The organism is Bacteroides sp. 44_46, from assembly GCF_001915465.1.
Taxonomy (GTDB): Bacteria; Bacteroidota; Bacteroidia; order Bacteroidales; family Bacteroidaceae; genus Bacteroides; species Bacteroides clarus.
In genome coordinates this window covers 115,343-216,268 of the sequence record NZ_MNQO01000017.1, presented here as the reverse complement: position 1 = coordinate 216,268, position 100,926 = coordinate 115,343, and the positions used below count along the sequence as shown (strand labels likewise).

Sequence of the window (100,926 nt, the reverse complement as noted above, 5' to 3'; positions counted from 1 at the left end):
GACAGGCATGTATTCTAACCAACTGAACTAACGCACCAGAATTTCATTTTATCATTGCTATCTCTCTCGATTGCGGTTGCAAAGGTAGGTGTTTTTTTTGAACCTGCAATAGCTGCGATAAACTTTTTTTCGGGGCTTTTTGGTTGCATTTACTTTACATCCTCATATTGAGAATATTGTAAAAAAAGGAAGTATCGTGATTTAACAACTATTTAGAAAACCGTTTATAGAGCGTTTATGTAGCATTTAGCATCCGATTGAACCCTTGTTTCTGAAGAAAACGAAACATTTTACGCCGACTTTTAAACTTCCTGCTCGAAAAGTTCGTTATTTTGCAATAAATCGTTATTTTTGCGAACTCAAAACAAGAATGTTGTAATTAGAAAACGATAAAAAAGAGATTTTAGGATGATGAAAACAGCCAAACTGTTACTTCACTGTCCCGACAAACCGGGCATCCTGGCGGAAGTAACGGACTTTATAACGGTGAACAAGGGTAATATTATCTATCTGGATCAGTATGTAGACCACGTAGAGAATATCTTTTTCATGCGTATCGAGTGGGAATTGGAAAATTTCCTGGTTCCTCAAGAGAAAATAGAAGATTATTTTGAAACGTTGTATGCGCAGAAGTACGGAATGAATTTCCGTCTTTACTTCTCGGATGCCAAACCTCGTATGGCTATCTTCGTGTCGAAGATGTCGCACTGCCTCTTCGACCTGCTGGCACGCTATACGGCAGGTGAGTGGAATGTGGAGATACCTCTTATAATAAGCAATCATCCCGACTTGCAGCATGTGGCGGAACGTTTCGGCATACCTTTCCACCTGTTCCCTATCACAAAGGAAACGAAAGAAGAGCAGGAGAAGAAAGAAATGGAACTGCTGGCCAAGCATAAAGTGAACTTCATCGTGCTGGCGCGCTATATGCAGGTAATTTCCGAGAAGATGATAGACGCTTATCCCAACCGAATCATCAATATCCACCACTCTTTCCTTCCGGCGTTTGTAGGAGCGAAACCCTATCATGCGGCATTTGAGCGTGGTGTGAAGATTATCGGCGCTACCAGCCACTACGTTACCACGGAGCTGGATGCAGGCCCTATCATCGAGCAGGATGTGGTGCGCATCACGCATAAGGACACCGTGCAGGACTTGGTGAACAAGGGTAAGGATTTGGAAAAGATTGTCCTTTCACGCGCCGTTCAGAAGCATATCGAGCGCAAGGTGCTGGCGTATAAGAATAAGACCGTAATATTTAATTAGTGGCTGATGAAGGTTGCAGTTATCAAATACAATGCAGGTAACATCCGTTCGGTGGACTATGCCTTGAGGCGTTTGGGCGTTGAGGCGGAGATTACGGCGGATGAAGCGGTGTTACGCGCTGCGGATAAAGTTATCTTCCCCGGAGTGGGTGAGGCGGAGACAACCATGAACTTCCTGAATGCCGGCGGCATGGGCAAGCTGATAAAAGAGCTGCGTCAGCCGGTATTGGGTATCTGCCTGGGCATGCAGTTGATGTGCCGCCATTCGGAGGAAGGAGATGTGGATTGCCTCGGTATTTTTGATGCCGACGTGAAACGTTTCGTTTCGCAAAAGCATGAGGATAAGGTTCCCCACATGGGCTGGAATACGATTTCGCAGACCGACAGCGACCTCTTCAGGGGCTTTACGAAAGAAGAATTCGTCTATTTCGTACACAGCTTTTATGTTCCGGTCAACGATTGTACGGCTGCCGTAACGGACTACATACTTCCGTTCAGCGCCGCTTTGCATAAGGATAACTTCTATGCCACCCAGTTTCATCCCGAAAAGAGTGGAAGTGTAGGCGAACGTATCCTGCAGAATTTTCTGGACTTATAGGCGGAAGATGCCGCTATTTGATAACTCGTAATTTGCAGTTAATTGACATGATAGAATTAATTCCCGCTATTGACATCATCGACGGAAAGTGCGTACGCCTCTCCCAGGGTGATTATGACAGCAAGAAAGTGTATAACGAGAATCCCGTGGAAGTAGCCAGGGAGCTTGAAGCGCATGGCATCCGCCGCCTTCATGTGGTAGACCTCGACGGAGCCGCTTCCCACCATGTGGTGAATTACTGCACGCTGGAGCGGATCGCTTCCCGCACTTCCTTGATTATAGACTTCGGTGGCGGGGTGAAAAGCGATGAAGATTTGGTCATTGCGTTTGAGAGCGGTGCGCAGATGGTGACGGGCGGTAGCATTGCCGTAAAGAATCCCGAACGTTTCTGTCACTGGCTGCAAACGTACGGTTCGGAGAAAATCATCCTCGGAGCTGATGTGAAAGACCATAAGATTGCCGTCAACGGTTGGAAAGACGAGAGCCCTTGCGAGTTGTTTCCTTTTCTGAAAGACTATGTGGAGAAAGGTATCCGCAAGGTTATCTGTACCGACATCAACTGCGACGGTATGCTGCAAGGCCCTTCCACGGCTTTGTATAAGGAGATACTGGAAGCGCATCCCGGCCTCTGCCTCATTGCCAGCGGCGGAGTGAGCTGCGCCGATGATATCCGCCGGCTGGAAGCCTGCCGTTATTTTCGGTAAGGCGTTGTACGAAGGGCGTATAACTTTCAAGGAATTGGAAGCATTTATGATGTAAGTCATAAATCCGAAATCATAAACAGAAAGAAGAGTGTTAGCAAAAAGAATCATTCCCTGCCTCGACATCAAAGACGGGCAGACCGTAAAAGGAACCAATTTCGTGAATCTGCGCCATGCAGGCGATCCGGTCGAGTTGGCGCGTGCTTATAGCGAGCAGGGTGCCGACGAGTTGGTTTTTCTGGATATAACCGCCAGCTTCGAGGGACGCAAGACGTTCGCCGAACTGGTGAAGCGTATTGCCGCCAACATCAGCATACCTTTTACCGTGGGTGGCGGTATCCATGAGCTGAACGACGTAGACCGGCTGCTGAATGCAGGTGCGGACAAGATTTCCGTCAATTCTTCGGCTATCCGCCGTCCCGAACTGATTGACGAGATAGCCAAGCATTTCGGTTCGCAGGTGTGTGTGCTGGCCGTTGATGCCAAGCAGACGGAAAAAGGCTGGTGGTGCTACCTTAACGGCGGACGTGTGGAGACCGGCAAAGAACTCTTTGCCTGGACGAAAGAAGCGCAGGAACGCGGCGCGGGCGAGGTGCTTTTTACCAGTATGAACCACGACGGCGTAAAGACCGGATATGCCAACGAAGCCCTTGCCACCCTTGCCGACAGGCTTTCCATACCCGTTATCGCATCGGGCGGAGCAGGCGCGAAAGAGCATTTCCGTGATGTCTTTCTGGAAGGAAAAGCAGATGCCGCCTTGGCTGCCAGCGTTTTTCATTTCGGAGAAATCAAAATTCCCGATTTAAAATCGTATCTTTGCGCCCAAGGAGTCGCGATGAGAAGATGATAAGGAGTTATAAGTTATGAGTTATAAGTTATTCGTTGCCGTACGAAGCGCGAATGAAAACGACTCATAACAATAACTCACAACAAAATAACTCATAACTTATAACTCATAACTTAAAAAGATGTTGGACTTTGATAAAATGAACGGACTTGTTCCGGCAATTATACAGGATGCTGATACGGCCAAGGTGCTGATGTTGGGTTTTATGAACCGGGAAGCATACGACAAGACGGTAGAAACCGGTAAGGTAACATTCTTTAGCCGCACCAAGAACCGTCTTTGGACGAAAGGCGAGGAGAGCGGCAACTTCCTGAACGTGGTTTCCATGAAAGAGGACTGCGACAAGGATACTTTGCTGATTCAGGTACATCCTGTCGGTCCGGTTTGCCATACGGGTACGGACACTTGCTGGGGCGAGAAGAACGAACAGCCCGTTATGTTCCTGAAACTTCTTCAGGACTTCATCGACAAGCGTCACGCCGAAATGCCGGAAGGCTCTTACACAACCAGCCTGTTCCGGTCGGGTGTCAATAAAATGGCGCAGAAAGTAGGTGAAGAAGCGGTTGAGACCGTCATTGAAGCGTGCAACGGCACCGACGAGCGTCTGATATACGAAGGAGCCGATTTGCTGTACCACCTCATCGTATTGCTGACCTCTAAGGGGTATCGCATAGAAGATTTGGCACGTGAGCTGGAAGAACGCCACGGTGCGGGCTGGAAGAAACACTAAGTTATTATGGACGAAGCGCTGATACGATATAAAGACGTGGAGATACACCAGCAGGAGCTGTGCGTATTGAACGATGTAAACCTGGAGCTGCATAAAGGGGAGTTTGTCTACCTCATCGGTAAAGTAGGTTCGGGCAAGACGAGTTTGCTCAAAACCTTTTACGGCGAACTGGATGTTGCAGCGGGCGATGCCGAGGTGCTGGGATATGATATGCTGCATATCAAGCGCAAGCATATTCCGCAGTTGCGTCGTAAATTGGGTATCGTATTTCAGGATTTCCAGTTGCTCACCGACCGTACGGTGTACGACAATCTTGAGTTTGTGCTCCGTGCCACCGGGTGGAAGAATAAGGGAGAGATAAAAGACCGTATCAACGAAGTGCTGCAGTTGGTGGGCATGAGCAATAAAGGCTATAAATATCCCAATGAATTGTCTGGGGGCGAGCAGCAGCGTATCGTGATAGCCCGTGCCGTACTCAACTCTCCGGAAATCATCCTTGCCGACGAGCCTACGGGAAATCTGGATGTGGAGACGGGCTTTGCCATAACCCAGCTTTTGCACAGCATCAGCGCGGCGGGTTCGCTGGTTATTATGACTACGCACAACATGCAGTTGCTTTGGGAATATCCGGGACGCGTATACCGTTGTGCTGACCATTTGATAACGGATGTGACGGAACAGTATTCCGTCGCGTCGTCAACAGAAGAAAAATAAACAAGATTATATAACATTTTAATACAGGAACGAAAATGAAAGTTTTAAAGTTTGGAGGTACTTCAGTAGGTTCGGCTCAGTGGTGAACGTAAGATTGTGGTTCTCTCTGCCATGTCGGGTACCACAAACACATTGGTTGAGATTTCGGACTATCTGTACAAGAAGAATCCGGAAGGTGCTAACGAGATTATCAACAGGCTGGAAACGAAATACCGCCAGCACATTGATGAGCTCTATGCCACTCCCGAATATAAACAGAAAGGTCTGGAACTTATCAAATCTCATTTCGACTATATCCGTTCTTACACCAAAGACCTCTTTACGCTGTTCGAGGAGAAAGTAGTGCTGGCGCAGGGCGAATTGATTTCTACCGCCATGATGAACTACTATCTGCAGGAATGCGGCGTGAAGTCGGTTCTGCTTCCGGCTTTAGAATACATGCGTACGGACAAGAACGCGGAGCCCGACCCTGTTTATATCAAAGATAAACTCCAGGTTCAACTCGAACTGCATCCCGATGCGGAAATCTACATCACACAAGGTTTCATCTGCCGCAACGCCTATGGCGAGGTAGACAACCTGCAACGCGGCGGCAGCGATTATACCGCTTCCCTGATAGGCGCTGCCGTCAATGCTTCCGAAATCCAGATTTGGACGGACATCGACGGTATGCACAACAACGACCCGCGTATTGTAGACAAGACTTCTCCGGTGCGTCACCTTCATTTTGAAGAAGCGGCCGAGCTGGCATACTTCGGCGCAAAAATCCTGCACCCCACCTGTATTCAGCCCGCCAAGTACGCCAACATCCCCGTGCGTCTGCTCAATACAATGGACCCGACGGCTCCGGGTACACTCATCTCCAACGATACGGAGAAGGGAAAAATCAAGGCGGTAGCCGCTAAGGACAATATCACGGCCATCAAAATCAAGTCCAGCCGTATGTTGCTTGCTCACGGTTTCTTGCGTAAAGTGTTTGAAATCTTTGAAAGCTACCAGACTTCTATCGACATGATTTGTACGTCCGAGGTAGGCGTATCCGTCTCTATCGACAATACCAAGCATCTCAACGAGATTCTGGACGATTTGAAGAAATACGGTACGGTGACGGTAGACAAGGATATGTGTATCATCTGCGTGGTAGGCGACCTCGAATGGGAGAACGTCGGCTTTGAAGCCAAGGCGCTCGATGCCATGCGCGACATACCGGTGCGTATGATTTCTTTCGGCGGCAGCAACTATAACATTTCTTTCCTTATCCGCGAATGTGATAAGAAACAGGCTTTGCAGTCGCTCAGCGATGCGCTGTTCAATGAGTAACAAAAGAAAACAATAGATATGAGCGCTTTTACCTTCTTGATAAAAGCGCTCTTTTTAACTGAACGAAGATATAACCCATAATAATTATATGAAAGGAACATTTCCTATTGACAAATTCCGCGAACTGCGTACCCCGTTTTATTATTACGACACGAAGGTGCTGCGTGATACCCTTGCCTGTATCCGTACCGAAGCATCGAGATACGAGAACTATTCGGTGCATTATGCGGTAAAGGCCAACGCCAATCCTAAAGTCCTTACCATTATCCGTGAAAGCGGGTTGGGAGCCGACTGTGTGAGCGGCGGTGAAATCCGTGCGGCCATCAAGGCCGGCTTCCCTGCCGATAAGATAGTGTTTGCAGGTGTAGGCAAAGCAGACTGGGAGATAAACCTCGGATTGGATTATGATATCTTCTGCTTCAACGTAGAATCCGTTCCGGAGCTGGAAATCATCAATGAGCTGGCCGCTGCGAAAGGCAAGACAGCCAATGTCGCTTTCCGCATCAATCCCAACGTAGGCGCGCATACGCATGCCAACATCACCACCGGATTGGCTGAAAACAAATTCGGCATCAGCATAGAAGATATGGATCATGTGATAGACGTGGCGCAGGAGATGCAGAACGTCAAGTTCATCGGGCTGCACTTCCACATCGGTTCGCAGATACTGGATATGGGCGATTTTGTGGCTTTGTGCAACCGTGTCAACGAGCTGTTGGATAAGCTCGAAGCCCGCCGGATACGTATCGGGCACGTCAACGTGGGCGGTGGTCTCGGCATTGACTACGGGCATCCCGACCGTCAGCCTGTACCCGACTTCAAAAGTTATTTTGAAACCTACGATAACTGCCTGAAACTCCGTCCTTATCAGACGCTTCACTTTGAATTGGGACGTTCGGTAGTGGGGCAGTGCGGTTCGCTCATCTCAAAGGTGCTGTATGTGAAACAAGGTACTAACAAGCAGTTTGCCATTCTCGATGCGGGTATGACGGATTTGATTCGTCCCGCACTCTACCAGGCGTTTCACAAGATAGAGAACGTCACTTCCGATGCTCCGCAGCAAACCTACGATGTGGTGGGACCTATCTGCGAATCATCCGATGTCTTTGGCAAGGCTGTCGACTTGAACGGTGTGAAGCGTGGCGACCTTATAGCCCTTCGCTCTGCCGGAGCTTACGGTGAAATTATGGCTTCGGGGTATAACTGCCGCGAGTTGCCGCAAGGTTATACGTCGGACGAGCTGGTATAGGCGCAGTACGAGATATAAAGATTTATTAAGCACAGGAACATTCTCTATGTTTCTGTGCTTGTTTTTTATAGCTACTTGATTTTTTTATTGTATTTTTACGGCACTAACATCTGATATAAACTCCATTATGAAACACAAGTCGATTTTCTTTTCAATCAGTCTGGTATTTAGCTCATTTTGTCTTTCGGCGCAGGAATTGCCGAAAGAGGTAGTCTGGCAAGAGGTAGAGGGAGTTAATGTACCGGTTCCGCCTCAAACGCACCCCCGTTTGTACGTTCGCTCATCTGATTTGCCCGCATTGAAGGAGCGGATGAAAACTCCTCAGGCGCAACAGACGCTTTCTCTCATGAAGGAGCTGAGTAAAGACCGTACTCCGGCCGAAGAGGCTGCCGTTACGAATCGCGGTTTCCGCTATTATTACGAGATGCGCGGCGTTACGTCGCGGGTGCAGTTGCAGGCTCTCGACTATCTGCTGGAAGGCGACAAGCGTCTGGCCCGCCGTGCCATTACAGCCATGCTCGATACGTTGCAACGCGCTTCTTTCGGCACTCGCTCCGACTTGTCGCGGGCCAGCGGAGCTATGCTGATAACGGGTGCCATGGTATATGACTGGTGTTACGACCAAATGAAGAGTTCCGAGAAACAAGCTTACATCAAAGAGTTTATCCGTCTGGCGAAGAGTATGGAATGCGGTTATCCGCCACGCAATAACCAGCCCATAGCGGGGCATCCGTCGGAGTGGATGATTATGCGTGATATGCTGTCGGCAGGTATTGCCATTTATGACGAGTATCCCGATATGTACAATCACGTCATTACCATGCTCTATCGTGATTATATCCCGGCACGCAATTATTTCTATGCGGGGCAGAACTACCATCAGGGCACGAATTACGTGCATGTCCGTTTTGCCTGCGACCTCTTTCCCTTGTGGATTTTAGATAAGATGGGAGCCGGCGGCATTTACAGCTCTTCGGCAAGATTTGTGCTCTACGATATTATTTACCGTAGGCGTCCCGACGGAGTGTTGATGCCTGCGGGTGATGATTATCCGCAGAACCGTCCCGCATTGCTTACCATGCCGACACCCATGTTTTTGGCTTCCAGCTATTATAAAGATGAATATCTGGCTTATGAGTTCGAGCGTAATCCCCATTTGAATAAGTCGGGCAACGAGTCAATGAACCACTGTCTGATATACGAACTGTTGTGGCGTGACTACGACCTGAAAGGAAAATCTCCCGACGACCTTCCTTTGACACGTTATTCCGGTACTCCCTACGGCTGGATGATTGCCCGTACGGGCTGGGACGCCAACAGTGTGATTGCCGAAATGAAAATCAACGAGCAGTTTGTGGGCAATCATCAGCACATGGACGGCGGCAGTTTCCAGATTTACCATAAAGGCCCTTTGGCTATCGATGCCGGCGCTTATAGCGGTAGTTCGGGCGGTTACAACAGCCCCAACAACAAGAATTACTTCAAACGTACCATCGCTCATAATTCGTTGCTGGTGTACGACCCTGACGAAAAGTTCGGCTGTTGGAACTATGGCGGTGGCGGAAAGACCAGATTCGCATCCAATGACGGCGGGCAGCGTATGTGTGGTGAAGGTTGGAAAACTTGCAATTCGCTCGACAGCCTTTTGTCCGAGGAGTATACGGTGGGTAAAGTGTTGGCTCACGGATTTGGCCCTGATGCGCAAGCTCCCGATTATTCTTATTTGAAAGGCGATATTACCCAGGCCTATACCCGGAAAGTGAAAGAGGCCAAACGCTCTTTCGTATTTCTCAACCTGAAGTCCGAAACAGTGCCTGCCGCACTTATTGTGTATGACAAAGTATCGGCTTCCAATCCCGATTTCCGGAAATACTGGCTGCTGCATAGTATCGAAGAGCCTGCGCTTGAAGGCAACACTTTCACTGTTCGGCGTACCAAGGACGGTGATAGCGGTATGCTGCATAATACTGTTCTTTTACCCCAAGCGGATAATATCCGTATTGATAAGGTTGGCGGCCCCGGCAAGGAAAACTGGGTGTTCGGTACTAACTATCCCAACGATGCCGTAGCCCCTTATCTTGACAATGCCAATGAGCGTGGAGCTTGGCGGGTAGAAGTTTCACCCGCTGCCCCTGCCGTTACCGATAACTTCCTGAATGTGATACAGGTTACCGATAACCGATGCAATCAGTTGAACGAAGTACTGCGTATTGAGAATGACCGGATAGTAGGCGCTCAGTTAGCCGATCGTGTCGTTACGTTTGCCAAGAGTAGCGAACCGTTGCAGAAGGACTTCACGCTGACAGTTAACGGTACAGGTACATATAAATTCGTCATCACCGACCTTAAAGCAGGTAATTGGCAGGTAAAGAAGAACGGCCGCGTCTTTATTCCGTTGGCCGAGGTACGGGCTTCCGACGGGGTGCTTGCTTTTGAGGGGACGGCCGGTAGCTATGAATTTTGTAGGTGACGTAAATAAACGGTAGAATATATCATTTTGGTGTTGTAAGTTTTGTTGGCTGTAAAATATTCAAGCGTAATTGAAAACTCTTAATTTTAAAGAGGAGCTTCAATTACGCTTGAAGCAATAAATAGTTGTTATTTACTTATTATAGAATCTAAAAACAGCTTATATATGAAGATTGAAGATATTATAAATCAAATAAATTTTAGAAGTAACCCAAAGTCGGCTTTATACTTTGAGCTATTTATTCAGAATTTACTTAAGTTACATTTGGAAAAACAAGGTAAGCAGTTTATTAGTGATTACGTTATTGATGGCAATCGGTTAGATGGTTATTCTACAAATGGTATAGGAAATTATGAGGGACCTGTGGCATTTGAAATTAAATATACTCATAGATATAATCCAATGATAATGAGATATACAGTCAGGCAACTGACAGGTATATTAGATTCTGAAAAAATAAAGCATATGATATTAATTTATCCTGCTGATTCTGATAAAATGAGATACTTTCTCAGAAATGAAAATCCGAATTTGATTTTATGGGGAATTACGGAAATAAATGGATTGATTGATGCGAATAAAGAAGAAGCTGAATATATTGCTAATAGCTTATTTAAGTTAGAAATCAAGAAGGAACTCAACAGAAGGGATAATGATTGGAAGAAATCACGAGAAGAACTGTTGACATCCGTAAAAAAGGCATATAAAAAAGGAAATATCTCGCTGTTATTGGGTGCAGGTGTATCATGTAGTGCAGGGCTTCCTAACTGGAAGACTTTGTTAAACTCTCTATACACTAATTTTGTTAATAAGATTTTTAATGACGATACTGTAGATGATGATACTATTAAAGCTATCACGAATAAATTTATAGAAATAAACAATAATTCGACATTGGCTATTGCTCGTTATCTAAAAGCAGGATTGTCGCAAAAAGACGATGATATAATGTTTATATCTGCTGTAAAGGATGCTTTATATAGTTCGCAAAGAACTTCATCTCCATTAATAGAGTCCATTACGAATTTGTGTATTCCTAAAAGAAGTGGGGCTAAAGTAAAATCTATAATTACTTATAATTTTGATGATTTAATAGAAGAATCTCTCAGCAAAGTAAAACTTGAATATAAGACGATATATAGAGATGAAGAACAGCATGATTCTGATGAATTGCCAATATATCATGTACATGGTTTTATTCCTGGTAGAGAGAGTTTTGATAGAGAAGCTTCTTTGGTCTTTTCAGAAGAAGCGTACCATAAGGTTTATTCTGAGCCATATCATTGGTCTAATCTTGTTCAATTAGCGACATTGCGTGAGAATAATTGCTTAATGATTGGATTATCATTAAGTGATCCTAATCTACGGCGTTTGCTGGAAATTGCAGCCCAAAAGCAATCGAAGAATTGTAGGCATTACGCTTTTATTCAAAGATTGAGTAATGATAGTTTGATAGACGATTCAAGCTGTGTGAAGATAAATGAGGCATCAGTAAATAAAATATTGCAAACACATCATATCATTCAGGAAAAAATGATGGAAAGTTTAGGAACAAGAGTTATATGGTTTGAGGATTATAGTGAAATTCCTGTCTTATTAGATGAGATACGAAAATAGGTATCTTTGTTGTGCAAATAATGATCACCTTGAATATCCATAATAAAATATATACATCAGCAATATGAAACAATATGAAGCTGTCATAGAAACTTTAGATAAGTTGGGTGGAGTCGCAACTTTAGGCGAATTGAACAGAGAAGTTTTTAAAATAACCGACTGTGAATGGAAAACAAAAACACCATTTGCCAGTATCCGCCGCATTGTGCAAAAAACTAAAGGTATTTACAAAATAAAGCCCGGACTATATGGACTTGAGAAATACAGAAAACAGATAGAAGATAGGGGGATTATAGTTGAAACCGAGAAGAATAAAGATTCGAACGATGTCATAATGTTCAACCATACTTACTATCAAGGTATTTTATTAATAATAGGTAAATACCATAACATGCAGACTTTCGTACCCAAACAAGATAAAAACAAGAAATTCTACGATGGGCGTAAGCTACATGAACTTTCTACTCTTTCGGAACAGCCGCCTTATTCCTATCCTCAAATGACAAAGCGCAGTGCCACTATTGATACGATATGGTTCAACGGACGTAATATGCCTCATTCATTTTTTGAGATAGAACATTCTACTGACATCCAGAATTCTTTACTGAAGTTCAACGACTTGCAAGATTTCTATGTAAGAATGGCTATTGTCGCTGATATAAAACGTAAGCCTGAATTTGAAGCTAAGATGCAGTTTCATGCATTCGATCATTTACGGTTGAACAAACGCGTGGCGTTTTTAAGTTATGATGCGCTTATTAAGCAGTATGAAATGGAACAGGAAAAACAATCATTTGAATTTATCCTTTAGAACTTGTAACTACTTATACTGTTATGTCTATATACTTAGTCAGAGTGAGGCTATTCAGCAATACTGCTTTTGAATGGATTTTTGAAAAAGTCAACAAAAGATTATAGTAAGCAAATTAAGATTGCTAAACAAATATTGGAGAATTTTGAATTATGAGAAAGTTAGATGAAAATAAGTTAGCAAAATTGCATACGGCAGGTGAGTTGTTAGATAGGAAATATGGAGAAATAGGGACGGAATTCCGAACCTCTTTTCATGAAAAATCAATTGCATGGTATTATGGCGAGATATTGCGTGATCATCGTAAGGAGTTAAAGATAACTCAGCAGGAGTTGGCAGAGAAAGTTGGTACGGCACGAAGTTATATTGCCCGTGTGGAAAAAGGAGAAACTGATATTCAAATTTCAAGTTTTTTCCGTATAGTCCGTGTTTTGGGTATTGAATTTACTCCTTTTTATAGGTTAATGCATTTCTCCTAACTAAGATATGGTTAAGATACAGCTAATTGACTAATTGATGCACTTCGGTTAATGTAGGCAATCTCCATTTGCCCACTGTATTTGTAACTTTCCTACATGGGGCATTAGCTTCAGTCCATGCAATAGTGGGAGTTGGTTGAATGAAGTACAACGTATTGAGAATGACCGGATAGTAAGTGCTCAGTTAGCCGATCGTGTCGTTACTTTTGCCAAAAGTGGCGAACCGTTATAGAAAAATTTCATCCTTACAGGTAACGGCTATGAATTTTGTAGGAAATGTAAATAATATTTTGTAGAAATCTTGCCTGATTCAACTTTGATAATAACGAGCTATCTTAGAATAGAACTGATTTATTACATGGTTATAATTCGCTAAATGTATATCTATAATCGAAGTTTTGAGTATCTTTGTACATTGGAAAAATATATCAATATGGATTTTGATAAATATATACAACAACAATCTTTGGAACTACAAGATACTGAAGATCTTGAAAGCAAGCAGGAATTAGAGGCTCTTCAACAAGAATATTCTGTTGAAGACGAGGCTGAAAAAGAGCATAGTGATGAAAAAATTATAATGGAGGACCCGTTTAATCCTCAAGATATTGATATAAAGACCAAAACAATGTCACTTGATAATATAATCAAGCGTCTGAGGGAAAATGAAATTGATATGGCTCCTGACTTTCAGCGGCAAGGAAATCTATGGCCGATAGAGAAACAAAGCCAATTAATTGAATCCGTTCTTATTAAACTGCCTTTGCCGGCTTTTTATTTTGATGGGTCAAATGATAATAAATGGTTGGTTGTAGATGGGTTGCAAAGGTTAAGTGCTATTAAGAATTTTGTTGTTGATAAATCAATGGCGCTATATGGCTTAGAATTCTTAAAAAAATTAGATGGTTTTAAATTTGATGATTTGCCAAGAGCATACCAACGTCAAATTGAGGAGGCTGAAATTATGGCCTATATCATTAATCCTGGTACTCCGGAAGATGTTAAATTTAATATTTTTAAACGAATTAATACGGGTGGACTTGTACTTGCTGCTCAAGAGATTCGCCATGCTTTGAATCAAGGTACTCCGGCTAAATTTGTTGCAGAATTAGCAAATTTGCAAGAGTTCAAAAGGGCCACAGGTTGGGTTATTGCAACAGATAGAATGCTTGATAGAGAATTTGTTACACGTTTCATTACTTTTTATATAAATTCACCTGCTGATTATAAACCAGATTTGGATACTTTCATGTCTAGATCCATGGGACAATTGAAATATAAAACGGAGAGAGAATTACTTGCGATAAAGAATAATTTTATTGAAGCAATGAAATTGTCTTCTGCTATTTTTTCTCGTTGGGCTTTTCGGAAAGTTTATAATATAACAGCGAGACGTAAGCCTATCAATAAAGCTCTGTTTGAGGTTTGGAGTGTTGAATTGGCAAAATTATCAGATGAAGAAAGAAAACTTGCATTAAAACGTAAGAAGGCAATATTTAATGGCTTTGTCAAATTGATGAACGAAGATGTTTTTTTTGGTAATGCTATAACATCTGCTACAGGGGATAAAAGCCGAGTTAGATATAGATTTTCAAAAATTGAAGAATTATTAAAACAGCAATTAATATGATTAAATCAATTCATATTCAGAATTTTAAGTCTTTGAAGAATATCTTAATGATTCCAGCTTCTTTAAACCTTTTAATGGGATTAAATGGAATGGGAAAGTCTTCATTTATTCAAAGCCTGTTACTGCTTCGGCAAAATAAAAAGTCTGGATTAGCTAAGTTCGCACTGAACGGTTCATTGACGGAAATAGGTAGGGGGCGTGATGCTTTGTATCAAGATGCAAATAAAGAAATAATAGGTTTTTATTTTGATATGGAGGCTAATGGAGAATTGCAATCATTCCCTTGTACCTTAACCTATCAGGCTGAAAATAATGTTTTGGATAATAACTCTGAATGGCCTATAGGATGTTTGGAGCGCTATTCTTTGTTCAATAATGATTTTCAATATTTGGAAGCAGAACGAACAGGACCTCAGACCGATTATCCTATGTCATATGCAGATGTTGTAGAGAAACATCAGTTAGGAGTAAAAGGAGAATTTACAATTCATTATCTCAATGCTTTCGGTACGAGTTTGAAAGTACCTAAGACTCTATGCCACAAAAAAGCAAAATCCGATACTTTATTTCATCAAACTGCGGCTTGGTTGGGTGAAATTAGTCCTGATGTAAAATTTGATATTCAAGAAATACCTGGAACGGATAAGGTAATTCTCAATTATCAATTTGTAAATCAAGACTCGTTGAGTAAAAAATTTAGGCCTAAAAACGTAGGCTTTGGAATTTCGTATGTATTACCCGTTATTGTGGCGCTATTGAATTTTAAAAAGGATAAAATAGTGATATTAGAGAATCCGGAAGCTCATATACATCCAAGAGGACAAGCTGAAATGGGACGGCTGATTGCATTAGCTGCTGCTGCGGGTATGCAGTTGTTCGTTGAAACTCATAGTGATCATATTGTGAATGGAATTCGAGTTGCGGTTAAAGAGAAATTGATTGATTCAAAAGATGTCAATATCTCTTATTTCTCTCGACAAACAACAGAGACAGAACAATTTTGTAGAATACAAAATATACAGGTAGATAGAACAGGAGAATTGAGCGATTATCCGACAGATTTTATGGATGAATGGAACAACCAACTACTGAAATTAATTTAGTTTATGGAACTAATTTTTAATGAACAATCAATTATTCCCTGTGCAAGTGATTTGTCTACTGCTTGTTCGGCTGTGATACAATTTATTAAAACATATAAAGAGGCGGAGAAACACGAGTTTAAACGTATTCGCTACGAAAAATCATTTGATAGAATTGGGATCGCTCCAAATTTTACACTTAATGATTTCTGTTGCAATCCTAAATTCAAAACATTAGGTGGATTGTTATTGGGATTAGCTAGACATCCATTTATTGAAAATAACTCTCCGGAAGAGTCTCGATTTGTTAATAATGACTTTTATATAAAACGGGGAGATTTGGAAATTCAAGTTGAGGGATTGGGGATTACTTATTTGTATAAGAGTATCGGAATATCATTTTGTTTCAATCCTTTTTGGAAACAAATAAAGCATCGGTTATATGTTAGAGGTTCAGAAGCAGGAGAATACGATGTGGTAGCAATTTCTCATCCTGATCATTGTAATGAGGCTGACTTTATTGAACACAAGGAATTATGGAAGTCAATAGAGTTAGTAGAATCACAAATTGATCCTGTAAATAAACCTATTGTTCTAAGGGATGACCATGGTAAAGACAAGTTATTGATTTTCGCACATAAATTATGTCATTCCCCATATGTTGTTGAAATAGTTAATTCCATTCCATATAATCCTCATGAGAAGCAGTTTATTCGCAAAGTGAAAGAGAATGGTCTAATTGAAATTGTTTTAACTAATACAGATAAAGGATTAGGATTAGTTCTGCAATCTACAGGGCGCAACATGCAAGAAACAATTGAAATAGCAAAGATTTTAGAAGAGCAATATTCCTAGTTTGAGATTTATGGTAATAAAAATATTGCAGAAAAGTAGAGAATATAGATATTGCTCTTTTGGATAGTAGGGAGCAATGTCTGTACAAGAAGATGTTGCTTACGGTTATGATTTACCTTTTTGACGAATGTTTGTAAGTTGTGCTGCTATACCTATATATTACGGACACAGCGTATCGCATAATTATTTTGTGGAAAAGTATTCCAATCAACATAGCCTATTTCTCCTTGTTGATAAGCAGGATTTAGAATTATAAATACCGTACCGGGAGTAGACCAGAAAAGTCCTCGTAATCCGCTTTCTGTATGTAGAGAGCCATATTGTGGAACGTAGCCGCTATAAGGAAGAAACAGGGTATTACCGAATTTATAACCTGTGATTCCATTTAGAGTAGCATCAACTATATATTGGGAACTGACTAGTTGATGCACCTCGGTTAATGTAGGCAATCTCCATTTGCCCGCTGCATTGATAACTTTCCTACATGGGTCATTAGCTTCAGTCCATGGAGTAGTGGGAGTTGTAATATCCGGATATGGGTTAAGGGTATTACATATAAAGAAAGCGCCGCTTTCTGCTCGAGCTTCATATTTTTCTGTGCTACTGTAAAAAAGATACTGGTTGCTACTTTTGTATAAGTTTCCATTAGCCCATAATGCTCCCCCTATAATATACCCTTCTGTCGTAGTGAGCGACACATTACTATAATATGTATTATTGGCGGCCATTGTAAGCCCCGATAGCGTAACGCTTTTATTAGTAAACGCTTTCCCGCCAATCGTAAGATTCAGTTTCACCGTTACGCTGGCGGAAGTTTGCGGTAATAGGTAGATATAGCCGCTATATGCACTCATTGCGTTGGGGTTGTCCCAAGTGAGATTTATGCTACCGGTCGTTGCCTGTATGGTGAATGTGCCATTTGTAAAAGTATAGGTCGCGTTATGCTTAGGCAATGTCACTGTACCCGCACATGCCGTAATCGTTCCCATTCTTCCAGCCTGAGCTATCGCTTGCACCCTGTATCGTGCGCAATGATGCTTGAATACAATACCGCTCAACGTATATCTACTTCCTATATTATTGATAACGACACCGGGCTTTACATACGTCATAAAGTTTTGCCCGTTTGTGGCGGGGACACTTGCGGAGCCATTGGTAAAGGCGGCTATCGCATTGGAATTCCCGTACGAATAGAAGATGAATGTGTAAGTTCCTGCCGGGACAACCAGGCTTTTGACGGTTTGTACGGTACTTCCCGATAACTTGTAATCCCCGTATCCCGCGTAGTTCGATGTGGAAATCCCCGCAGCGGTTGCCGACTTGTAGGCTACCACCCGAAAAACGATGTTATCATCCATATTCGCCCAGCGGGTAGTCGCTTCTCCCTCGGCCGTTCCCGTCGCACCGTTGTCGTGCAGTGTACTAATCTCCATATCCAAACCGTCTTTTCCCTTTACCTCGATAGCCTTTTCCCTTCCGCTTCGTGTACCGGTAATTTCTTCCGTACTCCAGCCGTTCGTCTGTGGCGCTTCCACTTCAATCAGTATGCCGTCGGAACAAACGTTTTCCGTTTCTTCCTCTTTTCCGCATCCCGCTGCCAGCAGGATAGCCACTATGTAGAATATGCCTCTTATTTTCCGTCCCATATTGTCCTAAGATAAAATAATCCTCTCAAGGTAAAGTAATCGTTCCCGAACCGGCAACCGTCTGTCTGCCCCATGCTTCAGCCGATACGCTCGTGGCTATCACTAACGTCTTGTCTCCCGTAAGCGCTGCCGCTTCCGTGGTATACCCCGCATTGCTCACGGCTTTAATATTCACTATATAGCGGCAATTCCTTTTTATCGGTATATAATTTCCCCCGGCGGTAAGGTCTACCCTGTAATAGTTCGTGCTTCCCGCATAAGTTCCGCCCACGACAAGACATACATTATTATCCTTGTTGCTCCCTTGCGGCGTTTCCGCTACATAGATAGTCCGTATCAAAGATTTACCGTCCGTACAGGTATAAGTCAGCGTGCCGTTTGTTCCGGCATCCGGGGGGATGGATACGTTTGCGACCACATTACCGGTGATGGTTCCCCCGTTCACGGGAGCGGCATAGCCTTTGTCCCTGGTACGGTACACGCTGACGCTTTTCAAGGTGAACCCGTTTACTCCCGCTGCCGTTTCTCCGCTGAGCGCACAACCCACATCTATACGAGCCAGCGCACGGAGCAGCGTGATTGTTCCCAGAGATGTGGCAGAGGAGATTACCTGTGCCGCCGCCGTCTCTCCCCACATGGGGAAACGCGTGTAGTTCGTCGTGCCCGTTGCGTTCCATTTTCCGCCGGCACCGAACGTAATCATTTTCAGCGCATCGTTTTTAGAAGTGTTCTCCGGTATGACGGGCAGTTTCTTTCCCGCATTGGCTATGACGACGAGCCGATACTTCTCTCCGGCGCGGCTCTGCTTCAAGGTTACCGTATACTTTCCGCCTTGCAGCAGCACTTGCGGCGCTTCGTAACTGAAAGTTTCCGTTGTACCGGCGGCTTTGAATACCAGCACTTTCAGTTGGGCGATGTCTATCGCATTCTCTTCAACGGACGTAATGGCGCGGGTGGCGGCATCCCGTTCCGTTTCCGGCAGTGAAAGGCGGAGCGTGAGCATCACTTCATCATCATCGGCTGGCATGTCGGGCTGTCCGGTGTCGCAAGCCGATAAGGCAATGATAGCGGCCATAGCGGTTACGATATATAATGTAGCGGTTTTGCTTCTATGTCTCAATACCCCTTTCATACTCTTGTCTCTTTACATTTCCGTCTCCTGTTCCACTTCTCCCCAGGGCAGCACTGTCACAAACGTCCTCACTTCGGCATATCTGAAATCTATTTCAATGTCCGTCTGCTTTCCGGCTGCCGCGCATAAGGGTTGCTGTTGCTCGTCGTGTGTAACGGTGCATAGCTTCTCCTGTCCCCTGTATATCTCCACTTCTATACATTCTCCCTTTTCCGTAGGAAAGATGCGGAAGGGCGGGGCGTAGGCATCCCCTTGTCCGTCCGTGAGGGTCAGTGGCTTGTAGCCCGAATCCTCTCCGGTCACTTTTCCCATGAAGTTCATTTCGCTGCCCGTTCCCTTCACGATAAAGGTATAGCCTTCGCCTTTGTCGGCATACCGTTCGGTCAGATAGCACGCGCGTATGCTCAGCCCTGCCGCCAGTCTTTCCATGACCAGCGTGATGTTTTCTTCCCGTATGCCTCTTGTTGCGGTGTTGCTCAACTCCTTACGGCAGTAAAAGAGGTCGGTAACGGGCAGATGATTTCCCTCGGCATACTGTTTCAGCTTCAGCCGCGCTTCCTCAATCGGAGTGCCCGGTTTGATTTCGGCGGTTATCAGCGTATCTTCCTTGACGTTTCCCCATGCCACCAGCGTGAGCCTGTCATCCTTGTAGTGCCCGAAGAGGTAATCCGACGATACTCCCGCAGGAATCATGCGCACAAATCCGTTCTCGCCGAACAGATACACTTCCGACTTTTCCAGCACCTCGCTTTCGGTGAGGTCGTTGCCTTCGGCATCCACTACCCGTACGTTTACTTCATACTGCATGCAGGCGCTTGTATCTTCCCGCACGCATGATGCGTACAGGAAGATAAGTCCGGCATACAGTGCCGTAAGTATGGATGGGTGAAGATGCTTCATGGCTGTATTGTACTCTCGGCTGCTTATTCAAATGTTACGTCTTGGGTAATGTTCAACGCCCAGTCGGCGACGCTCACCGTCAGCTCCAGTGAAGTAGGGGTTATCTCTCCGTCGGGGTCTTCGGTTCCTATGCTCTTAATCGTGGCTTTTACGGCATAGGTGGTGTTGCGGGCGATGGTGGAAGTCCCTGTACCCGAAGTCCCGGTAATAGTTGTTCCCGTCTGTTTTTTGTTGATGACGACGGGGTAGTAAATGGTAGTTCCCGTGTCACTCGCGTTTTTCTTGAAAGTACCTTCCAGTACCAATGCCGTACGGGTAGTCTCTTCGTTGGGGAAGATATAGAACCAATAGTCGGTTTTATGTTCCGTTTTTACGTTGACGGCCGGGGTTACCGCTGTTGCCAGATAGGCCGCCGTTCCGGTGGAGCCGTTGTGGTTGCCGGTCAGATAGGCGGGCGTTCCCATTTTCGTTTGGCTGTAATCTCCTGTGGCGGGTACCGCTTCTTTCACGGCGTTCCGTACAAAGACATTCTTCAGCTCATAAGACGCTGCGGAGTATTGCCCGTTGGGGTCGAAAGCGGTTTTGATGCTGCTCACCGATACCCTTGCCACAAGACGGCTCAACGCTGCCGTCATACCTTTGTTTTCACCTGCGCCGAGCGTGAAAGTCGCGCTTTTGCTGCTGTTCTTCACATCCCCGCTCATGGGCAGGCAGTCTTTGGTTTGGGCGTCGGATAGGGCGATGGTTTTCTTCAGAAAGTCGGTCTTGTTCAGCACACCCGCAAAATAGTCGTTCGTGGGAGCATTGGCTACCACCATACCCGTGCAGTCTTTGGCCGGCGTACAGTTGATGGTTGTGGCGGCGGTTGTGTTTTGGGTCACGGTTTGGATGGCGTTCACCGATCCGTCACTGTTGAAGATGGCGACGGTGAAACGTTTCACGGTGTTTTCCTCGGCCTGCGCGGGCAATGCGCCGCCTGTCGCTTTGGTGTTTGTTCCGTTTCCAGTCAGATGCAGTTCCAGTTGCGCTATGTTCTCCTGCGGCCGGGGTTCTGTCATTCCGTTGTCGTCACCGCCGCATCCGGCGAGCGCAAAAGTGGTGGCTGCCAGGGCCGTCCATAAGTAATTGTTCGTTTTCATATATGCCTGTTTTAATGATTAATATTCGGTTTCTCTTCTCAGGGTTTTCAATGCTTCGTTCGCTTGCTCTATTCCGGCTGCCGCCGCCATGGTAAGATACACTTCCGCCTTGTCGCGGTTTCCTTCCTGCAGGCAGAGTATGCCCATGTTGTTGTATGCCATGGGCAGGGTGGCGAATCTTTCCAGATAGCGGCGGGCCTTGGCTGTTTCGCCTTTGGTGAGGGCTACCGCCGCGGCGTTGATGTTCGCTTCGGGGCTGTCGGGAAACAGGCGGGCTGCCAGGTCGAGCACATCGTTGTACTCCCTGGACCCTTGCGGATAGCTGCTTGCCACTGTAAAGAACTCGTTCAGGTGCAGCGCTTTCCGTTCGCCCGTACGGAACAGCCTCAGGCTTTCCGCCGCATCCGGCGGCCTGCGGGTGTACTCTATTTTGTAGTCCACTCTCATTACTTCGGGGAATATCCTTTCCGCCAGATATTTGTAAGGCTTACCGTCGGCAAGGTTCATCAGCATGCGTTCGCGCCCCTTGTCTATGTCTACATTGTTTATCAGGTCGAGGGCGGCTTCACGGAACATCATGTCGCTTTGCTTTATCAGTGCGGCGATGGAATCCCAATCCTCGGAAATCCAACGGACTTCCAGCGGAGTGCTTGCCGCCAGGCGGTTTTCGCGCAGATACCCTTTCAGGCTCAGCGCACGTACCGGCGCGTTCATCTCGTTCTTTTTCAGATTTCCTATGGGAGCCCCATAACCGGTTATTTCCACTTTGGAAAGCTCCGTTCCGCTTTCCCGTCGGATGTCCTGCAAGGCATTGCGCAGGCGATGGTATATCTCGAAATCATGCTTCTCTTCGGACAGGCCGCCCAACGGTTTCTCGCCTTTCTCCCGGCTGTCCCGGCCGAAGTAGGGGATGGAGCCTGTTATCGTGCAGAGCGTATCCTTGTCCGGTGCGGGTTCGATGAAATTCACCCAAGACAGGTATTTTCTGTCCGTACCCGTGTCCCAGGCGGAAGCGCGTGCTTTGGGCAGGCTCAGTTTGTCGGCTATCTTGTCTTCATAGACGTTTCCTTGCTTCCCGTGGCAGGCGCACTCCTGCGACCGTATCAGGAGCAAGGCGTTCTTCATCCACTCCTGATAGGGCACTGCCACCCGGTAGTGGAACGAACGCGACACCTTGGCGTCATTTCTTATTACTACCGCAGGTATGGGGGCGGGATGCTTGCTGTCGGCAAATTTCTGTTCCCGTCGGTATACTTTCTGCTTCTCCGTGCCGTTAATCAGGACTGCGGGCAGGTCTTGTTCGTTTTCCCCGCTGATGAGTACGGGTGTCAGAGTCAGCGATTCGTCCGAGGGCATTTTCAGCCCCTCGAAGTCAACGGACAATTCTATGTTCAGATGTCCGTCCGCAAGCGAGAACCGTTGTCCGGTAACGAACATTTCCCCCCGGTAGAATTCCTGTGCGCAGCCGGTGTTGCAACAGAGCGTCAGCGTTGCCAGAGCCAGAGGAATACGGATTAAGTTTTTCATACTTTCAATTTGCTATGTAATTATTCTTGTTACTATTTTATCATATACACCAGCGATACGGCCGCTTTTGTGGGAGCTATGAAGCTCTTGCGCCCGCTTCCCGTCTTTTCTCCGCAGTGCAGGCAGCGGTAACGTTCGTATGCGGTGTGCAGAAATCCTATGCCGAGGCTTGTTTCCAGTCCCCAGTGCGGAGAGAGGATAAAGTGGTAGCCGTACGAGAAGCCCGCACCCATGACGTTTCCTTCGTATCTGTCGGAGCGCACTCCCTTGAAGAGCCCCAAAGGCAGTTTCATTTTTCCCGCATTGTACACTCCGTACATCAGGTTCACCCCGAAGAAATGCCCGCCATAGGGCTGGCACATCCAATAACGCAGTTCCGGCTGTACAAACCAGTGCTTCCAGCGTTTGTTCTCTCCTGCCGGGAAAGGGTTGTAATGAAATCCGGTTTCCAGCGTAAACCGTTCGGACAGCCTTACTTCCACGCCGAGATTGGGAGAGGAGAGCATGCCTGTAAGCAAATCGCTTTTCACGGCAATGTTTTGCCCTTCCGTCTTGCAGGCGGGAAGCAATAACAGCACTGCCAGGAGCACCGAGGCCGATATGTAGCTTTTCTTTCTCAACTGTTTTCTCTCCGGCTATAAGTCCGACATGTTTGTTGCTTGCGGGTATGTCCCGCTCACCGGGTGTACTACTCCGGGGTTCTGCGCAGTCGTTCCGTATTGAATGTAGGATTTTTTATAAGATTGTATTTCCATCGGATTATTGTCACCTTTTGGAATGATAAGTCCGGCGGCGGTGAGTTGCGGCAGTAGGGAGCGCCTCGCTTCTTCGGCAGGTATATGCTGTTCCGGACAGCTATCATAGCTGCCTGTATGGATGTGGTTAAGCTGCGCGATGGCGGCCTGTGTTCGGGGTGTTACCATGTACTGTTTTGTTTGTTTGATTGTTGATATTTGTCCGTTACTTTGTAGGTAACGGAGAAGGGTTTTGCGGCTCCTCACAGAAGCGTCTGTCGCATGTATGGCCGGGTTGTATAATCAGCGGGGTTATATAACAGGTGTTTCCCGCTTTCCGTCCGGAAAGGCGGTAAGAGGATTTATTGCCGTATGGTTCGGGGTTGTTTTGTTTCTGTTTGTTCGCAAGTAGGGCTTTTGTGCCGTTTGTGATAAGATTTTATCTTTTTTGTTTTGTTTTTCAAGTTTTATGGTTACTTTTGCAGTGAAGATACTCTCCGTTACCTACAAAGTAATTCCTTTGTAATATCCTGTATTATAGATATATATCGAAAATCCAAATCTCCCGGCATTAGCACGTCGTGCATCTTTTTACGTAAGCGATTATTTTCTTATTGGTTTTATCCAGCACTTCGTTTTCAAATGGTTTCAGATAGGTTTCCGTCACCTTTATCGATGAATGTCCCAGCGCGTTGCTGATGATTCCCACAGCGACTTTCGTGTGAAAAGCCGTTGTCGCCCATGTATGGCGCGCGGTGTAGGACGATAATTTTCCGCTTAGTCCGAGGGCGGATGCCAGCAGCTTCAGTTTCCGGTTGAAGTTTCTTAATACCCGTTGGTAATGTTGATATTCGTTACGGCTTCCCAATGGAGAATACCGGTTTTCGTCCCATAGGATATTGAGCAGATAGGGGGAGTTTGTACGGTGGTCGGCGCATTGCCGGAGAAGTTCGGCGGCTTCGGCGGTGACCTGCACGCTCACCTGTCGTCCGGTTTTCTGCCGGCGGTAGGAAATCACTCCGTTCCTGAAGTCGCATTTGCGTAGCCGGGCAAGGTCGGCAAAAGGCATTCCCCGTAACAGGAAAAGCAGGGCGAACCATATTTGCGTTTCCCTCAGCTCCTGCTGCAAGGACGATGAAATGGTAAGCGCATGCCCCATATCGGCAGGCGGCAGGGCGCGCTTCACGTCGGTGCGGGTTCCGGTATATACGCGGGCAAACAGTCCGGGCACATAGTTGGCCATTCCCGCCGCCAATGCCCGGTTGTAAAGGGCACGCAGCATCCGCAGGTACGTGGATAAGGTGTTCAGTTTGAGCATCCGCTCCTGTAAATGCCTTTCAAACTCTTGTATCGTGGCGGCCACGAACACTTTTTTCATCCGTATCTCTTCTTGCGGATGCCTGGTTTTCCAGTAACGTTGGAAAGCGCGCAAAGCGCTGCGATACACATGAGCGGTTCCGAACCGCTCCCTGTCTTCCAGTTCTTGTACGACCGAAAGCGTAAAGGATGTTAAATCTTTCATAATGCGTTGTTTTTATATATTTACACTCCTTGCGTGCGCAATTAACGCGCGCAATATAATATACTCGTTTTCCTGAAAATAAATTACGCGTAAAAAAACAGCCTGTTCACAGGTAATCAATTGGTAATGTTATGTTTGGCTTTTTTGTATACCTTTGCAGCCGTTTTTTAAAAAAATAAACATAATATGAAACACCCTGATTATGACTGGATGCTGTTCGGATGTCATCCGATATCCGACATCGCTATGGCTTATTGTCCTTGTGAACACGCCACTTCGTCCACACGCGCTTTCCGCAGACTGTTGAGACTTTATCCGAAACTTTACGCCGAACTTTGCAAGAACGGCTACACGGAACATTTCACCATCCTGACCCCTCTGCATATAGCTGCCGTGATTCGCGAATTGGGAATGCCGTGCGAAGCGTTCTTCGAAAAGCAGAAACGCGCTTCCAGAGAAAACCCCTGATATATTTTAATATATCAATTCTTTCCTTTATTTCTTATGTGTCCGGAAAATGTCCGGCCGGCTGTCCGCCAAAGATAATAAGCCTTTGGCGGACAGCCCGTATGAATGAGCGCCGGAGCGTCCGGAAAGATGTTCATACCGAAAACGACCTGAAATAGCTATTTTCCACCGAAACCTGCTATTATTTACCGAAGCTTACCGGAAGTGCATACCGGGCTTGCAGAGCCGGGAATTGTCCTCTACCTTTGCGGAGTAATTTAAAACGATAAAATGTTAGAATCCACCAAACAGGGGTATCTCATGGTTCCCCGACAACTAATCCATGAGATTATATGCGAGTGTCCGGAAGCTGCCGGAGAGCAGGAAGCCTTTCTGCGTGTGTTGCTCTATGCCAATTACAAGGAGAGCGTTTATCGCCGCAACGGGGCAGAGTATGTGTGCGCACGTGGCGAAAGTCTGTTCAGCTATATGCAGTGGACCGAAATTTTCGGTTGGAGACGTAGCCGTACCATGCGTTTCTTCAAAAAAATGTTCGATTGCAAACGGCTGGTGCATCTGGACGACGGACATTCCACCCATATCCGCATCCCCGATTATGACGCCTGGATACCCCGCGCGCCGAAAAAGGAAGCGGCGTCCGCCACACCGCCCGACAACGGTTTCAATGATTTCTGGGAGCAGTACCACGAGATTACCCGCAAGGACAAAGTGAATCCCGCCAAAGCGCGCAAAAGCTGGAACAAGCTCTCCGCCAACGAACGTACCGCCGCCGTAGAAAACATCGAAAACTATTACGGCCATCTCAACAGCACCTTGTTCTGTCTGCAAGCCGTGAACTACCTCTCCAACAAGGCTTTCTTGAATGAATACGAATATTAGCGGCCGGCGGCCGACGATGACAACCGTAATGCAATGAGTGAAATACTGAACCCGCAGGATGCGGAACTTGAAGAAGTTATACTTGGCGCCTGCCTCATAGAGCGTGAGGCCATGCCGATGGTGGCCGACCGGCTACGTCCGGAAATGTTCTACTTTGAGAAGAATGCGCTGATTTATGCCGCCTTGCAGGCGATGTACCGGGATGGCAGGCAGATAGATATCATCACCGTGAAGAACGAGCTTGGCGCCCGCGGCAAGCTGGATGCCGCGGGCGGGCCGTATGAACTGGTCCGTATCAGCGGCAGGGTGGTGTCGTCGGTGCATTTGGAGTATCATGTGCGGATTTTGCATGAGAAGCACTTGCGGCGTGAAATGATACTCGGCTTCCATAAATTGCTGGCCCTTGCCGCCGATGAAACCACGGATATTGCCGACACGCTGGTGGATGCCCACAACCTGCTGGACCGTTTTGAGGGAGAATGCGGCACTATCGACCATTTGCGCGATATGGATACCTTGATGGATGATACGCTGCAACAAGTGGATGCCCGTCAGGCTTCCGGCATAAACGGCATCACAGGTATCCCCACCGGTCTGGCCGACCTCGACCGCCTGACTTCGGGCTGGCAGCGGGGCGACTTGAATGTCATTGCCGCCCGTCCCGCCGTAGGCAAGACGGCCTTCGCCCTGCATCTGGCGCGTGCGGCCGCCATCGCAGGACATCATGTGGCGGTGTACAGCCTCGAAATGCAGGGTGAGCGCCTGGGCGACCGCTGGCTGGTGGCCGCCTCACCGGATGTCAATGCCCGCCACCTGCGCGGCGGACAACTCACCGCCGATGAGGTGGAGCAGGTGAGGAGAGCCGCTACGGGCTTGCGTGTACTGCCTATCCACGTGGACGACCATCCGGTGACGAGTATGGACAGGGTGCGCTCTTCGGCGCGTATGCTGCAAAGCAAAGGCAAGTGTGACATGATTATTCTGGATTATCTGCAACTCTGCGACATGAAGTCCGACCAGAAGAACCGCAACCGCGAACAAGAAGTGGCGCAGACCACCCGCAAGGCGAAACTCATGGCAAAAGAACTGAATGTGCCCGTTCTGCTCCTGAGCCAGTTGAACCGGGGAAGCGACGGACGGCCTTTCAGCCGTCCTATCTTGAGCGACCTGCGCGAAAGCGGGGCTATCGAGCAGGACGCGGACATGGTGATGCTGCTTTACCGCCCTGCGCTGTCAGGCATCAAGACAGAACCGGTAAGCAAGTATCCTACGGAGTGTTTGGGAGTGGTGATGGTGGCGAAGCACCGCAACGGTGAGACAGGGGATGTGTACTTTGCGCATAACCCCAGCATGACGAAACTTGGCGAATATGTTCCGCCTACGGAATGGCTGATGAGAAACGCGAAATAACAATCCGATTATAATGTATTCATTACTTATATAGGAGAATATAAAAAAACAGACGGTGCAAACAGGGTAAACGCATGGTCTGCAACGGTGAAACAGACGGTCTGTACGGAGCAAACAGACCGTCTGTTTTTTTATCTGATTTTCAGAGAAAAAAGTGAACGAATTATAGAAAATAAATGGCTGGATACTTGACTTCGCCTCGTAGATTTCGTATCTTTGTTATGTGCTTAAAGAAAGGGAAAATCATTGATTAAGGCGCCTGTTTACTCTTCCTTTTTACATGGAATTTTGATATGTATTTTTTTTAACCTAAACTTTATTTTTTATGGATGTACTTGTAGAGCGCTTTCTGCGCCGGAAGGATGTGACGAATCCTGATTCTCAGAAACTGTATTATCTTCGTCAGAAACCCAAAACCTGCGGCACGGTGGATATCGATGTCCTTGCCGCCAGTATTCAGAAAAATTGCGCCATGACGAAAGGCGATGTGAAGCACGTAATCGAAGCCCTTGTGGAAGAAATTCAGACAAATCTTGCCAACGGCGACAAGGTGAAACTGAATCAGCTCGGTACGCTTCACATGACGTTCCGCTGTCCGGGTGTGGAGAAGTCGGAAGATTGTACGGTCAGGAATATTTCCAAAGTGAATATCCGCTTCGTGCCCGACAAGGGTCTCAAGCTGGTGAATGGCAGTACGGCCGTCACCCGTAGTCCGGCCAATGTGGCTTTCTCGCTGGATAAACCTGCTGACGGCAGCTCGGGCGGCGGTAATGGCGGCGGCAACAGCGGCGAAGAGGAGAACCCTCTCGGATAGCCTTTCCGTCCTGATTTCCCGACTGAACAATAACTTTATGTATTCATCTTTTAAATCCTAAACTCTTATGTCAACAAAATCAACCTGGTGGGACAAGCTCCTTAAAATCGTAATCGCAGTGGCATCAGCCGTTCTCGGCGCATTGGGCGCGCACGCAATGCCCATGTAGCCAAATCATAACTCATAATTTATAACTCATAACTCAAAATGAGATTCATCAACCTCATCGTTGTCCACTGTTCCGCCACCCGCTGCGACCGCAGCTATACGGAACACGACCTGACAACAGACCACCTGCGCCGGGGCTTCTCCGGCGCAGGTTATCATTTTTATATCCGTAAGAACGGTGATATAAAGACGCTCCGGCCTTTGGAACGTCCCGGTGCGCATGCCAGAGGCTGCAACGCCCACAGCGTCGGCATCTGCTACGAGGGCGGGCTGAACGAGCGGGGACGGCCTGCCGATACCCGTACCGATTTCCAGAAACACTCACTGAGGGTACTCGTTATGTTATTGCTGCGCGATTATCCCGGCAGCCGCCTTTGCGGGCATCGCGACCTCAGTCCCGACCTGAACGGCAACGGCGAGATAGAACCTGAAGAATGGATAAAAGTGTGTCCTTGCTTTGATGCTGCATCCATTCTGCAAGAGCCGTCGCCCCCCAATCCGGCTTCATTGTAATCCGATTGTTGCATTTGAAAAGTTATGTTACGCTTTTTTTACTAAATAATGTTATTGGGGTGAACAATATTCGTGTGTTCTTGTTACATTTGTAATCATTTCAATTTACTTAATAAATACAATTATGATAACAGAAAAATTACAGAATGCAATTAACGAGCAGATTACGGCTGAGATGTGGTCATCCAACCTTTATTTGGCAATGTCTTTCTATATGGATAAGGAAGGTTATTGCGGTATGGCTTCCTGGTTGAAAAAGCAGGCGCACGAAGAGCACGAACATGCTTGCGAACTGGCATCGTACATCATCAAGCGCGGCGGTAAGGCTAAATTGGATAAGATTGACGTTGTTCCCAACGATTTCGGTACTCCGCTGGAAGTATTCGAACAGGTTTACGAACACGAATGCCGCGTATCAAAGATGATTGACGCCCTCGTTGACGTAGCTGCCGCTGAAAAAGATAAAGCTTCTCAAGACTTCTTGTGGGGATTCGTTCGCGAACAGGTGGAAGAAGAAGCTACTGCCGCAGGTATCGTAGATATGGTAAAGAAAGCCGGTGCTGCCGGAGTGTTCTTTGTCGATGCGAAACTGGGCGAAAGAAGATAAGTATACTGATTATCCCTAATGGGATTTTTTTGGAAGATACGCAGAAAATATAGAGTTTTTTGCGTATCTTTGTTTTTAGAGATAATCAGATACTCTGCTTTGCAGTATTAAAGAATATGAACTTTGAACAATTAAATTTCACGATGTTTTGCGTGGGCAATGTAGCGGATGCATTGAAAATGAGCGCAGGAAACGTGTATCGGCTGTTGAGAGACTCCGGTATTTTAATGGAGTATATTGTGCCGGGGTATGACGTGCTGCATACATTCGGTAAAGATTATCTGGTGGAAGATATTGTATCGTATATGAAAGAGAAAGGAGTTTTGCAATGATATTGTATCATGCTTCGCCGTATATTATAGAGAGACCGGATGTGAGCTATTCGCGTGACTTTCTGGATTTTGGGAAGGGCTTCTATCTTACTGCAATACGTGAGCAGGCTGAAAAATATGCGATGCGTTTTCTCCGCAGAGGGCAAAAAGCTTATATTAATGAGTATGTATTAGATGAAGATTTGTCTGAATACAATGTTATGACATTCGACAGATATGACGAAGCCTGGTTGGAGTATGTAGGTGCATGTCGTAAAGGTAACGGTGGGGTGATATATGACATTGTATCCGGTGGTATAGCGGATGATAAAGTTTTCAACACGATTGATTTGTATTTTGCCGGTGAGATGAGTAAAGAAGATGCTTTAGGAAGACTGGCTTTTGAATATCCCAATCATCAAATCTGTATACTGAATCAGAATGTAATTCTACATCATCTGAAATTTAAGAAAGCTACTGAAATAACAATTGAAGCAAGCAAAAATGATAGCAAATAAAACTATTCTACAAATGAAATACGCCCGCATTGTCAGGTTGTTTGCAGAACGGGTACATTTGTCTTATGAAGATGCCTTGGGCTTTTTTTATGATTCGGAAACCTATGGTTTAATAAATGACGGAGTGGCTGATATGCACTGTCTGAGTGATGAATATCTGGCAGAAGAATTAGTACTTGAATATAATAAAAAAGCGATAGAGTAATCTGTTTTTTACCATTTTACCACTCTATCGCTTTTTTTATATTATTTCAGTACTCCCAATTCCTTTCCTACCTTTATAAACGCTTCGATGCATTTATCCAGATGCTCCTTATTGTGTCCGGCGGAGATTTGTACGCGGATGCGTGCCTGGTCTTTCGGTACAACGGGATAGTAGAAACCGGTTACATAGATACCTTCTTCCTGCATGCGTGCCGCATAAATCTGAGACAGTTTGGCGTCATACAGCATTACGGCGCAAATGGCGCTTTGGGTAGGCTTGATGTCGAAACCGGCGGCAGTCATCTTGTCGCGGAAGTAATTTACGTTCTCTACCAACTTGTCGTGCAGGGCGTTGCTCTCTTTCAGCATCTTGAACACTTCGAGGCTCGCGCCGATGATGCCCGGAGCCAGGGAGTTGGAGAACAGGTACGGGCGGCTGCGCTGACGCAATAAGTCGATAATTTCTTTGCGGCCTGTGGTGAAACCACCCAAAGCGCCGCCGAAGGCTTTGCCTAACGTACCGGTGTAGATGTCCACACGTCCGTACGTGCCATACAGCTCGCTCACGCCATGACCCGTAGCGCCTACCACGCCGGCGGAGTGAGATTCGTCCACCATTACCAGCGCGTCGTATTTTTCGGCAAGGTCGCATATCTTGTCCATGGGAGCCACGTTGCCGTCCATGGAGAACACACCGTCCGTCACGATGATGCGGAAACGTTGCGCCTGGGCCTCTTGCAGGCATTTTTCAAGCTCCGCCATGTCGGCATTGGCATAGCGGTAACGCTTGGCTTTGCACAGGCGCACGCCGTCGATAATGGAAGCGTGGTTCAAGGAGTCGGAGATGATGGCGTCCTCTTCGGTGAAGAGAGGCTCGAACACACCGCCGTTGGCGTCAAAGCAGGCGGCGTACAGAATGGTGTCTTCCGTCTTGAAGTAATCGGAAATGGCGGCTTCCAGTTCTTTGTGAATGTCCTGCGTTCCGCAGATGAAACGTACGGACGACATGCCGTAACCGCGGCGTTCCATTATGTTTCGGGCGGCGGCTATCAGGCGGGGATGATTGGATAATCCCAGGTAATTGTTGGCGCAGAAGTTCAGTACTTCCTTGCCTTTCACGGTGATAGCGGCTTGTTGCGCACTCTCAATCAGGCGTTCCTCTTTGTAGAGTCCGGCTTCTTTTATTTCAGCAAGAGTTTTGCTGAGATGGTCTTTCATTTTACCATACATAGCGTTCTATTTTAATAAGTGATACATCGTTATTTGAAGCTCTACAAAGGACATCATTTTTATTGGAATAAACAATATCTTTTTGATAGAAAAATGAAAAAAAAGTGCGTATATTTGCGCCTCGGTAATGAAAGAATACCTTATAAATAAGTTGTATGAAAAATATTTTGGTAATCGGAGCCACAGGACAGATTGGCTCGGAGTTGACATTAGAGTTGCGCAAGCGCTATGGTGATGACCATGTTGTAGCCGGATATATTCCGAGCGCTATGCCGCAGGGTGAATTAAAAGCCTCGGGTCCCTCGGCCATAGCCGATGTGACAGACCGCCAGTCCATTGAAGTTGTGGCGCGACAATTCAAGATCGATACAATTTATAATCTGGCAGCCTTGCTGTCGGTAGTTGCCGAAAGCCGCCCGGCCATGGCATGGAAAATAGGTATAGACGGGTTGTGGAACGTGCTGGAAGTGGCGCGTGAGTATGGTTGCGCCGTATTTACGCCGAGCTCCATCGGTTCGTTCGGAGAAAACACTCCCCACGTAAAGACGCCGCAAGACACTATTCAGCGCCCGCGCACCATGTACGGCGTAACAAAAGTGACGACAGAATTGTTAAGCGATTATTATTATACGAAATACGGGGTGGATACCCGTGCGGTACGCTTCCCCGGCATCATCTCCAACGTGACGCCCCCGGGTGGCGGTACGACGGACTATGCGGTAGACATCTTCTACTCGGCCGTGAAAGGCGAGAAGTTCGTATGTCCCGTAAAGGCGGGTACATTTATGGACATGATGTATATGCCCGATGCCATCAATGCGGCTATCTCGCTGATGGAAGCCGCTCCGGCGCGCCTGAAACACCGGAATGCGTTCAACATCGCTTCCATGAGCTTCGACCCGGAAATGATTTACGCCGCTATCAAGAAGCATGTGCCCGACTTTGAAATGACCTACGAGGTAGACCCTTTGAAGCAGGCCATCGCCGACAGTTGGCCCGACTCTCTGGACGACTCCTGCGCCCGCGAGGAATGGGACTGGATGCCGCAATTTGACCTGGAGTCCATGACTGTGGATATGCTTGAAAAATTAAGAGCGAAATTAAATAAATGACCGTAGAGGGTCAGTAAAGAATGAAACGATTACTAACGGGATTTTTTATACTCGTCTTTCTGTTCTCATGCGGGAACAGGAAGACGCAAATGGATCCCTTTGCTACCATTACCGAAATGGTGGATTCGGCCGGTCATAAGGCCGATACGCTGCAACAGGCGGAAGTGAAGGAAGAACCCAAACCGTTGGAAGCGGACGAACTGTTTGATGATTTTATCTTCAACTATGCCTCGGACGAAGCTTTGCAGCGGGAGAGGACGGTGTTTCCTTTGCCTTATTACAACCGGGATACCCCTTCAAAAATAGAAGAGCGTTTCTGGAAGCACGACTACCTGTTTACGAAGCAGAACTATTACACGTTGCTTTTCGACCGTGAGAGCGACATGGATATGGTGGGCGACACCGCATTGAAATCCGTACAGGTGGAATGGATTTACCTGAAAACGCGCATGGTGAAGAAATATTACTTTGAACGCAAGGAAGGCATGTGGATGCTTGAAGCCATAAATCTGCGCCATATCGAGGAAGGTGAAGGTGAGAATTTTGTGGATTTCTATACCCGTTTTGTGACGGACAGCCTGTACCAGAGCAAGCATATCGCCGACCCGTTGCAGTTTGTCACCATCGACCCCGACGATGAGTTTGCCATATTGGAGACCACCCTCGATGTGAACCAGTGGTATGCTTTCCGTCCGCCGCTGCCCGTAGACAAGTTGTCCAACATCAACTACGGACAGAAGAACGAGGACAATTCGAATACGAAAATTCTGAAAGTGAACGGTATCGGCAACGGATATTCCAACGTTTTCTATTTCTGGAGACGGGGCGGCGAGTGGAAAATGTATAAATACGAAGATACGAGCATTTGAGATTTATGAGAATACCCAATACATTCGGATTCGATGTGAAAGCCGCCGTGTATGCGGAATATCACTCGGTAGAGGAACTGGAGAAATGGATAGCCGAAGGGCGCGTCACTTCTCCTTTTTTGCATATAGGATGCGGCAGTAACCTGTTGTTTGTGAAAGATTATGACGGCATGGTGCTGCACTCGCGCATCGGCGGAGTGGAAGTGACCGCGGAAGATGATGAGCGGGTGCGTGTGCGTGTGGGCGCAGGCGTGATATGGGACGATTTCGCGGCTTACTGCGTAGAGCGGGGCTGGTATGGCGCGGAGAACCTGTCGCTGATACCCGGTGAGGTGGGTGCGGGCGCCGTACAGAATATCGGCGCTTACGGCGTAGAGGTGAAAGACATCATCGCGTCTGTGGAGACGATAAACATTCGCGGCGAGAAGCGTGTTTACCAAAAAGACGAATGTGAGTACGCTTACCGGAAAAGCCTTTTCAAAAAGCCTGAAATGAAGTCGGTCTTTGTGACTTACGTGAATTTCGTACTGAGTAAGAAGGAGCGTTACACGCTGGATTACGGTACGATTCGTCAGGAACTTGCCAAGTATCCGTCGGTGAATTTAGCTGTTTTGCGCCGTGTGATTATAGCTATCCGCGAAAGCAAGCTGCCCGACCCGAAAGTGCTGGGTAATGCCGGAAGTTTCTTTATGAACCCCATCGTGCCCCGTGCGCAATTTGAAGCGTTGCTGGACAGATTTCCCGCCATGCCCCATTACGAGGTGGACGCCGAGCGGGTGAAGATTCCCGCCGGGTGGATGATAGACCGGTGCGGCTGGAAAGGCAAGGCTTTAGGACCTGCCGCCGTACACGACAAGCAGGCTCTGGTGCTTGTGAATCTGGGCGGTGCGACCGGAAAAGACGTGGTTGCCCTGTCGGATGCCGTCAGAGCTTCTGTAAAGGAGAAGTTCGGGGTGGAGATTCATCCGGAAGTAAACTTTATAGAGTGATTAACCGCCATTTACTTATTACTGTTATGAAACTGACCATATTAGGAAGCGGAACATCTACCGGAGTGCCGGAAATAGGTTGCACGTGCCCTGTCTGCACCTCTGCCGATTTGCGGGATAACCGCTTGCGCACGTCGGCTCTGCTGCATACGGACGACGCGACGATATTGATAGACTGCGGCCCCGACTTCAGGACGCAGATGTTGCGCGCTGCCGTTTACGAGCGGATAGACGGCGTACTGATAACCCACGAGCATTACGACCATGTGGGCGGATTGGACGATTTGCGCCCTTTCTGCCGTTTTTCGGAGATACCTATTTATTCGGATGCTTACACAGCCGCCCATCTGCGGGTGCGGATGCCTTACTGCTTTGTGGATAAGAAGTATCCGGGCGTGCCGCGCATCTATTTGCGGGAAGTGGAAGCGGGCAAGCCTTTCTCTGTACGGGGAACGGAAATACTGCCGGTGGCCGTGATGCACGGGCGTTTACCCATTCTGGGCTACCGTATCGGCGGACGCCTGGGATATGTAACGGATATGCTTACGATGCCGGACGCCTCGTATGAACAATTGCAGGGGCTGGACGTTTTGGTAATAAACGCTTTGCGGCCGCAACCGCATCTTACGCATCAGAGCATATCGGAAGCGTTGGCGGCTGCGGAACGTATTGGCGCGAAGGAAACTTATTTCATCCACATGAGCCATCACGCAGGACTGCATGCCGAAATAGACAGCCAACTGCCGCCCCATGTGCATTTTGCTTATGACGGGATGAAAATAGATTTCTAAACTTTTTAAAACATTTGTTTTGTTTTATTAGTAGAAATGTTTATTTTTGCCAACAGTTGATGAATAAATGCCATGAAGCTTCGAGTACTTATACGAATAGCCGTTATTGTGTCCATAGTGCTGCTATGTACGGGCTTCGGCGCATACTCGTTCCTGCGCATGAACGCGGTGGAAAACCGGCAGGATTTTAATCTCTTTACCTTGGTTCCGCAAGATGCTACGGCTGTACTTGAGACAGACCGCGTGGCGGATTTGATGGAAGACATCAACGGGTTGCATTGCAGCAAGGATGACCACTTCCTATATGTTTCGGAGCTTTTCGCCTACTTGAAAAAGTATCTCAATACGCTGGTAGGCGACACTCCGCACGGGTTGAGCAGGCAGATGAACAAGATGCTTATCAGTTTTCACGAGCCGGATACTCCTTTGAATCAGGTGTTGTATTGCAGCTTGGGCTCGGGAGATTACGAATTGGTGGAATCTTTTGTGCGTAAGTACTGCTCCAGTACTTTCCCCTCTAAATACTTCGATTATAACGGCGAGGAAATACGTATCTATCCCATGGCGGACGGACGTTTCCTTGCGGTCTATTTCACGCCGGATTTTCTGGCGGTCAGCTTTCAGAAGCGTTTGATAGAGCAGGTCATCGATGCCCGCCGTTCCAGGCAATCGCTGATGGATATGCCTTCTTTCCGTACCATGTATGCCGGCAAACGCAATAATGTGGCGGCAACGGTGTACGTGCGCATGAAAGAGGTGGGCATGGGAAAGGATACGGACGGCATCCGTTCGCAGACACGCTTGGGAAGCTGGGCGGAGTTCGATATGAAGTTCAATGAGGAAGCCGTGTATTGTTCCGGTATCAGTCACGGTTCGGATACTACCCGGACGTTTATCAACGCGCTTCGCAGGCAGATGCCGATAAAGGGGTTTTCGGGAGAGCGGCTTCCGGCCTCTACTTTCTTCTACGACCAGTGGGCCATTTCGGATTTGGAAGCCATGTTCGGCTTTACTTCGCGGCAGGAATATGCCAAAGCTACTTATTCCGATTATATCAAGAAGCGGGATGAAGAGTGGATGGATTTTATGAAAGAGCATGCGGGAGAGAGCATCATGTCCTGCCTGTTCCAATCCAAAGACACAACCGACCGTCGTCCTTGCGCCGTAATGAGTGTTGCCGTGAAAGATGAAGCGCAGGCGGAACGTTATCTGCAACATCTGCTATATGTTACTCCGAAAGAAGAGGACGCCCCGGCAGTGCCGCGGACCTCTCCCGGTTACAGGCAATATCCGCAGGCGAGGAAATACCGGCAGTACATGTTGCCCCGGAATACTATGCTGACGCAACTGACCGGCATTACGGAATCCGCGCTTCACACCTACGCCTGTTTTTATAAGGGAGCCTTGTTGCTGGCGCCCGATGCGCAGAGTCTTTCCGCCTATATAGACGCCGTCGAGAATAAGGATGTGCTGGGCGGAACTTCGGTGTATGAAGAAGGGGTAGGCAGTCTTTCCCCGTATTATAACTTTGCCATGATGGTGGATATGGAAGAGATGATGCTCCAGCCGGAAACTTATGTGCGCCTGATACCGAACTTCTTCTTCCGTCAGGCTAAGTTCTTCCGTCACTTCGTAATCGGCATACAGTTTACTTGTACGGACGGAATAGTGTACCCGAACCTCGTCTTACTGTATAAAGGGGAAATTGAGGAAATTGAGAATTGAGAATTAAAAATTGAGAAATAGGGAGAATAGTCGGTTCTTCCGATAAAAAAAGACCATGTATATGCCCGCAGGTACATACATGGTCTTTCTTATTTCTCAATTTTTAATTCTCAATTCTTAATTTAGAAAGGTAAATCGTCTTTAGCGTCTCCGGACAAGAATTCCGGCGCTGCGGAAGGAGCCGGCGGCGGAACCGGCGCGCCCGGTGCAGGTGCGGCTGCGCTGACGCGTTCTACTTTCCATGCGCGGATACTGTTGAACCAGCGGTCTTGCCACTGACGTGCATCGACATCGAAAGAAACCGTCAGCTCTTCACCCATCTGGATGTTGAACTGTTCTATTTTATCTGCTCCGAATACGTCGAAACACATCTTACGGGGATATTGCCCGTGGTCTTCGATTACGTATTCTTGTGCCTTCCACTCGTTACCTGTTTTGGAAACTCCGCCTCTGGGCTGGAGTATAGCGATAATTTTTCCTGTAAATTCCATTGTTCTCTTTTTAAATGATGCGGCGAAGTTACAATTTTTTAGGAATATGCGACGAATAAACGGCTGTTTTTTCTTACTATTTCTTTGTCGTAGGGAATTCTTTTTTTAACTTTGTCCGTTAGTTAACAAGTTAGCTGAAATTAAAACTTAAATATACAGAATATATGAAATTTATCGTTTCGAGTACTGCGCTCTCCAGCCATTTGCAGGCTATCAGCCGCGTGATTAATTCGAAGAATGCGCTGCCTATTTTGGATTGTTTCCTCTTTGAACTACAAGACGGAACCTTGTCTGTAACCGTTTCCGACAGTGAAACAACGATGGTTACTACAGTCGAAGTGAACGAAAGTGATACCGACGGACGTTTTGCCGTAACCGCCAAAACTCTGTTGGATGCTTTGAAGGAAATTCCCGAACAACCGCTGACATTTGACATCAACACAAATTCTTTGGAGATTACAGTACAGTATCAAAACGGTAAATACAGCCTGATGGGACAGAACGCGGACGAATTCCCGCAATCGGCCATGCTGGGTGACAACGCTGTACGTGTGGAAATGGATGCGCAGGTATTGCTGGGCGGTATCAACCGCGCGGTATTTGCAACCGCCGATGACGAGCTTCGTCCCGTGATGAACGGTATCTATTTCGATATTACCACCGAAGACATCACCATGGTGGCTTCCGACGGCCATAAGCTGGTACGCTGCAAGACGCTGGCCGCCAAAGGCAATGAACGCGCCGCTTTCATCCTGCCCAAGAAACCCGCCAACCTGATGAAGAACCTGTTGCCCAAAGAACAGGGTATGGTAACCATTGAGTTTGATGAACGTAACGCTGTGGTTACGCTGGAAAGTTATCGCATGGTATGCCGTCTGATTGAAGGACGCTATCCGAACTATAACTCTGTAATTCCGCAGAACAACCCGTATAAGGTAACGGTAGACCGCCAGCAACTGATAGGCGCGTTGCGCCGCGTGTCCATCTTCTCGTCACAGGCCAGCAGCCTTATCAAGCTGCGCATGCAGGAAAACCGGATTGTGATTTCGGCGCAGGACATCGACTTCTCCACTTCGGCGGAAGAGACACAGACTTGCCAGTATACGGGCAATCCGATGAGCATCGGCTTCAAATCTACTTTCCTCATAGATATCCTGAATAATATTTCAGCGGATGAAGTGGTTATCGAATTGGCCGATCCTTCACGCGCCGGCGTTATCGTTCCGGTAGAGCAGGAAGAAAACGAAGACCTGCTGATGCTGCTGATGCCGATGATGCTGAATGACTAATGAGATAGTAACCTGTCATTTTTTGTTTAGGCACGGATTACGCGGATTTCACGGTTCAGGTTTATAGAAAAACCGTGTCAGTCCGTGTAATCCGTGCCTAAAAGATAAATAAATACGAAACTTCATGAAACTGAATCTTAAAAATCCGATTGTCTTTTTTGATTTGGAGACCACCGGTACAAACATTAACTCAGACCGAATAGTAGAAATCTGTTATCTCAAAGTATATCCCAACGGGAACGAGGAAACCAAAACCATGCGTATCAATCCCGAAATGCATATTCCGGCGGAAGCTTCCGCCGTTCATGGCATTTATGATGAAGATGTAGCGGACTGTCCCACGTTTAAGGAAGTGGCGCGCGGCATCGCCAATGATATTGAAGGCTGCGACCTTGCCGGTTTCAATTCCAACCGTTTTGATATTCCCGTTCTGGCGGAAGAATTCCTGCGTGCGGATGTGGATATCGACATGAGCCGCCGCAAGTTTGTGGATGTGCAGGTTATCTTCCATAAAATGGAACAGCGCACGCTGTCCGCCGCCTATAAGTTCTATTGCGGCAAGAATCTGGAAGACGCCCATACGGCGGAAGCGGACACTCGCGCTACCTATGAGGTGCTGATGTCGCAACTGGACCGCTATCCGGACTTGCAGAACGATGTGACTTTCCTGTCGGATTATTCCAGTTTCAACAAGAATGTGGACTTTGCGGGACGCATGGTTTACGATGATAAAGGTGTGGAAGTGTTTAATTTCGGTAAGTACAAAGGCATGTCGGTAGCCGATGTGCTGAAGCGTGATCCGGGATATTACAGCTGGATACTGAACAGTGATTTTACACTGAATACCAAAGCCATGCTGACTAAAATCCGCCTGCGTGAGATTACTCAGAAGTGATATTTGTAATTAGTATTTTGATTTCATGGCAAATCCACTGAAAGGAAAGAAAATAGTACTCGGCATTACAGGCAGTATTGCCGCTTATAAAGCCTGCCATATCATCCGCGGACTTATAAAACAGGGTGCGGAAGTGCAGGTCGTTATAACCCCTGCGGGAAAAGAATTCATAACTCCCATTACTTTATCCGCCCTCACCGGGAAGCCTGTCATCAGTGAGTTTTTTGCGCAACGTGACGGGACATGGAACAGTCACGTGGATTTGGGTTTATGGGCGGATGCCATGCTGATAGCTCCGGCCACGGCTTCCACTATCGGCAAAATGGCGAATGGCGTTGCCGACAATATGCTGATAACCACTTATCTGTCTGCGAAAGCTCCTGTGTTTGTGGCTCCGGCGATGGATTTGGATATGTATGCTCATCCGTCCACCCAAAAGAACCTGGAGACGCTGCGCTCGTATGGCAATCATATCATAGAACCGGGCACGGGCGAGCTGGCGAGCCATTTGGTGGGCAAAGGAAGAATGGAAGAACCGGACGTTATCATCCGTCATTTGGAAGAGTTCTTCGCAGCCAAAGACGGTGACCTGGCCGGAAAGAAAATTATGATAACTACCGGACCTACGTATGAAAAAATAGACCCGGTGCGTTTCATCGGCAATTATTCGTCGGGTAAGATGGGCTTTGCGCTTGCCGATGAATGTGCGGCAAGAGGAGCGGCTGTGATTCTGGTTTCGGGACCTGTGCAGCTCCGTACGCATTATCCTATGCATCAACATTTCAATGTCGAGTCTGCCGGACAGATGTTCGAGGCGGCCACTTCTTTGTTTTACAATGCGGATGCCGTTATTATGGCCGCCGCCGTAGCCGACTATACGCCGGAGCAGGTGGCCGATAAGAAGATTAAGCGGGAAAAGACCGGGGATATGTCGTTGGATTTGAAGCCTACGCAGGATATTGCCGCCCGTTTGGGAGAGATGAAGAAGCAATATCCCGGCAAAGTGCTGGTAGGGTTTGCCCTCGAAACCAATGACGAACGACAGAATGCGGAAGATAAGCTGAACCGTAAGAATCTGGACTTTATCGTGCTCAATTCGTTGAATGACAAAGGCGCCGGATTCCGTTACGATACCAATAAAATCAGTATTATCGACCGGAATGGTAAAAAGGATTATCCGTTGAAGTCCAAAGCCGAGGTGGCTGCGGACATTATCGACCATCTGGTGGAAGTGATGAAACATTAATGCTATTTTCGATTATCAACTCTCAATTCTCAATTTTATAAAATGTTGCGTTCTCTATACATACAGAATTATGCGCTTATCGAGAAACTTGATATAGACTTCGGTAGCGGTTTCTCGGTGATTACCGGTGAGACAGGTGCCGGGAAGTCCATTATACTGGGAGCTATCGGCCTGTTGCTGGGGCAGCGCGCCGATGTGAAGTCTATCAGGCGAGGCGCCGCGAAATGTGTGATTGAAGCCCGTTTTGAGATTGCGGGCTACGGCATGCAGCCTTTCTTTGAGGAAAACGAACTGGAATACGAAGATGAGTGCATTCTGCGCCGTGAGGTCTATGCTTCGGGCAAGAGCCGCGCATTCATCAATGATACGCCGGCTTCATTGGTACAGATGAAAGAGCTTGGTGAGCAATTGATTGACGTGCACTCGCAGCATCAGAACTTATTGCTGAACAAAGAGGGTTTCCAGCTGAATGTGCTGGATATATTGGCGCATGATGAAGAAGAACTGGCCGCCTATCAGTCCCTTCATCGGGAATGGAAGCAGGCGCAGCGGGATTTAGAGAACCTTATCGCCCTTGCCGGGCAGAATAAGGCTGATGAAGACTATATCCGTTTTCAGTTGGAGCAGTTGGAAGACGCTCACCTGACTGCCGGAGAGCAGGAAGAACTGGAGCGGGAAGCCGATACGCTGAGCCATGCGGAAGAGATAAAAGCCGGACTGTTCCGTGCCGGTCAGGTGATGAACTCCGATGAAGGCGGTCTGCTCTCCGCGTTGAAAGAGTGTTTGAACACAATGTCGGGGCTGCAGAAAGTATATCCTTCGGCCGGGGAACTTGCCGAGCGTCTGGAAAGCAGCTATATCGAATTGAAAGATATTTCCCAGGAGATTTCAGGAAAGGAAGAAGAGGTTGAATTTAATCCAGCCCGGCTGGAAGAAGTGAACGACCGTTTGAACCTGGTTTATACTCTCCAGCAGAAACATCGAGTCTCTACGGTGGACGAACTGCTGGCTTTGGCGGATGATTATGCAGCGAAACTCTCCAACATCACTTCATCGGATGAACAGATTGAAGAACTGAAGTCCCGTAGCGAAGCCTTATATAATAAGGTGAAAAAGCAGGCCGCGGTACTGACCGAATTGCGTACTGCCGCAGCCCGCGAGGTCGAGAAACAAATGGCAGCCCGTTTGATACCGTTAGGAATGCCTAATGTTCGTTTCCGGGTAGAGATAGGTACGCGTAAGGAGCCGGGTGCGCATGGCGCGGATACGGTGGGTTTCCTTTTCTCCGCCAATAAGAACGGGGCGTTGCAGAATATATCTTCGGTAGCTTCGGGCGGTGAGATTGCCCGTGTCATGCTGTCTGTCAAGGCGATGATAGCCGGAGCGGTGAAGCTGCCCACTATCGTATTCGATGAAATAGATACCGGAGTTTCCGGTGAGATAGCCGACCGTATGGCGGACATTATGCAGGAAATGGGGGATAGCGACCGCCAGGTTATCAGCATTACCCACCTGCCGCAGATTGCCGCCCGCGGACGTGCCCATTATAAGGTGTACAAGCAGGATAATGAGACGGAAACCAACAGCCATATCCGCCGCCTGACGGACGAAGAACGGGTAGAGGAGATAGCGCATATGTTGAGTGGCGCCACCTTGACGGAAGCTGCGCTGAACAATGCAAAGGCGTTGTTGGGCATCGTCTGACGGGTGCCGTAATTCTGCGCTTGTAAAGTAGAGGTTTACCGCCGTAGCGTAAAGCTCCGGCAGACTGAAGTAAGACAAAAAACAATTAAGATACAATGACAGATAAAAGTGAAATGATTTTCGGCGTTCGCGCCGTAATAGAAGCTATTCAGGCAGGTAAGGACATCGACAAGATATTGGTGAAGAAAGATATTCAGAGCGACTTGTCCAAAGAGTTGTTTGCCGCTTTGAAGGGAACTTTGATTCCCGTGCAACGTGTGCCGGTGGAACGTATCAACCGTTTTACACGCAAGAACCATCAGGGTGTGATAGCGTTTGTTTCCGCCGTGACCTACCAGAAAACGGAAGACCTTGTGCCGTTTCTGTTTGAAGAGGGAAAGAACCCGTTGTTTGTCATGCTGGACGGCATAACGGATGTGCGTAATTTCGGAGCGATAGCCCGTACTTGCGAGTGCGCGGCGGTAGATGCCGTTATTATCCCCGCCAAGAACAGCGTGACGGTGAATGCCGATGCGGTGAAGACTTCGGCGGGAGCGTTGCATACCTTGCCCGTATGCCGCGAGCAGAACTTGAAAGATACCTTGCAGTACCTTAAAAACAGTGGCTTCCGTATTGTGGCTGCCACGGAAAAAGGTGATTACGACTACACAAAAGCCGATTATACCGGCCCTATGTGTATCATCATGGGCGCTGAGGATAAAGGCGTCTCTTACGACAACCTTGCATTATGCGACGAATGGGTAAAGATTCCGATGCTGGGTACGATTGAATCTCTTAACGTATCTGTTGCGGCGGGTATTCTGATTTATGAAGCTGTGAAACAAAGAACCAACTAAATATGAAAAAGAAGATTTTCCTGCTTTTCACTCTGTGCCTTCTGGCTCAGTGGAGTGTAGCGCAAGCCCCCAAATGGGTGGAGAAAGCTAAACGTGCCGTATTCTCGGTGGTCACTTATGGTGAGAATGACAAGATTCTGAATACCGGAAACGGGTTCTTCGTGACGGAAGACGGCGTTGCCTTGTCCGATTACTCTCTGTTCAAGGGAGCGCAACGGGCGGTAGTGATGAACTCGGAAGGCGTACAGATGCCGGTAGTTTCTATTTTGGGCGCAAATGATATGTACGATGTCATTAAGTTTCGTGTAGGCATATCAACCAAGAAAGTTCCTGCATTGAACCCGGCAACCACGGCTCCGGCAGTGGGCGCCAATGTATATATCCTGCCTTATTCCACGCAAAAAGACCGTTCTTATACCGCCGGACAAGTGAAAGCGGCGGATAAGTTCTCCGAAAAGTATTATTACTATACGCTCAACCTGCGTCTGAAAGATAAGATGGTGAGTTGTCCCGTAATGACCGAGGAAGGACAGGTCTTTGCCCTTGCGCAGAAATCATCCGGCGCCGACACCGCAACAATCTGTTATGCGGTAGATGCTAAATTTGCCATAGACCAGAATGTTTCGGCGTTCTCTTTCAGCGATATGACTTTAAAGAATATCGGCATCAAGAAGGCATTGCCCGATACGGAAGAACAGGCGTTGGTGTTCCTCTTCATGGCTTCTTCACAGGTTACCCCGGAGAAGTACGCCGAACTGCTGGATGACTTCGTCGCCGAATATCCGAATAGCGCGGACGGTTATTTGCGTCGTGCTACCAACCGGTTGTATCAGTCAAAAGATGACGCCTCGATGGATAAGGTGGTGGCCGATATGGATAAGGCCCTGAGCGTAACTCAGAAGAAGGACGATGTATATTACAATCGTGCCAAGCTGATATACAATTATATGTTGGGCAATCCGGAGAAAGCTTACAAGGACTGGTCGTACGACAAGGCTGCGGATGAAATAAGAAAGGCGATTGCCGTTCAGGAACTTCCGGTGTACGTACAGACCGAAGGAGATATTTTGTTTGCGAAACAAGATTATCCGGCTGCTTTGGCTTGCTATGAAAAGGTGAATCAGTCCAATCTGGCGTCGGCGGCCACTTTCTTCAGCGCAGCCAAGACCAAAGAACTGATGAAAGCGCCTGCGGAAGAAGTAGTAGCGCTTATGGATAGTTGTATGGCACGCTTCAGCGAGCCGTATACGGAAGAAGCCGCCCCTTATCTGTTGGAACGCGCCCAAGCCCGTATGAATGCGAATCAGGCGCGTGCCGCGATGCTCGACTATGACGCGTATTACAAGACGGTAAACGGCAAGGTGAATGATGTATTCTATTACTATCGTGAGCAGGCCGCCTTGAAAGCCAAGCAGTTCCAGCGTGCGCTGAATGATATGGAAAAGGCTATCGAATTAAGTCCGAAAGATTTAACTTACCGTGCGGAACTTGCCGTTGTCAATATTCGTGTGGGACGTAATGAGGAAGCGCTGAAGGTGCTGCAGGCCGCTTTGGAAATCGACCCTAAATATGCGGAAGCCTATCGTCTGATGGGAATCGCGCAGTTGCAGATGAAGAAAAATCAGGAAGCGTGCCAAAGTTTTGCCAAAGCGAAGGAATTGGGAGACCCGAATGTGGATGAACTGATTAAAAAGCATTGCAAATAAGTGATATGCTAACGATAAAGGCTCCGCTTTCACAAGCAGAGCCTTTGTTTGGGAAACTTCCCCATGCTAAAATAAAAGTTAAGTCTAGGTATTAACAGGTTATGAGTGAAATTTCTTTCGTATATTCGTATAGTAAATGCACGGCTTTTAGGAATACTGCATGGACTTATTGATTTTTTTTGAGAATATTGTAAAGAAAGATACGATATACTTGATAATGAACAGATAAAAAGAATAAGAAAATTATGAAGAAAGTAATTTGCAGCCAAAAGGCTCCGGGCGCAATAGGCCCATACAGTCAAGCTATTGAAGCGAACGGAATGGTGTTTGTATCAGGTCAGTTACCCATCGACGCTGCTACCGGAGTGATGGCAGAGGGCGCAGAGGCTCAGGCACGCCAATCGCTGGAGAATGTAAAGCACATTCTGGAAGAAGCAGGATTGAGCATGGCGAATATTGTAAAGACTACCGTTTTTCTGGCGGATATGTCTTTGTTTGCCGATATGAACAAGGTGTACGCCACTTACTTTGACGGAGATTTCCCCGCCCGTTCGGCAGTTGCCGTAAAGGCGCTTCCGAAAGACGCTTTAGTGGAGATTGAGTGCATCGCGGTTCGCTAACAAGTCCGCTACAATAAAGCTGCTGCCACCTACGAAGATAAAGTCTTCCGGGTGGCTTTTTTCTTGCGCTGCGGTCACAGCGGCAGGGACATCCGGATAGCAGCTTCCCCGCAGACCGGCTTGTGCGGCGAGCGCGCGCAGCTCTTCTTCGGGCAGGGCGCGCTTTACGCAGGCCTTGGTGAAATAGTAGGCGGCGTCTTTGGGAAGCAGGGCGAGTACGCCGCTGATATCCTTGTCATTTACCATACCTATTACAATATGTAGCTGGCGGCAGGTCTGCTGCTTCAATTGTTCTACAATGTAGCTGATGCCGCCTACGTTGTGTCCGGTGTCGCATATCAGGGTGGGGGTGTCCTGCAGCTTTTGCCAGCGTCCCATTAATCCCGTCAGTTCGCAGACATGGGCGAAACCGCTGCGTATGCTTTGTTCGTCTATCCGGTAACCGGCTTCTTGCAGCAGCGGTAAGGCGGTGAGAATGGTACGCGTGTTCTTTATCTGATAGAGCCCTTGCAATTCTGTTTTCATCCCGGGATAATCTTGTATCGTCGTATCTTCCGCGAATATGACCGGAGCTTTTTCTTCTTCCGCTTTTTGCAGGAACACAGGTTTGGTTTCGGGAGTGGTTTCTCCGATGACGACGGGGATGCCTGCCTTGATGATACCTGCCTTTTCTCCGGCTATCTTTGCCAGCGTGTCGCCTAAAAACTGGGTGTGGTCGAAACTTATGTTGGTGATAAGGCACAAATCCGGATGAATGATGTTTGTGCAGTCCAGCCTGCCGCCCAGCCCGACTTCAATGACGGCTGCATCCACTTTTTCATCGGCAAAATAACGGAAAGCCATGGCGGTGGTCAGCTCGAAGAAAGAAGGGTGCAGAGGCTCGAAAAAGTCACGCTCTTTTTCTACGAAACGTACTACATACTCTTCCGGTATAGGCTGTCCGTTTATACGGATACGTTCGCGGAAGTCCACCAAGTGGGGGGAAGTGTAAAGTCCCACACGATACCCGGCTTCCTGCAATATGGCGGCCAGCGTGTGCGAACAGGAGCCTTTGCCGTTGGTTCCCGCCACATGGATGGTGCGGAACGAGCGGTGGGGATGTCCGAAATGTTCGTCCAGTATACGTGTGTTTTCCAGCCCTTCTTTGTATGCCGAGCCACCCACTTGCTGGAACATGGGTACGCTGTTATATAAGTAAGTTAAAGTGTTCTGATAGTCCATCTTTTATAAAAATTAACGGGAAAGCAATCCTTTCTCCCTATTAAAGTGTTATCTTTAGGAACGGCAAAGATAAGGCAATTTTATTTAAGTGCGTATGCTTGCTTTATTTTATATGTCGGTATGAGGTATAAACAATTTAAATCTAAAGAGTATGGGAGCTAAGAAAAACTTTGTGATTGATACTAATGTTATCCTTCACGATTATAACTGTTTGAAGAACTTTCAAGAGAACGACATTTATCTTCCCATTGTAGTGCTTGAAGAACTCGATAAATTCAAGAAAGGCAACGAGCAGATAAATTTCAATGCCCGTGAGTTTGTCCGGGAACTCGACTTGATTACCGACGATAACCTCTTTACCAAAGGCGCTCCGCTGGGAGAGGGGCTGGGACGTTTGTTCGTAGTGGCCGGTTCGGTAGATTCGTCCCGCGTGCGTGATTCTTTCCCTGAACGCATTCCCGATCATCAGATACTGTCTGTCGTTGACTGGCTGACGGAGAAAAAGCCGAAAATGAAATCTATTCTTGTCACCAAAGACGTCAACCTTCGTATGAAAGCGCGCTCCATCGGACTGCTGTGCGAGGATTATATCAATGACAAGGTAATCAATGTGGATATATTTGAAAAATCGAATGAAGTGTTCGAGGGGGTCGACCCTACTTTGATAGACCGTATCTATTCATCCAAAGAGGGGCTGGATATCAGTGAGTTCGACTTTAAGGATGTCATCCATCCCAATGAATGCTTTGTACTGAAAAGCGACCGTAGCAGTGTGCTTGCCCGCTATAATCCTTTTACGCATTCTGTCTGCCGTGTAAACAAGACGAAGAATTACGGTATAGAACCGCGCAACGCCGAGCAGAGCTTTGCTTTTGAAGTGCTGAACGATCCGAATATCAAGTTGGTAGCCCTTACGGGTAAGGCCGGAACCGGTAAGACGCTGTTGGCGCTGGCTGCCGCTTTGGGCAAGCTGACGGATTATAAGCAAATCCTGTTGGCGCGTCCTATCGTCGCCTTATCCAATAAAGACCTTGGTTTCCTGCCGGGTGACGCCAATGAAAAGGTCGCTCCGTATATGCAGCCTTTGTTTGATAATTTGAATGTAATCAAGCATCAGTTTGCATCTAATTCGAGCGAAGTGAAAAGGTTGGAAGATATGCAGAAAAGCGACCAACTGGTTATTGAAGCCCTGGCCTTTATCCGTGGACGCAGCTTGAGCGAGACTTATTGTATCATTGACGAGGCGCAGAACCTTACTCCTCATGAAATCAAAACCATCATAACACGTGCCGGAGAGGGGACGAAGATGGTATTCACGGGTGACATCCAACAGATTGACCAACCGTATCTGGACAGCCAGTCCAACGGACTTGTCTATATGATAGACCGCATGAGAGATCAGAACCTGTTTGCCCATATCAATTTAGTGAAAGGAGAGCGTAGCCAGCTGAGCGAGTTAGCAAGTAACTTGATGTAACATTTTATCATTTTCTTCTTCGCTTTGATAAAAATTAGTGTATCTTTGCGGTGCCTAAAACAAAAACTGTCAAACGTGATGAAGCGAAACTTTTTTCATCGGTACCTTTCAGCAAAGGTATTGCCGATATGGACTGTTCTATTGATTGATGTGCTTATTATTGTCGTATCCAGTCTGTTGGCTTATGCGCTGCGATATGATTTCCGGAGTCTGTTCTCGGAATCTTCGTCCATAGACATAACGATTGTGTGGACGGTAATCGTCAATGTGATATTCTTTAGAGTGTTTCGTACGTACTCTAACGTGCTTCGCTTTTCATCGTTTGTAGATATAATGCGCATATTCGTATCGCTGACGGTTTCCTACGCATTGTTGCTGATAACGAGTGTGCTGGCAAAAAGCTGCATGGACATTAATGTAGCGCCTGCTACGGTATTGTTCATGTCTTATATCATCAGTTTTGCCATGATGGCGTGTTCCCGTATTGTTGTAAAGATATTCTTCGAAGCGTTGAACTTTGACGGTTCGCACAGCGCTAATGTGTTTATTTACGGAGCCAAAGAGGCCGGAGTGAATATTGCAAAAGCGCTGCGCGTTAATTTGCGTAACCATTACCGTTTGCGCGGTTTCATTGCCGATGAGCCGGAACTTATTAATAAGGTGATGATGGGGGTAAAGGTATATCCCAACGACAACGCCCTGATTGATAATCTGGACGACCGTGACGTGCATACCATTATCGTTTCTCCCGCCAAGATGGAAGCGCTCAAGCGCTCCGACATGGCAGACCGTTTATTGGCGCACAACATCAAACTGATGACGGCTCCGCCGCTGAGTGAATGGAATGGGCAGTTCCTGGACCGTACCCAACTGAAAGAAATCCAGATTGAGGACTTGTTGCAGCGCAATCCGATTGAGATTGATATTCATAAGGTTGCTTCCCATCTGGAAGGCAAGCGGGTGATGATTACCGGTGCCGCCGGTTCTATCGGTAGTGAAATCATGCGTCAGGTGGCTTCTTTCAATCCTTATAAACTGATTCTTGTAGACCAGGCGGAAACTCCGTTGCATGATATTCGTTTGGAACTGCAGGACCGTTGGCGGGACATTGATGCCGAAACCATCATCGCCGATATTTCCAATGCAACTCGCATGGAAGAAATATTCAGGCAGTATAAGCCGCAGTATATTTTTCATGCAGCGGCATACAAGCACGTACCGATGATGGAAGATAATGTATCCGAATCTATTCAGGTAAATGTTTACGGTACATGTACTGTCGCTGATTTGGCGGTGAAATACGGTGCGGAGAAGTTTGTGATGATTTCTACGGACAAGGCGGTGAATCCTACCAATGTAATGGGATGTTCCAAACGTATCTGTGAGATTTACGTTCAGTCGCTGGCGAAGAAATTACAGGCGGAAGGCGGACGTTTCACGCAGTTTATCACTACCCGTTTCGGCAATGTTTTGGGGTCGAACGGTTCGGTCATTCCCCGTTTTCGCGATCAGATACAGCGTGGCGGGCCTGTAACGGTGACTCATCCGGAAATTATACGTTACTTTATGACCATTCCGGAAGCTTGCCGTTTGGTACTCGAAGCCGGTAGTATGGGGCATGGGGGAGAGATTTATATCTTCGATATGGGTAAACCGGTGCGGATTGTAGACCTTGCTAAGCGTATGATCAGTCTTTCCGGACGTACTGATGTCAAGATAGAATTTACAGGGTTACGCCATGGCGAGAAGTTGTATGAGGAACTGCTTAATGTCCGGGAGCTGACAAAACCGACCTATCACGAAAAGATTATGATTGCCACTGTACGCGAGTATGATTATGATGAAGTGCGGGAACGTATTCAGAAATTGATTGAGGTCAGCTATACTTATGACCAGATGAAGATTGTGGCGGCCATGAAAGATATTGTTCCTGAGTTTGTCAGCAAGAATTCCTGCTTTGAGGTTCTGGATAAGAAAGAGTAGGACCGGTGAACTCTGAAACAGACAACGATTATGATATAAAAGAACGGATGATGCGTTTATCATAAACGCATCATCCGTTTTAGTATGTATCACACTTACTTGCGTGAGGAGAAATATTTCAGGAATTGGGTACGTTCGAATGTATTTACGCCATTCAAGTCGCTTACATTCAGCATGCCTTTGAACTGGTTGATATTCTCCATTCCTTTACGGTCCATCCATAAATTCAGGAAACGAACATATTCGTCAATGATGGCATAGGAATTCTGATACAGCACACTGCATATCTCTACCGCCGAAGCACCTGCCAGAATAGCTTTTACTACTCCTTCAGGAGCGTGTATGCCGCCGGATGCCGCATAGTCCAGTTTACCGACAGCCGCAGAAGCGATACCTATCCAACGTAAAGATTTAGATAAATCGGCATCTGTGCTGAATACGCTTCCGGCGCTTTGAGCCATCTTTTCAATATCGATATCCGGCTGGTAGAAGCGGTTGAACATGACTACTGCGGCCGCACCGTTAGCATAAAGCTGGTCGATGAGAGCAATAGGGTTGGTAAGATTGTCTCCCAATTTCATGATGACAGGAATATCGACCGTTTTCTTGATGTGGCTCAAGATATCGATATGGCGCTGTTCAAAGGAACCGTAAGCATATTGCATATCAGTTTGCAAAGCAAGGATATTAATTTCCAAAGCATCTGCTCCGGCTTCTTCTATTTTCTTGGCAAACTCAATCCAGTCTGCATCCTGGTAACAGTTGATACTGGCAATGATAGGAATATCGCAGACTTTCTTGCTCTCTTTGATTAAATTCAAATATTCACCCAATTTGTGTTCGCGTATATATCCCACCAGGTAATCGCTTCCTTCCGGATATATATTGGGATCTCCAAGCCAGTCGGCTTCCATCATGATTTGCTCCTCGAAAAGAGACTTGAGTACAATAGCTCCTGCCCCGGCTTCATAAAGCTTCTGGTTCTTAGCAGCGCTGTCGGTAAGTCCGGAACTGCTGATAATGATCGGGTTTCTAAGTTTTAACCCTGCAAAAGTAGTTTCTAATGTTGCCATGATAATAGTTATTAGTGATTAATATATTCTTTCTCCAAATATTTTACTTCCTACACGTACCAAAGTACTGCCGGCGGCAATTGCCTCGTGATAATCGTGTGACATCCCCATAGACAACTCCCGAAACCACTCTGCATTGGAAAACCATGTGGTCTTAACTTCTTGGAAGAAGCTATTTAATGAACAAAACTCAGCTTTGATTTGTTCGACATTATCGGTATTTGTCGCCATGCCCATCAGTCCGCATATCCGGATGTTCTTAAGCTCTTTCCACTCATCGCCCGTAAGCATTTCCCGACATTCGTCGAAACTGAAACCAAATTTAGTTTCTTCTTGTGCAATGTGCAGTTGGAGCAGGCAGTTTACCATTCGTCCTGCCTTGGCTGCTTGCTTGTTGATTTCGGTGAGAAGTTTGTAGGAGTCAACTCCGTGAATCAATGTTACATAAGGTACGATATATTTGATTTTATTTGTTTGCAGATGTCCGATGAAATGCCATTCTATGTCTTTGGGCAGGCTTTCATATTTGGCTGTCATTTCTTGCACCTTACTTTCTCCGAACACACGTTGCCCTGCGTTATAGGCTTCTTCTATGGCTTCGTTAGGGTGAAATTTGGAAACAGCTACCAGTCGCACCCCTTCAGGCAGTTCGCTCAGTACTTGTTTTATATTTTCTGCAATCATCAGTTCTCTTGTTTTATGATTTATAAGCTATAAATCATGAGTACCCAATAATAACTCATAACTTATAACTCATAACTTAAATTACACTTCCGGCTTATCATTCGGCTCTGCACTGTACGGATATACATCCATGATGGCGGTTTCTGCTACCGATGCAATTTGATAGTCGGCCATTGTACCTTTCATACCCTCATCCAGTTTCTTTACTGCGTCGCGCAGGTCGGCGGCTTGTACCAGTACCTGAGTAGATGTTTTCTTCTCCGCACCGCTTTTTTCATCCAATGTGATGAAAACCAGTTTGCATTTGAACCAACGGTCGGCAGCATCTTCTTCGCAAGGGAAGAGTTCACTGTAATTCGCCCGTTTAATATCCGATACGGTAAACTCACCGGAAATAAACGGCGTCATCTCTTCAATGATGCGCGCTTCCGCTTCCGTAAAGCTGAGTGCGTCTACCAGATAAGGTTCGGTAACTTTCTTGTTCATTCCGTTTTCCATTGTTTTCTCGTAACGGATTTTGCACTCAAACCAAGTATGCATTGCCATAATTTTCTGATTTTTAGTTAGTGTTTTTAATTAATAAATTAATTGCTTTCTTCTTTCTGTCATTCTGCGACTTATTGAAGAATCTCTTTCCCGTTTATATTGGAAAGGGTGTACAAAGATAAACGAAAAAGAGGAAAAATGTTCGATGTATGTGAAAGAAGATTATGTTAATGCAAAACTTTTTATCTATTAAATATTTTGTAGTTCCATACGGAGTGTTTATCTTTGCCCTTGCAAAACGAGCTAATCGTGGACGAAAATTCTATTCTTGAGATGAGAAATGTAGTGGATGCTACATTCGGCGGAGCCGTAAAAGAAACTCTGCTATAATGAAATCATAAAACGCTTATTACTAAACTATTAATAATTTATTATTAGCATTTGTTAACTACGTCGGATCATAAGCATTGGCATGCTGTTTATGTTCGTCACAATACCGAATTTAAGGTAGAAACGTGGCTACGTGAGCAAGGAGTAGAAGTCTATTTGCCTGTGCAGGATGTATTTCGGGAATATGCCGGAAAGCGTGTGAAAGTGACAAAGCCGGTAATTACCGGTATGGTGTTTGTCTGCCTTTCCCGTTCCGAACTCCCTGTAGTAGAACAAGCACCCAACGTTCATCATTTCTTTAGTAAACGTGGCACTAATGCCCCTCTTGTCATTCCCGACCAACAAATGGCGGACTTCCGCTTCATGGTCGACCTCTCCGATACTTCTATTTTAATGGTTAATGAGCCGATTGCTCCGGGAACTATGGTTACTGTGGCAAAAGGAAGTATGCAGGGGGTACGAGGCGAAATGGTGAAATATGAAAGTAAATATTACATGGCTGTAAGATTGCAGGAGTTGGGATGTGCGTTGGTTAGTGTACCGGTGAGCTATGTACGGCGCGGGTGATAAGAATATTGTATGTTTACGTTGGCACATCGTATGAAGTATGGATAATGATTTAATAATGTTAAGATAAAAAACTATAATGAGTTTAAAGGGAGTATAAAGCTAACTTTAAATTTTGGAGATGTTAACTTTATAGATATTGGAAAATTAACTTTAACTTTATGTTAAAGTTAATTTAATCCTTAACAATAAATTAATATGATATACGGTACTTCTGACTAAACAGATACCCTTGTCCAATTTATTTTTTAAGAATATTTATTAAGCTAGTGAGATTTCCATTCAAAGCCGATGTCTCAATTATTGTCTTGTACAGTAAATAGAACTCTTCTCAAATAATATGTAGAAGAAATATCTGATGGGCAGAATTCTTGCTAAAATAAATTAGTGGTTAGTGTTATAAGAAACAAATGCTCAATTATTCTGCATAATATTTTTATTTGATTGACGATTCAATTATTGAAAGGCTCATACAGTCTTTGGTAGATGAAAGGAAGGAATTCCCAGTTCTTCGGTAGTAAGGAGGCAAAGGTATATCGGCCGTGACTATATAATTATCTTGATCTGCAAAACACAAGATGTATCTGCATTGGAATACTTCAAACAACTGTTGGTGAAATTGTTAAAAGTTTCAGGGAGTATGAGGACTTATTGCCATTGAAGCAAGTAGTAATAAATACTAAAAAACAGTTCAACTTTTGATTTAACTTATAGTAAAACCACCTTGTGGCAATTTTACTTAGATGATACATCCAAATTGGTTGTTAACTTATTTTTTGATTTCTAATCTATATATTATATGCTTAATAACAAATCCGTCTTAATAACTGGAGGAACTGGTTCCTTCGGTAAAAAGTTTGTGGAAACCATTCTTCGTGATTATCCGCAAGTAAAGAAAATCATAATATTTTCTCGTGATGAACTGAAGCAATTTGAACTGAAGCAGAAATATCCGGAGAATAAGTATCCTCAAATGCGTTATTTTATTGGTGATGTTCGTGACCTTGAACGTCTGACTCGTGCTTGTGAAGGTGTAGATGTGATTATTCATGCTGCTGCTATCAAGCAAGTCGATACAGCAGAGTACAATCCCGAGGAGTGTATCAAAACTAATGTGCATGGAGCACAGAACGTTATAAAAGCAGCTTTGGCAACAGGTGTTCATCATGTAGTTGCCCTTTCTACAGATAAAGCCTGTGCTCCCATTAACCTTTATGGTGCAACCAAGCTGACATCTGATAAGTTGTTTACAGCAGCTAATAATATCAGTGGTTCCAAGGATATCAGATTCTCTGTAGTCCGCTATGGTAATGTGATGGGGTCTCGCGGTTCCGTAATCCCTTTCTTTATTAATAAGCGTGATAGTGGAGCAAAAGAACTCCCTATTACTGATATGCGAATGACTCGTTTTAATATTTCACTTGAAGCTGGTGTTGCTTTGGTGATGTATGCTATCGGGCATCATTTGGGAGGTGAAATTTTTATTCCCAAAATCCCATCCTATCATATTAAAGATGTGGCAACCGCTATTGCTCCCAATCTACGGCAGGTGGAAGTAGGAATACGCCCAGGAGAGAAACTACACGAGGAGATGATTACTGTAACTGATGCGCTTGATACTATTGACTTGGGTAAATATTATGTGATTCTTCCTTCTGTATCAGATAAGCATAATAAGGAAGAATATATTCAGCATCATAGTGCGGTGCCTGTTTCTGAGGGGTTCCATTATAGTAGTGATAATAATACAGAATGGGAAACTGTTGAGTCTATGCGCGAAAATATACGCAAATATGTAGATCCGAATTTTGAAGTGAAATGAGAGTTGTAGCTATAATTCAAGCACGTTGCGGTTCGACCCGTTTCCCTAATAAAGTATTTGCTGATTTGTGCGGTAAACCTTTCATTTGGCATGTAGTCAATCGTTTGAAGTTTGTACATTTACTTGACCATATAGTGTTGGCAACGACAGATAGGCCATCGGATGACAAGTTGTATTACTGGGCTAAAGAAAATGGAGTAGATGTCTATCGTGGAAGCGAAAGTAATGTTTTAAATCGTTATTATGAGGCTGCCAATTATGCGAAGGCGGATATAATTGTGAGAATAACAGCTGATGATCCCTTTAAAGAACCAGGATTGATTGATAAGGCAATAAATACACTACAAGAAGGTGGATATGACTTTGTTTGTAACAATTGTCCTCCTTCTTATCCAGAAGGGTTAGATATAGAAGTTTTCACTAAAGCTGCTTTGGATAAAGAAGAGGAGCTTTCTACAAGTAATTTTGAAAGAGAACATGTGACTCAGTATATTTATCATCATCCAGAAAAGTTTAAAATGTTTAACATTTCTAATATTGGTGAGAATTTATCTTATTTACGTTGGACGGTTGATACGAAGAAAGATTTTCAGATGGTAGCCCGTATATATTCATTCTTGTATAAGAATGATTCAGAGATATTTTACATGAATGATATTCTTCTGCTACTTAAAGGACATCCCGAAATAGAAATGATGAATTCGGATGTAACTCGAAGTGAAATGTATAAATCAATATAAATTATGGAAAGAATCAGTCAATTGGAACGTGATTATGTGAATCAGGTTTTGGATAGTGCTTTTACAACTTCTTTGAATTCTGTTTTTAATAACAGATTGGAGACCGCTTTCGCAAAGAAGTTTAATCAGGCTTATGCCATTGGGCATTGTAACGGTACTGCTACTTTGCACACAGCAGTGGCTGCTTTAGGTCTCAAACCTGGTGATGAAGTGGTTGTACCTGCTTTAACTATGACTAGTACCTCATTAGGAGTGTTGCACAACGGTTCGATACCAGTTTTTGCAGACAGTGATTTAGATACTTTTGAGATTTCTGCCGAAAGTATAGAAAAGGTTATTACTCCCCAGACTAAGGCAATCATGACGGTTTCACTTTTTGGTTTGGCACCTGATTATGACAAGATTCTGGATATCTGTAAACGCCATAATTTATATCTCATTGAAGATAATGCAGAATGTTACCTTGGAAAGTATAAAGGTAAATATGTTGGTGAATTTGGCGACTTTTCCAGTTTTAGCTTTCAAGCAAGTAAACATCTGACTGCAGGTGAAGGTGGTATGCTTCTTTGTAATAAAGAGGAGCTAGCAGACAACGCTCGTCGTTTTAATTGTTTGGGCTATGCCGGTGTCAATGCTAGACAAGGAAAAATAACCAGGAATGATATTCAAGATCCTCAGTATAGTCGGCATATTTCATTGGGATTCAATTATCGTATGTCGGAGTTACAGGCAGCATGTGCACTAGGACAGTTAGAACGTGTGGATGAATTGGTTAGTAATCGTATTGAAGTAGCAAAAATCTTTGATGAAGTTATTAAAGATCAGAGTTTGTTGAAAAGGCAAGCAGAGCCCGAAGGATATGTTAATTCATACTGGTCATATAGTATGGTGTTGAATACTGATTGTCCAGAAAAAGATTGGTATGCTTTTCGTAACCTCTTTCAGTTAAATGGCGGTGATGGTTATTATGCTGCTTGGAAGCTCTCGTATAATGAACCTTTGTTTCAAAACCAGATCCAACATATGCCTGGAGTTTGGCAGAAATATGATGCTAACCTTTGTCCAAATGCAGAATATTTACAGAAACGTATGATACAACTGAAGACGAATTATTGGAATTTGGATGAAGCTAGGCAACAGGCGGAAATTCTTCATAAAACGATTGAACAATTTATAAAGTGATATATTATGGGTTTTTTTAGCAAAGAAATAAAGATTGGTGATAAAATAATAGGCAATGCTTATCCTACCTATTTTATAGCAGAAATAGGTGCGAATTTTGATGGTAGTATTGATAAAGCAAAGCGTTTAATTGATGCAGCTAAAAATGCAGGTGCTGATTGTGCAAAATTTCAAACATTTTCGACTCCTCAAATAGTATCTGAGGGAGGTTTTTCTCATATGCAATTGAAAGGAGTTCATGGTTCTTGGGGACGTACGGTCAGTGAAGTGTTTAAGGATGCAGAGTTTCCTGTAGCATGGCATAAAGAGATTTCAGATTATTGTAAGGCTATAGGCATTGACTTTTCTACCTCTCCTTATTTTAAGGAAGCAGTTGATTTATGTGTTGATTTGGATGTCCCTTTTATCAAGATTGGTTCAGGCGATATCACTTGGCTTGAAATGTTGGATTATATTGCTCGTAAGGGGAAGCCTGTAATGTTGGCTACGGGGGATGCTACTATGTCTGAGATAGATGAGGCTGTCCGTACCATAGAGGCTGCAGGAAATAAAGACATGATACTGATGCAATGCATTACCAATTATCCTTCTAAAATAGATAGTGCTAATGTCAATGTTCTGAAAACCTATCAGTCAGCTTTTGATGTATTGACAGGTTATTCAGATCATGCACCCGGACATGTGGTTGCTTTGGCGTCTGTTGTTATCGGCGGTCGTGTCATTGAAAAGCATTTTACTTTGGATAAGACTGATAAGGGGCCGGATCATCCACACTCGATGGAACCTCAAGAGTTTAAATTTATGGTTGATTCTATTCGCGAAGTTGAGCGTGCCATGGGAAGCACACGTAAAGAAGTTGTAGCTGAAGAAGGAGAAACTGTTTACGTACAACGTCGTTGTCTGTATGCTAAAAATGATATGAAAAAAGGCCATTTTATAACAGAGAATGATATAGATGTACTTCGTCCAGCGTTAGGGATTCCGCCCAAATTTAAGTCTATAGTTATAGGAAAAGAATGTAAGGAAGATATAGCTAAAGGACAACCTTTATTTTGGAAAAATTTTTAGTGATGACAGAACGGGAAAAAGCAATTGCTTTTATTGATAATGACATTATAAAACCTTCTGATGCTATAATTTTGTTAGAAGGGGATGGATTGAATCGTTATCCTAAGGCTGTAGAGTTATATAATTCTAATATTGCTTCCAATATAGTTTTTAGTGGGGGTATTACTGATTATACATACGGGAGCTTTCCATTTTCTGAAGTTTTACCATATATGCTGGAGGCTGGAATACCAGCTCAGGTTATATTTCATGAGGATAAATCATTAAATACTCGTGAACAAGCTATAGAAGTTATAAAATTATCAGTTGAAAAGAATTGGAAACGCTTGGTGTTGGTAGCAAGTCATGAGCATCAATATCGTGCATACTTAACTTTCTTAAAGGAGATATTGGATACAAGTAGTGATATTATACTATATAATGCCCCCGTTCGTAATCTTGGATGGTTTAAGGACTTGGGGTGGGGGATGCGTTACGAGCGTTTGGAGCAAGAGTTTGTACGTATAGAAAAATATTTTCAATTAGGACATTTAGCAACATATAAAGAAGCAATAGAATACCAACAATGGAAAGAGTTACAATAGAAAAAGCTAAGCGTTTATTTGGAAATAATTTTGTGGGTTTAGAAGAATTAAGACCTCTATTTGAAAAGATGAGGCTTTCTTATGTATCTGTTCAGGTACCTATAATTCAATATTCATATGATGAACTCCTGAAATATTCAAAAGATTATGTTTTAATATTAGGTATACCAGAATTGAATAATACACCTTTATCAATTCAAACTTTCCGGAATATTTTTGGTGTAGAGCCTAATTTGTCAACGCCATGTTTTTACAATCAAGACTGGTATTTAAATGAGGATTTTATTAATAAGACGTTGGAGTTACGTTGGTATTTATTGAAGAAAGATGTGCTGGAAGGATCTCGTGCTATACAACCAAATGAGTTGTTAAATAGTAATGTGGCTTTTCCTGATGCTATTTTGTGTGTATATACTTTCTGGGCATATTATTATGCACAACATGTGATGCTATGGTATTATGATTTTATTTGGTGTAATGATACAGATCATAACGGTGATAGGATATATGTTGGTAAATATCATGATATTGATGGCATAAATAAAGATGGATTTAGTATTCATCGGCATTTAGCATTGAGAAATTGCTATGGTGCTATAGAAACTTTATAAAAGATTTACGTGAAAAATGTTCAGATTGTATTATTTAATATGAGTCTTATTGAATTAAGTATAAGAAAAGTAAAAGGAAGATTGTTAACAAATACTACAATGAGAAATGGAATAATATTCTCTTTCTTTTCTTTTTTGAATAGTGGAGTCAGTTTTTTGATTCTACTCATTTTAGCTAATTTTCTTTCACCTAATGAGTACGGTGAGTTGAATTTATTTAATTCTCTTCTTTCTATTTTGCTTGTTTTGATTTCTTTGAGTTCAGACGGACTTATTTCTATCGACTTTTTTCAAAAAGATATTATAGGTTTAAGAAAAACAATAAATGCAGTTTTACTTTTATCAATAGGTTCATTTATTGTATTAACATTTATTTTAATTATTTTTTCGTGCATTTTATCTATTGCCATTGGTATTTCTACTTATTATCAATGGTTGGCATTACTAGTCTGTTTTTTACAAAATGTAGCTGCTGTCAATTTGAATATATGGCGATTGGAAGAAAAGCCTTTTTCTTATGGTATATTTAGTTTACTAATTGTAATTTTCAACCTCTTTTTTACGTTGTTTTTTGTTGCTTCAATGGACTGGGGATGGGCCGGAAGAGTTTATGCTCAAATATTAGTAGGTGGAATTTTTTTTATCATAAGTTTCTTTTTATTAATTAGAGGAGGGTATTTAAAGTTTATTTTACCAACAAAAAATGATTTTAAGTCTGCTTTACATTTTGGTATACCTTTAATACCTCATAGTATGTCTTTTTGGTTGAAACAAGGATTAGACAAATATGTGATTAATTTTTATCATGCATCTGCTGCAGTAGGTGTGTTTAGCTTTTCTATGAATTTCTCAAGTATTTTGCAAATTGTTGGAACGGCATTTAATGCAACTAATTCTGTTTTTATTTTCAAACAATTATCTAAGGATAAACAACAAGCAATACCACTTCTGCGTAAACAGACTAAAATGATGATTATCATATTTGGTTTGATAACTTTATTATTGCTAATAGGATGTTCTATCTTCTTGCCAATTTTTTTCCCAAATTATTCAAATGCTGTATATTATTTATTTCCTTTATGTGGAGCTTCTTTCTTTTCATGTATATATTTGTTGTTTGTTAATTTCTTGTTTTTCTATAAAAAGACTAAGGTTTTGATGATTATAACATTCTCTATTTCATTAATTCATTGTGCTTTATCTTTATTTTTAACTAAATATTCTATTGAATATACGGCTTATATATCATTATTTACAAGTTTTCTCACTGCATTATTGGTTTATTTATATAGTCGTAAATATTGTAAACTCTTTTAGTTGATATTAATGAAAAATCTAGTAATACTTAGTCAAGCGCCCTTAACTCCACAAATTAAACGTAATAATTATGTGGATGAATATTTATCTGTTGGATATGATGTACAATTTTGGGATATGTCGCAGTTAATACATCCAGGGATGAAATATAATGATGAATTGTGTGAGCCATATTTAAGAAATATTTCTTTATTATTTGAATTTGAGCAATTATTGTCTGGTGTTGATTCTCTTAAAACTATTTTTGTATTAGATTTTGATGCATCTTGGCATACCCGTAATATTTTTAAAATATTGACTAAATATCATTGTTATATGATTCGGGTTGATATGTATGCAAATACTAGTTTACAGTTAACATTGAAACAAAAACTATCTCAACTTTTTTCAAACCGTTTTAGTAGTATTTTGATTACACGTTTGGGAATATATTTGTATAAAATATATGCTTGGTTTTATAATATTTCAGATTGTCAACGTTATTATTCGTCATCAGCCATTGTAAATCGAACAGATAAAATAAATCATCCTGATTATGAGGACTTTTGTTTTAGTAAGTCTCGTCGTATAATTGAGGGCAACTATATACTTTTTGTTGATACTAATTTTGGATTTCATCCGGATGATATCTATCTTTTTAAATATAGTAAAATTCCAACAACAGAGAAATTTCAAGCGTCGTTGGATGATTTTTTTACGTATTTGGAGAAAAAATATAGGATGCCTGTTATTATTGCTGCTCATCCAAAATCAAATTATGTAAATGGAGAATTTGGTAATAGACGTATAATTAAGTATCAAACGAAAGATTTAATTATATATGCGGATAAAGTAATATTGCAGTTATGTAATACTATATCGTGGGTAACATTAGCCGATAAACCACTTATTTTTGTAACTACAGATGATTATGACGTTTTAGCTTTGCAAAGAAAAAGATTAAGATTTCTTGCTTCCTTATTAGGAAAGAAGGTCTATAATATTGAACATTGTGACTTTTCTGATATAATATTTACAACTGTGGAAAAAGAAATTCGTTTACATTATATCTATACATACTTAACTGATAAAGACATTGAGAAGAGAAAAAATATCGATATTTTAAAGGATTCATACGAAACTGTATCATTAGCTATTCACAAATGAAATTTACTCCTGTAGATTATCGAAGACAAAAATTAAGTGTAAAGAAACTCTTTCTTTTTCTTTTATACTTTGATCTTTTTCTGACTTTACTTCCAATGTGGTCTGCTTCACCCTTGTATCTTTTCTTATCACCAACTGCATTGATTTCTATTTGGCATTTAGGATCATTGGTAAACTTAATTGTATGCGGTTTTATAATACTAATAATTCAGCGATTTATTTATAATAAGATAGTAGTTTGCTGTATATTATTGGTTTATATGGCATTTCTCTCTTCTATTACAATTAATGGATTTAAATCAGGAGGATTTGCGCTTATAGGTATACCTATTTCTTTTTTTATAATGTTTGATACGATAAAGCAGTATAAATTCGGTGTAAAGCATCTCAATATATTATTTTATAGTTTACTGCTATGGAGTTTGCTTCCGTTATTATTATTGTGCCTCCCAGCTCTTCGAATGTCTTTTTTTATGACTGTGGAAGGTGGATATGCGACATTTAGTGGTTTGGCATTACATCGTAATTTTTATGGTATTCTTTTATGTGTGTTATTATTGTTGTTGTACTATAAGAAAATGCCACTTATTATTAAATTAATATTATTCATATTATTATCGGTTTGCCTAGTATTATCTGCTTGTAGGACAGCGTTTGTCGCTCTTATAGTAATGACTTGTTTTTTGATATATTATAATAAAACGATAAAAGGAGGGTATAAAATATTCTTTTTTATTCTTGTTGTTCTATTGGGAGGTGTTTTTTATTGGATTCTAACTAATCCGGATTATGCATTACGTGATATTGATGACGATCATGCAAGAGAAGATTTGCTCTATGGATTTATGAAACTAATTAAAGAGCATCCTTTATTGGGATATGGTGAAGAAGTAAAACATTATTCTAATATTTATCCGGGTGGAGCCATTGCACATAATTTTATTCTGCAAACAACTGCTAATTATGGAATTTTTGTAACAGTATTTTTTATTATTTTATTATTGGCTGTCTATTATTACTCTCAACCTTTTTCTAAAGCCATTCTTGCTTTTTTAGTTATTTGGGGAATAACCCAACCGTATTTTGGTTTTAGTGTTTTTTCTCCGCATGTTATTATACCCTTGTTTATTGGTAACTTATTAGATAATAATATAACCACATCTTTAAGTCGATTTTAGCTTATGAGAATCTTTTATTGTATTCATTCACTTTATAATTCAGGGGGAATGGAAAGAATTATAGTGGAAAAGGCTAACTTCTTAGCTAAAAAGGGGATTGAGGTCTCCATATTGACAACAGAGCAGCAAGATAAGCCAATCTTCTATCAATTAGAGGATAATATAAAGCATATCGATTTGGGAATAAATTATTCTGAATATAATTCTTTGTTCCTTAAGATTATAACATTGTACTTTAAAGAGTATAAACATAAGAAATCTTTGAAAAAAATAATTGCGAGATATAGACCGGATGTTGTGATCTCGACTTTTGAAAATGAAGCTTCCTTTTTAACTGAGTTAAAAGATCAAAGTAAGAAAATATTAGAATTTCATTTTTCAAAAGGATATCGACTTGCTAAGAAAAGGAAAGGATTACTTTTCTTGGTAGATTGGTATCGGACACGATGTGAGGTTAAAATAGCAAAGAAGTTTGAGCATTTTATTGTTTTGACTGAAGAAGATAAATTATCTTGGCATCAACTTTCTAATGTAAGTGTTATTCCGAATTTTATACATTTAACACCTGAATCTTCAAGCTTTAGTAGGAAAGAACTTTTGTCCATTGGTCGTCTTTCATATCAAAAAGGATTTGATAGATTGATTAAGGCTTTTAAAATAGTACATGAAACTTATCCGGAGTGGAAACTTATTATCTATGGGGATGGAGAAGAGAAAGATAAGTTATTGGGATTAATAGAAGAGTATAATCTGGTTTCATTTGTCGTTATCCATCGTCCTGTTAAGAATGTAGAAGAAATATATTGCAATAGTTCTTGTTTTGTTTTAACATCACGATATGAAGGTTTGCCAATGGTTTTGTTAGAAGCGATGTCTTACGGACTACCTATTATTTCTTATGATTGTAAATGCGGTCCTAAAGATCTGATCAATAATGGCTTAAATGGATTCTTGGTTCCTGAGGGTAATATAGAAGAATTGGCTAATACTATTATGAAATTAATTTCAAATAGAGATACGATGATTGAAATGGGGAGGAATGCAAAAGTTGAGTCTCAACAGTATGAAAGGGAGGTTATTATGCAGAAATGGATTGATTTGTTTGAGAAGTAATTTAAAAGTTGAATTTACTAATATTTTGAATACTTATGCGTATTGCTTTCATTCTATCTGCTTTAATAAATAGAGGACCTGAAGTTGTTGTTTCTGAATTAGTATCTCAGTTACAAGAGATGGGGCATACTTGTTATATTTATTATTTTGATGGGAAAGAACCGGAATTGTATTTTTCTTGTCAAGTTGAGAGGATTTCCTTTTATCAATCTATACCTTTTTCAAATTATGATATAATTCATTCTCATGGGTTGCGTCCTGATATGTATGTCTTTCTACATAAACCTCTAATTAGATGTAAGACAAAATTCGTATCTACAATTCATGCTTATATATTAGATGATTTTATTTATAATTTTGGACGATTAAAAGGTGGATTTTTCGCTTATATCTGGCTGTATTTGCTAACATCTCGGATTGATAAGATTGTTACTTTAAGTAATAATGCTATAAAATATTATTCTCATTGGATATCTCCTGAAAAATTGACTTTTATATATAATGGTCGCAGTATAAATATCAGTGACAAAATAAATACAGAACTTCAAGCACAAATTAGAGAATTTAAAGGAGAGTTTAGGTTATTAGGGATAAATTGTAAATTAACTCGACGTAAAGGAGTGGATTTACTTATAGAGGCTCTGCCAATGCTTGATAACTATAAATTACTGATTATAGGAGATGGTCTTGTCAGAAAAGAATTGGAAAATCAGGCTTTAAGATTAAAAGTAGATGATCGCTGTTTGTTTCTGGGGTATCAAGAAAAGGCGTATCGTTTTGTTCCTTTTTATGATATTTATGCTTCTCCAAGCCGTAGTGAGGGTTTTGGCTTAGCAATAATGGAAGCTGCAATATATTCTCGTAAAGTTCTGTGTTCGGATATTCCTATCTTTAGAGAACTTTTTACGGAGACTGAAGTCTGCTTTTTTGATTTACAGAACATAAATTCATTAGTTCAGGCTGTAAAACAATTAGAAAAAAATAATTCTTTTGGCTTAAATCTCAATAAGAAATGGCTTTCTTCATTTTCTCCAGAGAGGATGGCTAGTAATTATTTGGATTTATATGAATCACTATAATTAAAATCCTATTATTTTATGAATGTTTTGGTTACAGGAGGAGCCGGTTTTATCGGTTCTAATCTTTGTGAGCATTTATTGCTTCAAGGGTATCAAGTCGTTTGTTTGGATAATTTTGCAACAGGGAAAATTGAGAATTTGTTACCATTGTTAAATGCTTATCCTAGCACTTTCAAGTTAATAGTTGGTGATATCCGGAATTTAGATGATTGCAAAAAGGCGGTTGAAAATATAGATTATGTACTACATGAAGCTGCTTTGGGGTCTGTCCCTCGTTCAATAAAAGATCCTATTACTACTAATGAGGTAAATATTAGTGGCTTTTTAAATATGTTACTTGCTTCACGCGATGCTGGGGTAAAACGATTTATATACGCAGCGAGCTCTTCTACCTATGGAGATAGTAAATCGTTGCCTAAAATGGAGGATGTGATAGGCAGACCATTATCTCCCTATGCAATTACTAAATATGTAGATGAATTATATGCTGATGTATTTGCAAGGACTTATGGGATAGAGACTATCGGTTTGAGGTATTTCAATGTCTTTGGTCGTCGGCAAGACCCGTTTGGAGCTTATGCTGCTGTAATTCCTTTGTTTGTGAAAAAGTTAATTTCTTATGAATCTCCAATTATTAATGGTGATGGTGAGTATAGTCGTGATTTTACCTATATTGACAATGTTATTCAAATGAATATGCTTGCAATGGCAACAACAAAAAAAGAGGCTGTTAATCAAGTATATAATACAGCCTATGGTGAACGTACGACATTAAACCAATTGATAGGGTATTTGAAAGAGTTTCTGAGTGAATTTGATCCAATAATAGCTAATGTGAAAATTCTACATGGACCTAATAGACAAGGAGATATTCCTCACTCTTTGGCTTGTATTGAAAAAGCGAAACGGCTCTTGAATTATGAACCGCAGTATAGTATGCGTGATGGACTTAAAGAGGCTGTTAAGTGGTATTGGAATAACCTTTGATTGAGATTCTCTTGATTTTATAACTGATATTTAATCATTAATAATTTATGAATACAATAAAAATTGCCGTAATCGGTCTCGGTTATGTAGGACTTCCTTTGGCTCGTCTGTTTTCTACTAAATATCCGACAGTTGGTTTTGATATGAACAAAGCACGTGTTGATGCTCTTATGGCAGGGCACGATTCTACACTCGAAGTTTCTGATGATTTGTTACAGTCTGCGATAGCTAATGGTTTTAAATGTACCTCTGATGTGGAAGATATTCGTAATTGTAATTTTTACATAATAGCAGTACCTACGCCTGTAGATAAAAATCACAATCCAGATTTAACTCCTCTCTATGGTGCAAGTACTACTGTTGGAAAAGTTATTTCTAAAGGTGATATTGTAGTATATGAGTCTACTGTATACCCAGGGGTGACGGAGGATGAGTGTATACCTGTTGTGGAGAAGATTTCCGGTCTAAAATATAATATAGATTTTTTTGCTGGATACTCTCCTGAACGTATTAATCCTGGTGATAAATTTCATACTGTTGAGAAAATAAAGAAAGTGACTTCTGGTTCTACTTCTGAGATAGGAAAAATTGTTAATCAGGTCTATGCTTCTGTAATAACGGCTGGTACTCATTTGGCGCCTACTATTAAAGTTGCTGAAGCTGCCAAGGTTATAGAAAATTCTCAGCGTGATATCAATATTGCTTTTGTGAACGAATTATCTAAAATATTTACTCTTATGGGTATTGATACACAAGATGTATTGGAAGCTGCAAGCACCAAATGGAATTTCTTACCTTTTAAGCCAGGTTTAGTAGGTGGCCATTGTATTGGTGTTGATCCTTATTATTTGGCTCAATGTGCGCAGAGTTATGGCTATAATCCGGAAATAATTCTAGCAGGGCGTCGTATGAATGATGGTATGGGTGAGTATGTAGCTAATCAGGTAATAAAGTTGATGCTCAAAAAAGGTATTCAAGTATTATATTCGAATATTTTGATTTTAGGTTTTACGTTCAAAGAAAATTGTCCGGATGTTCGTAATACGAAAGTCATAGATATTTATAATGCATTGAAGGAGTATAATTTGAATATAACGATTTTCGATCCTTGGGCAGATAAAGAGAGTGTTAGTAAAGAATATGGCATAAAAGTTTGCAACATTTTACCTGTAGAAAAATATGATGCTATTATTTTAGCTGTGGCTCATGAAACATTTATGTCCCTAAAAATGGAGAGACTATTTAGTAGTGAAACAGTGTTGTATGATGTTAAGGGACTGTTAGATAGGAAACTGGTAGATGGTAGATTATAGTTATAGCTATTATGCGTCAGAATAGGAATCAGTATTCTTTATTTGAAAGGAATTGTGCTAATTTTTTTTCACGTTTTCCTCAAGTGAAACGTTTTATAAAGCTCGGGTATCAAAGATTAAACTACTGGTGTTATCGTGAAACCCAAGTCGTCGTTTCAGATTACTTTATACATACCATTTGTGATGGTGACAAAGAAACTTTTTTTGGGTATTATGATAAATCTCCGATTAATAAGTCGAATACGCATATAATATTTCAATCTACAATTTTGGATACCTCAAAGTTGCCGTCTCCTAAATATCCAGTTCAAGTAATATTATATGAATTGTCTACACATAAAATTGTTGCTCGTTTTGATAGTTGTACTTATAATTGGCAGCAAGGGACTAAGCTACAGTGGATAGATAATTTTAATTTTATTTATAATTCAATAGATGAAGCCAGTCATTATTGCTCTTATATTGTAAATATTGAAACCTTACACGTGAGGAAAATAAAGGCTCCTATTTATGAATTAGACGGTTTGGGAAATGCTTATTCTTTAAATTTTGATAGATTAGCGGTAATGAGACCGGATTATGGATATTTTAATCATTTGCCTTATAAATTATCTGAAAGTTTACATGATGATGGGATTTTTAGGGTAGATTTGAAAACAGGTGATATTAAATTACTGTTAAGCATAGAAAGAATATTATCTTGTTGCCCATTGTTGGATTCTCCTGCCAATGCTACTATTATACATAAAGTTAATCATATAATGTCTTCACCTTCAGGAGAGATGTTTATGTTTCTACATCGTTATTTTATAAGTGGGATAAAATTTGATAGATTAATTGTATGCGACAAGAATGCTGAAAGATTGAAACTTCTGGCAGCGGATGGAATGGTTAGTCACTGTTGTTGGGAAAATAATGAAAATATTATAGCTTATTTAAGGCAACATCAAATAGGTGATAAATATTATCGAATTAATGTTGTGACAGGAAAGATGTATGTGGTTGGTGATGACATAATTTCAGCTTTTGGTGATGGACATCCTTCTGTTTTTGGCGATAATATGATATTTGATACTTACCCGGATAAGGCAAGAATGCAAACATTGCTCTCTTATAATTTGAAGAGAAAACATTTAACAATGCTTGGACGCTTTTTTACACCTCTGAAATATCATGATCAAACGAGATGTGACTTACATCCTAAGTGGAGTTATGATGGAAAAAAAATATTTTTTGATTCGGTTTATTTAGGTAAAAGAATCTTATGTTATATTAATGTGTAGAAGATGGTTAGCGTAATTATTGTAGTTAGAAATGCAGAGAAAAATATCATAGCTTGTATTGATTCAATTTTTTGTCAGTTTAAAGAAGGAGAACTGTGGGAATTGATAATAGTTGATGGGCTAAGTACTGATAAGACCAAGGAAATAATAATTGATTATCTTAACCAGAGAAATATAGAGTATCGAATAGAGAATAATCCGCAAAAAACTTTGGCAAGTGGTTGGAATAAGGCTATCCAATTGGCGAAAGGTGAATATATTGTTAGACCTGATGCGCATGCTGAACTATTAGAAGGATATATAAGGACTGGAGTTGAATATTTAAGGGAAAATGATGAAATAGCTGCCGTTGGTGGAACATTGATTACAAAAGCTAATTCTGTTATAGGACGAATGATTGCAATAGTACTGTCAAACCCAATGGGGGTTGGGCGTTCTTTGTTTCGTATAGGTGTGACTAAAGACACTTATACGAGTACTGCTGTTTATGCTGTATATCGTAAGAGTATATTTAATATTGTTGGTGGCTTTAATGAAAAACTGAATAGAAATCAAGATATTGAACTACATCAAAGAATAGTTAAAGCTGGATATAAATTTTTGACTTCCGCACGTATGAAAGCTATATATCATAGTAGGACTACATTTTATAAGTTTTTACAGCAAGGGTTTTGGAATGGCTATTGGATTATCAAAAGTAATTCTTTTCACATTAATCATTTGATTCCACTTATTTTTGTTTTATCTCTAATTATGTCGTATTTAATAGCTCCATTTTTGTTTTATGCAATTTTATTGTTCCATTTAGTTTTAGGATTTATTGCTTTTATATGGAAATCTAAGGTATACAGTCCATTAGAATTAATAATTTTAGAAAGTCTTGCGATTTCATTGCATCTGATGTATGGGGTAGGCTCTCTGTATGGTCTTATAAGATTGCCTTTCTAAATAATAGTTACTATAAATTCTTGCAACCTTTTAAATTAAAGTAGTTTTTAATCATGAAAATACCATTTTCTCCCCCTTACATTGATGACACTGTCATCAATGAAGTGGTTGATTCCTTACGCTCCGGTTGGATAACCACCGGACCTAAAGTAAAAGCGTTGGAAGAAGAAATAAAGTCTTTTTCCGGTGCAAAAGAAGTGCTTTGTGTAAACTCCTGGACTTCGGGAGCCATTATGATGCTTCGTTGGCTGGGAGTGAAAGCCGGGGATGAAGTTATCGTTCCGGCTTATACATATAGCGCTACGGCGTTGGCGGTGCTGCATGCAGGCGCTAAACCCGTTATGGTGGACTCCGGTGCGGATTTCAACATTTCGGTAGATGCCATTCGTAGAGCCGTTACTCCGCGAACGAAAGCTATTATCCCTGTAGATATTGCAGGTTTTCCATGTGATTACGATTGTATCATGAGGCTAGTAAACACATCTGAAATACAGAAAATGTTCAAAGCGGAAAGTCCGGTACAAGAAAAGTTGGGGCGTATCCTTGTAATGAATGATGCGGCCCATTCACTGGGAGCGCAATACAGTAAGAATCAGCGTACCGGTTGTGAAACGGATGTTGCCATTTTCTCTCTTCACGCAGTAAAGAACGTGACAACAGCCGAAGGTGGTGCCATTTGTTTGAATCTGCCCATGCCCTTTGACAATGCCGGGTTGTACAAAGAACTTCGTATGATGAGTTTGAACTGCCAGACTAAAGACGCTTTCTCCAAATCTAAAGCGGGTGGTTGGCGTTATGACATTGTTGGCTTAGGGATGAAAATTAATATGGCGGATGTAAATGCTGCCATCGGTCTCGCACAGATACGGGAATACCCTAAACTGCTCGAAGAGAGAAAAAGAGTATTCAATACTTACACCCAAGCTTTTGAAAACTGTAATTGGGCTATTGTGCCCCCTTCGATAGAGGGCGATAAAGAAAGTTCCTACCACATCTACGCCCTACGTATCAAGGATTTTACAGAAGAACAGCGCGATCGGATGATTGATGAAATAGCCAAAAGTGAAGTGGCTGTAAATGTTCACTTTATCCCGATGCCAATGTTATCATTCTTCAATTCTTTGGGGTATGATATAAAGGATTATCCTCAAGCTTACGAGAACTTTAAGGGAGAAATATCTTTGCCTATATATCCGCAATTGGATGAAGAAAAGTTGGCTTTTATTATTGATACCGTAAAAGCGGCATATCGCAAGGTGGCAGGTGATAAAGCTGTAGAGTGATACCATTGTAAGTCTATGATTCGTTTCTTCGATATTTTCTTCTCCTTTCTGGGCATACTTCTATTATCTCCGGTCTTTCTTCTTCTTTATATATCCATTTGTTTGGAAAGTAGAGGCGGTGGATTTTACCGTCAATTGCGTGTAGGGCGTTATGGTAAGGACTTCTATGTTTATAAGTTCCGTTCGATGCGTGTAGGAGCCGATAAACAGGGATTGATTACTGTAGGTGGACGTGATCCGAGAATAACCCGTATCGGTTATTTTATACGGAAGTATAAATTGGATGAGTTGCCCCAATTATTTAATGTTCTGAAAGGAGATATGAGTTTGGTAGGGCCGCGTCCTGAAGTACGCAAATATGTTGACCTCTATACAGAGGAACAGCGTAAAGTTCTGTCTGTACGACCGGGCATAACAGATTACGCCTCGATAGAATATGTTGATGAAAATACGATATTGGGGCAAGCGGATGATGCGGATAAGGCCTATGTGGAATTGATTATGCCTGATAAAATCAGGTATAATATGAAGTATATCAATAATCGTTCTCTGAAAGAATACTTCAAAATCATCTTTTTGACATTTTGGAGTATCGTACGTTGATAGAAATCGTTTATGAGGAAGGAGTACATCCTACATATTATTGGAATTTGAAAGAGAACTTCCGGTTGCCGAATACAGCCGGGAGTTTTTTTACCCTATCCTTCATTTTTGGAATCCTTTTGTAAAGGATATGCGTGGAGGCGTTGGCATTTTTATTGGAATAGCCGTTCTTTGGTGACGTTAAACCAATAAAAAAACAACAAAATTTATGGCAGTAGTAGCTTATTTAAGAGTAAGTACAGAAAGACAATTTTTGGAAAACCAACGAGAGGAGATTATACGTTTCGCAGAGAGAAACGGTATGAGTATTGACAAGTGGTACACAGAGACTGTTAGCGGCAGCGTCAGTAGTAAAGAGCGTAAATTATCGGGAGTGCTGGACAGGATGCGTCCCGGCGATTCTTTAATTGTAACGGAGATATCACGGCTAAGCCGCACATTACTTGAGATTATGACTATTCTTAATTCGTGCATCAAAAAAGGAGTTATATTGTATAGTACTAAAGAAGGATACGTCTTTCAGAACGATATCAACAGTAAGGCTCTGGGATTTGCATTCGGCTTAATGGCTGAAATAGAACGTAATCTGATTTCGATGCGTACCAAAGAAGCATTGGCCCGTAGAAAGCAGGAAGGAAAGCGGTTAGGGCGCCAAAAGGGGTATATGCCCAAGATGAGAATACTTGCGGAGAATAAAAGGGAATTATTTAAAGAACAGGCGAACGGAACATCCTGTTCTGAACTCGCCCGACGAATGGGAGTGTCCAGAACAACCATGTTCCGTTTTCTGCATCATAAAAGATAAGCCGGAGACCTCCAACCGGAATGTGTTATGATTCACTGCGGATTATACCGATTATTACAGACTGACTTAAAGCTGTTGAGGCTTGCTCAGGGATATCTCATCTGTACAAATCAGTGTAATCTGCGGCGAATTATGCGCTCTGAGAACTCCGTTTGTGCAGATTCTTTAGCTCGAAGGACAGCATGATACGGAAGAATCCTATAATAAGGAATGCAAACGAAATCATATAAACTGCATAGATAGCTCCGACCGCCGGCTGCCACAGAATAATAAGCGAGCATATAACGGCGAGGATGCCCAATGCGATGTACCAACCCCAGTCTTTCGTTCCATACCTTTTTAAGTCCATGGCGTAACCTACCGATGAGAATCCCCGGAACATCAACCAGAAGGCGATAATAAACGGAATAACTTCCATACTTAACAGAGGATAGGCTATCAGATAGAATCCTAAAATCATATCAATGATACCTCCCGCCAGATACCAGCCCCAACTGGACACTCTTCGACGGTTACTTACCGCAAAGGAGATTTCCAGCAAACCGCTGACCAGCATGGAAACACTGAATAAAATACTTAATGCCGCATATCCGTCAAGAGGGGAGAACATTAAACTCAAAGCTACCACAACATACAGGATTCCGAGAATAAGTGAAATCCACCAGTTCTTCACTTCCTGTTTCAGTTCATCAAAAATTGTTTTCATGTGAATCTTAATTTAAAAATGATTATTATAAGTTCGTTGGGAAAGTAACAATCTACGGATTGAAAAGTTTCCATTGAACATTTTCTGTATTCGGTTTGTTACTATATCATATAAATTGATAAAACTATGGCTACAACAAAATTTAAAGGACAACCGGTGAAAGTAATCGGTGAGTTTATAAAAGTGGGGACAGTTGCCCCTGATTTCGAATTGGTAAAAACGGATTTGTCTTCTTTCTCATTGAAAGAACTGAATGGCAAGAATGTAATTCTTAATATTTTCCCGAGTTTGGATACCGGTGTATGTGCTACTTCCGTACGTAAATTCAATAAATTGGCCGCCGGGTTGCCGGATACGGTGGTACTGGCTATTTCCAAAGACCTGCCTTTTGCACATGCTCGTTTCTGTACAACGGAAGGCATAGAGAATGTTATTCCCTTGTCCGATTTCCGTTTCTCGGATTTTGATGAAAACTATGGCGTGCGTATGGCAGACGGTCCGTTGAGCGGTTTGCTGGCTCGTGCGGTAATTGTTGTCGGTAAGGATGGAAAGATTGCCTATACAGAGTTGGTTCCGGAAATTACGCAGGAGCCGGATTATGATAAAGCGATTGAGACAGTTAAGAAATAAGCCTTTTAGACTTAGCTATATAATGAAAAACGGTGGATGAAGACTATCTTTATCCACCGTTTTTCCATTTATTATTTTTTCTGTTTCGCTCCTTTGTAAATCAGGAAACCTACAATCAATACCGTAACTGCTATAATGACGTAACCGATTTCATGACTATACTTCGTGGCCAGTATATAGACATCATTCGTAGTTTTAATGTCCGTGAACCGGTATATGAAATAACCGAGCAGAGCCAGTATCGCATTCCATATTCCGGCACCGAGCGTCGTGTAAAGCAGGAATGGCCCTAACTTCATGCCTGCCAGTCCGGCCGGAATACTGATAAGCTGCCGTACCGCGGGGATGAGGCGTCCGAAGAATGTGGATGCAGCGCCATGTTTTCTGAAATACTCTTCGGCATGGTGTACTTTCTCTTCATCAATCAGGCACATGTGTCCCAAACGGCTGTTGGCAAATTTATAGACGATAGGGCGACCCAGCCAACGTGCAAGATAATAATTTATGAGTGCGCCGAGATCTGCGCCGATGGTTGCGAAAAGAACAACAAGGAAGATGTTCATACTATCATCGGTCATTGCTTTCCACGCGGCCGGTGGTACGATGACTTCCGAAGGGAACGGGATAAATGAACTTTCAATGGTCATAAAGATTGTGACCACCCAATAATTCAAATTCTCTAATACCCATTTAATGAGCTCTGCTGATGATTCCATATTCTATACTTGTGATTAATGGTTTGTTTACATTCTTATTGTAGTGCATTCAGGATGTTCTTCATCGCTTGTGCCAACTCCTCTTTATCTTCACTTTCCAGCATTTCTTCTATTTTCTTCAAGTCTTCCAGTTGGAACGGACGTTTGCAAAGCTGGTTGTACTTCTGGAAGTTCTCTTTGTCTTTAAGCAGCAGATAAAGAGATGCCAGCTTTTCGTTGATATTTTCAAAATCGGGTTCCAACTCCTTGACATGTTCGAAGGCCATCCGGGCATGGTTCAGTTGGCCGAGTTCCATGCTGTATATCCCAATCTCATTCCACGTATCGGCATACGGTGCACGCTCTAAAGCCAAAGCCCACTTTTTTACGGCCTTGTCAAAGTCACCGTCTTCCATATACATGCGTCCTTCAATCAGATACGAGTCCACATCTTCCGGGTCTATTTCATGGGATTTCTTGAAATACTGGCCGGCTTTACGTTTCTTTCCTAATTTATAGAGGCAATTCCCTGCGTGAGCATACAAAGAAGGCAGTATCGTTGAATCGGTATCCTTGCTTTGTATGGCAGATTCAAGATGCCGGTATCCCTCTTCCCAATGCCCTTTGGATATTTCATTAAGCCCGATGAACATTTGGAGAAAATCAGGGTTGATAGCCTTATATTTCTCGGCCAAAGTATAGTTCTCCAATGCACTTTCTTCATTGCCCAATTGGTAGAAAGCATGCCCTTTCATGATATAGGCTTCGGCAAATTCTTCATCTGCCACGATTGCGTAATCACAGGCTTCAATGGCTTTGTCAAACAACTGCTGTTCGAAATAGCAACGCGCCAAGCCGAACCAGTAAGGAGCCGAATAAGGATTTTTATCTATCAGCTTATTATATAACGTTTCGGCTTTCTGATTCAAACCTTGCGCATGGAAGCAATCGGCTGTTACGGCCAGATATGCTTCGTCCTCGGCGTATCTTTCAGAGCCTCCGGCCAGCCATGGTAAAGCCTTAACGGGATACCCCATATCGATATACATATAGGATACATCGACAATATTGGCTAACTCCTCTTTGTCCTCTATGGTGTCGAGAAGCTGTTCCGCTTCATCTATTTTACCTTCACCCAAGAGAATATTCGCCTTAAGTACCTTCACTTCCGAAGAGTAATCCTCGGATATTCGCTCTATTACCAGTTTGGCTTGCTCTCTGTTCTGGGCATCCATGAAGAGATAGGCCTGTTCCACCAGTAGAGGGGTACTGTCGGGGTGTAAGCTTAAACCGTACTCTACGACTTCGGTAGCTTGTTCGCTTTTCCCGTGCATGGCATACCAGTCGGCAAGGTCGGCTAAATCGTCTGCGTCCAGATAGATAGGCTTATTTTCAGCTTTCGCGGCTTCATATTGTTCTGCAAGTTCTTGCAATTCCTTGTCTCTTCCGGACAACAGGTTCTTTTTACTCATTAATTATTTCTACTCCTTATATTATTTATTGATTTTACCCCAAGTATCTTTCAGGCCTACGGTACGGTTGAATACCATTTTCTCCGGCGTAGAGTCACGGTCTACGTTGAAGTAACCGATACGCTGGAACTGCAGGTAGGAGAGGGGCTTCATGCCGGCAGCGTATTTTTCGATATAGCAGCATGGCAATACATTCAGAGAGTCCGGATTTATCATTTCCTTCATGGCTGTCAGCGCGTCGCAATTCTTTTCTTCACGAATGGCGGCCAGTTCGTCGCGCGGATTCTCTACTTTCCATAAACGGTCGTAAAGGCGGACTTCGGCTTGCAGGCAGTGTGCGCAACTCACCCAGTGAATCGTGCCTTTTACCTTACGGCTGGCTCCGGGCATACCGCTTTTGCTGTCGGGATCGTATTCACAATATACTTCTGTGATTTCTCCCGCATCGTTCTTCTTGCAACCGGTACACTTCACGATGTACGCGCTTTTCAAGCGAACTTCTTGTCCGGGTGTCATGCGGAAGTACTTTTTGGGAGCATCTTCCATAAAGTCGTCGCGTTCTATCCACAGTTCGCGGCTGAATTCGATGTTGTGACTGCCTTCTTCCGGACGTTCCGGGTTATTGACGGCTTCCATTTCCTCAACCTGTCCTTCTGGGTAATTGGTGATGATAAGCTTCACCGGATTCAATACGGCGGATATGCGGGTAGCGCGGGCATTCAAATCTTCGCGTACGGCGCTTTCCAGCAACGCGAACTCATTGAGAGCGTCATAAGTGGTATAACCGATTTTATCGATGAATTTATGAATGGACTCGGGTGAATAGCCGCGACGGCGGAAACCGCAGATGGTCGGCATACGGGGATCGTCCCAACCGTTGACGAGACCTTCTTTTACCAAAGTCAGCAGGTTGCGTTTGCTCATCAGCGTATAGCTCAGGTTGAGCTTGTTGAATTCGTACTGGTGAGGACGGTGGTCGTTCAAATCCTTACCTTCTTTCACCCAATCTACGAACAAGTCGTACAACGGACGGTGAGGAACAAACTCCAGTGTACACAGAGAGTGGGTTACACCTTCAAAGTAGTCGCTTTGTCCGTGAGCGAAATCATACATCGGGTAAGCTTTCCATGCAGTACCCGTACGGTGGTGCGGATGCTTCACGACGCGATAGATAATCGGGTCGCGGAAGTGCATGTTGGGGCTTGCCATGTCAATCTTGGCACGGAGCACCATGGCGCCTTCTTCAATCTCTCCGGTGTTCATTTTTTGGAACAGGTCGAGAGTCTCTTCAATGGGGCGGTTACGGTACGGGCTTTCTACTCCGGGTTGGGTAGGAGTACCTTTTTGAGCGGCGATCTGTTCGGATGTCTGCTCGTCGATATACGCTTTGCCCTCTTTGATGAGGCGGATGGCGAAGTCCCATAGCTGTTGAAAATAGTCGGAAGCATAGTATTCGTTGCCCCACCGGTAGCCCAGCCATTGAATATCTTCCTTGATAGCCTCTACGTACTCCACGTCTTCTTTGGTGGGGTTGGTATCATCGAAACGCAAGTTGCAGACACCGCCATGTGCGGCGGCAATACCAAAATCCAGGCAAATGGCTTTGGCATGTCCGATGTGAAGATAACCGTTGGGTTCCGGCGGAAAACGTGTCTGTACTTTTCCGTCGTTTTTACCTTCTTTCAAGTCGTTCTCTACTATTTGTTCAATGAAGTTCAGGCTCTTCTTTTCGCTTGTTTCTTCGCTTTTTATTTCTGCCATAATGCTATTATTATTCGTATAGTGGCGCAAAGATAGCGCAAAATAATGAAGAATGAAGAATGAAGAATGAAGAATTTCTCGCTCCTCATTCTTCGTTTTTCATTCTGCATTATTCATTTTTCATTCTTCGTTTATAGGAATGTATCCGCTCTTTTTAATGATTTCTTGGCCGGCGGGTGACAATACGAACTGTAACAGCGGGTCTACAAGGCCGGCACTTTTCTTATTGTAATAATAATATAGCGGGCGTACGATGGGATAAGTTTTGTTGATGGCGTTTTCCAGGGTGGGAGCGGCAAAGTGCTTGTCGTCGTAAGATACGGCAAGGGTCTTGATGCGGGGCGATACATAGGCAAGACCCACATAGCCGATGGCTCCGCGCGTTTGGCTGACGGATTGTATGATGGCTCCGGTGGCGGGCATGGAAAGGCTGCTACTCATGTAATTCTTATTTTTCAGTACGCTTTCTTTAAAGAATTCGTATGTGCCGGAAGAGGTCTCACGCGAGTAGACCACTATTTTGCGGTCGTCTCCGCCTACTTGCTTCCAATTGGTGATTTTACCGCGGAAGATATCTTCCAACTGTCGGCGGGTGAGCTGCTTTACGGGATTGGACGGGTGTACGACAACGGCCAGCGCATCATAGGCTACCGGTATTTCTTCCAGTTCCTCTCCGGCTGCTTTCGCTTTCATCTTCTCGCTGAATTTGATGCCTCTGGAAGCCATTGCGATGTCGGTCGTTTCATCCAGCAAGGCGGAAATGCCTACCCCGCTTCCGCCTCCGGTGACGGTGACGCGGGCATTGGGATTCAAGGTCATAAAGCGTTCGGCGGTTTGCTGTGCGATGGGCAGAACGGTGTCGCTGCCTTTGATGCGCTGCGCCTGAATGTCGGTAGCGGCAAATGCCAATGCGAAGATGGTCAGAAATAAATGCTTCATCATATTCTAATGTTTTTGGGACGATACTTAAACAACAATAGTGTATGGAGGTATGTTCCCGCTGTTTTTATTTCGCTGCAAATTAAAACAACGCATGTTACAAAGTTGTTACATACGGCGGGTCTGTGTTTATTGTAACAAATTTGTAATATGTTTGAAACATTTCTTTCAAACGATAGTCACACTGCCTTAATATCTACCCCGTTTCTTTGCGCACAGAAAAAAGTAGGCAATATGAAAAAAGTTTTTGAGAAAATTATAGAGGGCATATTGGCTTGTAGCGGCTTTGTAACAAGTCTTACTATTGTGCTTATCGTCTTATTCCTCTTTTCCGAAGCGGTGGGGCTGTTCCATAGCCGGGTAATCGAAGAGGGGTATGTCTTGGCGTTAAAAAAGGACAATAAGGTAAGTGAACTTACTCCGGTACAGATAAAGGATGTTTTCGATGAAGAGATAACAAATTGGCGGGAAGTCGGTGGGGAGAATCTCCCTATCCGGCTTTTTCGTTTGGAAGATGTTACACGGTATTATACGGAAGAACAGTTGGGAGCATCTTACGAAAATGCAGGCGCATGCATCACGGACTTGGTGGAACGCACGCCGGGCATCGTGGCTTTTGTGCCGAGGCAGTTCATTGTCCGTCCCGACTCCGTTCATTTGCTGCGGGACAACACCATTTCGCTGAAAGACGTCTTTGCGGGAGCCGAGTGGTTTCCTACGGCTACACCTGCTCCTCAGTTCGGCTTCTTACCGTTGATAACGGGTACGTTGTGGGTAAGCCTTTTCGCCATTCTCATAGCCTTGCCGTTCGGACTGGCGGTGGCCGTTTATATGTCCGAGGTGGCTGACCATAAGATACGGAATCTGATGAAGCCGGTGATAGAACTGCTGAGCGGTATTCCTTCCGTTGTTTACGGTTTCTTCGGGTTGATTGTGATAGTGCCTTTGCTGCAAAGAGTGTTCGATTTGCCTGTCGGCGAGAGCGGACTGGCAGGAAGTATCGTGCTCGCCATCATGGCGTTGCCTACCATTATCACGGTGACGGAGGATGCCATGCGCAACTGTCCGCGGGCCATGCGCGAAGCCAGTCTGGCGCTTGGCGCTTCACAGTGGCAGACCATATATAAGGTGGTGATACCTTATTCCATATCAGGCATTACGTCCGGGGTTGTTCTGGGTATCGGCCGTGCTGTCGGCGAAACGATGGCGGTACTGATGGTGACGGGAAACGCTGCCGTAATTCCCCATAGCATTTTGGAACCTTTGCGCACGATTCCCGCCACAATTGCCGCCGAACTGGGCGAAGCGCCGGCGGGTGGCGCGCATTACGAGGCATTGTTCCTCTTGGGAGTCGTATTGTTTTTTATCAGCTTGTTGATAAACTTCACGGTAGAAGCTGTATCTTCGGGCAAAAGAAAGTAAAAGGATATGATCAGTAGAAAACATCTTTCGCAAAACATCGCGTTCGGACTGTTCCGTTTGCTTAGTCTGAGTGTGGTAGGCATCCTCTTTGCCATTCTCGGTTTTATCATATACAAAGGTATAGGAGTCATCGACTGGGAGTTCTTGACGGGCGCCCCGACAGACGGCATGACATCCGGCGGTATTCTGCCTGCCATCGTCGGTACTTTTTGCCTGATGACAGGTAGCGCGTTGTTCGCTTTCCCGGTGGGGGTGATGAGCGGCATCTATATGAACGAATATGCGCCTAAGGGCTGGATTGTGCGTTTCATCCGTATGATGACGAACAACCTGAGCGGCATACCTTCCATCGTGTTCGGACTTTTCGGCATGGCATTGTTTGTCAACTATATGGACTTTGGCGACAGCATCCTGGCGGGTTCGCTTACCTTGGGACTGTTGAGCCTGCCTTTGGTGATTCGCACTACCGAAGAGGCTTTGAAGGCGATACCTGACAGCCTGCGTGAGGGCAGTCGCGCTTTGGGAGCCACCAAGCTGCAAACAATCTGGCATGTGATTCTGCCGATGGGAATGCCCAACATCATCACCGGCCTGATTCTTGCTCTGGGGCGTGTATCCGGAGAGACGGCACCTATTCTCTTTACGTGCGCAGCCTATTTCCTGCCGCAATTGCCCGGCAGTATTTTCGACCAGTGCATGGCGTTGCCCTATCATCTGTACGTCATCTCCACCAGCGGTACGGATATGGAAGCCCAGTTGCCTATTGCCTATGGAACGGCTTTGGTCTTGATACTGATAATCCTTCTGGTAAATCTGCTGGCCAATGCTCTGCGGAAATATTTCGAGAAGAAAATCAAAATGAACTAAATCAATAAAATCATGAACGGCATGATGAATAAAATAGAAACGCGTGATGTAAATTTCTGGTATGGCGACTTCCATGCCTTGAAAGGTATCAGCATGGATATCGCGGAGAAGTCGGTTGTGGCTTTCATCGGACCTTCCGGTTGCGGTAAGTCCACTTTTCTCCGCTTGCTGAACCGTATGAACGATTTGATACCCGACACCCGCCTGACCGGTGAGATTCTTATCGACGGTCAGGACATATATAAGAAAGGTGTGCAGGTGGACGAACTTCGCAAAAATGTAGGTATGGTATTCCAGCGTCCCAATCCCTTTCCGAAAAGCATTTTTGAGAATGTGGCCTACGGATTGCGTGTAAACGGCGTTACCGACAATGCTTTTATCCGCCGGCGGGTAGAGGAGACCCTGAAAGGGGCGGCACTATGGGATGAGGTGAAAGACAAGCTCAAGGTATCTGCCTACGCCCTTTCCGGCGGACAGCAGCAGCGCCTTTGCATAGCCCGTGCCATGGCGGTATCTCCGTCCGTCCTGTTGATGGATGAGCCGGCGTCTGCCCTCGACCCCATTTCCACGGCTAAGGTAGAGGAGCTTATACACGAATTGAAGAAGCAATACACCATTGTAATCGTTACCCATAATATGCAGCAGGCTGCCCGCGTAAGCGATAGTACGGCTTTCTTTTATATGGGTGAGATGGTGGAGTTCGGCGATACCAAAAAGATTTTCACTAATCCCGATAAGGTAGAGACGCAGAACTATATAACGGGACGCTTCGGGTAACGGACTGTTCCGTGCTTTGGCAGGCACGGTACCATGCCGTGGTACAAGCAGTTTCACGCCTTGGTACGAGCGGTACCACGCTTTGGTACGGGAAGTTTCATGCGTTGGTACGGATGGTACCGCCCTTTGGTACGAACAGTGTCATGCGTTGAAACAAGTGATATGATTATGGAATTGATAATTTTGAAATAGAAGAAACATTATGGTAAAGTTTATCGAATCAGAGCTCGTCTTGCTGAAAAAAGAAATAGACGAAATGTGGACTTTAGTGTATAACCAGCTTGACCGCGCAGGAGAAGCCGTACTGACTTTAGACCGCGAACTGGCACAGCAGGTATTGGTGCGCGAACGTCGTGTCAACGCCTTTGAACTCAAAATAGACAGTGATATAGAAGATATTATAGCCCTCTATAATCCTGTCGCCATCGACTTGCGCTTTGTACTTGCCATGCTCAAAATCAATACGAACCTGGAACGTTTGGGCGACTTTGCCGAGGGGATAGCCCGCTTTGCCATAAACTGCAAGGAACCTGTTTTGGACAACGAGCTGGTAAAAGGGCTGCGCTTGGAAGAGATGATAAACCAGGTGTTGTCTATGCTGGAGCTTGCCAAAAAAGCTCTCCAGGAAGAGAGTCAGGAGATGGCGACCGCGGTGTTTGCCAAAGATAATCTGCTGGACGAAATCAACGCGAACGCCACTGCCGTGCTTTCCGACTATATCAGCAAGCACCCCGAAAGTGCGCTCTCCTGTCTGAATCTGGTCAGTGTGTTCCGTAAACTGGAACGTTCCGGTGACCACATTACGAATATCGCCGAGGAAATCGTGTTCTTTATCGACGCCAAAGTGTTAAAACATAGCGGACGTACAGACGAACACTATCCGAATGATAAGAAATAGATAACTTTTTAGGATATTTTTAGTGTTTAATGGAAAATAACCCTATATTTGTCCATTGAAAACGATTGCAGATGTAGAAAAGTGCTTTGAAATGATAATAAAATCAAAAGAATCAAGGAAAAGATGTTATAAGACATGTTTTTTAATTTGGTTGGTATCCTGAAAAGCGGCTATATTTGCAACGTTATCCTGAAAACAATCTTTTTACCTTAAAAAAAAACTAATACCTATTGAAAACTGAAAAAGGAGGCTTTGTGAAAAGCTTCCTTTTTTTCATTTCTATATGAGACCCTTTTTGTATCTTTGCCGCATCCATGATAAGGATAGTATCTAACTTAAAAATGTATAGGCTTATGTTTTCCGGAATAGTAGAAGAATGCGCCACGCTGGTGGCTATGGTGAAAGACCAAGAAAATGTACACTTTACTTTCAAGTGTTCGTTCGTGAATGAATTAAAAATAGACCAGAGTGTATCCCATAATGGCGTATGCCTTACGGTGGTCAGCATGACGGATGATACCTATACGGTGACGGCGATGAAGGAAACTTTAGACCGTTCCAATCTCGGCTTGTTAAGTGTAGGCGATGAGGTGAATGTAGAACGCAGCATGATGATGAACGGCCGCCTGGACGGACATATTGTACAGGGACACGTAGACCAGACGGCAACTTGCGTGGATATAAAGGATGCCGAGGGCAGTTATTACTTTACGTTCCGGTATGAGTTTGATAAGGAAATGGCAAAGCGCGGTTATATCACCGTAGATAAGGGTTCCGTTACCGTAAATGGCGTCAGCCTGACTGTATGCAATCCTACGGATAACACGTTCCAGGTAGCCATTATTCCTTATACTTTCGAACATACCAATTTCCATACTTTCAAGGTGGGTAGCGTAGTGAATCTCGAGTTCGATATTATCGGTAAGTATATCAGTAGAATGATACAATATAAATAGAATTATAAGTTATGAGTTATAAGTTATAATTCGCGGGTGCTTTCTTTTTATAAGCACAGGCATTTACCACTCATGACTCATAACTTATAGCTTATAACTCATAACTCATTATGAATGATTTCTTGCAATTGGTCGCTTCACGCCAAAGCGACCGGGCTTATGATATGTCCCGTGCGGTAGAGCCGGAGAAGTTGGAACGTATTTTGGAAGCGGCCCGGCTGTCGCCTTCGGCTTGCAATGCCCAGCCGTGGCGTTTTGTGGTAATCACAGACCCGGAGCTGTCGGTAAAAGTGGGTAAGGCTACTGCCGGGTTGGGGATGAATAAGTTTGCCAAAGACGCTCCGATACATATTCTGGTTGTGGAAGAATCGATGAATATCACTTCTTTCTTGGGCGCTAAGATTAAGGACAAGTATTTCCCCCTGATAGATATCGGTATTGCTACCGCCCATATCACGCTGGCTGCCGAGAGCGAGGGGCTGGGTTCGTGTATCTTGGGCTGGTTCGATGAAAAGGAGATTAAGAAGCTTACGGGCATTCCCGCCAATAAGCGTCTGTTGCTTGACATAACGATAGGTTATCCGGCGAAAGATAAACGGAAGAAATCAAGAAAATCCAAAGATAAGGTTGTTTCGTACAACCATTATTAATGGCATCGCTATAAGTCTTTCAGCAACACTTTACTTGCGCTTTTGTAGTACTCTTCCCGTGCTTTCATCAGTGTTTCCCACTGCCCGTGGAATTCTTTATCCTTATCTATCTTGAAGTCCTCGGAACCGTGGGTGTCCAGTTTGTCCAGCAGGAAAGCGACGTTTAGCTTGTTGATGTCCATAGAGGGCTGGTAAGCGATGTCCTGGCTTTTGGTATCGGTCACTACTTCGTGCAGCAGATTGATTTCCTGTAACTCATACAGGGTCTGGTTGGTCAGGCGTATGGGAATCTGGCACTCCTCGGATATGTCTTCGGCAGTGTAGGGCGGTTCATTCTTTTCGAAACGCTTGGCTACAAGAGACATGATGAGGATGGAGATAAAATCGCGGTAACGGCGGCTGATATTGCGCGCGTCCTTATCGAAACTAAAGTTCCGTATGTTCTGTCCGGCATACGTCAGTTCCGCTCCGAAGAGGCAGATGGTCCAGGATATTTGCAACCACAGCAGAAACATGGGGAGCGCCGCAAAGCTGCCGTAAATAGCATTGTAGCGGGATACCCACAACTGGCTGCTGATATAAAGGAACTGAAAGGCCTGATGTGCCGTACCTGCCAAAATTCCCGAAATCAGCGCGTGTTTGAATTTCACTTTTGTATTAGGCATGAAGACGTACAGTGCCGTAAACATGAACCATGTCAAAACGAAAGGTATGAGGCGGACTAAGAACTTACCGATGGGGGCGAGCAGGGTGAAGTCAGCCACATTCTTCAGCATGGTACTCATGAATATGGAAAGACCGCCGGAAACTACCAGCAGAATCGGTATCAGCAGAAGCATGGAGAAGTAGTCCGTGATTTTGCGGTACATGCTCCTCGCTTTCTTTACCTGCCAGATGCGGTTGAAAGTAATCTCCATATTGTTAATCAGGTTGAGCACCGTCCACAATAACATGATTAAACCCACCCCGATGAATATGCCGCTCTTGGTTTGCGACAAATAGGAATTGACGAATTGGAAAATAACCTCCGTCGTTTCCGACGGACCGCCGAAACCTTTGACGATTTGGCTCTCCATCAGATTGTCGAAACCGAACCCGCGTGCGATGGCAAACACAATAGCCAAAATGGGTACGATAGCCAGCAAGGTACTGTATGTCAGCGCGGACGCCTTGTTCACAAGCCTGTCTTTGGTGAAGCGGTTGATGCAGAGATAAATGGTTTTGATGATATTATATAAGGAAAAAGTCGTTTTGGTGACTTCATCTTCCGTAATACGCCAGATGTCGTATGTCAGGAACTTCCAAAGGGTGGCGATACGCTTGTTCATGCTAAAGTGAAAATTGAGAATTGAGAATTGAAAAATGACAGTAGGCCGAAAGGCCTGTATTTCCCAATTCTCAACTTTTAATTTTTAATTTAAAAAAGCAGTCGGTCTGTAAGCCGGGTTCTGTTCTTCTGTTCCGGAAGAGGTCGTTTTCGGAATTCTTCATTCCTCATTCTTCCTTCTTCATTCAAGAAGTGTCTGTCATTTATCTGAGCCGTATGTTGCCATACCGGCTTTAGCGGTCTACCCTCCGACATGGAGCGAGCAGCTCTCATAGCGTCGGTTTACATGACCTTACAACTCCCAAGACGTACAGCCCTTGTGTCACCACAAGGCCGGTAGGCTCTTACCCCACCTTCTCACCCTTACCATACTCAGGAAGAGCATGGCGGTTATTTTCTTCTACGTTACTCTACCCTCGCGGACAGCTTTCTGTTAGGAAGTAGGATGCTCTGTGTTGCCCGGACTTTCCTCATACGCACAGGGCGCAAGCGACAAACCGACCAACTGCTTTGTTCCGCAAAGATAGGAATTTTTTGGTGATTGGCGGTCAGTGATTGGCGATTTGTTTGTTATCGGCCTTTTATTTGCGTAAATTCTTAAAAACGCTGAAAATATGTATCTCTTTCGGAATAAATTGTTAGCTTTGCTAACATTAATAACTCCCAAATGCATATAGCCCATGAAAAAGTTTGCCTCATTCTTAGCAGTATTTCTCTTGATAACTCTTTGCGCAGCCGCTTCGGAATCCGGCGACCGTGATATACCGGCAGAGGTAGCGCAACTCACCGATAGTTTGAAAAAACAGTTCGCACCGGATAAGCGTGTGGCGTTGTTGGAAATAGATTATTCTTTTTCCGGTAAAAATGTGATGTTGCGCGGTGTTACTACCTCGGCGGAGGCAAAGACTGTTTTGCTGAAAGAACTGGCAAAAAAAGGATATACCGTAATGGATTGTCTCAAAGTGCTTCCCGATGGGAAGGATTTGGAAGGCAAAACGTACGGCATTATCAATGTCTCTGTGGCAAACCTGCGCGTATCCCCGGATTTCTCATCGGAAATGATGACGCAGGGCTTGATGGGAATGCCCGTGCGTGTGTTGCAGCGCGACGGCTGGATACGTATTCAAACTCCCGACGATTATATCGCCTGGGTGCACCGCGTAGGTGTACATCCCGTGACAAAAGAAGAAATGGCTGCATGGAACAGCGCGGAAAAGATTGTAGTGACGGCTCATTACGGTTTTGTATATTCCGAACCGGACCAGACCTCACAGACGATTTCGGACGTTGCGGCAGGTAACCGTTTGAAATGGGAAGGGAGCAAAGGAGCCTTCTACAAAGTGACCTATCCCGACGGCCGTCAGGGTTACATCTCCAAATCCATAGCCATGCCTGAGAAGAAATGGCGTTCCGGCTTGAAGCAGGATGCGGCCGATATTATTCGTACGGCGCACACGATGATGGGAATACCTTATCTTTGGGCGGGAACTTCATCGAAAGGTGTGGATTGCAGCGGTTTCATGCGTACCATACTTTTCATGCACGACATCATTATTCCACGTGATGCTTCCCAGCAGGCTTATGTGGGCGAGCATATAGACATTGCATCCGATTTCTCCAACCTGCAGCCGGGTGATTTGATATTCTTCGGCCGCAAAGCAACCCCGGAACGTAAAGAACGTGTCGTGCATGTGGGTATGTATATCGGCGGCAAGCGTTTTATTCATTCACAGGGTGATGTGCATATCAGCAGCTTCGACCCGGCGGACGAATTGTTTGATGAGTACAATCTCGGACGGTTGCTGTTTGCTACGCGCGTGTTACCTTATATAAATAAGGAAGCGGGATTAAATACGACGGAAACTAACGAATACTATAAATGACATGCAAAACAGAAGAGACTTTTTAAAGACCGCCGCCTTTGCCGCATTAGGCTCGGGCATGGCTATCAATAGCGTATTGGCAGGTGAAGGTGCAATGCCCGCTTTGTTCAATATCAATAAGAAGAGTGGCATTACGCCTAAAATGAAGCTGCGTTTCTTTCCGTATGAATTGAAGTTGCGCCATGTGTTTACGGTGGCTACTTATTCGCGCACCACTACTCCCGATGTGCAGGTCGAAATAGAGTATGACGGCATCGTCGGCTATGGCGAAGCGTCCATGCCGCCCTATCTGCAACACGAATTGGGTACGATGGATAGCGTGCTGGCTTTTCTGAAGAAAGTACAGGGTGTTATCGGACAGTTTTCCGATCCTTTCCGGCTGGAGGATATTCTAAGCTATATAGACAGTCTCTCTGCCGGCGATGCGGCGGCTAAAACCGCGGTGGATATCGCTTTGCATGATTTGGTGGGTAAATTGTTGCAGGCTCCCTGGTATAAAATCTGGGGATTGGATAAGGAGAAAGCACCTTCCACCACATTTACCATCGGTATCGATACGCCCGATGTGGTACGTGAAAAGACAAAAGAGTGCGCCGAGCAGTTCAATATTCTGAAAGTGAAGCTGGGACGTGATAACGATAAGGAGATGATTGAGACCATCCGTTCGGTGACGGCTCTTCCCATCGCCGTTGACGCCAATCAGGGCTGGAAAGACAAATATTATGCGCTTGATATGATTCACTGGCTGAAAGAGAAAGGCATTGTGATGATAGAGCAGCCCATGCCTAAAGAACAATTGGATGATATCGCGTGGGTAACCGGACAAAGCCCGTTGCCGATATTCGCGGACGAGTCCATTCAACGTTTGAAGGATATAGTAGGGCTGAAAGACGCCTTTACCGGTATCAATATCAAACTGATGAAGTGTACAGGTATGCGTGAGGCATGGAAAATGGTGACGCTGGCGCGTGCTTTGGGCATGAAAGTCATGGTGGGTTGTATGACCGAAACTTCGTGCGCCATTTCCGCGGCCTCGCAATTCTCTCCGGCGGTGGACTTTGCCGATTTGGACGGCAGTTTGTTGATAGCCAACGACCGCTTCAAGGGTATGGAAGTTGTGAAGGGAAAGATTACGCTGCCGGATTTGCCGGGTATCGGAGTCGTGAAACTTTAAATGCATGATAAATCCTAAATTATAAATCTCTCCATGAGGAAATTAGTATATACCGTATTCCTGTTTGTTCTTGCTTCCGCTTGCGGCACGAAGCCTGAAAGCAAACCATATAGTTGGGACGATGATTTACACCAACGCCTGCTTACGGATTTCTGTTTGACGGAAGCCCAGGTGAAAGACTATATCGAAAAGTATATTCCTGATGTGACGGACGAACAAATGCGCCGGTGGGAAGCGTCCAATGCTTTGGAGTGCATGACCTTGGATGATGAAAAACGCTATTTCCGTAATGCCGGGCCTAATCTGTTTCGTGTGGATTCGGCCTGTTATGATATAAAAACAGCCAAAGAAGGTACTGCATTGAGCGGGAGCGAACAGGTGAACAAGGAGAACCTTCCGGAAATCATTGCCGCCGTGAAGAAGGACAAGAAAGCGATAGTCGCTCCTAAACGGATGCGCGTCACTTATACGCTGACGGTAGACACCAATGCTGTTCCTGCGGGAAAGATGATTCGCTGCTGGCTGCCTTATCCCCGTAAAGACCAGTCCCGGCAGACGGACGTGAAATTTATTTCTGCCAGCGAGCCGGAGTATGTCTTTTCTCCGCAAGACTGCCGGCACAGTACGCTCTATATGGAGAAGCGCGCGGTGAAAGGTGAGCCTACCGTATTCTCCGAGACGTTTGAATATACGTCTTGCGGAGAATGGCATAATCTGCGTGCGGAAGATGTCCAGCCCTATGATACGGCTACCACTCTTTATAAGGAATATACCGCCGAGCGGGAGAAGCATATCATTTTCTCTCCGCGTCTGCGTGAGCTGGCTGCCAAATTGACAGCAGGCGAAAACAATCCTTATTTAAAGGCGAAGCGTATTTTCCGCTGGGTCAACGATAACTTCCCCTGGGCGTCCGCCCGCGAATATTCCACGATTGAGAATATTCCGGAATATGTATTGGACAACCGTCACGGCGACTGCGGTCAGGTCAGCCTTTTATTCATTACCTTATGCCGCATCAGCGGTATTCCTGCGCATTTCCAGAGCGGTTTCATGATGCATCCCCGTGCTTGGAACCTGCACGATTGGGCGGAAGTGTATTTTGAGGGTGTAGGGTGGGTGCCTGTCGACCAATCGTTCGGAATACCGGCTTTCGCCCGTAATGCCGATGAAGGGTATTTCTTCATGGGCGGCATCGATTCCTGGCGTATGATTGTGAATACCGATTACGGTATGCCGTTGGTACCCGAAAAGAAATATCCGCGTAGCGAAACGGTGGACTTCCAGCGCGGTGAGGTAGAGTGGGAAGGCGGAAACCTTTATTTTCCGCAGTGGAGCTACCATATGGACATTGATTACCTTAATTATTAGGATATAGCATACAACTTTAAAACAGACCGTACGTTTGAGGTAAACGCACGGTCTGTTTGCCCTCAACGCATCATCTGTTACAGGCAAACGGACGGTGCGTTTTTATTTCGTCTATCTGTCAGTCTTTTAACAGACAGTAATCGTACACAAATGCTAATTTGGCAGTCGTTGCCGTTAACCGCTGTTAAGCCCTAAATATTCACTGTTAAAAGAGAACAAAAAAGAGTGACAAGCGGAATAACTGAACGATTTTTGTCGTTATTTTAACGTCAGAATGTTAAATGAGATTTGAATATTAACAATTAAAGAGACTAGAAAGTAATATGAAACAGACAACAAAAAACATCCTTGGAGTAGCAGCCATTGTAATTCTTAGTTCAGGAGTAGCTGGTGTTACCACCTATAAGATGCTGAATAAGGAAAAGCCTGCTACATTTGGCGAGTTGTTCCAACAGAACCCTAATAACCTGCGGTTGGCCGCTTACAACGCAACGGATGCGCAGCCTGTTGATTTGACACAAGCGGCGGAGAATTCGGTTCACGCCGTAGTACATATACGCGCCAAGCAATTGAGTAAAACTCAAACGGTGCAGGGTATGCCGGATATTTTTGACTTTTTCTTCGGTGACGGCCGCGGACAGCAGCGTCAGATACAAACCCAGCCGCGCGTAGGTTTCGGTTCCGGTGTGATTATTTCTAAGGACGGTTACATCGTAACCAACAATCACGTGGTTGAAGGCGCTGATGAAATTACCGTAAAACTGAATGACGACCGTGAGCTGAAAGGCCGCATCATCGGCACCGACCCCAGCACCGACCTTGCGCTGATTAAGATTGAGGGAGATGATTTCCCTACGGTGCCGGTAGGTAATTCCGACGAGCTGAAAGTCGGCGAATGGGTGTTGGCGGTAGGTAATCCGTTCAACCTGAACTCTACCGTTACGGCCGGTATCGTCAGCGCAAAGGCTCGTGCCATCGGCGCTACCGCATCCAACGGACAGGCTGCGAATATCCAGTCTTTCATCCAGACGGATGCCGCTATCAACCAGGGTAACAGTGGTGGTGCGCTGGTCAATGCAAGAGGCGAGCTGGTCGGTATCAACGCCATGCTGTATTCACCGACAGGTGCATACTCCGGTTACGGTTTTGCAATCCCTACCAGTATCATGACGAAAGTTGTAGCGGACTTAAAACAGTTCGGTACGGTGCAACGCGCTTTGCTGGGCATTACCGGTACTACGCTGGGTACAGACCTGCAAATGGACGAAAGACTGGCTGAGGAGATGAAAAAGAAAGCCGATGAACTCGGTGTGAAAGAAGGTGTCCTGATTGCCGAAGTCGTAGAGGGTGGTTCTGCCGCCGGCGTATTGAAGTCGGATGACGTTATCATCGGTATCGACGGTAAGAAAGTGCATAAATTCACTGATTTGCAGGAAGCTTTGGCCAAGCATCGTCCGGGCGACAAGGTGAAGGTAAAAGTAATCCGTGATAAGAAAGAGAAAGAATTTGAGTTGACTCTGAAAAACTCTCAGGGCAATACGAAAGTTGTGAAAGACGCCGGAATGGAACTTCTGGGTGCAGCCTTCAAGCCTGTATCTTCCGAACTGAAGCGACAGCTTAATCTGGGTTATGGCTTGGAAGTAACCGGAGTATCCAACGGTAAGATGGCCGATGCCGGTATCCGTAAGGGCTTCATTATCCTGAAAGCGAACAACGTGCAGATGAAGTCGGTGGAAGATTTGGAGAAAGTGCTGAAAGCGGCTACTCAATCTCCCGATCAGGTACTGTTCATCACCGGTATGTTCCCGTCGGGCAAGCGTGCAAGCTACGCTGTGGATTTAACTCAAGAGTGACAAAAGCAGGCAGATAGGTAAGAAGATTGTAATAATAGCAAAGAAAGACGAAAAAGAGGGTGTCGGCAAATACTTGTCGACATCCTTTTTGTTGTATAAGTAAGATATAAATAAGGTAAAAAAGTTCGGGCAAGTTTGTTTGTAATAAATAATTTGTCGTAACTTTGCAACCCAAATCTGTATTATAAGAATGAGACAATTAAAAATTACCAAAAGTATCACTAACAGAGAGAGCGCTTCTCTTGACAAGTATTTGCAGGAAATCGGTCGCGAAGACCTCATTACAGTCGAAGAAGAGGTAGAGCTCGCTCAGCGCATCCGCAAGGGTGACCGTGTTGCACTGGAGAAATTGACACGTGCCAATCTGCGTTTCGTTGTATCTGTAGCCAAACAGTACCAGAACCAGGGTTTGAGTTTGCCCGACTTGATTAACGAGGGCAATTTAGGACTGATTAAGGCTGCCGAAAAGTTCGATGAAACACGTGGTTTCAAGTTCATCAGTTATGCAGTATGGTGGATACGTCAGTCCATTTTGCAGGCTTTGGCAGAGCAGTCGCGTATTGTGCGTCTCCCTTTGAACCAGGTAGGCTCGCTGAACAAAATCAGCAAGGCTTTCTCTAAGTTCGAGCAGGAAAACGAACGTCGCCCGTCTCCCGAAGAGCTTGCCGATGAATTGGAAATCCCTGTTGACAAAATCTCTGATACGCTGAAGGTTTCCGGTCGCCATATTTCGGTGGACGCGCCTTTCGTTGAAGGAGAAGACAACAGCCTGCTCGATGTGTTGGTCAACGACGACTCTCCTATGGCCGACCGCTCTTTGGTGAACGAGTCTCTTGCGAGGGAGCTCTTTCTACGTTAACCGATAGGGAAAAAGAAATCATACAGATGTTTTTCGGTATCGGACAGCAGGAAATGACATTAGAGGAAATCGGCGACAAATTTGGTCTCACACGTGAGCGCGTCCGCCAGATTAAAGAAAAAGCAATCAGAAGATTAAGACAAAGTAATCGTAGCAAATTGCTCAAATCTTATTTGGGATAAATAAGAATATCGGTTTCTGACAAATAAAGAAATTAAGTAAACCGGTCTGTCCAGCGTGGACGGCCGGTTTTTTCCGTCTTTAAATCATGATAAAGCGGTGTCTCCGCATAAAAAATAGGCGTGCTTATTTTGTTCTGCTTTCGGTTTACATTATCTTTGCCCCATTAAATAAACAAAAAGAAATTATGAAGCACGTAAAAATAGTATTTGCAGTAATGCTCGTATTTACTTTGTGTACGGCATTTACAATGAAAAGTCATAAGCCGGTTTACGCTTTTGGTGTAGCGGCGTCTTTCAATGATTCGATAGTGTATTGTACGGAAATTCAGGTCTTGGATAGCGCGGCGCTGGATAAGAACGGTTTTCTGCCCAAACGCGATTTGTATAGCTATCAGTTGAAGAACTACCTGGAGTACGATTTGAAGAAACCCGATTATACGTGTATGGTCTATTTCAGTGAAAGCAGAAAGAAACTGGAAAAGGAAGCTGTCAAGGTAAAGGCGAAGTATAAGAAAGGAACAATGGTGCTGCAAGCTATTGCGCCGGACAAGTTTAGTTTTAAGAAGCCGGAAGAGTAATCATTGCTTCCCGGAATTATACGAATGACTATGAGATTGAAACTTTATACCCTGCTGTGCGCGTCTTTCCTTTTTTTGTTTACGTCCTGTAACCAAGATGATGACCCTGTGCCACCCGAAGCGGGAAGTAAAACCGTGCTTGTTTATATCGTAGCGGATAAAAATGGTTTGGAGTCTTCTTATCCGAGCAATTTTGCTACTCAGGATATTGATGAGATGCTAGTAGGTATGAAATCAATAGATACTTCTTTATATAATCTCTTGATTTATTTGGATGATAATGGGGATAGTCCTATTTTATTCCGTATAGCAAAAGATAAGAAAGGTAATGTTGAGAGGCAGATTGTTAAGAAGTATGCTGAGCAGGTATCTACGGATGTCGATGTGATGAAAGAGGTTATGCATCGTACTTTTTATGAATATCCAGCAGATAGCTATGGATTGGTTTATTGGTCGCATGCCGATGGTTGGATTCCTTATCCTGTACCTTCAGCGTCTACTCGTTGGATTGGACAAGATGCTGGTGAGGGACAGGATAACCGTATGAATATATCTGATTTCGTGGAAGTGTTGGATGATGAAATGCCGCATTTTGATTTTATTATGTTCGATGCTTGTTTTATGATGTCTATTGAGGTGGCATATGCAGTACGTAATTATACTGATTATTATATGGGATGTCCTACGGAAAATCCTGGACCGGGGGCTCCTTATGATAAAGTTGTGCCTTTGATGTTTAAACAGGGGGCAGCAGTTCAAATGGCAGAAGCTTATTTTAATCATTACAATGAAAATTATAAAGCAGGTGTTGGTATCTCAAATGCGAATTGGACGGGCGGCACTTCTGTTGCTGTTTTGAAAACCTCAGAGTTGGATAATTTAGCTATACTTACTAATCAGGTTTTGCAAACGGATGTCACGTTGGAAGAACTTCGTGCAAATATTTTCGATTATGACAAACGTATAAGTAAGGGGCATATTGGATATTTTGATATGCAAGGAATAATACAGTATTTGACAAGCGATGTCGAATATAAGATGTGGAAACAAGCCTTTAATTCTGCACTTGTTTATTGGAATACTACAGAAAAAAACTATTCTGCGTTTGCTGATTATAGATTTGATGCTGTTGCCGGAATGTTTTCGATGAAGGAAACAAATGGTGTCACGCATTATATTCCCCTTTCTTTAGACTCCCAGGCTGCCGCCGCATATCGTTCCACCGCTTGGTATACTGCTGCCGGTCTCGATAAGATGGGGTGGTAATTCCCGTTCCGAAAAACTTTTGAATGAAATATTATATATCATGAGGGGTGTGCCAATGTGGATATCACCCCTCATGGCATTAAAATATAGCCGATTAACATTATTTTCCAAAGGAAACTATTTTATATTGGAAATTATTGCTTTCTTTGCAGCATCAAACTAAAAGAAAGAAGTATGAAATATGTAATTATTGGTGGTGTTGCAGGTGGAGCTACAGCTGCCGCCCGGTTAAGAAGAGTAGACGAACAGGCTGAAATCATTTTATTGGAGAAAGGCAAATACATTTCGTATGCCAATTGCGGATTGCCTTATTATATCGGTGGCGTTATTGCCGAGCGTGAGAAACTGTTGGTTCAGACTCCCGCATCTTTCGGCCAACGTTTCCGGATTGATGTACGGGTAGAGAATGAAGCGGTCGCCATCGACCCGGAAAAGAAGACACTGACTATCCGCAAAGCCGACGGAAAGGAATATGAAGAAACTTATGACAAACTTCTGCTTTCTCCGGGAGCCAATCCGGTAAAACCGCCTTTGGAAGGCATCGATTCGGAAGGCATCTTTACGCTTCGCAATGTGGAAGATACCGACCAAATCAAGGCTTATATCACAGACAAACAAGTAAAACGCGCGGTTGTAGTGGGAGCGGGCTTCATCGGACTTGAAATGGCGGAAAACCTGCATCATGCGGGCGTTGCGGTTTCGGTTGTAGAAATGGGCAACCAGGTTATGGCGCCCATCGATTTCTCTATGGCTGCACATATCCACCAGCATTTAATTCAAAAAGGCGTTTCCCTTTACTTGGAAGAGGGCGTTACCCATTTCCGTCGCACCGAACAGGGAATTACTGTCTTCCTGAAAAGCGGAAAGACGATTCCCGCCGATATGGTATTGCTTTCTATCGGTGTGCGTCCGGCAACGGCATTGGCGCAACAGGCCGGTCTGAAGTTGGGGGAAATGGGCGGTATCTGGGTGGACGAGCACTTGGAAACTTCCGTAAAAGACATCTATGCCGTAGGCGATGCCATCGAATATCCTCATCCGTTGACCGGAAAACCGTGGCTCAACTATCTGGCTAATCCGGCCAACCGTCAGGGACGTATTGTTGCCGACAATATGGCATTGGGCAATACCACATCCTATGAAGGCGCCATCGGTACATCCATCGCCAAAGTCTTCGATATGACGGTAGCGTCTACCGGACTGGCCGCCAAGCGTCTGAAACAATGGGGAATGGAGTATCAAAGCTCGGTAACCCATTCGGCTTCGCACGCAGGTTATTATCCCGATGCATTGCCCTTGACTTTGAAACTGACGTTCCACCCGAAAACCGGTAAACTCTATGGCGCGCAATGTGTGGGTTATGAGGGAGTGGATAAGCGCATCGACCAGATAGCGGGACTTATCAAACACGGTGGAACCGTTTATGATTTGATGGAAACGGAACATGCCTATGCGCCGCCTTTCTCATCGGCAAAAGACCCCATCGCCATAGCCGGATATGTGGCTTCCAATATTATCAGCGGTGCAATGCCGGTTATCTCCTGGCGCGAACTGGCTGAGAAGAAAGACGAGGTAATGCTGATAGATACCCGTACGCCCGAGGAATTCTCGTTCGGAACGATTCCGGGAGCTGTCAATATTCCGCTGGACGGGATGCGCGACCATTTGTCGGAAATACCTACGGATAAGCCCGTTGTTCTCTTCTGCGCCGTAGGTTTGCGCGGATATCTGGCGCAACGTATCCTGATAGGGCGCGGCTATCGTAACACATTCAACTTGATAGGCGGATATAAGACCTATTCTACGGCAGTGGCGCCCGTTCCTGCTCCTATGGCACCATCGCCGGCGCAGCCTGCTGCATCCGCTCCGTCACAATCGGCGCAGGGCGGTTCTGCCAAAGAACCTTTGAGGGTTAATGCCTGCGGCCTGCAATGTCCCGGCCCTATCATGCAGGTAAAGAAAGCCATGGACAGCATTGCTCCGGGCGAGCGGGTGGAAATTGTGGCGACCGATGCGGGTTTCGCACGTGACGCTTCTGCCTGGTGCGCCACTACGGGCAACAAACTGATAGAGAAAAAAGAAGAAAAAGGACGTTACACGGTGTTGCTTGAAAAGGGCGATGAGGCCTGTGCCTGTCCGTCATCTCTTCCGGCAGCAGGCGGACGGGGAAAAACTTTAATTCTTTTTAGCGATGATTTAGACAAGGCTTTAGCTACCTTTGTACTCGCTAACGGCGCAGCGGCCACCGGACAGAAAGTGTCGATATTCTTCACCTTCTGGGGATTGAATGTCTTGAAGAAGATGCAGAAGCCCCGGACGGAGAAAGATATTTTCGGAAAGATGTTCGGCATGATGCTCCCGTCCAACTCATTGAAACTGAAACTGTCCAAGATGAATATGATGGGAATGGGCAGCCGGATGATGCGCTTCCTGATGAAACGGAAAGGGATAGATTCGTTGGAATCGTTGCGTTCTCAGGCGTTGGCGCAGGGCGTTGAATTTATAGCTTGTCAGATGTCTATGGATATGATGGGTATCCGGCGCGAAGAATTGCTGGACGAAGTTACCATAGGCGGTGTAGCTACCTATATGGAGCGCGCGGACAAGGCGAATGTGAATCTATTTATATAAACAGGAATAATGGAAACTTTATGTAGAATCCGCGATATTTACCGGGCGATAGCCGAGTTTGAAGTAAAATTCATGCAGGAGTTTGATTTGTCGTTGAATGAGGGTATGCTGTTGTGTACCCTGCTCAACACCCCCAAACTCACTTCCAGCGAGATAGCGGAAGCGCTCGGACTGTCAGCCTCCAATGCTTCCAAGATAATCCGTTCGGTAGAGGAGAAGAAGCTGATAACCCGCCTGGTGGGAAAAGCGGATAAGCGTCAGATGCACTTCGCGTTGACGCCGGAAGGGAAGAACCGTATTACGGTTATAAAGAACAATACTCCCGAAATTCCGGCTCTGTTGCAGGAGATTGTTTAAGAGGGGCTGTATCTGTGCCGGGATACCGTCTGCGGTGTCTGTGTCCGGAGACAGGTTCAGGGATAGGCTTTCTCGCGATTATTCGTGGTGATACGGTCCGCCGTTCAGTATCGTCATGGCACGGTAAAGCTGCTCCACGAAGATAAGCCTTATCATCTGATGCGAAAAGGTCATGCGCGAAAGAGACAGTTTCTCGTGTGCCGCTGCATAAACTTTGGGGGAGAAACCGTAAGGTCCGCCGATAATAAAAACCAGCCGTTTGTTTACGGTATTCATCTTGCGCTTCATATAGTCCGCGAACTCTATGGAGCGCATTTCTTTTCCCCCCTCGTCCAGCAGCACCACTACATCACCCGGTTGGAGAGCTTTCAGGATGAGTTCGCCCTCTTTCTCTTTTTGTACGTCCATGGAAAGGCTTTTGGTATTTTTCAACTCCGGGATGACTTCCATATCAAACGAGAGATAGCGCCGTGTGCGCTGTATGTAGTCATTGATGGCTGTGATAAAGTGCTGTTCTACGGTTCGTCCTACGACGAGCAAAGTCGTTTTCATGTGAATTACTGATTTTCGTGCAAAAATAACCCTTTCTCGTGAGAATGCCGCTTTTCTCTGTGTATTATTTATTTCATCCCATGGGACGGAATAATCCGTCTCACGAGACAAATAAATTCATCCCGTGAGATGAAACAATCCGTCTTGCGGGACGGATAATTCCATCCCGCAGGACGAATTATTCCTTTCATGATGGCTGTACTTATGGAAGGTTAATAAAATAAAATCGGCCTTTTTTCTTGTTATTTACAAGATTTGCTTACCTTTGCCTATCATTAATACTTGTGAAAATGAATAAACGAGTAGTAATATTATGGCTCTGTCTCTTTGTCCGGGCGGTTTCGCTCGTGGCGCAAGATGTGCCGGCGGGAGTGGTCACGGCCTTTAAGAAGGGAGATTCTCAGGAGCTGAACGGGCATCTGAGTGATAAAGTAGAGTTGATTCTGGAGAATCGTCCAATCAATGTCGACCGCCGGACGGCAGAGGGAAAGATGGCCGCTTTCTTTTCCGGCAATCAGGTGAGCGGTTTTACGGTGAACCATCAGGGAAAACGCAATGAATCGGGCTTCATAGTCGGTACGTTGGCAACCGCAAACGGAAACTTCCGGGTGAATTGTTTCTTTAGAAAAGTGGCGGACAAATACGTGATACATCAAATAAGAATAGATAAAACAAATGAATAAGGAAGAAGAATTGATTGACAGGCTGATAGACCTGGCCTTTGCCGAGGATATAGGCGATGGTGACCACACCACCCTTTCGTGCATCCCTGCCACGGCAATGGGCAAATCCAAACTTTTGATTAAAGAAACCGGTATCCTTGCCGGCATTGAAGTAGCCAAAGAAGTGTTCCGCCGTTTCGACCCTGAGATGAAAGTGGAAGTATTCATCAACGACGGTGCGGAAGTGAAGCCGGGTGACGTAGCCATGATCGTGGAAGGCAGGATACAATCTCTGTTGCAGACCGAGCGTCTGATGCTCAACATTATGCAGCGTATGAGCGGTATCGCCACCATGACACATCGGTATGCCGGGAAGTTGAAAGGAACGAATACCCGTGTGCTCGATACCCGCAAGACAACTCCGGGCATGCGTATTCTGGAGAAGATGGCTGTAAAGATAGGCGGCGGCGTGAACCACCGTATCGGCCTGTTCGATATGATTCTGCTGAAAGACAATCATGTGGATTTTGCCGGCGGTATCGACAAAGCCATTACCCGCGCCAAAGAATATTGCAAGGAGAAAGGTAAAGACCTCAAGATAGAGATTGAAGTGCGCAACTTCGACGAGCTGCAACAGGTACTCGATTTGGGCGGTGTAGACCGTATCATGTTCGATAACTTTACACCAGAAATGACCAGAAAAGCCGTGGAAATGGTAGCGGGACGTTACGAAACGGAATCTTCCGGCGGCATTACTTTCGATACACTGCGCGACTATGCCGAATGTGGAGTAGACTTTATTTCGGTGGGTGCTTTGACGCATTCCGTAAAAGGACTGGACATGAGCTTTAAAGCTTGCTGATAAAGCGCCTGCATTGATAACCTGAATAAAAGTAAGACCTTCTGTAAGGATTGCATCGTGTAAGCAAGCTTATGGAAGGTCTTCTGTTTTAATTCTGCGATTCTTTAACTTCTTTTTAGAGATTCTGTTGCAGCATTCTTCCGGATGCTGCGTCTAACTGACAAACGACGCGAAGAGGCGTCCGTAAAACGAGCACTGACATTGGAAAATGAGATAGAACTGATAGAGGGCTGCCGGGCAGGAAAGGATTCCGCCCGAAAGGAACTTTACACTCTCTATTCCAAACAGATGTT

Annotated in this window: 95 protein-coding genes, 1 other RNA gene and 4 pseudogenes (1 of these 100 running past the window's edge); 78 read left to right on the top strand and 22 right to left on the bottom strand. The window is 44.3% G+C overall.

All coding sequences use genetic code 11. The features are described 5' to 3' along the window. Positions 1–408: 408 nt before the first annotated feature. From purU to BHV73_RS09610, 16 genes and pseudogenes are all read left to right on the top strand, one after another. Positions 409–1,266 carry a formyltetrahydrofolate deformylase gene (gene purU / locus BHV73_RS09685; protein ID WP_009121594.1) on the top strand — a complete coding sequence of 286 codons (858 nt, stop codon included), beginning with the start codon at positions 409–411 and terminating at the stop codon, positions 1,264–1,266. A 6-nt stretch (positions 1,267–1,272) separates the two neighbouring features. Further along, positions 1,273–1,863 (top strand): imidazole glycerol phosphate synthase subunit HisH, encoded by a 591-nt coding sequence (gene hisH / locus BHV73_RS09680; protein WP_009121595.1) that lies wholly within the window; start codon positions 1,273–1,275, stop codon positions 1,861–1,863. Positions 1,864–1,910: 47 nt separating this feature from the next. Further along, positions 1,911–2,622: pseudogene (locus BHV73_RS09675) on the top strand (1-(5-phosphoribosyl)-5-[(5-phosphoribosylamino)methylideneamino]imidazole-4-carboxamide isomerase). 33 nt (positions 2,623–2,655) lie between these two features. Continuing rightward, positions 2,656–3,411, top strand: coding sequence for an imidazole glycerol phosphate synthase subunit HisF (hisF, locus tag BHV73_RS09670; protein WP_009121597.1), 756 nt, complete (start codon positions 2,656–2,658; stop codon positions 3,409–3,411). Between the two features lie 121 nt (positions 3,412–3,532). Beyond that, positions 3,533–4,141 carry a bifunctional phosphoribosyl-AMP cyclohydrolase/phosphoribosyl-ATP diphosphatase HisIE gene (hisIE, locus tag BHV73_RS09665; RefSeq protein WP_278732408.1) on the top strand — a complete coding sequence of 203 codons (609 nt, stop codon included), beginning with the start codon at positions 3,533–3,535 and terminating at the stop codon, positions 4,139–4,141. A gap of 6 nt (positions 4,142–4,147) precedes the next feature. Continuing rightward, a complete protein-coding gene (locus tag BHV73_RS09660; protein WP_009121599.1) occupies positions 4,148–4,855 on the top strand; it encodes a cell division ATP-binding protein FtsE in 708 nt (235 codons plus the stop codon). Positions 4,856–4,890: 35 nt separating this feature from the next. Then, positions 4,891–6,175, top strand: a pseudogene (locus tag BHV73_RS09655) (aspartate kinase). Between the two features lie 88 nt (positions 6,176–6,263). Continuing rightward, positions 6,264–7,424: a diaminopimelate decarboxylase gene (gene lysA / locus BHV73_RS09650; RefSeq protein ID WP_286738121.1), complete on the top strand. Its 1,161-nt coding sequence runs from the start codon at positions 6,264–6,266 to the stop codon at positions 7,422–7,424. A gap of 127 nt (positions 7,425–7,551) precedes the next feature. Beyond that, positions 7,552–9,894 carry a heparin/heparin-sulfate lyase HepB gene (gene hepB, locus BHV73_RS09645; RefSeq protein ID WP_286738120.1) on the top strand — a complete coding sequence of 781 codons (2,343 nt, stop codon included), beginning with the start codon at positions 7,552–7,554 and terminating at the stop codon, positions 9,892–9,894. Between the two features lie 165 nt (positions 9,895–10,059). Further along, positions 10,060–11,511 (top strand): SIR2 family protein, encoded by a 1,452-nt coding sequence (locus BHV73_RS09640; RefSeq protein ID WP_118467274.1) that lies wholly within the window; start codon positions 10,060–10,062, stop codon positions 11,509–11,511. 64 nt (positions 11,512–11,575) lie between these two features. Next, on the top strand, positions 11,576–12,322 hold the full coding sequence (locus BHV73_RS09635; RefSeq protein ID WP_022219256.1) for a type II restriction enzyme NmeDI-related protein: 747 nt from the start codon (positions 11,576–11,578) through the stop codon (positions 12,320–12,322). A 60-nt stretch (positions 12,323–12,382) separates the two neighbouring features. Then, positions 12,383–12,478 (top strand): annotated as a pseudogene (locus BHV73_RS09630) (type II toxin-antitoxin system RelE/ParE family toxin); the annotation flags it as partial. Further along, positions 12,475–12,801, top strand: a complete 327-nt coding sequence (locus BHV73_RS09625; protein ID WP_286738118.1) for a helix-turn-helix domain-containing protein — start codon at positions 12,475–12,477, stop codon at positions 12,799–12,801. The pseudogene BHV73_RS09630 and the gene BHV73_RS09625, both read left to right, overlap by 4 nt. Positions 12,802–13,234: 433 nt before the next feature. Beyond that, positions 13,235–14,431, top strand: a complete 1,197-nt coding sequence (locus BHV73_RS09620; protein WP_286738117.1) for a DUF262 domain-containing protein — start codon at positions 13,235–13,237, stop codon at positions 14,429–14,431. Further along, the gene (locus BHV73_RS09615) at positions 14,428–15,534 is read left to right on the top strand and encodes an AAA family ATPase (RefSeq protein ID WP_286738116.1); all 1,107 of its coding nucleotides are present in this window, start codon (positions 14,428–14,430) and stop codon (positions 15,532–15,534) included. Before BHV73_RS09620 ends, BHV73_RS09615 begins: the two co-directional genes overlap by 4 nt. A 3-nt stretch (positions 15,535–15,537) precedes the next feature. Continuing rightward, positions 15,538–16,368 (top strand): hypothetical protein, encoded by an 831-nt coding sequence (locus tag BHV73_RS09610; protein WP_286738108.1) that lies wholly within the window; start codon positions 15,538–15,540, stop codon positions 16,366–16,368. 152 nt (positions 16,369–16,520) lie between these two features. Here BHV73_RS09610 and BHV73_RS09605 read toward each other — a convergent pair whose 3' ends face one another. The 8 genes from BHV73_RS09605 to BHV73_RS09570 form a co-directional block, all read right to left on the bottom strand. Next, positions 16,521–18,014, bottom strand: coding sequence for a fimbrillin family protein (locus tag BHV73_RS09605; RefSeq protein ID WP_286738107.1), 1,494 nt, complete (start codon positions 18,012–18,014; stop codon positions 16,521–16,523). A gap of 25 nt (positions 18,015–18,039) precedes the next feature. Further along, positions 18,040–19,146 carry a FimB/Mfa2 family fimbrial subunit gene (locus BHV73_RS09600; protein WP_286738106.1) on the bottom strand — a complete coding sequence of 369 codons (1,107 nt, stop codon included), beginning with the start codon at positions 19,144–19,146 and terminating at the stop codon, positions 18,040–18,042. A gap of 12 nt (positions 19,147–19,158) precedes the next feature. Next, positions 19,159–20,046 carry a FimB/Mfa2 family fimbrial subunit gene (locus BHV73_RS09595; RefSeq protein ID WP_286738105.1) on the bottom strand — a complete coding sequence of 296 codons (888 nt, stop codon included), beginning with the start codon at positions 20,044–20,046 and terminating at the stop codon, positions 19,159–19,161. A 23-nt stretch (positions 20,047–20,069) separates the two neighbouring features. After that, complete coding sequence (locus BHV73_RS09590) at positions 20,070–21,185, bottom strand: fimbrial protein (RefSeq protein WP_009121612.1); 1,116 nt, start codon at positions 21,183–21,185, stop codon at positions 20,070–20,072. Between the two features lie 18 nt (positions 21,186–21,203). Continuing rightward, positions 21,204–22,712, bottom strand: coding sequence for a DUF3868 domain-containing protein (locus BHV73_RS09585; protein ID WP_286738103.1), 1,509 nt, complete (start codon positions 22,710–22,712; stop codon positions 21,204–21,206). 32 nt (positions 22,713–22,744) lie between these two features. Beyond that, entirely contained in the window at positions 22,745–23,302 is a 558-nt protein-coding gene (locus tag BHV73_RS09580) for a DUF3575 domain-containing protein (protein WP_286738128.1), read from the bottom strand. 45 nt (positions 23,303–23,347) lie between these two features. Next, on the bottom strand, positions 23,348–23,635 hold the full coding sequence (locus BHV73_RS09575) for a hypothetical protein (protein ID WP_286738102.1): 288 nt from the start codon (positions 23,633–23,635) through the stop codon (positions 23,348–23,350). Between the two features lie 382 nt (positions 23,636–24,017). Continuing rightward, on the bottom strand, positions 24,018–24,968 hold the full coding sequence (locus tag BHV73_RS09570; RefSeq protein ID WP_286738101.1) for a tyrosine-type recombinase/integrase: 951 nt from the start codon (positions 24,966–24,968) through the stop codon (positions 24,018–24,020). Between the two features lie 186 nt (positions 24,969–25,154). Here BHV73_RS09570 and BHV73_RS09565 point away from each other — a divergent pair, with 186 nt between their 5' ends. The 10 genes from BHV73_RS09565 (at position 25,155) to BHV73_RS09520 (ending at position 30,861) form a co-directional block, all read left to right on the top strand. Next, positions 25,155–25,436 carry a DUF4248 domain-containing protein gene (locus BHV73_RS09565; RefSeq protein WP_022217862.1) on the top strand — a complete coding sequence of 94 codons (282 nt, stop codon included), beginning with the start codon at positions 25,155–25,157 and terminating at the stop codon, positions 25,434–25,436. 270 nt (positions 25,437–25,706) lie between these two features. After that, a complete protein-coding gene (locus BHV73_RS09560; RefSeq protein ID WP_087426819.1) occupies positions 25,707–26,315 on the top strand; it encodes an LvrA C-terminal domain-related protein in 609 nt (202 codons plus the stop codon). Positions 26,316–26,348: 33 nt separating this feature from the next. After that, entirely contained in the window at positions 26,349–27,725 is a 1,377-nt protein-coding gene (dnaB, locus tag BHV73_RS09555; protein ID WP_118467294.1) for a replicative DNA helicase, read from the top strand. Between the two features lie 325 nt (positions 27,726–28,050). After that, positions 28,051–28,539, top strand: coding sequence for an HU family DNA-binding protein (locus BHV73_RS09550; protein ID WP_009121622.1), 489 nt, complete (start codon positions 28,051–28,053; stop codon positions 28,537–28,539). Between the two features lie 67 nt (positions 28,540–28,606). After that, positions 28,607–28,708, top strand: a complete 102-nt coding sequence (locus BHV73_RS09545) for a smalltalk protein (protein WP_162609559.1) — start codon at positions 28,607–28,609, stop codon at positions 28,706–28,708. A gap of 38 nt (positions 28,709–28,746) precedes the next feature. Then, entirely contained in the window at positions 28,747–29,220 is a 474-nt protein-coding gene (locus tag BHV73_RS09540) for an N-acetylmuramoyl-L-alanine amidase (RefSeq protein ID WP_286738099.1), read from the top strand. Positions 29,221–29,344: 124 nt separating this feature from the next. Then, complete coding sequence (locus BHV73_RS09535) at positions 29,345–29,827, top strand: ferritin (protein ID WP_009121638.1); 483 nt, start codon at positions 29,345–29,347, stop codon at positions 29,825–29,827. A gap of 116 nt (positions 29,828–29,943) precedes the next feature. Further along, positions 29,944–30,159 carry a DUF3791 domain-containing protein gene (locus BHV73_RS09530; protein ID WP_009121639.1) on the top strand — a complete coding sequence of 72 codons (216 nt, stop codon included), beginning with the start codon at positions 29,944–29,946 and terminating at the stop codon, positions 30,157–30,159. Further along, positions 30,156–30,656 carry a DUF3990 domain-containing protein gene (locus BHV73_RS09525; protein WP_087427056.1) on the top strand — a complete coding sequence of 167 codons (501 nt, stop codon included), beginning with the start codon at positions 30,156–30,158 and terminating at the stop codon, positions 30,654–30,656. Before BHV73_RS09530 ends, BHV73_RS09525 begins: the two co-directional genes overlap by 4 nt. Positions 30,657–30,669: 13 nt before the next feature. Further along, the gene (locus BHV73_RS09520; RefSeq protein ID WP_022218411.1) at positions 30,670–30,861 is read left to right on the top strand and encodes a DUF3791 domain-containing protein; all 192 of its coding nucleotides are present in this window, start codon (positions 30,670–30,672) and stop codon (positions 30,859–30,861) included. A 41-nt stretch (positions 30,862–30,902) separates the two neighbouring features. Here BHV73_RS09520 and kbl read toward each other — a convergent pair whose 3' ends face one another. After that, the gene (kbl, locus tag BHV73_RS09515; RefSeq protein WP_009121642.1) at positions 30,903–32,090 is read right to left on the bottom strand and encodes a glycine C-acetyltransferase; all 1,188 of its coding nucleotides are present in this window, start codon (positions 32,088–32,090) and stop codon (positions 30,903–30,905) included. Positions 32,091–32,245: 155 nt separating this feature from the next. Between kbl and BHV73_RS09510 the strand changes: the two genes are divergently transcribed. From BHV73_RS09510 to BHV73_RS09490, 5 genes are all read left to right on the top strand, one after another. Beyond that, a complete protein-coding gene (locus tag BHV73_RS09510) occupies positions 32,246–33,202 on the top strand; it encodes an NAD-dependent epimerase/dehydratase family protein (protein WP_022218410.1) in 957 nt (318 codons plus the stop codon). Between the two features lie 20 nt (positions 33,203–33,222). Beyond that, positions 33,223–34,071 carry a DUF4348 domain-containing protein gene (locus BHV73_RS09505; protein ID WP_286738092.1) on the top strand — a complete coding sequence of 283 codons (849 nt, stop codon included), beginning with the start codon at positions 33,223–33,225 and terminating at the stop codon, positions 34,069–34,071. Between the two features lie 5 nt (positions 34,072–34,076). After that, entirely contained in the window at positions 34,077–35,060 is a 984-nt protein-coding gene (murB, locus tag BHV73_RS09500; protein WP_286738090.1) for a UDP-N-acetylmuramate dehydrogenase, read from the top strand. Positions 35,061–35,086: 26 nt separating this feature from the next. After that, positions 35,087–35,851, top strand: coding sequence for an MBL fold metallo-hydrolase (locus BHV73_RS09495; RefSeq protein ID WP_286738088.1), 765 nt, complete (start codon positions 35,087–35,089; stop codon positions 35,849–35,851). A gap of 72 nt (positions 35,852–35,923) precedes the next feature. Further along, the gene (locus BHV73_RS09490) at positions 35,924–37,576 is read left to right on the top strand and encodes a DUF3352 domain-containing protein (RefSeq protein ID WP_286738086.1); all 1,653 of its coding nucleotides are present in this window, start codon (positions 35,924–35,926) and stop codon (positions 37,574–37,576) included. A 122-nt stretch (positions 37,577–37,698) separates the two neighbouring features. Here BHV73_RS09490 and BHV73_RS09485 read toward each other — a convergent pair whose 3' ends face one another. Further along, complete coding sequence (locus tag BHV73_RS09485) at positions 37,699–38,067, bottom strand: DUF3127 domain-containing protein (protein WP_009121649.1); 369 nt, start codon at positions 38,065–38,067, stop codon at positions 37,699–37,701. Positions 38,068–38,231: 164 nt separating this feature from the next. Here BHV73_RS09485 and dnaN point away from each other — a divergent pair, with 164 nt between their 5' ends. The 7 genes from dnaN (at position 38,232) to BHV73_RS09450 (ending at position 46,363) form a co-directional block, all read left to right on the top strand. Then, a complete protein-coding gene (gene dnaN / locus BHV73_RS09480) occupies positions 38,232–39,356 on the top strand; it encodes a DNA polymerase III subunit beta (RefSeq protein ID WP_009121650.1) in 1,125 nt (374 codons plus the stop codon). Positions 39,357–39,480: 124 nt separating this feature from the next. After that, entirely contained in the window at positions 39,481–40,251 is a 771-nt protein-coding gene (locus BHV73_RS09475; protein ID WP_009121651.1) for a 3'-5' exonuclease, read from the top strand. A gap of 25 nt (positions 40,252–40,276) precedes the next feature. After that, positions 40,277–41,497 carry a bifunctional phosphopantothenoylcysteine decarboxylase/phosphopantothenate--cysteine ligase CoaBC gene (coaBC, locus tag BHV73_RS09470; protein WP_087427052.1) on the top strand — a complete coding sequence of 407 codons (1,221 nt, stop codon included), beginning with the start codon at positions 40,277–40,279 and terminating at the stop codon, positions 41,495–41,497. Positions 41,498–41,539: 42 nt separating this feature from the next. Next, a complete protein-coding gene (gene recN / locus BHV73_RS09465) occupies positions 41,540–43,201 on the top strand; it encodes a DNA repair protein RecN (RefSeq protein WP_255379112.1) in 1,662 nt (553 codons plus the stop codon). A 95-nt stretch (positions 43,202–43,296) separates the two neighbouring features. After that, the gene (gene rlmB / locus BHV73_RS09460; RefSeq protein ID WP_283127464.1) at positions 43,297–44,037 is read left to right on the top strand and encodes a 23S rRNA (guanosine(2251)-2'-O)-methyltransferase RlmB; all 741 of its coding nucleotides are present in this window, start codon (positions 43,297–43,299) and stop codon (positions 44,035–44,037) included. 2 nt (positions 44,038–44,039) lie between these two features. Next, a complete protein-coding gene (locus tag BHV73_RS09455) occupies positions 44,040–45,743 on the top strand; it encodes a tetratricopeptide repeat protein (protein WP_195620941.1) in 1,704 nt (567 codons plus the stop codon). A gap of 245 nt (positions 45,744–45,988) precedes the next feature. Next, on the top strand, positions 45,989–46,363 hold the full coding sequence (locus BHV73_RS09450) for a RidA family protein (protein ID WP_009121656.1): 375 nt from the start codon (positions 45,989–45,991) through the stop codon (positions 46,361–46,363). On the opposite strand, the gene BHV73_RS09445 is transcribed toward BHV73_RS09450, so the two are convergent. Further along, on the bottom strand, positions 46,331–47,584 hold the full coding sequence (locus BHV73_RS09445) for a bifunctional folylpolyglutamate synthase/dihydrofolate synthase (RefSeq protein WP_286738080.1): 1,254 nt from the start codon (positions 47,582–47,584) through the stop codon (positions 46,331–46,333). The genes BHV73_RS09450 and BHV73_RS09445 overlap by 33 nt on opposite strands. Before the next feature lie 151 nt (positions 47,585–47,735). Between BHV73_RS09445 and BHV73_RS09440 the strand changes: the two genes are divergently transcribed. Together BHV73_RS09440 and BHV73_RS09435 are read left to right on the top strand one after the other, a co-directional pair. Next, positions 47,736–49,061 carry a PhoH family protein gene (locus BHV73_RS09440; RefSeq protein WP_087412450.1) on the top strand — a complete coding sequence of 442 codons (1,326 nt, stop codon included), beginning with the start codon at positions 47,736–47,738 and terminating at the stop codon, positions 49,059–49,061. A gap of 78 nt (positions 49,062–49,139) precedes the next feature. Beyond that, the gene (locus tag BHV73_RS09435; RefSeq protein ID WP_009121659.1) at positions 49,140–51,044 is read left to right on the top strand and encodes a polysaccharide biosynthesis protein; all 1,905 of its coding nucleotides are present in this window, start codon (positions 49,140–49,142) and stop codon (positions 51,042–51,044) included. A gap of 95 nt (positions 51,045–51,139) precedes the next feature. Here the strand turns inward: BHV73_RS09435 and BHV73_RS09430 are convergent, their stop codons facing one another. From BHV73_RS09430 to BHV73_RS09420, 3 genes are all read right to left on the bottom strand, one after another. Beyond that, positions 51,140–52,117 (bottom strand): dihydroorotate dehydrogenase-like protein, encoded by a 978-nt coding sequence (locus BHV73_RS09430; RefSeq protein WP_286738079.1) that lies wholly within the window; start codon positions 52,115–52,117, stop codon positions 51,140–51,142. Between the two features lie 18 nt (positions 52,118–52,135). Then, the gene (locus BHV73_RS09425) at positions 52,136–52,804 is read right to left on the bottom strand and encodes a YggS family pyridoxal phosphate-dependent enzyme (protein WP_286738127.1); all 669 of its coding nucleotides are present in this window, start codon (positions 52,802–52,804) and stop codon (positions 52,136–52,138) included. A 78-nt stretch (positions 52,805–52,882) separates the two neighbouring features. Further along, positions 52,883–53,347: a DUF4494 domain-containing protein gene (locus BHV73_RS09420; protein WP_004289989.1), complete on the bottom strand. Its 465-nt coding sequence runs from the start codon at positions 53,345–53,347 to the stop codon at positions 52,883–52,885. Positions 53,348–53,728: 381 nt separating this feature from the next. On the opposite strand from BHV73_RS09420, the gene BHV73_RS09415 reads away from it, so the two are divergent. The 19 genes from BHV73_RS09415 (at position 53,729) to BHV73_RS09325 (ending at position 73,306) form a co-directional block, all read left to right on the top strand. Then, positions 53,729–54,244: a UpxY family transcription antiterminator gene (locus tag BHV73_RS09415; protein ID WP_286738074.1), complete on the top strand. Its 516-nt coding sequence runs from the start codon at positions 53,729–53,731 to the stop codon at positions 54,242–54,244. 799 nt (positions 54,245–55,043) lie between these two features. Further along, positions 55,044–56,066 (top strand): UDP-N-acetylglucosamine 4,6-dehydratase (inverting), encoded by a 1,023-nt coding sequence (gene pseB / locus BHV73_RS09410; RefSeq protein WP_217717368.1) that lies wholly within the window; start codon positions 55,044–55,046, stop codon positions 56,064–56,066. Beyond that, entirely contained in the window at positions 56,063–56,806 is a 744-nt protein-coding gene (locus tag BHV73_RS09405; protein ID WP_217717369.1) for a cytidylyltransferase domain-containing protein, read from the top strand. The genes pseB and BHV73_RS09405 overlap by 4 nt, the downstream gene beginning before the upstream one ends. Before the next feature lie 3 nt (positions 56,807–56,809). Beyond that, positions 56,810–57,988 (top strand): DegT/DnrJ/EryC1/StrS family aminotransferase, encoded by a 1,179-nt coding sequence (locus BHV73_RS09400; RefSeq protein ID WP_217717370.1) that lies wholly within the window; start codon positions 56,810–56,812, stop codon positions 57,986–57,988. Positions 57,989–57,994: 6 nt separating this feature from the next. Next, positions 57,995–59,056 carry an N-acetylneuraminate synthase family protein gene (locus BHV73_RS09395; protein WP_217717371.1) on the top strand — a complete coding sequence of 354 codons (1,062 nt, stop codon included), beginning with the start codon at positions 57,995–57,997 and terminating at the stop codon, positions 59,054–59,056. Then, positions 59,041–59,640, top strand: a complete 600-nt coding sequence (locus BHV73_RS09390; RefSeq protein WP_246593011.1) for a YdcF family protein — start codon at positions 59,041–59,043, stop codon at positions 59,638–59,640. The genes BHV73_RS09395 and BHV73_RS09390 overlap by 16 nt, the downstream gene beginning before the upstream one ends. After that, complete coding sequence (locus BHV73_RS09385; protein WP_217717372.1) at positions 59,622–60,251, top strand: hypothetical protein; 630 nt, start codon at positions 59,622–59,624, stop codon at positions 60,249–60,251. The genes BHV73_RS09390 and BHV73_RS09385 overlap by 19 nt, the downstream gene beginning before the upstream one ends. A 99-nt stretch (positions 60,252–60,350) precedes the next feature. Next, a complete protein-coding gene (locus BHV73_RS09380) occupies positions 60,351–61,568 on the top strand; it encodes a lipopolysaccharide biosynthesis protein (RefSeq protein WP_286738067.1) in 1,218 nt (405 codons plus the stop codon). Positions 61,569–61,577: 9 nt separating this feature from the next. Then, positions 61,578–62,714 carry a hypothetical protein gene (locus BHV73_RS09375; protein WP_217717374.1) on the top strand — a complete coding sequence of 379 codons (1,137 nt, stop codon included), beginning with the start codon at positions 61,578–61,580 and terminating at the stop codon, positions 62,712–62,714. Continuing rightward, the gene (locus BHV73_RS09370) at positions 62,711–63,892 is read left to right on the top strand and encodes an O-antigen ligase family protein (protein ID WP_217717375.1); all 1,182 of its coding nucleotides are present in this window, start codon (positions 62,711–62,713) and stop codon (positions 63,890–63,892) included. Before BHV73_RS09375 ends, BHV73_RS09370 begins: the two co-directional genes overlap by 4 nt. 48 nt (positions 63,893–63,940) lie before the next feature. After that, positions 63,941–65,005 (top strand): glycosyltransferase family 4 protein, encoded by a 1,065-nt coding sequence (locus BHV73_RS09365; RefSeq protein WP_217717376.1) that lies wholly within the window; start codon positions 63,941–63,943, stop codon positions 65,003–65,005. Between the two features lie 35 nt (positions 65,006–65,040). After that, positions 65,041–66,084 carry a glycosyltransferase family 4 protein gene (locus tag BHV73_RS09360; RefSeq protein WP_217717377.1) on the top strand — a complete coding sequence of 348 codons (1,044 nt, stop codon included), beginning with the start codon at positions 65,041–65,043 and terminating at the stop codon, positions 66,082–66,084. A gap of 18 nt (positions 66,085–66,102) precedes the next feature. Next, the gene (locus BHV73_RS09355) at positions 66,103–67,071 is read left to right on the top strand and encodes an SDR family oxidoreductase (protein ID WP_286738061.1); all 969 of its coding nucleotides are present in this window, start codon (positions 66,103–66,105) and stop codon (positions 67,069–67,071) included. 47 nt (positions 67,072–67,118) lie between these two features. Then, a complete protein-coding gene (locus tag BHV73_RS09350) occupies positions 67,119–68,384 on the top strand; it encodes a nucleotide sugar dehydrogenase (protein WP_286738059.1) in 1,266 nt (421 codons plus the stop codon). 83 nt (positions 68,385–68,467) lie between these two features. Further along, on the top strand, positions 68,468–69,667 hold the full coding sequence (locus BHV73_RS09345) for a hypothetical protein (protein ID WP_217717380.1): 1,200 nt from the start codon (positions 68,468–68,470) through the stop codon (positions 69,665–69,667). Positions 69,668–69,670: 3 nt separating this feature from the next. Beyond that, positions 69,671–70,615, top strand: a complete 945-nt coding sequence (locus BHV73_RS09340; protein WP_286738057.1) for a glycosyltransferase family 2 protein — start codon at positions 69,671–69,673, stop codon at positions 70,613–70,615. A 53-nt stretch (positions 70,616–70,668) separates the two neighbouring features. Next, positions 70,669–71,898, top strand: a complete 1,230-nt coding sequence (locus BHV73_RS09335; protein WP_286738054.1) for a DegT/DnrJ/EryC1/StrS family aminotransferase — start codon at positions 70,669–70,671, stop codon at positions 71,896–71,898. A 15-nt stretch (positions 71,899–71,913) separates the two neighbouring features. Beyond that, on the top strand, positions 71,914–72,501 hold the full coding sequence (locus tag BHV73_RS09330; protein ID WP_009121672.1) for a sugar transferase: 588 nt from the start codon (positions 71,914–71,916) through the stop codon (positions 72,499–72,501). Between the two features lie 208 nt (positions 72,502–72,709). Beyond that, entirely contained in the window at positions 72,710–73,306 is a 597-nt protein-coding gene (locus tag BHV73_RS09325) for a master DNA invertase Mpi family serine-type recombinase (RefSeq protein ID WP_286738052.1), read from the top strand. 130 nt (positions 73,307–73,436) lie between these two features. Here the strand turns inward: BHV73_RS09325 and BHV73_RS09320 are convergent, their stop codons facing one another. Continuing rightward, on the bottom strand, positions 73,437–74,012 hold the full coding sequence (locus tag BHV73_RS09320) for an HdeD family acid-resistance protein (protein WP_009121675.1): 576 nt from the start codon (positions 74,010–74,012) through the stop codon (positions 73,437–73,439). Between the two features lie 126 nt (positions 74,013–74,138). Between BHV73_RS09320 and tpx the strand changes: the two genes are divergently transcribed. Further along, positions 74,139–74,642, top strand: a complete 504-nt coding sequence (tpx, locus tag BHV73_RS09315; RefSeq protein ID WP_009121676.1) for a thiol peroxidase — start codon at positions 74,139–74,141, stop codon at positions 74,640–74,642. 71 nt (positions 74,643–74,713) lie between these two features. Here the strand turns inward: tpx and BHV73_RS09310 are convergent, their stop codons facing one another. The 4 genes from BHV73_RS09310 to BHV73_RS09295 all read right to left on the bottom strand — a co-directional run bounded on the left by BHV73_RS09310 (position 74,714) and on the right by BHV73_RS09295 (position 79,512). Continuing rightward, on the bottom strand, positions 74,714–75,358 hold the full coding sequence (locus tag BHV73_RS09310) for a DedA family protein (protein ID WP_009121677.1): 645 nt from the start codon (positions 75,356–75,358) through the stop codon (positions 74,714–74,716). Between the two features lie 35 nt (positions 75,359–75,393). Next, entirely contained in the window at positions 75,394–76,809 is a 1,416-nt protein-coding gene (locus tag BHV73_RS09305; protein ID WP_087412433.1) for a tetratricopeptide repeat protein, read from the bottom strand. A gap of 21 nt (positions 76,810–76,830) precedes the next feature. Then, entirely contained in the window at positions 76,831–78,570 is a 1,740-nt protein-coding gene (locus BHV73_RS09300; RefSeq protein WP_009121679.1) for a glutamine--tRNA ligase/YqeY domain fusion protein, read from the bottom strand. Between the two features lie 120 nt (positions 78,571–78,690). After that, positions 78,691–79,512, bottom strand: coding sequence for a PstS family phosphate ABC transporter substrate-binding protein (locus BHV73_RS09295; protein WP_087412432.1), 822 nt, complete (start codon positions 79,510–79,512; stop codon positions 78,691–78,693). 231 nt (positions 79,513–79,743) lie between these two features. On the opposite strand from BHV73_RS09295, the gene pstC reads away from it, so the two are divergent. From pstC to BHV73_RS09265, 6 genes are all read left to right on the top strand, one after another. Then, positions 79,744–80,931: a phosphate ABC transporter permease subunit PstC gene (gene pstC / locus BHV73_RS09290; protein ID WP_286738047.1), complete on the top strand. Its 1,188-nt coding sequence runs from the start codon at positions 79,744–79,746 to the stop codon at positions 80,929–80,931. 6 nt (positions 80,932–80,937) lie between these two features. Then, entirely contained in the window at positions 80,938–81,798 is an 861-nt protein-coding gene (gene pstA, locus BHV73_RS09285; protein ID WP_022218379.1) for a phosphate ABC transporter permease PstA, read from the top strand. Positions 81,799–81,819: 21 nt separating this feature from the next. Further along, the gene (gene pstB / locus BHV73_RS09280; RefSeq protein WP_022218378.1) at positions 81,820–82,575 is read left to right on the top strand and encodes a phosphate ABC transporter ATP-binding protein PstB; all 756 of its coding nucleotides are present in this window, start codon (positions 81,820–81,822) and stop codon (positions 82,573–82,575) included. Positions 82,576–82,777: 202 nt separating this feature from the next. Then, a complete protein-coding gene (phoU, locus tag BHV73_RS09275) occupies positions 82,778–83,473 on the top strand; it encodes a phosphate signaling complex protein PhoU (protein WP_009121686.1) in 696 nt (231 codons plus the stop codon). Positions 83,474–83,826: 353 nt separating this feature from the next. Beyond that, positions 83,827–84,429 (top strand): riboflavin synthase, encoded by a 603-nt coding sequence (locus BHV73_RS09270; RefSeq protein WP_118467331.1) that lies wholly within the window; start codon positions 83,827–83,829, stop codon positions 84,427–84,429. Positions 84,430–84,539: 110 nt separating this feature from the next. Then, complete coding sequence (locus BHV73_RS09265; protein WP_087426498.1) at positions 84,540–85,079, top strand: nitroreductase family protein; 540 nt, start codon at positions 84,540–84,542, stop codon at positions 85,077–85,079. A gap of 8 nt (positions 85,080–85,087) precedes the next feature. On the opposite strand, the gene BHV73_RS09260 is transcribed toward BHV73_RS09265, so the two are convergent. Both BHV73_RS09260 and rnpB read right to left on the bottom strand, forming a co-directional pair. Next, positions 85,088–86,407, bottom strand: a complete 1,320-nt coding sequence (locus BHV73_RS09260) for a YihY/virulence factor BrkB family protein (protein WP_009121689.1) — start codon at positions 86,405–86,407, stop codon at positions 85,088–85,090. A 93-nt stretch (positions 86,408–86,500) separates the two neighbouring features. Further along, positions 86,501–86,915, bottom strand: an RNA gene (rnpB, locus tag BHV73_RS09255) — RNase P RNA component class A. Between the two features lie 171 nt (positions 86,916–87,086). Here rnpB and BHV73_RS09250 point away from each other — a divergent pair. From BHV73_RS09250 to BHV73_RS09210, 9 genes and pseudogenes are all read left to right on the top strand, one after another. Next, positions 87,087–88,289 (top strand): C40 family peptidase, encoded by a 1,203-nt coding sequence (locus BHV73_RS09250; RefSeq protein WP_195501396.1) that lies wholly within the window; start codon positions 87,087–87,089, stop codon positions 88,287–88,289. 1 nt (position 88,290) lies between these two features. After that, complete coding sequence (locus tag BHV73_RS09245) at positions 88,291–89,463, top strand: dipeptide epimerase (RefSeq protein ID WP_286738041.1); 1,173 nt, start codon at positions 88,291–88,293, stop codon at positions 89,461–89,463. 33 nt (positions 89,464–89,496) lie between these two features. Then, positions 89,497–90,831 (top strand): transglutaminase-like domain-containing protein, encoded by a 1,335-nt coding sequence (locus BHV73_RS09240; RefSeq protein WP_286738039.1) that lies wholly within the window; start codon positions 89,497–89,499, stop codon positions 90,829–90,831. Between the two features lie 323 nt (positions 90,832–91,154). Next, complete coding sequence (locus BHV73_RS09235) at positions 91,155–92,684, top strand: Do family serine endopeptidase (RefSeq protein ID WP_009121693.1); 1,530 nt, start codon at positions 91,155–91,157, stop codon at positions 92,682–92,684. A 190-nt stretch (positions 92,685–92,874) separates the two neighbouring features. Continuing rightward, positions 92,875–93,725 (top strand): annotated as a pseudogene (locus BHV73_RS09230) (sigma-70 family RNA polymerase sigma factor). Between the two features lie 185 nt (positions 93,726–93,910). Beyond that, positions 93,911–94,303 (top strand): hypothetical protein, encoded by a 393-nt coding sequence (locus BHV73_RS09225; protein WP_022218475.1) that lies wholly within the window; start codon positions 93,911–93,913, stop codon positions 94,301–94,303. 30 nt (positions 94,304–94,333) lie between these two features. After that, entirely contained in the window at positions 94,334–95,569 is a 1,236-nt protein-coding gene (locus BHV73_RS09220) for a clostripain-related cysteine peptidase (RefSeq protein WP_286738035.1), read from the top strand. Between the two features lie 174 nt (positions 95,570–95,743). Further along, positions 95,744–98,200 carry an FAD-dependent oxidoreductase gene (locus BHV73_RS09215; protein ID WP_286738034.1) on the top strand — a complete coding sequence of 819 codons (2,457 nt, stop codon included), beginning with the start codon at positions 95,744–95,746 and terminating at the stop codon, positions 98,198–98,200. A gap of 9 nt (positions 98,201–98,209) precedes the next feature. Next, positions 98,210–98,557: a MarR family winged helix-turn-helix transcriptional regulator gene (locus tag BHV73_RS09210; RefSeq protein ID WP_286738032.1), complete on the top strand. Its 348-nt coding sequence runs from the start codon at positions 98,210–98,212 to the stop codon at positions 98,555–98,557. A 78-nt stretch (positions 98,558–98,635) separates the two neighbouring features. Here the strand turns inward: BHV73_RS09210 and rlmH are convergent, their stop codons facing one another. Continuing rightward, on the bottom strand, positions 98,636–99,109 hold the full coding sequence (gene rlmH, locus BHV73_RS09205) for a 23S rRNA (pseudouridine(1915)-N(3))-methyltransferase RlmH (RefSeq protein WP_009121699.1): 474 nt from the start codon (positions 99,107–99,109) through the stop codon (positions 98,636–98,638). 290 nt (positions 99,110–99,399) lie between these two features. On the opposite strand from rlmH, the gene BHV73_RS09200 reads away from it, so the two are divergent. The 3 genes from BHV73_RS09200 to BHV73_RS09190 form a co-directional block, all read left to right on the top strand. Continuing rightward, entirely contained in the window at positions 99,400–99,792 is a 393-nt protein-coding gene (locus BHV73_RS09200) for a DUF4783 domain-containing protein (protein ID WP_286738030.1), read from the top strand. Further along, the gene (gene nadC / locus BHV73_RS09195; protein ID WP_009121702.1) at positions 99,785–100,633 is read left to right on the top strand and encodes a carboxylating nicotinate-nucleotide diphosphorylase; all 849 of its coding nucleotides are present in this window, start codon (positions 99,785–99,787) and stop codon (positions 100,631–100,633) included. Before BHV73_RS09200 ends, nadC begins: the two co-directional genes overlap by 8 nt. A 144-nt stretch (positions 100,634–100,777) precedes the next feature. Continuing rightward, positions 100,778–100,926, top strand: the start of a protein-coding gene (locus BHV73_RS09190; RefSeq protein ID WP_009121703.1) for an RNA polymerase sigma factor. The gene runs 463 nt beyond the window's last position; the window shows 149 of its 612 coding nt (coding positions 1–149); its start codon is at positions 100,778–100,780; its stop codon lies beyond the right edge, outside the window.

What these genes read in the sequence shown, in the direction of transcription:
- recN (WP_255379112.1), top strand. Translation starts at nt 41,540, where the DNA reads ATGTTGCGTTCTCTATACATACAGAATTATGCGCTTATCGAGAAACTT.
- BHV73_RS09220 (WP_286738035.1), top strand. Translation starts at nt 94,334, where the DNA reads ATGAGATTGAAACTTTATACCCTGCTGTGCGCGTCTTTCCTTTTTTTG.
- BHV73_RS09260 (WP_009121689.1), bottom strand. Translation starts at nt 86,407, where the DNA reads ATGAACAAGCGTATCGCCACCCTTTGGAAGTTCCTGACATACGACATC.
- BHV73_RS09505 (WP_286738092.1), top strand. Translation starts at nt 33,223, where the DNA reads ATGAAACGATTACTAACGGGATTTTTTATACTCGTCTTTCTGTTCTCA.
- BHV73_RS09585 (WP_286738103.1), bottom strand. Translation starts at nt 22,712, where the DNA reads ATGAAAAACTTAATCCGTATTCCTCTGGCTCTGGCAACGCTGACGCTC.
- pseB (WP_217717368.1), top strand. Translation starts at nt 55,044, where the DNA reads ATGCTTAATAACAAATCCGTCTTAATAACTGGAGGAACTGGTTCCTTC.
- BHV73_RS09200 (WP_286738030.1), top strand. Translation starts at nt 99,400, where the DNA reads ATGAATAAACGAGTAGTAATATTATGGCTCTGTCTCTTTGTCCGGGCG.
- BHV73_RS09540 (WP_286738099.1), top strand. Translation starts at nt 28,747, where the DNA reads ATGAGATTCATCAACCTCATCGTTGTCCACTGTTCCGCCACCCGCTGC.
- BHV73_RS09395 (WP_217717371.1), top strand. Translation starts at nt 57,995, where the DNA reads ATGGGTTTTTTTAGCAAAGAAATAAAGATTGGTGATAAAATAATAGGC.
- tpx (WP_009121676.1), top strand. Translation starts at nt 74,139, where the DNA reads ATGGCTACAACAAAATTTAAAGGACAACCGGTGAAAGTAATCGGTGAG.
- BHV73_RS09525 (WP_087427056.1), top strand. Translation starts at nt 30,156, where the DNA reads ATGATATTGTATCATGCTTCGCCGTATATTATAGAGAGACCGGATGTG.
- BHV73_RS09550 (WP_009121622.1), top strand. Translation starts at nt 28,051, where the DNA reads ATGGATGTACTTGTAGAGCGCTTTCTGCGCCGGAAGGATGTGACGAAT.
- BHV73_RS09435 (WP_009121659.1), top strand. Translation starts at nt 49,140, where the DNA reads ATGAAGCGAAACTTTTTTCATCGGTACCTTTCAGCAAAGGTATTGCCG.
- pstA (WP_022218379.1), top strand. Translation starts at nt 80,938, where the DNA reads ATGATCAGTAGAAAACATCTTTCGCAAAACATCGCGTTCGGACTGTTC.
- BHV73_RS09330 (WP_009121672.1), top strand. Translation starts at nt 71,914, where the DNA reads ATGATTCGTTTCTTCGATATTTTCTTCTCCTTTCTGGGCATACTTCTA.
- BHV73_RS09530 (WP_009121639.1), top strand. Translation starts at nt 29,944, where the DNA reads ATGAACTTTGAACAATTAAATTTCACGATGTTTTGCGTGGGCAATGTA.
- BHV73_RS09385 (WP_217717372.1), top strand. Translation starts at nt 59,622, where the DNA reads ATGGAAAGAGTTACAATAGAAAAAGCTAAGCGTTTATTTGGAAATAAT.
- BHV73_RS09610 (WP_286738108.1), top strand. Translation starts at nt 15,538, where the DNA reads ATGGAACTAATTTTTAATGAACAATCAATTATTCCCTGTGCAAGTGAT.
- nadC (WP_009121702.1), top strand. Translation starts at nt 99,785, where the DNA reads ATGAATAAGGAAGAAGAATTGATTGACAGGCTGATAGACCTGGCCTTT.
- purU (WP_009121594.1), top strand. Translation starts at nt 409, where the DNA reads ATGATGAAAACAGCCAAACTGTTACTTCACTGTCCCGACAAACCGGGC.
- BHV73_RS09510 (WP_022218410.1), top strand. Translation starts at nt 32,246, where the DNA reads ATGAAAAATATTTTGGTAATCGGAGCCACAGGACAGATTGGCTCGGAG.
- phoU (WP_009121686.1), top strand. Translation starts at nt 82,778, where the DNA reads ATGGTAAAGTTTATCGAATCAGAGCTCGTCTTGCTGAAAAAAGAAATA.
- hisIE (WP_278732408.1), top strand. Translation starts at nt 3,533, where the DNA reads ATGTTGGACTTTGATAAAATGAACGGACTTGTTCCGGCAATTATACAG.
- BHV73_RS09635 (WP_022219256.1), top strand. Translation starts at nt 11,576, where the DNA reads ATGAAACAATATGAAGCTGTCATAGAAACTTTAGATAAGTTGGGTGGA.
- BHV73_RS09235 (WP_009121693.1), top strand. Translation starts at nt 91,155, where the DNA reads ATGAAACAGACAACAAAAAACATCCTTGGAGTAGCAGCCATTGTAATT.
- BHV73_RS09605 (WP_286738107.1), bottom strand. Translation starts at nt 18,014, where the DNA reads ATGGGACGGAAAATAAGAGGCATATTCTACATAGTGGCTATCCTGCTG.
- BHV73_RS09575 (WP_286738102.1), bottom strand. Translation starts at nt 23,635, where the DNA reads ATGGTAACACCCCGAACACAGGCCGCCATCGCGCAGCTTAACCACATC.
- hepB (WP_286738120.1), top strand. Translation starts at nt 7,552, where the DNA reads ATGAAACACAAGTCGATTTTCTTTTCAATCAGTCTGGTATTTAGCTCA.
- BHV73_RS09305 (WP_087412433.1), bottom strand. Translation starts at nt 76,809, where the DNA reads ATGAGTAAAAAGAACCTGTTGTCCGGAAGAGACAAGGAATTGCAAGAA.
- BHV73_RS09380 (WP_286738067.1), top strand. Translation starts at nt 60,351, where the DNA reads ATGAGAAATGGAATAATATTCTCTTTCTTTTCTTTTTTGAATAGTGGA.
- hisH (WP_009121595.1), top strand. Translation starts at nt 1,273, where the DNA reads ATGAAGGTTGCAGTTATCAAATACAATGCAGGTAACATCCGTTCGGTG.
- BHV73_RS09520 (WP_022218411.1), top strand. Translation starts at nt 30,670, where the DNA reads ATGAAATACGCCCGCATTGTCAGGTTGTTTGCAGAACGGGTACATTTG.
- BHV73_RS09365 (WP_217717376.1), top strand. Translation starts at nt 63,941, where the DNA reads ATGGAAAGAATTATAGTGGAAAAGGCTAACTTCTTAGCTAAAAAGGGG.
- BHV73_RS09375 (WP_217717374.1), top strand. Translation starts at nt 61,578, where the DNA reads ATGAAAAATCTAGTAATACTTAGTCAAGCGCCCTTAACTCCACAAATT.
- BHV73_RS09535 (WP_009121638.1), top strand. Translation starts at nt 29,345, where the DNA reads ATGATAACAGAAAAATTACAGAATGCAATTAACGAGCAGATTACGGCT.
- BHV73_RS09475 (WP_009121651.1), top strand. Translation starts at nt 39,481, where the DNA reads ATGAAACTGAATCTTAAAAATCCGATTGTCTTTTTTGATTTGGAGACC.
- BHV73_RS09615 (WP_286738116.1), top strand. Translation starts at nt 14,428, where the DNA reads ATGATTAAATCAATTCATATTCAGAATTTTAAGTCTTTGAAGAATATC.
- BHV73_RS09620 (WP_286738117.1), top strand. Translation starts at nt 13,235, where the DNA reads ATGGATTTTGATAAATATATACAACAACAATCTTTGGAACTACAAGAT.
- BHV73_RS09590 (WP_009121612.1), bottom strand. Translation starts at nt 21,185, where the DNA reads ATGAAAACGAACAATTACTTATGGACGGCCCTGGCAGCCACCACTTTT.
- BHV73_RS09300 (WP_009121679.1), bottom strand. Translation starts at nt 78,570, where the DNA reads ATGGCAGAAATAAAAAGCGAAGAAACAAGCGAAAAGAAGAGCCTGAAC.
- BHV73_RS09625 (WP_286738118.1), top strand. Translation starts at nt 12,475, where the DNA reads ATGAGAAAGTTAGATGAAAATAAGTTAGCAAAATTGCATACGGCAGGT.
- murB (WP_286738090.1), top strand. Translation starts at nt 34,077, where the DNA reads ATGAGAATACCCAATACATTCGGATTCGATGTGAAAGCCGCCGTGTAT.
- BHV73_RS09485 (WP_009121649.1), bottom strand. Translation starts at nt 38,067, where the DNA reads ATGGAATTTACAGGAAAAATTATCGCTATACTCCAGCCCAGAGGCGGA.
- BHV73_RS09240 (WP_286738039.1), top strand. Translation starts at nt 89,497, where the DNA reads ATGAGGAAATTAGTATATACCGTATTCCTGTTTGTTCTTGCTTCCGCT.
- kbl (WP_009121642.1), bottom strand. Translation starts at nt 32,090, where the DNA reads ATGTATGGTAAAATGAAAGACCATCTCAGCAAAACTCTTGCTGAAATA.
- BHV73_RS09545 (WP_162609559.1), top strand. Translation starts at nt 28,607, where the DNA reads ATGTCAACAAAATCAACCTGGTGGGACAAGCTCCTTAAAATCGTAATC.
- BHV73_RS09450 (WP_009121656.1), top strand. Translation starts at nt 45,989, where the DNA reads ATGAAGAAAGTAATTTGCAGCCAAAAGGCTCCGGGCGCAATAGGCCCA.
- BHV73_RS09565 (WP_022217862.1), top strand. Translation starts at nt 25,155, where the DNA reads ATGAAACACCCTGATTATGACTGGATGCTGTTCGGATGTCATCCGATA.
- rlmB (WP_283127464.1), top strand. Translation starts at nt 43,297, where the DNA reads ATGACAGATAAAAGTGAAATGATTTTCGGCGTTCGCGCCGTAATAGAA.
- BHV73_RS09335 (WP_286738054.1), top strand. Translation starts at nt 70,669, where the DNA reads ATGAAAATACCATTTTCTCCCCCTTACATTGATGACACTGTCATCAAT.
- BHV73_RS09225 (WP_022218475.1), top strand. Translation starts at nt 93,911, where the DNA reads ATGAAGCACGTAAAAATAGTATTTGCAGTAATGCTCGTATTTACTTTG.
- BHV73_RS09445 (WP_286738080.1), bottom strand. Translation starts at nt 47,584, where the DNA reads ATGGACTATCAGAACACTTTAACTTACTTATATAACAGCGTACCCATG.
- BHV73_RS09490 (WP_286738086.1), top strand. Translation starts at nt 35,924, where the DNA reads ATGAAGCTTCGAGTACTTATACGAATAGCCGTTATTGTGTCCATAGTG.
- BHV73_RS09455 (WP_195620941.1), top strand. Translation starts at nt 44,040, where the DNA reads ATGAAAAAGAAGATTTTCCTGCTTTTCACTCTGTGCCTTCTGGCTCAG.
- BHV73_RS09215 (WP_286738034.1), top strand. Translation starts at nt 95,744, where the DNA reads ATGAAATATGTAATTATTGGTGGTGTTGCAGGTGGAGCTACAGCTGCC.
- BHV73_RS09350 (WP_286738059.1), top strand. Translation starts at nt 67,119, where the DNA reads ATGAATACAATAAAAATTGCCGTAATCGGTCTCGGTTATGTAGGACTT.
- BHV73_RS09340 (WP_286738057.1), top strand. Translation starts at nt 69,671, where the DNA reads ATGGTTAGCGTAATTATTGTAGTTAGAAATGCAGAGAAAAATATCATA.
- BHV73_RS09595 (WP_286738105.1), bottom strand. Translation starts at nt 20,046, where the DNA reads ATGAAGCATCTTCACCCATCCATACTTACGGCACTGTATGCCGGACTT.
- dnaB (WP_118467294.1), top strand. Translation starts at nt 26,349, where the DNA reads ATGAGTGAAATACTGAACCCGCAGGATGCGGAACTTGAAGAAGTTATA.
- BHV73_RS09265 (WP_087426498.1), top strand. Translation starts at nt 84,540, where the DNA reads ATGAATGATTTCTTGCAATTGGTCGCTTCACGCCAAAGCGACCGGGCT.
- BHV73_RS09405 (WP_217717369.1), top strand. Translation starts at nt 56,063, where the DNA reads ATGAGAGTTGTAGCTATAATTCAAGCACGTTGCGGTTCGACCCGTTTC.
- BHV73_RS09600 (WP_286738106.1), bottom strand. Translation starts at nt 19,146, where the DNA reads ATGAAAGGGGTATTGAGACATAGAAGCAAAACCGCTACATTATATATC.
- BHV73_RS09320 (WP_009121675.1), bottom strand. Translation starts at nt 74,012, where the DNA reads ATGAAAACAATTTTTGATGAACTGAAACAGGAAGTGAAGAACTGGTGG.
- dnaN (WP_009121650.1), top strand. Translation starts at nt 38,232, where the DNA reads ATGAAATTTATCGTTTCGAGTACTGCGCTCTCCAGCCATTTGCAGGCT.
- BHV73_RS09325 (WP_286738052.1), top strand. Translation starts at nt 72,710, where the DNA reads ATGGCAGTAGTAGCTTATTTAAGAGTAAGTACAGAAAGACAATTTTTG.
- BHV73_RS09430 (WP_286738079.1), bottom strand. Translation starts at nt 52,117, where the DNA reads ATGGCAACATTAGAAACTACTTTTGCAGGGTTAAAACTTAGAAACCCG.
- BHV73_RS09210 (WP_286738032.1), top strand. Translation starts at nt 98,210, where the DNA reads ATGGAAACTTTATGTAGAATCCGCGATATTTACCGGGCGATAGCCGAG.
- pstB (WP_022218378.1), top strand. Translation starts at nt 81,820, where the DNA reads ATGATGAATAAAATAGAAACGCGTGATGTAAATTTCTGGTATGGCGAC.
- BHV73_RS09270 (WP_118467331.1), top strand. Translation starts at nt 83,827, where the DNA reads ATGTTTTCCGGAATAGTAGAAGAATGCGCCACGCTGGTGGCTATGGTG.
- BHV73_RS09495 (WP_286738088.1), top strand. Translation starts at nt 35,087, where the DNA reads ATGAAACTGACCATATTAGGAAGCGGAACATCTACCGGAGTGCCGGAA.
- BHV73_RS09295 (WP_087412432.1), bottom strand. Translation starts at nt 79,512, where the DNA reads ATGATGAAGCATTTATTTCTGACCATCTTCGCATTGGCATTTGCCGCT.
- BHV73_RS09370 (WP_217717375.1), top strand. Translation starts at nt 62,711, where the DNA reads ATGAAATTTACTCCTGTAGATTATCGAAGACAAAAATTAAGTGTAAAG.
- BHV73_RS09360 (WP_217717377.1), top strand. Translation starts at nt 65,041, where the DNA reads ATGCGTATTGCTTTCATTCTATCTGCTTTAATAAATAGAGGACCTGAA.
- BHV73_RS09570 (WP_286738101.1), bottom strand. Translation starts at nt 24,968, where the DNA reads ATGAAAGATTTAACATCCTTTACGCTTTCGGTCGTACAAGAACTGGAA.
- pstC (WP_286738047.1), top strand. Translation starts at nt 79,744, where the DNA reads ATGAAAAAAGTTTTTGAGAAAATTATAGAGGGCATATTGGCTTGTAGC.
- lysA (WP_286738121.1), top strand. Translation starts at nt 6,264, where the DNA reads ATGAAAGGAACATTTCCTATTGACAAATTCCGCGAACTGCGTACCCCG.
- BHV73_RS09310 (WP_009121677.1), bottom strand. Translation starts at nt 75,358, where the DNA reads ATGGAATCATCAGCAGAGCTCATTAAATGGGTATTAGAGAATTTGAAT.
- coaBC (WP_087427052.1), top strand. Translation starts at nt 40,277, where the DNA reads ATGGCAAATCCACTGAAAGGAAAGAAAATAGTACTCGGCATTACAGGC.
- BHV73_RS09355 (WP_286738061.1), top strand. Translation starts at nt 66,103, where the DNA reads ATGAATGTTTTGGTTACAGGAGGAGCCGGTTTTATCGGTTCTAATCTT.
- rlmH (WP_009121699.1), bottom strand. Translation starts at nt 99,109, where the DNA reads ATGAAAACGACTTTGCTCGTCGTAGGACGAACCGTAGAACAGCACTTT.
- BHV73_RS09245 (WP_286738041.1), top strand. Translation starts at nt 88,291, where the DNA reads ATGCAAAACAGAAGAGACTTTTTAAAGACCGCCGCCTTTGCCGCATTA.
- BHV73_RS09660 (WP_009121599.1), top strand. Translation starts at nt 4,148, where the DNA reads ATGGACGAAGCGCTGATACGATATAAAGACGTGGAGATACACCAGCAG.
- BHV73_RS09250 (WP_195501396.1), top strand. Translation starts at nt 87,087, where the DNA reads ATGAAAAAGTTTGCCTCATTCTTAGCAGTATTTCTCTTGATAACTCTT.
- BHV73_RS09640 (WP_118467274.1), top strand. Translation starts at nt 10,060, where the DNA reads ATGAAGATTGAAGATATTATAAATCAAATAAATTTTAGAAGTAACCCA.
- BHV73_RS09400 (WP_217717370.1), top strand. Translation starts at nt 56,810, where the DNA reads ATGGAAAGAATCAGTCAATTGGAACGTGATTATGTGAATCAGGTTTTG.
- BHV73_RS09420 (WP_004289989.1), bottom strand. Translation starts at nt 53,347, where the DNA reads ATGGCAATGCATACTTGGTTTGAGTGCAAAATCCGTTACGAGAAAACA.
- BHV73_RS09560 (WP_087426819.1), top strand. Translation starts at nt 25,707, where the DNA reads ATGTTAGAATCCACCAAACAGGGGTATCTCATGGTTCCCCGACAACTA.
- BHV73_RS09440 (WP_087412450.1), top strand. Translation starts at nt 47,736, where the DNA reads ATGGGAGCTAAGAAAAACTTTGTGATTGATACTAATGTTATCCTTCAC.